This is a genomic window from Flavobacterium lacus (assembly GCF_003268815.1).
Taxonomy (GTDB): Bacteria; Bacteroidota; Bacteroidia; order Flavobacteriales; family Flavobacteriaceae; genus Flavobacterium; species Flavobacterium lacus.
Genome location: NZ_QLSV01000004.1, coordinates 1 through 115,343 on the forward strand (window position 1 = coordinate 1; position 115,343 = coordinate 115,343).

General features: G+C 33.9%; 100 protein-coding genes, 2 other RNA genes and 2 pseudogenes (1 of these 104 running past the window's edge). 50 read left to right on the forward strand and 54 right to left on the reverse strand.

Annotation, left to right across the window (positions count from 1 at the left end; genetic code table 11):
* A partial coding sequence (locus tag B0I10_RS04610; RefSeq protein WP_146740309.1) for a T9SS type A sorting domain-containing protein occupies positions 1–296 on the forward strand: 296 nt, incomplete at its 5' end.
* A gap of 485 nt (positions 297–781) precedes the next feature.
* Here B0I10_RS04610 and B0I10_RS04615 read toward each other — a convergent pair.
* Together B0I10_RS04615 and B0I10_RS04620 are read right to left on the reverse strand one after the other, a co-directional pair.
* Positions 782–1,798, reverse strand: a complete 1,017-nt coding sequence (locus B0I10_RS04615; RefSeq protein WP_112085336.1) for a PorP/SprF family type IX secretion system membrane protein — start codon at positions 1,796–1,798, stop codon at positions 782–784.
* Between the two features lie 7 nt (positions 1,799–1,805).
* Complete coding sequence (locus B0I10_RS04620) at positions 1,806–8,648, reverse strand: PKD domain-containing protein (protein WP_112085337.1); 6,843 nt, start codon at positions 8,646–8,648, stop codon at positions 1,806–1,808.
* 1,392 nt (positions 8,649–10,040) lie between these two features.
* Between B0I10_RS04620 and B0I10_RS04625 the strand changes: the two genes are divergently transcribed.
* Together B0I10_RS04625 and B0I10_RS04630 are read left to right on the forward strand one after the other, a co-directional pair.
* Positions 10,041–11,111 carry a helix-turn-helix domain-containing protein gene (locus tag B0I10_RS04625; protein WP_181456893.1) on the forward strand — a complete coding sequence of 357 codons (1,071 nt, stop codon included), beginning with the start codon at positions 10,041–10,043 and terminating at the stop codon, positions 11,109–11,111.
* A gap of 337 nt (positions 11,112–11,448) precedes the next feature.
* The gene (locus B0I10_RS04630) at positions 11,449–13,890 is read left to right on the forward strand and encodes a MopE-related protein (protein ID WP_112085339.1); all 2,442 of its coding nucleotides are present in this window, start codon (positions 11,449–11,451) and stop codon (positions 13,888–13,890) included.
* An 882-nt stretch (positions 13,891–14,772) separates the two neighbouring features.
* Here B0I10_RS04630 and istB read toward each other — a convergent pair.
* The 6 genes and pseudogenes from istB to B0I10_RS04665 all read right to left on the reverse strand — a co-directional run bounded on the left by istB (position 14,773) and on the right by B0I10_RS04665 (position 20,094).
* The gene (gene istB / locus B0I10_RS04635; protein WP_112085568.1) at positions 14,773–15,510 is read right to left on the reverse strand and encodes an IS21-like element helper ATPase IstB; all 738 of its coding nucleotides are present in this window, start codon (positions 15,508–15,510) and stop codon (positions 14,773–14,775) included.
* A 16-nt stretch (positions 15,511–15,526) separates the two neighbouring features.
* The gene (gene istA / locus B0I10_RS04640) at positions 15,527–17,074 is read right to left on the reverse strand and encodes an IS21 family transposase (RefSeq protein WP_220086187.1); all 1,548 of its coding nucleotides are present in this window, start codon (positions 17,072–17,074) and stop codon (positions 15,527–15,529) included.
* Positions 17,075–17,862: 788 nt separating this feature from the next.
* A pseudogene (locus tag B0I10_RS04645) lies at positions 17,863–18,096 on the reverse strand (transposase); the annotation flags it as partial.
* A gap of 92 nt (positions 18,097–18,188) precedes the next feature.
* Positions 18,189–18,746 (reverse strand): protein adenylyltransferase Fic, encoded by a 558-nt coding sequence (gene fic, locus B0I10_RS04650; RefSeq protein ID WP_112085340.1) that lies wholly within the window; start codon positions 18,744–18,746, stop codon positions 18,189–18,191.
* Between the two features lie 579 nt (positions 18,747–19,325).
* A complete protein-coding gene (locus tag B0I10_RS04660; RefSeq protein ID WP_112085342.1) occupies positions 19,326–19,664 on the reverse strand; it encodes a hypothetical protein in 339 nt (112 codons plus the stop codon).
* Positions 19,654–20,094, reverse strand: coding sequence for a hypothetical protein (locus B0I10_RS04665; RefSeq protein ID WP_112085343.1), 441 nt, complete (start codon positions 20,092–20,094; stop codon positions 19,654–19,656). Before B0I10_RS04665 ends, B0I10_RS04660 begins: the two co-directional genes overlap by 11 nt.
* Before the next feature lie 84 nt (positions 20,095–20,178).
* On the opposite strand from B0I10_RS04665, the gene B0I10_RS04670 reads away from it, so the two are divergent.
* Both B0I10_RS04670 and B0I10_RS15895 read left to right on the forward strand, forming a co-directional pair.
* Positions 20,179–21,093 (forward strand): hypothetical protein, encoded by a 915-nt coding sequence (locus tag B0I10_RS04670; protein ID WP_112085344.1) that lies wholly within the window; start codon positions 20,179–20,181, stop codon positions 21,091–21,093.
* Between the two features lie 234 nt (positions 21,094–21,327).
* Positions 21,328–22,083, forward strand: a pseudogene (locus B0I10_RS15895) (recombinase family protein); the annotation flags it as partial.
* Positions 22,084–22,819: 736 nt separating this feature from the next.
* On the opposite strand, the gene ssrA reads toward B0I10_RS15895, so the two are convergent.
* Positions 22,820–23,218, reverse strand: a transfer-messenger RNA (tmRNA) gene (gene ssrA, locus B0I10_RS04685).
* A gap of 238 nt (positions 23,219–23,456) precedes the next feature.
* Here ssrA and B0I10_RS04690 point away from each other — a divergent pair.
* The 11 genes from B0I10_RS04690 to B0I10_RS04740 all read left to right on the forward strand — a co-directional run bounded on the left by B0I10_RS04690 (position 23,457) and on the right by B0I10_RS04740 (position 41,935).
* Positions 23,457–24,674 carry an NAD(P)-dependent oxidoreductase gene (locus B0I10_RS04690; protein ID WP_112085345.1) on the forward strand — a complete coding sequence of 406 codons (1,218 nt, stop codon included), beginning with the start codon at positions 23,457–23,459 and terminating at the stop codon, positions 24,672–24,674.
* 67 nt (positions 24,675–24,741) lie between these two features.
* Positions 24,742–27,483, forward strand: a complete 2,742-nt coding sequence (locus tag B0I10_RS04695) for a helix-turn-helix and ligand-binding sensor domain-containing protein (protein WP_112085346.1) — start codon at positions 24,742–24,744, stop codon at positions 27,481–27,483.
* A 246-nt stretch (positions 27,484–27,729) separates the two neighbouring features.
* Entirely contained in the window at positions 27,730–30,693 is a 2,964-nt protein-coding gene (locus B0I10_RS04700) for a SusC/RagA family TonB-linked outer membrane protein (RefSeq protein ID WP_112085347.1), read from the forward strand.
* 12 nt (positions 30,694–30,705) lie between these two features.
* Positions 30,706–32,172 carry a RagB/SusD family nutrient uptake outer membrane protein gene (locus tag B0I10_RS04705; RefSeq protein ID WP_112085348.1) on the forward strand — a complete coding sequence of 489 codons (1,467 nt, stop codon included), beginning with the start codon at positions 30,706–30,708 and terminating at the stop codon, positions 32,170–32,172.
* 34 nt (positions 32,173–32,206) lie between these two features.
* Positions 32,207–33,124: a LamG-like jellyroll fold domain-containing protein gene (locus B0I10_RS04710; RefSeq protein ID WP_112085349.1), complete on the forward strand. Its 918-nt coding sequence runs from the start codon at positions 32,207–32,209 to the stop codon at positions 33,122–33,124.
* Positions 33,125–33,207: 83 nt separating this feature from the next.
* Complete coding sequence (locus B0I10_RS04715; protein ID WP_112085350.1) at positions 33,208–34,593, forward strand: glucoamylase family protein; 1,386 nt, start codon at positions 33,208–33,210, stop codon at positions 34,591–34,593.
* An 11-nt stretch (positions 34,594–34,604) separates the two neighbouring features.
* Positions 34,605–35,303: a carboxylesterase family protein gene (locus tag B0I10_RS04720; protein ID WP_112085351.1), complete on the forward strand. Its 699-nt coding sequence runs from the start codon at positions 34,605–34,607 to the stop codon at positions 35,301–35,303.
* Between the two features lie 4 nt (positions 35,304–35,307).
* Positions 35,308–37,605 carry a beta-glucosidase BglX gene (bglX, locus tag B0I10_RS04725; protein ID WP_112085352.1) on the forward strand — a complete coding sequence of 766 codons (2,298 nt, stop codon included), beginning with the start codon at positions 35,308–35,310 and terminating at the stop codon, positions 37,603–37,605.
* Between the two features lie 63 nt (positions 37,606–37,668).
* The gene (locus B0I10_RS04730; RefSeq protein WP_112085353.1) at positions 37,669–39,426 is read left to right on the forward strand and encodes a discoidin domain-containing protein; all 1,758 of its coding nucleotides are present in this window, start codon (positions 37,669–37,671) and stop codon (positions 39,424–39,426) included.
* 165 nt (positions 39,427–39,591) lie between these two features.
* Positions 39,592–41,352 carry an MFS transporter gene (locus tag B0I10_RS04735; RefSeq protein ID WP_112085354.1) on the forward strand — a complete coding sequence of 587 codons (1,761 nt, stop codon included), beginning with the start codon at positions 39,592–39,594 and terminating at the stop codon, positions 41,350–41,352.
* Between the two features lie 160 nt (positions 41,353–41,512).
* Positions 41,513–41,935, forward strand: coding sequence for a lipocalin family protein (locus B0I10_RS04740; protein ID WP_112085355.1), 423 nt, complete (start codon positions 41,513–41,515; stop codon positions 41,933–41,935).
* 105 nt (positions 41,936–42,040) lie between these two features.
* On the opposite strand, the gene B0I10_RS04745 is transcribed toward B0I10_RS04740, so the two are convergent.
* The 7 genes from B0I10_RS04745 to B0I10_RS04770 all read right to left on the reverse strand — a co-directional run bounded on the left by B0I10_RS04745 (position 42,041) and on the right by B0I10_RS04770 (position 46,999).
* The gene (locus B0I10_RS04745) at positions 42,041–42,967 is read right to left on the reverse strand and encodes a hypothetical protein (protein ID WP_112085356.1); all 927 of its coding nucleotides are present in this window, start codon (positions 42,965–42,967) and stop codon (positions 42,041–42,043) included.
* Positions 42,968–43,167: 200 nt separating this feature from the next.
* A complete protein-coding gene (locus tag B0I10_RS15625; protein WP_181456894.1) occupies positions 43,168–43,320 on the reverse strand; it encodes a hypothetical protein in 153 nt (50 codons plus the stop codon).
* Between the two features lie 10 nt (positions 43,321–43,330).
* Positions 43,331–43,774, reverse strand: a complete 444-nt coding sequence (locus B0I10_RS04750; protein WP_112085357.1) for a DUF6934 family protein — start codon at positions 43,772–43,774, stop codon at positions 43,331–43,333.
* Between the two features lie 106 nt (positions 43,775–43,880).
* On the reverse strand, positions 43,881–45,224 hold the full coding sequence (creD, locus tag B0I10_RS04755; RefSeq protein ID WP_112085358.1) for a cell envelope integrity protein CreD: 1,344 nt from the start codon (positions 45,222–45,224) through the stop codon (positions 43,881–43,883).
* A 63-nt stretch (positions 45,225–45,287) separates the two neighbouring features.
* Positions 45,288–45,950, reverse strand: coding sequence for a DUF1361 domain-containing protein (locus B0I10_RS04760; protein ID WP_112085359.1), 663 nt, complete (start codon positions 45,948–45,950; stop codon positions 45,288–45,290).
* Between the two features lie 45 nt (positions 45,951–45,995).
* A complete protein-coding gene (locus B0I10_RS04765; protein ID WP_112085360.1) occupies positions 45,996–46,292 on the reverse strand; it encodes a winged helix-turn-helix domain-containing protein in 297 nt (98 codons plus the stop codon).
* 83 nt (positions 46,293–46,375) lie between these two features.
* A complete protein-coding gene (locus B0I10_RS04770) occupies positions 46,376–46,999 on the reverse strand; it encodes a hypothetical protein (RefSeq protein ID WP_112085361.1) in 624 nt (207 codons plus the stop codon).
* An 82-nt stretch (positions 47,000–47,081) separates the two neighbouring features.
* Here B0I10_RS04770 and B0I10_RS04775 point away from each other — a divergent pair, with 82 nt between their 5' ends.
* Both B0I10_RS04775 and B0I10_RS04780 read left to right on the forward strand, forming a co-directional pair.
* Positions 47,082–47,357 carry a hypothetical protein gene (locus B0I10_RS04775; RefSeq protein ID WP_112085362.1) on the forward strand — a complete coding sequence of 92 codons (276 nt, stop codon included), beginning with the start codon at positions 47,082–47,084 and terminating at the stop codon, positions 47,355–47,357.
* A 6-nt stretch (positions 47,358–47,363) separates the two neighbouring features.
* Positions 47,364–47,717 (forward strand): DUF1801 domain-containing protein, encoded by a 354-nt coding sequence (locus B0I10_RS04780; RefSeq protein WP_112085363.1) that lies wholly within the window; start codon positions 47,364–47,366, stop codon positions 47,715–47,717.
* Positions 47,718–47,738: 21 nt separating this feature from the next.
* Here B0I10_RS04780 and B0I10_RS04785 read toward each other — a convergent pair whose 3' ends face one another.
* On the reverse strand, positions 47,739–48,746 hold the full coding sequence (locus B0I10_RS04785) for a hypothetical protein (RefSeq protein WP_112085364.1): 1,008 nt from the start codon (positions 48,744–48,746) through the stop codon (positions 47,739–47,741).
* Positions 48,747–48,972: 226 nt separating this feature from the next.
* Here B0I10_RS04785 and B0I10_RS04790 point away from each other — a divergent pair, with 226 nt between their 5' ends.
* Positions 48,973–50,742, forward strand: coding sequence for a sensor histidine kinase (locus B0I10_RS04790; RefSeq protein WP_112085365.1), 1,770 nt, complete (start codon positions 48,973–48,975; stop codon positions 50,740–50,742).
* A 2-nt stretch (positions 50,743–50,744) separates the two neighbouring features.
* Positions 50,745–51,350: a DNA-binding response regulator gene (locus B0I10_RS04795; protein WP_112085366.1), complete on the forward strand. Its 606-nt coding sequence runs from the start codon at positions 50,745–50,747 to the stop codon at positions 51,348–51,350.
* A 202-nt stretch (positions 51,351–51,552) separates the two neighbouring features.
* Here B0I10_RS04795 and B0I10_RS04800 read toward each other — a convergent pair whose 3' ends face one another.
* The 8 genes from B0I10_RS04800 to B0I10_RS04835 all read right to left on the reverse strand — a co-directional run bounded on the left by B0I10_RS04800 (position 51,553) and on the right by B0I10_RS04835 (position 58,321).
* Complete coding sequence (locus tag B0I10_RS04800) at positions 51,553–52,344, reverse strand: DUF2490 domain-containing protein (protein ID WP_112085367.1); 792 nt, start codon at positions 52,342–52,344, stop codon at positions 51,553–51,555.
* 44 nt (positions 52,345–52,388) lie between these two features.
* Positions 52,389–53,054 (reverse strand): hypothetical protein, encoded by a 666-nt coding sequence (locus B0I10_RS04805; RefSeq protein WP_220086188.1) that lies wholly within the window; start codon positions 53,052–53,054, stop codon positions 52,389–52,391.
* A gap of 76 nt (positions 53,055–53,130) precedes the next feature.
* Positions 53,131–53,901: a prohibitin family protein gene (locus B0I10_RS04810; RefSeq protein ID WP_112085368.1), complete on the reverse strand. Its 771-nt coding sequence runs from the start codon at positions 53,899–53,901 to the stop codon at positions 53,131–53,133.
* A gap of 80 nt (positions 53,902–53,981) precedes the next feature.
* Positions 53,982–54,293, reverse strand: coding sequence for a hypothetical protein (locus tag B0I10_RS04815; RefSeq protein ID WP_112085369.1), 312 nt, complete (start codon positions 54,291–54,293; stop codon positions 53,982–53,984).
* Between the two features lie 17 nt (positions 54,294–54,310).
* On the reverse strand, positions 54,311–55,747 hold the full coding sequence (locus B0I10_RS04820; protein WP_112085370.1) for an NADP-dependent isocitrate dehydrogenase: 1,437 nt from the start codon (positions 55,745–55,747) through the stop codon (positions 54,311–54,313).
* A gap of 372 nt (positions 55,748–56,119) precedes the next feature.
* On the reverse strand, positions 56,120–56,947 hold the full coding sequence (locus B0I10_RS04825; protein WP_112085371.1) for a hypothetical protein: 828 nt from the start codon (positions 56,945–56,947) through the stop codon (positions 56,120–56,122).
* Between the two features lie 37 nt (positions 56,948–56,984).
* Positions 56,985–57,803, reverse strand: a complete 819-nt coding sequence (gene kdsA, locus B0I10_RS04830; protein WP_112085372.1) for a 3-deoxy-8-phosphooctulonate synthase — start codon at positions 57,801–57,803, stop codon at positions 56,985–56,987.
* 56 nt (positions 57,804–57,859) lie between these two features.
* The gene (locus tag B0I10_RS04835; protein ID WP_112085571.1) at positions 57,860–58,321 is read right to left on the reverse strand and encodes a 2-dehydro-3-deoxyphosphooctonate aldolase; all 462 of its coding nucleotides are present in this window, start codon (positions 58,319–58,321) and stop codon (positions 57,860–57,862) included.
* 106 nt (positions 58,322–58,427) lie between these two features.
* On the opposite strand from B0I10_RS04835, the gene B0I10_RS04840 reads away from it, so the two are divergent.
* Together B0I10_RS04840 and B0I10_RS04845 are read left to right on the forward strand one after the other, a co-directional pair.
* Positions 58,428–58,976 carry a YeeE/YedE family protein gene (locus B0I10_RS04840; RefSeq protein ID WP_112085572.1) on the forward strand — a complete coding sequence of 183 codons (549 nt, stop codon included), beginning with the start codon at positions 58,428–58,430 and terminating at the stop codon, positions 58,974–58,976.
* 2 nt (positions 58,977–58,978) lie between these two features.
* Positions 58,979–59,392, forward strand: coding sequence for a DUF6691 family protein (locus B0I10_RS04845; RefSeq protein WP_112085373.1), 414 nt, complete (start codon positions 58,979–58,981; stop codon positions 59,390–59,392).
* A 46-nt stretch (positions 59,393–59,438) separates the two neighbouring features.
* On the opposite strand, the gene B0I10_RS04850 is transcribed toward B0I10_RS04845, so the two are convergent.
* On the reverse strand, positions 59,439–62,288 hold the full coding sequence (locus B0I10_RS04850) for a helix-turn-helix and ligand-binding sensor domain-containing protein (RefSeq protein WP_112085374.1): 2,850 nt from the start codon (positions 62,286–62,288) through the stop codon (positions 59,439–59,441).
* Positions 62,289–62,425: 137 nt separating this feature from the next.
* Between B0I10_RS04850 and B0I10_RS04855 the strand changes: the two genes are divergently transcribed.
* A complete protein-coding gene (locus B0I10_RS04855) occupies positions 62,426–62,692 on the forward strand; it encodes a heavy-metal-associated domain-containing protein (RefSeq protein ID WP_112085375.1) in 267 nt (88 codons plus the stop codon).
* Here the strand turns inward: B0I10_RS04855 and B0I10_RS04860 are convergent.
* Genes B0I10_RS04860 through prmA form a run of 4 tightly spaced genes read right to left on the reverse strand, consistent with a single transcriptional unit; the run spans position 62,689 to position 65,778 of the window.
* Entirely contained in the window at positions 62,689–63,348 is a 660-nt protein-coding gene (locus B0I10_RS04860) for a lysoplasmalogenase (protein ID WP_112085376.1), read from the reverse strand. The two genes, B0I10_RS04855 and B0I10_RS04860, sit on opposite strands and share 4 nt — an antisense overlap.
* Complete coding sequence (locus tag B0I10_RS04865) at positions 63,348–64,625, reverse strand: sterol desaturase family protein (RefSeq protein ID WP_112085377.1); 1,278 nt, start codon at positions 64,623–64,625, stop codon at positions 63,348–63,350. The genes B0I10_RS04860 and B0I10_RS04865 overlap by 1 nt, the downstream gene beginning before the upstream one ends.
* 6 nt (positions 64,626–64,631) lie before the next feature.
* Positions 64,632–64,907 carry an ATP-dependent Clp protease adaptor ClpS gene (locus B0I10_RS04870; RefSeq protein ID WP_112085378.1) on the reverse strand — a complete coding sequence of 92 codons (276 nt, stop codon included), beginning with the start codon at positions 64,905–64,907 and terminating at the stop codon, positions 64,632–64,634.
* A 37-nt stretch (positions 64,908–64,944) separates the two neighbouring features.
* Positions 64,945–65,778, reverse strand: coding sequence for a 50S ribosomal protein L11 methyltransferase (gene prmA, locus B0I10_RS04875; RefSeq protein ID WP_112085379.1), 834 nt, complete (start codon positions 65,776–65,778; stop codon positions 64,945–64,947).
* Positions 65,779–65,870: 92 nt separating this feature from the next.
* Between prmA and B0I10_RS04880 the strand changes: the two genes are divergently transcribed.
* From B0I10_RS04880 to B0I10_RS04920, 9 genes are all read left to right on the forward strand, one after another.
* Positions 65,871–67,088: a porin gene (locus tag B0I10_RS04880; protein ID WP_112085380.1), complete on the forward strand. Its 1,218-nt coding sequence runs from the start codon at positions 65,871–65,873 to the stop codon at positions 67,086–67,088.
* A 97-nt stretch (positions 67,089–67,185) separates the two neighbouring features.
* The gene (gene guaA, locus B0I10_RS04885) at positions 67,186–68,715 is read left to right on the forward strand and encodes a glutamine-hydrolyzing GMP synthase (RefSeq protein ID WP_112085381.1); all 1,530 of its coding nucleotides are present in this window, start codon (positions 67,186–67,188) and stop codon (positions 68,713–68,715) included.
* A gap of 138 nt (positions 68,716–68,853) precedes the next feature.
* Complete coding sequence (locus tag B0I10_RS04890; RefSeq protein ID WP_181456895.1) at positions 68,854–69,489, forward strand: LysM peptidoglycan-binding domain-containing protein; 636 nt, start codon at positions 68,854–68,856, stop codon at positions 69,487–69,489.
* Between the two features lie 30 nt (positions 69,490–69,519).
* A complete protein-coding gene (locus tag B0I10_RS04895; protein ID WP_112085383.1) occupies positions 69,520–71,421 on the forward strand; it encodes a LysM peptidoglycan-binding domain-containing protein in 1,902 nt (633 codons plus the stop codon).
* Entirely contained in the window at positions 71,421–71,822 is a 402-nt protein-coding gene (locus B0I10_RS04900; protein ID WP_112085384.1) for an OsmC family protein, read from the forward strand. The genes B0I10_RS04895 and B0I10_RS04900 overlap by 1 nt, the downstream gene beginning before the upstream one ends.
* Before the next feature lie 73 nt (positions 71,823–71,895).
* On the forward strand, positions 71,896–72,123 hold the full coding sequence (locus B0I10_RS04905; protein ID WP_112085573.1) for a DUF3820 family protein: 228 nt from the start codon (positions 71,896–71,898) through the stop codon (positions 72,121–72,123).
* Positions 72,124–72,284: 161 nt separating this feature from the next.
* Positions 72,285–73,904 carry a CTP synthase gene (locus tag B0I10_RS04910; RefSeq protein WP_112085385.1) on the forward strand — a complete coding sequence of 540 codons (1,620 nt, stop codon included), beginning with the start codon at positions 72,285–72,287 and terminating at the stop codon, positions 73,902–73,904.
* 32 nt (positions 73,905–73,936) lie between these two features.
* Entirely contained in the window at positions 73,937–75,829 is a 1,893-nt protein-coding gene (gene yidC / locus B0I10_RS04915; RefSeq protein ID WP_112085386.1) for a membrane protein insertase YidC, read from the forward strand.
* Between the two features lie 143 nt (positions 75,830–75,972).
* The gene (locus tag B0I10_RS04920) at positions 75,973–76,359 is read left to right on the forward strand and encodes a hypothetical protein (protein WP_112085387.1); all 387 of its coding nucleotides are present in this window, start codon (positions 75,973–75,975) and stop codon (positions 76,357–76,359) included.
* 110 nt (positions 76,360–76,469) lie between these two features.
* On the opposite strand, the gene B0I10_RS04925 is transcribed toward B0I10_RS04920, so the two are convergent.
* Together B0I10_RS04925 and B0I10_RS04930 are read right to left on the reverse strand one after the other, a co-directional pair.
* Positions 76,470–77,426: a fasciclin domain-containing protein gene (locus tag B0I10_RS04925; protein WP_112085388.1), complete on the reverse strand. Its 957-nt coding sequence runs from the start codon at positions 77,424–77,426 to the stop codon at positions 76,470–76,472.
* 225 nt (positions 77,427–77,651) lie between these two features.
* Positions 77,652–79,028, reverse strand: a complete 1,377-nt coding sequence (locus B0I10_RS04930) for an alpha/beta hydrolase-fold protein (protein ID WP_112085389.1) — start codon at positions 79,026–79,028, stop codon at positions 77,652–77,654.
* A 113-nt stretch (positions 79,029–79,141) separates the two neighbouring features.
* Between B0I10_RS04930 and B0I10_RS04935 the strand changes: the two genes are divergently transcribed.
* From B0I10_RS04935 to B0I10_RS04945, 3 genes are read left to right on the forward strand one after another with little or no spacing between them, the layout of a single operon-like run.
* A complete protein-coding gene (locus B0I10_RS04935; protein WP_181456896.1) occupies positions 79,142–79,888 on the forward strand; it encodes a toxin-antitoxin system YwqK family antitoxin in 747 nt (248 codons plus the stop codon).
* Between the two features lie 35 nt (positions 79,889–79,923).
* The gene (gene mnmA / locus B0I10_RS04940; protein WP_112085390.1) at positions 79,924–81,111 is read left to right on the forward strand and encodes a tRNA 2-thiouridine(34) synthase MnmA; all 1,188 of its coding nucleotides are present in this window, start codon (positions 79,924–79,926) and stop codon (positions 81,109–81,111) included.
* Between the two features lie 28 nt (positions 81,112–81,139).
* Positions 81,140–82,078, forward strand: a complete 939-nt coding sequence (locus tag B0I10_RS04945; protein ID WP_112085391.1) for an NAD(P)H-dependent flavin oxidoreductase — start codon at positions 81,140–81,142, stop codon at positions 82,076–82,078.
* On the opposite strand, the gene B0I10_RS04950 is transcribed toward B0I10_RS04945, so the two are convergent.
* The 4 genes from B0I10_RS04950 to truA form a co-directional block, all read right to left on the reverse strand.
* Entirely contained in the window at positions 82,075–82,626 is a 552-nt protein-coding gene (locus B0I10_RS04950; RefSeq protein WP_112085574.1) for a hypothetical protein, read from the reverse strand. The two genes, B0I10_RS04945 and B0I10_RS04950, sit on opposite strands and share 4 nt — an antisense overlap.
* A 137-nt stretch (positions 82,627–82,763) precedes the next feature.
* Positions 82,764–84,152 (reverse strand): dihydrolipoyl dehydrogenase, encoded by a 1,389-nt coding sequence (lpdA, locus tag B0I10_RS04955; RefSeq protein ID WP_112085392.1) that lies wholly within the window; start codon positions 84,150–84,152, stop codon positions 82,764–82,766.
* Positions 84,153–84,298: 146 nt separating this feature from the next.
* Positions 84,299–86,047, reverse strand: a complete 1,749-nt coding sequence (locus B0I10_RS04960) for an ABC transporter ATP-binding protein (protein WP_112085393.1) — start codon at positions 86,045–86,047, stop codon at positions 84,299–84,301.
* Positions 86,044–86,784, reverse strand: a complete 741-nt coding sequence (gene truA, locus B0I10_RS04965) for a tRNA pseudouridine(38-40) synthase TruA (RefSeq protein ID WP_112085394.1) — start codon at positions 86,782–86,784, stop codon at positions 86,044–86,046. Before truA ends, B0I10_RS04960 begins: the two co-directional genes overlap by 4 nt.
* A gap of 185 nt (positions 86,785–86,969) precedes the next feature.
* Between truA and B0I10_RS04970 the strand changes: the two genes are divergently transcribed.
* Entirely contained in the window at positions 86,970–87,470 is a 501-nt protein-coding gene (locus B0I10_RS04970; RefSeq protein ID WP_112085395.1) for a metallophosphoesterase family protein, read from the forward strand.
* Here the strand turns inward: B0I10_RS04970 and B0I10_RS04975 are convergent.
* From B0I10_RS04975 to B0I10_RS04990, 4 genes are all read right to left on the reverse strand, one after another.
* Entirely contained in the window at positions 87,464–89,215 is a 1,752-nt protein-coding gene (locus B0I10_RS04975) for a sensor histidine kinase (RefSeq protein WP_112085396.1), read from the reverse strand. The genes B0I10_RS04970 and B0I10_RS04975 overlap by 7 nt on opposite strands.
* The gene (locus B0I10_RS04980; protein ID WP_112085397.1) at positions 89,208–89,519 is read right to left on the reverse strand and encodes a hypothetical protein; all 312 of its coding nucleotides are present in this window, start codon (positions 89,517–89,519) and stop codon (positions 89,208–89,210) included. Before B0I10_RS04980 ends, B0I10_RS04975 begins: the two co-directional genes overlap by 8 nt.
* A gap of 2 nt (positions 89,520–89,521) precedes the next feature.
* Positions 89,522–90,184: a response regulator gene (locus B0I10_RS04985; RefSeq protein ID WP_112085398.1), complete on the reverse strand. Its 663-nt coding sequence runs from the start codon at positions 90,182–90,184 to the stop codon at positions 89,522–89,524.
* Between the two features lie 185 nt (positions 90,185–90,369).
* Positions 90,370–90,783, reverse strand: a complete 414-nt coding sequence (locus B0I10_RS04990; RefSeq protein WP_112085399.1) for a DUF4293 domain-containing protein — start codon at positions 90,781–90,783, stop codon at positions 90,370–90,372.
* Positions 90,784–90,958: 175 nt separating this feature from the next.
* Here B0I10_RS04990 and rho point away from each other — a divergent pair, with 175 nt between their 5' ends.
* Complete coding sequence (gene rho, locus B0I10_RS04995) at positions 90,959–92,674, forward strand: transcription termination factor Rho (RefSeq protein ID WP_112085400.1); 1,716 nt, start codon at positions 90,959–90,961, stop codon at positions 92,672–92,674.
* 69 nt (positions 92,675–92,743) lie between these two features.
* Here rho and tpiA read toward each other — a convergent pair whose 3' ends face one another.
* The 5 genes from tpiA to B0I10_RS05020 all read right to left on the reverse strand — a co-directional run bounded on the left by tpiA (position 92,744) and on the right by B0I10_RS05020 (position 96,848).
* Positions 92,744–93,499: a triose-phosphate isomerase gene (gene tpiA, locus B0I10_RS05000; RefSeq protein WP_112085401.1), complete on the reverse strand. Its 756-nt coding sequence runs from the start codon at positions 93,497–93,499 to the stop codon at positions 92,744–92,746.
* Positions 93,499–93,999, reverse strand: a complete 501-nt coding sequence (locus tag B0I10_RS05005) for a TlpA family protein disulfide reductase (RefSeq protein WP_112085402.1) — start codon at positions 93,997–93,999, stop codon at positions 93,499–93,501. The genes tpiA and B0I10_RS05005 overlap by 1 nt, the downstream gene beginning before the upstream one ends.
* A gap of 80 nt (positions 94,000–94,079) precedes the next feature.
* Positions 94,080–95,153 (reverse strand): ABC transporter permease, encoded by a 1,074-nt coding sequence (locus tag B0I10_RS05010; RefSeq protein WP_394336179.1) that lies wholly within the window; start codon positions 95,151–95,153, stop codon positions 94,080–94,082.
* Between the two features lie 4 nt (positions 95,154–95,157).
* Positions 95,158–96,264 (reverse strand): BT_3928 family protein, encoded by a 1,107-nt coding sequence (locus B0I10_RS05015; RefSeq protein ID WP_112085404.1) that lies wholly within the window; start codon positions 96,262–96,264, stop codon positions 95,158–95,160.
* A 38-nt stretch (positions 96,265–96,302) separates the two neighbouring features.
* Positions 96,303–96,848: a DUF1599 domain-containing protein gene (locus B0I10_RS05020; protein ID WP_112085405.1), complete on the reverse strand. Its 546-nt coding sequence runs from the start codon at positions 96,846–96,848 to the stop codon at positions 96,303–96,305.
* Between the two features lie 85 nt (positions 96,849–96,933).
* Here B0I10_RS05020 and folP point away from each other — a divergent pair, with 85 nt between their 5' ends.
* Positions 96,934–97,758 carry a dihydropteroate synthase gene (folP, locus tag B0I10_RS05025; protein WP_112085406.1) on the forward strand — a complete coding sequence of 275 codons (825 nt, stop codon included), beginning with the start codon at positions 96,934–96,936 and terminating at the stop codon, positions 97,756–97,758.
* A 10-nt stretch (positions 97,759–97,768) separates the two neighbouring features.
* The gene (locus tag B0I10_RS05030) at positions 97,769–98,476 is read left to right on the forward strand and encodes a hypothetical protein (protein WP_146740310.1); all 708 of its coding nucleotides are present in this window, start codon (positions 97,769–97,771) and stop codon (positions 98,474–98,476) included.
* A gap of 168 nt (positions 98,477–98,644) precedes the next feature.
* On the opposite strand, the gene rlmH is transcribed toward B0I10_RS05030, so the two are convergent.
* The gene (rlmH, locus tag B0I10_RS05035) at positions 98,645–99,118 is read right to left on the reverse strand and encodes a 23S rRNA (pseudouridine(1915)-N(3))-methyltransferase RlmH (protein ID WP_112085408.1); all 474 of its coding nucleotides are present in this window, start codon (positions 99,116–99,118) and stop codon (positions 98,645–98,647) included.
* Between the two features lie 61 nt (positions 99,119–99,179).
* Here rlmH and B0I10_RS05040 point away from each other — a divergent pair, with 61 nt between their 5' ends.
* Complete coding sequence (locus B0I10_RS05040) at positions 99,180–99,968, forward strand: DUF3667 domain-containing protein (RefSeq protein ID WP_112085409.1); 789 nt, start codon at positions 99,180–99,182, stop codon at positions 99,966–99,968.
* A gap of 23 nt (positions 99,969–99,991) precedes the next feature.
* Positions 99,992–100,370, forward strand: an RNA gene (rnpB, locus tag B0I10_RS05045) — RNase P RNA component class A.
* Positions 100,371–100,395: 25 nt separating this feature from the next.
* Here the strand turns inward: rnpB and B0I10_RS05050 are convergent.
* From B0I10_RS05050 to B0I10_RS05065, 4 genes are read right to left on the reverse strand one after another with little or no spacing between them, the layout of a single operon-like run.
* On the reverse strand, positions 100,396–101,025 hold the full coding sequence (locus B0I10_RS05050) for a hypothetical protein (RefSeq protein WP_181456897.1): 630 nt from the start codon (positions 101,023–101,025) through the stop codon (positions 100,396–100,398).
* The gene (gene rsmD, locus B0I10_RS05055) at positions 100,988–101,584 is read right to left on the reverse strand and encodes a 16S rRNA (guanine(966)-N(2))-methyltransferase RsmD (RefSeq protein WP_112085411.1); all 597 of its coding nucleotides are present in this window, start codon (positions 101,582–101,584) and stop codon (positions 100,988–100,990) included. The genes B0I10_RS05050 and rsmD overlap by 38 nt, the downstream gene beginning before the upstream one ends.
* Entirely contained in the window at positions 101,581–102,402 is an 822-nt protein-coding gene (locus B0I10_RS05060; RefSeq protein WP_112085412.1) for a DUF3822 family protein, read from the reverse strand. Before B0I10_RS05060 ends, rsmD begins: the two co-directional genes overlap by 4 nt.
* The gene (locus B0I10_RS05065; protein ID WP_112085413.1) at positions 102,386–103,147 is read right to left on the reverse strand and encodes a hypothetical protein; all 762 of its coding nucleotides are present in this window, start codon (positions 103,145–103,147) and stop codon (positions 102,386–102,388) included. The genes B0I10_RS05060 and B0I10_RS05065 overlap by 17 nt, the downstream gene beginning before the upstream one ends.
* 117 nt (positions 103,148–103,264) lie before the next feature.
* On the opposite strand from B0I10_RS05065, the gene B0I10_RS05070 reads away from it, so the two are divergent.
* From B0I10_RS05070 to kdsB, 3 genes are read left to right on the forward strand one after another with little or no spacing between them, the layout of a single operon-like run.
* Positions 103,265–104,686, forward strand: a complete 1,422-nt coding sequence (locus B0I10_RS05070) for an ATP-dependent DNA helicase (protein WP_112085414.1) — start codon at positions 103,265–103,267, stop codon at positions 104,684–104,686.
* Positions 104,687–104,695: 9 nt separating this feature from the next.
* Complete coding sequence (locus B0I10_RS05075; RefSeq protein ID WP_112085415.1) at positions 104,696–105,256, forward strand: DUF4126 domain-containing protein; 561 nt, start codon at positions 104,696–104,698, stop codon at positions 105,254–105,256.
* 30 nt (positions 105,257–105,286) lie between these two features.
* Entirely contained in the window at positions 105,287–106,012 is a 726-nt protein-coding gene (kdsB, locus tag B0I10_RS05080; protein WP_112085416.1) for a 3-deoxy-manno-octulosonate cytidylyltransferase, read from the forward strand.
* Here the strand turns inward: kdsB and B0I10_RS05085 are convergent.
* Positions 106,009–106,962, reverse strand: coding sequence for an endo alpha-1,4 polygalactosaminidase (locus tag B0I10_RS05085; protein WP_112085417.1), 954 nt, complete (start codon positions 106,960–106,962; stop codon positions 106,009–106,011). The two genes, kdsB and B0I10_RS05085, sit on opposite strands and share 4 nt — an antisense overlap.
* Before the next feature lie 74 nt (positions 106,963–107,036).
* Positions 107,037–107,702, reverse strand: a complete 666-nt coding sequence (locus B0I10_RS05090; protein ID WP_112085418.1) for a spermidine synthase — start codon at positions 107,700–107,702, stop codon at positions 107,037–107,039.
* Positions 107,703–107,761: 59 nt separating this feature from the next.
* Between B0I10_RS05090 and B0I10_RS05095 the strand changes: the two genes are divergently transcribed.
* Both B0I10_RS05095 and B0I10_RS05100 read left to right on the forward strand, forming a co-directional pair.
* Positions 107,762–108,307: a 1-acyl-sn-glycerol-3-phosphate acyltransferase gene (locus tag B0I10_RS05095; RefSeq protein ID WP_112085419.1), complete on the forward strand. Its 546-nt coding sequence runs from the start codon at positions 107,762–107,764 to the stop codon at positions 108,305–108,307.
* A 77-nt stretch (positions 108,308–108,384) separates the two neighbouring features.
* Positions 108,385–109,392 (forward strand): hypothetical protein, encoded by a 1,008-nt coding sequence (locus B0I10_RS05100; RefSeq protein WP_112085420.1) that lies wholly within the window; start codon positions 108,385–108,387, stop codon positions 109,390–109,392.
* Positions 109,393–109,452: 60 nt separating this feature from the next.
* Here B0I10_RS05100 and B0I10_RS05105 read toward each other — a convergent pair whose 3' ends face one another.
* On the reverse strand, positions 109,453–109,851 hold the full coding sequence (locus tag B0I10_RS05105) for a helix-turn-helix domain-containing protein (RefSeq protein WP_112085421.1): 399 nt from the start codon (positions 109,849–109,851) through the stop codon (positions 109,453–109,455).
* A gap of 283 nt (positions 109,852–110,134) precedes the next feature.
* Here B0I10_RS05105 and B0I10_RS05110 point away from each other — a divergent pair, with 283 nt between their 5' ends.
* From B0I10_RS05110 to B0I10_RS05125, 4 genes are all read left to right on the forward strand, one after another.
* Positions 110,135–111,289: a M14 family metallopeptidase gene (locus tag B0I10_RS05110; protein WP_112085575.1), complete on the forward strand. Its 1,155-nt coding sequence runs from the start codon at positions 110,135–110,137 to the stop codon at positions 111,287–111,289.
* Positions 111,290–111,363: 74 nt separating this feature from the next.
* The gene (locus B0I10_RS05115; protein WP_091140893.1) at positions 111,364–111,843 is read left to right on the forward strand and encodes an Lrp/AsnC family transcriptional regulator; all 480 of its coding nucleotides are present in this window, start codon (positions 111,364–111,366) and stop codon (positions 111,841–111,843) included.
* Between the two features lie 117 nt (positions 111,844–111,960).
* On the forward strand, positions 111,961–114,534 hold the full coding sequence (locus B0I10_RS05120; RefSeq protein ID WP_112085422.1) for a phosphoenolpyruvate carboxylase: 2,574 nt from the start codon (positions 111,961–111,963) through the stop codon (positions 114,532–114,534).
* Between the two features lie 22 nt (positions 114,535–114,556).
* Complete coding sequence (locus tag B0I10_RS05125; RefSeq protein WP_112085423.1) at positions 114,557–115,072, forward strand: DinB family protein; 516 nt, start codon at positions 114,557–114,559, stop codon at positions 115,070–115,072.
* Positions 115,073–115,082: 10 nt separating this feature from the next.
* Here the strand turns inward: B0I10_RS05125 and B0I10_RS05130 are convergent, their stop codons facing one another.
* Positions 115,083–115,343, reverse strand: partial view of a DUF1456 family protein gene (locus tag B0I10_RS05130; RefSeq protein ID WP_112085424.1) — the 3' portion only. Its footprint extends 177 nt past the window's final position; only the last 261 of its 438 coding nucleotides appear in the window; its start codon lies beyond the right edge, outside the window; its stop codon occupies positions 115,083–115,085.

Consider the following 115,343-nt stretch of genomic DNA (forward strand, 5'->3'; position numbering starts at 1 on the left):
AAACAAGTATGGATGATGATGAATCAACTCAATTGGGTACACCATCAAGTCCTTTGGTTTTAGTTGCGTATCCGAATCCGTTTAGCACATCGTTTATGTTACGGCCACTGGAAGGAGTTGACTCAAGTGTCACTTACCAAGTGTATGACATCACGGGTAAATTATTAGAGAGTAGAGCGGTTAACTCAAGTGAAATCGGCACTCATGCCATCGGAGAAAATTATCCATCGGGAATGTATTTGGTGATTGCCACTCAAGGCGATACGAGACAAACTTTTAAGATGATTAAGCGATAGGTATTGGTTTTTTTCGAGGGACTGAGGGGCTGAGGGACTGAGGTGCTGAGGGACTGAGGTGCTCAGGTTCTGAGGTTCTGAGGTTCTGAGGTACTAAGAAATTCAAAAACCGTCTCAATTTAGGTTGAGGCGGTTTTTTTTGGGCTGAGTTGCTGAGTTGCTGAGTGACTGAGTCGCTGAGGGGCTGAGTTGATGAGAAATTTAGAAACCGTTTCAATTTAGGTAGAGGCGGTTTTTTTGGGCTGAGTTGCTGAGTTGCTGAGTGACTGAGTCGCTGAGGGGCTGAGTTGATGAGAAATTTAGAAACCGTTTCAATTTAGGTTGAGGCGTTTTTTTTACGACGGAAAGCATTAGAATGATAGTTTTTAGTAACCAAAAAGAATGATATATTTTAAAAATGATATATTTTAAAAAAAATAAAATTAGCGATTGACTAAGTATCTCAATTTGATTTTAAAAAATTACAACCTGTTTTACAACCAAACTCATCGGAATCCTCCCCCTCGTTTAAGTTTCACTTTGTAGTTATTACATCGACCGCAATCTCTGCTTGATTGCCACATTAAAGAAAATTCATGTACACCTTGGTTTCCTCTAAATCTTGAAAGGTTGAAGTCATGTGAATATCCAAAAGTAAATTCGCCCATTTTAAGATACATAATCGGATTAATGGATGTCATTAATTGACTATTAGAACTCTTTCCTTCCGGATTGGTTGCTACTAGTGCTCCAATTCCAACTACTTCGGTCTCTAAAATTGCTCCCACATCCAAACGGTTATATTGCGATTGTCGCATGTAGTTTCCAGTTACTAATAAATTTGAACCTTCAGGAATAATTGATGAAGGTGAGTTGCTAATTTCAAAATAATAGCCCCCATGTATAGTGAAAAACATGTTTAAAGGAACATTCCCATTTTCACGAAAAGAAATATCCGGTCGATTTAAATGTCTTACTGACAATCCAAACCAAGCATCTTCACTATCAAAAGCAAAACCAGCAGTTACATCAAAAAAATTGATTTTATTGCTTAAATCTAAAATACCTGGATCTATACTGCTGGGACTTATAACTCCTGTATTATTATCAATTTGGTCTTCTAACACCAAGTTATTGAAATTAAAATCTTTTCTACCAAAACCACTTTCTACTCCAAATCGCAAACGCCAATCATAATTTAGTTCTATAATATAAGAACCTACTGCATTAAATTTGAAATAATTGTAGTTGGTAAACACCTCGTTATGATTTAAAACGGTAATACCTAACCCAATTTCATCCGTTACTAAATTATTGACATAAGCAAACTGAGTATCCATCTTTGTGTCACCGTTTGGCCATTGTCGTCTATGCATAATTCCTGAACTCCAGGTATTTGTTACTCCCGTAAAAGCAGGATTTAACGTTTCGGGTACTAAATTGAATTGAGTGAATACAGGGTCTTGTGCTTTTGCATGAAAAACAAACATCATTAAAAAGCTGACAATCAAGATTCGAATCATAATGGAATTATTTTAAAAGAACAAATGTTTGTTTATCTTGAATGATAAGACCGTAAAAAGTTTCAGCCGTAATAACAATATAATAATTACCATTTTCAGCATTTACATCTTTTATTTTTCCATTCCATCCTGTAAGCGAGTCACCTACTTCAGAATAGATTAGAGAACCCCACGAATCATAAACATCCATTCTGATATTTTTTAATCGTTTTGAAATGGGCAGAAATGTATCGTTTAAACCATCTGAATTAGGCGTAAAAGCTGTAGGAATAACTAATAAATAACCTTTTTCAACCAAAATAGAAACGGTCATCACATAAACACAGCCAAAAGGATATGTCACAGTCAGTGTAACGATATATTCTTTTTCAAGCAAATAAGTATGAATAGGATTTTCTTCGTTTGAAAATGTACCGTCGCCAAAATCCCAAATTATATTTAAATAATCACCTGTTGTATTGCTGTAAAATTGAATCGGATCATTTACAGAATAAATTCCGTAAGTTAAAAAACCAAATGATTCAATAGCAATACTCGGGTCTCCAATAACGAGATTGTCAACATTTACATTATAACTAATTGCACAACCTAAAGCATCGGTAACGGTTAAAATAACCATTCCATTTTCATCAGTTTGCATAATTTCATTATTTACTCCTGAAACTGTTCCACTAGACCACTCATAATTGTAAGGAGGAACTCCTCCAGATGCCTGAGGCACAAAATATTGAGTTACTTCTCTTGTATCGCAATCTGCATCGGTTTCCGTGTTCACATTTACTTCTAAAGGGTTAGGCCGGGTTAAAGCATACTGTCCTGTATTGGAACAACCATTTGCATCGGTTACAGTTACTACATAATTACCAGAGGTCAATCCGTTTAAATCTTCGGTAGTAGCTCCATTGGACCATAAATAATTAAAAGGAGGAGTTCCTCCAGCAACTATCAAATTAATTGCTCCACTAATTGCATTATCACAATCTAGAGGATTTGTGAGATTAGCAGATAAAACTAAAACCTGCGGTTCAATAATAATAAATGTTCTTACAATATAGCAGGGTGTTCCATCTGATATTGTAGCGGTGTAAGTTCCTGGACTTAGATTATTTCTGATTAAGCCTGCCGTACTACCATCACTCCATGTTAATGTAACAGGGGAAATACCACCAGTTAAATTAAGGTTAATACTACCATCACTTGCACCAAAGCACGATACATTTGAAACAATTGGATTAACCATAAAAACAGTAGCTTCGGGGATATTGATTGTTTCTATTCTAACACAACCTGAGGCATCCGTAACGGTAATAATATAATTTCCAGCGGAAAGGTTATTTTGACTTAAACTAGTTGACAAATTATTCCATGTAAACTGATAGCCCGGAACACCACCTGATAAAGTTACAGCTAGTGATGCATCATTCGCTCCATAGCAGCTGATTGGTGTTGTGGTGTAGGTAATAATAATCTCCGGAGATTGTGTGATAACAATGGTTAAAGCAACAGTACAGCCATTATTATCAGTAACTGTTAAATTATAATTACCTCCTGCGATGTTGAGAAGATTTTGATCTGTACTAGTAAATCCATTCGGCCCTTCCCATAAATAACTATAATCAAATATTCCTGTAGAAATTTCAATTGGAGTTCCTCCTACCACAGAAATGGTAATAGCTCCAGTAGCATCTCCAAAACATTCTACATTTACTTGACTCACTAAATCTACAATTAATAATGGCGGTTGTGTTATAGTAAATGTAGCAGATTTTGGCCCACAATTATTGGCATCAGTAACCGATACGACATAAGTACCTGGACTTAAATCTGCAATATCTTCTGTGTTTTCAAATGGATTGCCATCAAAAGTCCAAGTATAAAAGTAAGGTTCTGTTCCTCCAGTAATAGTTAAGTCTATACTTCCATTTACACTATTAAAACAAGAGATATCATTCTCACTGTCAATTATAATTACGATTTCATCCGGTTCAGTAATCGTGTAAGTGCTAGAAAAAGGACAACCCCCGGCATCTTCGACTGTTACGGTATAAATTCCTGGTTCTAAATTTGTTATACTCGTAGCTGTAGAAGTGAAACCATTCGGTCCTAACCAAGTAATTAAGTAGGGAGCTCCAATAGAAAAAGGAATACCTCCTGTTATATTTGTAATAATTGAGGCATTATTTATTCCAAAACAAGTGCTATTAGTTACCGTAGTGTTGGGGTTAATAGAAGGATGAACAGTTACAGTTACAGTAAATGCATCACCCTGACAAATACCAGAAGTAGGAATAACGGTGTATGTTGCTGTAGCCACAATTGAAGTTGTATTCACTAATTCCTGACTTATCTCACTTTGAGGTATATTTTGTTGCGAACCTCCAGTAATTGACCCTAATGGATTTATTACCGGATTAGACCAAATATAAGTAGTTCCAATTGGAATTACGTTTCCACCCGAATTTGTTGGAATTACTGTGAATGTACTTCCACTACAAATCGTTGTAATTTCTGGACTTACAACGGGTACTTGGTCAATACTAATTTCAACAACATCGGTCGTAATCATTTCACACCCTCCTGATAAAGTTGGAAAAGTAACTTCGCAATAATAATAAAATACACCGGCAAGTAGGACAGGTGGACTGTAAGAGTCATTTGTTGCCCCTTCTATTGCTGTTCCACCGATGTTAGAATTGACCGTATTTGAATACCACTGATAGATTGGAGTTCCCGTACCATTAATGAAAGTAAATGTTAATGCAGGAGTAGTCTGTCCCAAACAGATTGTATTTGATAAAAGCTGGCTATCGATGGCAGGTGATAAAATACTATTTATCTCTGCAACCTCGCTAGTAACCTCACAACCCGAATCATTTGGTTGGGTAATTATACAATAGTAGTATAATGTTCCGGCAATATCTGTAGACGGAGTATAAGAATCATTCGTTTCTCCTACTATTGCAGTGCCTGCTGTAGTTGAGTTGGTACTAGAAACATACCACTGATAATTGTACGTAGACCCAACACCTCCAGAAGCAATAACAGTTAAAACATTTACTATTGCATTTTGACATAAAGTTTGAGATGGTATCGGTTGAGAAAGAACAATAGGGTTGCTAACAATATTGATTTCTGCAACATTACTTGTAATTGCACCACATCCACTTCCTGAAAAGTTAATGATTACATAATAATAATAGCTTCCAGGAGTATCAAAAACAGGAGGAATGTATGACTCTTCTGTAGCTCCAGGAATTAATGTTCCTCCAGAATTGGAACTAGTAGTATTGGAATACCAATGATAAGACGGTGTTCCTGTACCGCCAGTAAAAGTAAAGCTTAATGGATTTAAAATAGTACCGCCCACACAAATAGATTGCGAAGGAGTTGGTTGAGTAGATATCGTTGGCAATGGATTAATTATTACTTCAGCTGTATTAGATAAAACGCTAGTACAACCACCCGAAGAGAAAGTAATCTCACAGTAGTAATATAAAGTACCTACTATTGTAGCAGGTGGACTATAAGATGAAGTAGTAGCACCTGTTATAACCATGCCACCAGTAGTGCTGTTAGCTGTGTTGCTAAACCATTGATAAGTTGGAGTTCCAGTTCCGTTTGTATAAGCTACGGTTAATAGCGTTGGTGTTCCATTTTCACAAACTGAACTAAGATTAGGTTGTATGGTCGCGGCAGGTTCAGGAACAATAATTATAGTACTTACTGCACTAATCACATTACATCCTGTGCCGCTTTGGGTAACCAAGCAGTAATAATATTGAGTGCCTAAAGTTGTAGTAAGAGGAGTAAATGTTGCGTTTGAAGCACCAGCAATAGGTGTTCCTCCCGAAGTGCTATTTGTTGTGTTGCTATACCATTGATAAGCAAATGTTCCTATACCACCAGAAACGGTAATCGTTAAATCAGTTGGTATACTACTTTGACAAATCGATTGTGTAGCTAAGGCTTGTGTGTCTAAAATAGGGTCAGCTACTACAACTACTTCCGCCGTATTCGAAGTAGTGCTACCACACCCATTACCACTAAGTGTTACAGTTGCATAGAAGTAATACGTTCCAGCAGAAGTAAAAGTAGCAGGTGTGTATGAACTATTAGTAGCACCCGTAATAAGAGTACCACCTGAATTGTTGTTAGCCGTGTTACTATACCATTGGTATGTTGCAGTTCCTTCACCACCCGTATAAGCTACAGAAAGTGATTCAATTGAACCGCCCACACAAATAGATTGTGTAGCAGTTGGTTGAGTGGAAATAATATGACTTGGAATGACAGTTATTATTACTGAATCCGTTTCAGCATTACAGGGTCCAGATGGATCATTTGTAGTTAATGTTAAAATAATTGTTCCTGAGAATCCTACAGGAGGTGAAAAGTTGCTTGTTAAATTATTTTGATCAGAAAACAAACCACCATTTGAAGAACTCCAAGTTCCTGTTGAAGCGGCACCTCCTACTATTCCGTTCAATTGGACACTTCCGTTTTGACATATAGGATTATATGAACCTGCTTCAGCTATTGCTTGTTCGTTAACGACAACTTGAAATGAAATTGCTTCTGTAGGACAAGGATCGTTTGGGTCTGAATAGGTTAAAGTAAAAGTTATAGTTCCAGTATAATTATTTGGAGGTGTATACGTTGGAGATAAAATCGTTTCATTTGGCGAAAATGTCCCACCTATAATTGATGCGGTCCAATTTATAGCTGCTGTTCCGTCAGAAATAGTGCCAATTAAAGGGATGTTTGTATTGAAGCATGTTGCACTTGGTCCCGATGCTGTCATTTGAACGGCAGGATTTACAATAATACTACTTGAAAATGTATTGCTTCCACATTCATTTGTTAGTGTAAGCGTGTAGTTATAGGTGCCAACTGAATCAAAAGTTATTGTTGGATTGGCAGCTGTTGTACTTGAAATTGATGATGGCGGAGTGCTACTGAAATCCCACAAATAGGAAACAGCTTGAGAAGCATAGCAATTAAAAACGATTGGATCTAAGGTTAAAGCATCGCCTTGACAAATGGTTTGTGGAGTTAAAGTAGTTACAGGTTTATCTTTAATAGTTATGGTCTGTATTTTTACATCAGGTTGACACAAAGTTCCGGCTACAGCATTTTGTAAAGATGTGGTTAGTTGTATGGTATAAACACCAGCACTTGTAAATGTAATTTCTGGCTCGGAAGATGATGCATTACCAGAAGAAAAACTCCAACCTGGAATCGAAGTATTTGGACAGTTTTCAGGATTAGTATGGGAAACTTGCCAGTTAAATATAGTATCGTTGTTACATCCCGGGAGGCTCGATAAATTTTCAATTTGAACATCGGTTGGGGAACAGCCTATTGGAGGATTTAAAGTAAAATCGGCAATCAATTCGGGGTTAACACAGATTGTTCGCGTTTCAGATGTAATACCGCAGGCATTGTTTCCAGATGTAAATAATGTTATGGAATATGTTCCAACAGTATTAAAAGTTATGTTTAAAGTGTTAGTGGCTGTTTGAGTCCAAACTGATGGATTGTTTGGAAATGTTCCATTAAAGCCTAAATTACCAACAACAGTAACAAAGGGATTTGGATTTATAACACCACTAGCACCAACTGTTAATAGACCTGAAGGACCATCAATTTGCCAGTAACGTTTATAGTTTTCTGTACAAGTAAACGAGGGACTACTACCAATGTTCGTGCCTGGTGTTGTGCTATCGGTAAATATAACAGAAGAATTTATACAAACTTGATTATTTGAAGGGTTTGCTGTAATTCCCGCTATTGGTTTAGATTGAATATTTACAGGTCCTATAGCACTTGAACTACTTCCGCAAGGGTTTGTTACTGTTACAGATGCTTGAAAAGAATTGGGGTAAATTGTTTGGTTAATATTGGAACTTGTTCCGCAAGAAATGGCATTAAAATTATGAGTTACAAAAAAGCCAGGACTAGTAATTTCTGAATGGGTAAATGTTTGTGGAGGTGAGTTGTCATTTACTTCAAAAGTATAAATAGTTCCAGCTGTATTTTGGGCTCCCGGAATAATTGTAAATTGAACAGTTCCAGGATTACATAAAACAGGAACACCGTAGTTAATGATAGTAGCGGTTGGATTTGCTCCCAAGAAAACATTATATATTTTGGTTGAACTACATCCCGATTCTAAGATAACAGTGTATGTTATTTGGTAAATTCCATTTGATGTATAGGGATGAAACTCATCCACTATATTGAGTCCACTAAAAATTGTATTTGCAGAACCATCACCCCAATTAATGATGTGTTGTGAGCCGTTACTGGTATTTGTTGAGCTAGTTGAGAACAAAAATAATCCTCCTGCATTACCATCAGCGCAATAATTAAAATAGGGTGTGTTGTTAAAATTTGTTATTACCCAACCAATATTAGGTACAACATCAATTACAGGAATAGTTGAATTTGAATTTAAAACCACCACACTGACACTACTACTTACTCCATTTATTGTTAATGTAGTGGTGTAGTTACCAGCAGTATTGTAGGTAATTGTATGTGGTCCAGCTATTGCAGAGGAGGTAGAGCTTCCCCCTTGAAAAGTCCAGCTATAGGTTGGGTTTGTGCCCATATCCGTTGAAGTGTCGGTGTATTTAATCGTTTGACCTCGACAAATAGTTACAGCTCCTCCTACTTCTGCAGGATTAGTAGTAAAACTAACAGCTAGTACATTTCTGTTTATGTCAATTTTATCATTTTCTATAATTGTTGCGTAAGATTTTATTGAGGGATTTAAAAAGACAAAAAAAATGAACAAAAAGGATAAACTTTTTTTTATCAATGGATATTTTAATTTATTACTTTTCATAACATATTTTTTATATATTTCTCTATAATTTTTTTTAAATACTTAATTTAAATACGTTAATTTTTATATAAATTACTTGTTGAGTTCAAACTGTATAATTTTTTATAATAACTGAAACTTTTGGGCTTTGAATATAAATTGCCGTATTGATAAAACGGATGAGATTGCTACCTGGTTTTTAAGGGTATAAAGCAAAAAGACGTTTAGAATTAATATTGAAAACAATATTTTTTTTGTTTACTAGTTGTTTTTTAATAAAATCTCAATTCGTTTTTCTGAAAATCGAGTATCATATTACCAATTTTTTTATATCCATAATAAAATAGTTTTTTCAATACTTTAATAGAGAAATTATTAAATTGGAATTTTGGTTTAAATTAGTATGTTAAATTAAGTTTCTTTTAAGAACAACATATGCTCCATGCCTTATTTTTAAAAAAAATGATTGAAAAGTTAAAACTATTATTTTGACTAATTACGGCGACAACTATTTTATTAATACCATCTAATTATCTGTATCAAAATGGCCAGGAAAAAAAGTAAAAAAAATCATTTCAATGTCCGTTAGAATAGTTCTTTTTTACTACACCAAACAGTAAAACTCACTTTATCAGACCAAATGAGTAAATCATTAAACTGTTTAGGGCTGCGGTGTTTGGTATATAGTGCTTGTTCCCTGCGTTATATAGGATAGGCATGGTCAGCAAGTCCGAGTCTAACGGTTAACAATAACCGATCAAAACCAACTAAATTGTAAAATGACTAGGTAAATTGTCAAGTGATTTTTGCTCGTCAGGGTGAACAAACACAAACCTTTAAGATGATTAAACGCTAAACAAGTTTTGATTAAAAAAAACTAAGATACGGTCTCAATTTAGGTTGAGGCGTTTTTTTTTGATGGTATTTTTCTGAGGTGCTGAGAGACTGAGGTATTGAGGTGCTGAGAAATTCAACAACCGTCTCAATTAAGGTTCATTCGGTTTTTTATTGAACGTAGGGTTCTTATCCAAATCAATTTTTAATTTTTACGTAAAATTTTTGTAGAAATACATTAGGTTACAGTTAAATTGCTCACTAAAAATTACCTTTAGGTCCATAATCGTTAAATGATTAAAATAGAAAGTAAAATTACAAAAAAGAGTGAACTTTGAACTATTACTTTTTAATTGTTTTAACAAGTTATTTGCTAACAACAAACAAGAAAATCTAGCGGCAAAATTAAGACAACCTGTACCACTTAATAAATGATGCTAAATGGACTATAGTTTATATTTTTTTTCAATTGGTTCATTTTTGTTTATTGGATTTGCTTTACATTTACTTTTCACAAAAAATGGAAATACTTATTTAAATAGGCTGCTTGCGGTGATTTTGTTATTCCGCGGATTAAAAATGTTATATTATATTTTTGTTGCAACAAACCAAAAATACTTTGTTTCCTTTTTTTTTAATTCTTTTGATCCTCTTTATTTTGCTTATCCTGCCTGTATTTATTTATATATTAGAGGATTCATCTATAATGAAAACCGGTTTAAAAAAAGCGATTGGTTTCATTTTATTCCTGTATTGTTTGCAATCATCAATATTATATCCTGGTACTTTTTGGACGCATCAACACGAGATGCTATAATTTTAGATGTAATAGCTAAAAAAACACTGTATATTGACGAAAATTATGGTTTTTTTTCCAATGCAATAACTTTTTTTTTGCGTAATCTTTTAATCATTCTTTATCTGATTTTTAGTTGGAAATTGTTTTTAAAATCGGAATTTATAAAAAATAGAAAAGAAAATATTATTTCATACAATTGGGTTTTATTTTTATTGATAATAATGAGTTTTACCAATTTTAATTTCTTTATTACAAGTATTGTAAACATTGCAAGTGGCGGAAAAAGTGATGCATTGTTGTTTTATAATTATATCATCATACTACTTTGTGCTATTATATTAGTGGTTATTATTTTTGTTTTTTACAATCCAAAAATCACCTACCGATATGTATTTGTTTCTAAAGAACCATTTCTACAAGAGCAGGTTTTTGTTGAAAGCACCGAGTTATTAATTCCTGATAATTTGGAAATCTCGGACGCTGTAGATAAAAAAAAGCGGATTTCAATCAACGATTTTGATATTGAAAATTATAAATCCAAAATTCTATTCTACATGACAGAAGAAAAGCCATATTTGCGTTCTGATTTTACTTTGAATGATTTGGCTCAACACATTGGTCTACCCTTACATCAGTGTTCACATTTTGTGAATTGTGAATTTGGTGAAAATTTTAGAGATTGGATTAATGGGTATAGAATTACTTTTTTTATTGAAGAATATCCTAAAAAATCAGCAAAAAATACTATTCTTTCCGTGGCATTAGATTGTGGTTTTAATAATAAGGTTACATTTTACAATTCTTTTAAGAAGATGAAGGGAGTTACACCAACGGAATATTTTAATTCGTAATTTTAGTAAACATTACTTGATTACAGTTTATTAAATAAACTATATTTTGTAATTCACTATTCAGGATTTTAAACACAGTATTGTTTTTTATTATTTTTTATGTTGTTTATGTCATATATTGAAAATAATAGCGGAGTTAAACTAAGTATTTGATGTTCTTTTATAAGATGTAATTGGTTGAACCGCCACTTTTCTAAAAATATAATTTTTGTAAATTAGAACCAACAGGATAAATCAGTTAATCTATTTTATCGTTTAACTTATATAATAGTTTTTCTTTTTTTAAACTTTTTTTATTTCTTTTTCTTTGTTCAGTAAAATTTTAAAATAAAAATTTATGAACCCAAAATTAATTTCAACTTTCATTAAATTTAATCATTATTATCCCCCTTTATTACTTTTTAAATTTTTTCTTCTATCAGTATTATTTAGTAATTACTGTTCTGGTCAATCATGGGAAAGTATTCCTTTAGCTCCGGGCCTAAACCAAATGGCTGCTTATCAATGTGTAGCCGGAGGGAATTATCTTTATGCCGGAGACCAATATGGCGATAATTTTTATCGATACGATGGAAGCACTTGGCAAAGTATTCCGTTAGCCCCTGGTCTAATTCAAATGGACGCTCAAAAATGTGTAGCCGGAGGGAACTATCTCTATGCCCAAGATCAATTTGGCGATAATTTTTACCGATTTGATGGTAGTTCCTGGCAAAGTATTCCATTGGCTCCGGGTTTAAATCAAATGAGTGCTTACCAATGTGTAGCCGGAGGGAATTATCTTTATGCCGGAGACCAATATGGCGATAATTTTTATCGATACGATGGAAGCTCTTGGCAAAGTATTCCGTTAGCCCCTGGTCTAATTCAAATGGACGCTCAAAAATGTGTAGCCGGAGGGAATTATCTCTATGCCCAAGATCAATTTGGCGATAATTTTTACCGATTTGATGGTAGTTCCTGGCAAAGTATTCCTTTGGCTCCGGGTCTTAATCAAATGGCTGCTTATCAATGTGTAGCCGGAGGAAACTACCTTTATGCCGGAGACCAATATGGTGATAATTTCTATCGTTATGATGGTGTTTCATGGCAAAGTATTCCTTTAGCTCCGGGTCTTAATCAAATGGACGCTCAAAAATGCGTAGCTGGTGGAAATACTCTCTATGCCCAAGATCAATTTGGAGATAATTTTTATAGATATAGTGAAGTGATAGTATTACCACCAACTGCTTTTGATCAAATCTTTTGTGCAGGAGTAGTAGTATCAGATTTAGTAGCTTCGGGTACAGATTTACAATGGTATGATGTTGCCACAGGAGGTGCTGCTCTAAATCTAAATACAACTTTAGTTGCAGGTAATTATTATGTTTCCCAGACTGTTTCTGGGGTTGAGAGTGAACGAACACTTATTGAAGTAACAATACTAACTCCAATCACATACTATGCTGACGCCGATGGCGATGGATATGGAAACGCCGCTATTTTACAACTATCTTGCATACAGCCTCCAGGTTATGTACTTAATAACGACGATTGCGACGACACGAACAACACGGTTTACCCCGGAGCTGCAGAAATCTGCTACGATGGTTTAGACAACGATTGTGATGGCACTATCGATAACGGTTGTACTCCAATTGTAACGGGTGTTCAGTCGTCACAATGTGGCATAACTTTAGCAGCAGTTGACAGTTATGTTACTGCGAATATTGTTTCTGGTGCGCAAGGGTATCGCTTTAGAGTAACCAATACGGCAACCAACGAAGTGCAGGCAATTGATCGATTTTTACGTCAATTCCGTATCACGCAATTAAGCAATTATGCGTTTAATACAACCTATGCGGTTGAAGTTTCTGTGCGTATCAACAATGTGTGGCAACCGTTTTACGGCACACCATGTACAATAACCACACCGGATACGACCACACAAATTCAAGCTTCGCAGTGCAATACAACAATGAACAATATCAATAATGCAATTTTTGCAAACATTGTTCCTTTTGCCACAGGGTATAGATTTAGAATTACCAATTCCTTGGATCCAACTGACGTTCAAACAAGTGATCGTGTGATTAGGGATTTAAGATTAAATACTTTACCAAACATCCAATACAACACGACGTATAATGTTGAGGTAGCGGTTAGAAATACAGATGGAACGTACTTGTCGTACGGATCGGTTTGTAACATTACTACCCCCTTATTCCCAACGATTGGCTTGCAAGATGCTCAGTGTGATGAATACCAAGTTACTTCAAACACAACAACTCTTTTTGCAGCGTCTTATCCAGGTGCCCAACAATACCGTTTCTTGTTAGAAAACGAGAGTCAGTCATACAGCCAAACGTTTGATAGACCCTTGCGAACAGTAACGTTGAATAATTTCACCGGTTTGTTACCGGGTACAACTTACACTGTTAGAGTAGCCATTCGTTTGAATGGAGTTTGGGGACCATATGGTAAATCGTGTACTATTATTACGCCAGGAGCCGGAAGACCGGATGAAGTAACCAGAATGGATGAAAATAATGTCAATGGATTCAAAGCCATTGCTATTCCAAACCCATTTGCCACAAGTTTTGGTATTGAGGTAAGCACATCCAACACAGAAACTGTTAGCTTGACCGTGTATGACATGGCCGGACGATTATTGGAAGTGAAAGAAGTAAAAGCACAAGATGCAACCAACTATCAAATTGGAGACCGTTATCCATCGGGTGTTTACAACGTGATTGTAACCCAAGGGGATGAGACGAGAACTTTGCGGGTGGTGAAGCAATAGAACAAAGGTGCTGAGGGACTGAGGTTCTAAGGTGCTGAGGTAATTCAAAAACCGTCTCAACTAAAATTGAGGCGGTTTTTTTACTCCACAATCAGCCATCCAATTAATTTTAGTATTTGATTGCAGCGTCTTTCGGTTCACTTCTGCACTGCTTATTAGTTATCGATATTTCTTATTGTTGGTTAGTTTATAAGCGATAAAATCAATATGTCAATCAATAATAGTATTTTCACGACTTGCAATTTTAATCTACTGAATTTTAAATTTTTTCCAATAAATACCTTTACATTAACCTATGAAAAAATTATCCACAGTTACATTTATCTTATGGTCTTTCGTCGGAACTCTTTATATATTTGATTTGCTAATTTGAAAGGAAGTCCGTAAGTAAAAATATTTATTACAGGTGTATACATTAGATACTATTTATAGATTAGAAGCACTAAGCAATAATCTAAACAACTCTTCTGCTTCAACATTTCCAGCTCCCATTTCTTTAAATATTTGTTTGTTAGGCAAATTATCTTTAACTGCTTCAGCAAAATCCTTCTTTACAAAACATTTTTGATGATATGTATTTTAATAAAGCGATAAAAATCAAACTGAAATATGAATCAAAATTCATTTTTAGTTGAAGTTAATTGATCTAAATTTTGTCGCAATTATTTGCCATTTCTGGGACAAAGTGTGTGCTATTTCATTTGCGATTTACTACAGATTGTGTAGTGTTTTGCAAATAAAATATTTATTAAGTTTTGACAGTAAATTGCAAATTCCGGTCAAATTGACCACCCAATTCCGGTTCAAATTGACCACCCCGATTTTTCACCGAAAATTACTTTTTTTCATGTGTTAGTTTCTATTCAAAAATAGTTAAAAAAATTAATCTTTATTAATGGTTTTTTTCTTCCGCATCGATTCACCCAATAATTCGATTCTGTGTGAATGATGTATCAAACGATCCAAGATAGCATCGGCGATTGTTTTTTCTCCAATAATGTCATACCAACCTTGTACCGGTATCTGTGAAGTAACGATAATAGAACCGTTATTGTGCCTGTCTTCAATGATTTCTAAGAGTGTAATTCGGTTTTGACTATCGAGAGCTTGGAGACCAAAATCGTCTAAAATAATTACATCTTGTTTTTCTATTTTGGCAAGTTCACGCAAATACGAGCCGTATGCTTTGGCCATTTTTAACTTGGCAAAAAGCTTCGAGGTATTAAAATAACTAACCTTATAACCTTGTATACAGGCCTGATAACCTAGTGCTGTACCTAAAAAACTTTTACCGACACCGGTGCTTCCGGTGATTAAAACGTTTTGATTTTTCTCTACAAACTCGCATTCTGCCAATCGAAAAACAAGAGTACGGTCCAGATTCCGGGATTCATCAAAATGGATATTTTCAATGTTTGACTTGTAATGGAATCGGGCGTTTTTAATGCTTCGCTCAATGCGTCTGTTATGCCTTTCATCCCATTCGGCATCAATAATCATTGACACAAATTGGTCAATGGTGTAATGGTCTGTTTTACCGCTTTCTAATGCGGTTTTAAAAGCACTATGCATACCATAGAGCTTCATTTGTTTCATTTTGCTTTCTGTTGCTTGATTCATAAGTAATGGTTTTAAATTATTCATAATAGTTTTTGCCTCTAATGTTTTGGTGTTCAGGTAGTTCTTGATTCAAGTCTTTATCTTCATCAATAGAGTCTAAGTTGTTTTCCAAAATGTTTTGTATGGTTTTAAAGTTGTAAATCTTAAAATCAAGAGCTCTTTTGCAAGCATTGATTAATCGTATTCTACCCACTTTTTTCTCGAACTTCAGAACTCCTAAACAACTCTTGAAAGCCTGTTCAGGGTGGTTTCTGTTCTCTATGATTTTAATGATAAACTCACCCACACAAGGGTCGATACTGTTTGCCCAATCAATAAAACGAGTAGCACTCCAATCGGCTACAAACTGATGAGTACTGGCTAGATGTTCCGCATTGGTGGTGTATACATAAGCCTTATTGCTTCTTTGGTGTATAGCAATACGATTGTATTTGTAATACACTTCAACTACTGATTGCGTATACAAAAGCTTTACTTTTTTGCGGATGTAATGATAGGGAACACTATAAATGTTTTTATCCTGACTGTGTAATACATGTCCGTTTTGCATAACCGTAGCAAAAGAATGATACTTGATTTGAAAACGTTCTAGTGGCAATGGACGTAGTTTGTCCTTCTCGTCTTCAAGGAAGAGTTCGTAGCGAGAATAAGGTCGTCCGGTGAGTTTTTTACGATTATGAAGATCTAATAATTCCCAAATTGCTTCATTCAATTGCTCTAAATTAAAAAATGTTCTGTTTTTAAGATACACATAAATTCTGCGGTATAAAATCTTAACTGCTCCTTCGACCAATGATTTATCTCTTGGTTTATAAGCCCTAGCAGGTAGTATGGTAGTTTCATAATGTTCCGCTAAATCAGCTAAAGTTTCATTAATCGTTGGTTCAAAACGACTACTTTTTATGACCGCCGATTTTAAATTGTCAGGAACAATAGCTGCTGGAGTTCCACCAAAATAACGCATGGCGTTTTCAACAGAATTTACAAAATCTTCCTTCTGTTGACTCATCGAGCCTTCTCCATAGGTGTATTGGCTGGCACCAAGAATCGCTACAAAAAACTCAACTTCTTTTATTTCTCCGGTATTTTCATCTACGATAGAAAGTTTTTTTCCGGCATAATCCACATACATCTTGTCGCCGGATTTATGTTGTATATGCATCACCGGATTCACACGATTGCTCCAGTTTTTAAAGTGAACTCTAAATTGTGAGCTCCGCACTCCATCAGGGTTTGCGGCAAAGTACAGTTCCCACTGCTGTTGAACAGTTGCCCCAACGTTCTTGAGTTGTCGCTCCATTTGTGGAAAAAAGCTATAAAGCTTCTCTAGCTTAGGATTGACCTGTTCTGCAGTATTTCCAACGAAGATAGCTTCTAGTTCAGCATCTGTCTTCTCTGCGATATAATCAAGGCTGTAGCCCGATACTTTAAACAAAGAAATATACTTTTTTACCGTGTTTCTGGAAAGTGAAAGGTACTTACTGATAAATAAATTACTCTTGCCGTTACAATGAAATTTAATGACTTTTCTTATCTTACTCATGTCTGTTATTTTATTTGCCATAATTCGTTTTTCAACGAATTTAGGTGGCTAACAGCATGAAAAAAAGTAGTATTTTTCGGTGGTCAATTTCAACCGGAAAGTGGTGGTCAATTTGACCCGAAACTAGGTGGTCATTTTGAATCGGAATCGATGGTCAATTTGCTCCGGAATTAGGTGGTCAATTTAACCGTTTTTTCCAGTATACACTCCAATTATATGTGGATAATTACTACTCGGTAGTGTAATGTTTTCAGATATACTATTTATTTATATTCTTACTAATCATCAAATAGATTTTTTATTTGTTGAATGCTATAGTAATTACATGGTTATTTAGTTAATAAAGAAAATCTATTTACTTCAATATATATGGGTGTTTCTACTTCTTACATTATGAAATATATTATAGAAATAGGATTTAAAAATGTTAAATTTAAAATGTATGAAAACTGTGGCCAAAAAAGCATGAACAAAAGGTATTACTTCAAGGATAAATCGCCGGATAAATTTTATGTAAAATATGTAAAAGGTCAAAATAGTTGGAAGAATTAAAAAATACTTGAAAGCGATACAATACCAAGTATAAAAGGGGATGGTACCCATTTTAAAATAGTACTTTTCTTGACTGTGCTACTTTGAAAATATATTTATTTAATAATGGAAAGAACTCTAATTCAATAATTTGTGGTATTTATTGTTGGAGCTAGTTGTTTTTTCAAATGAATCCCTACTTAATGTGGGGATTTATATTTTATTAGCTTCTTACATGTGAATTGGTGTTTAAATTAACTATAACCCGTTGGGTTAAATTAAATTAATTGATTTTTGATGTTATTTATTGGTCTGCCAAAGATAAATTTATTGATATATTGAACCAATGTTAATGCTGTTATTTTTGCTAAAATTCTGGTTTTAAAACCATCAAAAGTTTTAGCATAATTTCTTCTAATTAAGAACTGGTCGCATAATTTAGAAAATAGTGTTTCTATTCTTTTTCTTGATTTTTTGAATAGGTAAGGTTGTGGGTTGTAATTATAATAGTTTTACGTGAAAAACAGAGTTGAAGTCAAGAAAAACCAGCAATAGCGGTTAGCATCTATGTTACCAGTTGGCGTTTTAAGTGAAATTTGAGGAATTATTCATCATCATCTTCCTTTTCATATCCTTCATAATAATATGACTGCTCAATTCCTTTAAAAATAATTTCTCTATTGTTTATTTCGTCAGTTAAGTTTTGACTTAATAAAGTTCTTAATTCCAAACCATTAATTGGGCTTCTTTCCATAGCTTGTAAGTAAAGTGATTTATCTACAAATTGCCAATTTACTAATTTTTTAAGTCTTGTTTTTAAAATCATATCGAGCCAAATACGCATTGTTCTTCCGTTACCTTCCATAAAAGGATGAGCTATATTCATTTCAATATATTTAGCGATAATTTCCTCGAAATTATTCTCAGGCATTTCTTCAATTTTCACCAAAATTTCGTTTAAATATAAAGCGTTTGCAAATCTAAAACCGCCTTTCGATATGTTATGTTTGCGCACTTTTCCAGCAAAATCGTATAAACCCTTAAAAAGATAATAGTGTATCTCCATAAGACCTTTTGTTGTTCCTACTTCGATTTTGTCAATGTCATTTGATTCGAACAAACGATATGCATTCTCTAAACTATTTTTATCAATATTTTTCATATAAATCAGATTTATACAGCCGTATATTTATTGTCAAAAATACTTCAAATGATTGTCATTTACTTCAAAAGATTTTATTTTTTTTGGAAGTAACTAATAGTGTCGATTTCCGCTTGCGGACGTTTGCTGGTAACTTGTATATATATGCGAAAAAATAGCGCCAATCTAACCAATTTTGGGTTGTATTTGTTTGATAAATAGACACTTTTTTCAAGCATAGTATTTTTAAGGATATGCAATTTAAGATTTAATTTTTTGTAAATTCTAATTATTACAATTGAGAATAGACACAGAACAATAACACCAAGTAAAATATTAATATTCTCATCATCTTCACAAGTATATTCTTTTAAAATGAAATTACTTTTTTTTGCAGTTTCATTTAAACTATTTAATGAATTATAATCACATTTATAATATATTTTTAATTTTCCAAGTTGAATTTTAGCAAATGAATTACTGAAATCAAAATAAATAGAATAGATAATTACGTATTGATTTGTATTGATTTGTAAGTATATATATTGACAAGGATAGACCTGTATTGACACAAATTGAAGTGTATTGAATTTTTTAGCTTTAGAAAAAAAAATTATTTTCTAGTTTTTTTTTTCGGTTTCCTTCGTCAATTTTGTTTAGTATATAAATTAATGTTCCTCCTACAATCGCACAAGTTAGCATTACTTTCCAGTTGTTTTTAATATAGTTTCTAATTAGTGATTCTGCAATTTTTCCTTTAGGAATTTCATTATTTAGTATTTCCTTACCCGGAATAGTTGTTGGTATTCCTTTTAGACCTTCAGTCAGGCCACCTGAAGATAGTGACTTGTTTACAAAATATTCCGATTGCTGATTTAGCAAATCTATTTTGTGAGATAAAGGAAATGATTCTTGAAAGGTTGGTACTCTATAAGTCATAATCTAATGTATTATTAATTGAAAAAAATTCTTCTACTGCATCTATTAATTCAAGAGTATAGTCAAAGCAAACTTGAACTTCTCTCCCTGTTTTTTTGTTAATTATAATGCAGTGATATATAGTAAAATCATAACCTTCATAATCTAGTAAAAACTTATAAGCGTATCCATGTTTTTTGTAAAAAGCACTTGTTTTAATTTTTTTTAAAATAGCTCTATTGCTATTAGCACTTTTTAAAAAGAAAATATTAATTGCTTCTTTTAGTTTTCTCTTATCGTTATTAAAGTCAATACGATGCTGTTCACAACAGTAAATTTGCCTAGAATCTGAAGGCACAAAATCTTCTTTACACTCCGGTTTTTTGCATTTACGTAAAGGATATCGTCTATTTGAAATCCTCTTGTTTAATTTATAGTTTTCTTTTCCCATGTAATTTTAATTTTTTTAATTAACAAAATTATAAAAAAGTTTGTTACAATACAAACTTTATGTATATTTGATAAAAAATTTAAAATGATTTCCAACAAAAGTTTTGCTAATAACCCAAATGCCGCTGAAGTATTATTTGACTTACTTAGAGAACGTGTTTTTTTGAAAACAGAATTAGATATTGTTTATTCGGATTTAGTTAACTGGGAACGTTCAAATTTATTATCCATAGGAGGAGATTCTGACAAGGGTGATTGGAAGAAATTAAACTATATCGAATATACTTGGGTTAAAATCATACAACAGTTAAGACAATATGGATTTAATTATGATGAAATACTAACCTATAAAACCGAACTATTTAAGCAAATTGCGGCCGAGCAAATTATTGAGGCAAGTAAGATTGATGGCCAAAATATAAGTCAGCAACTTGGTTCTGAAGCTCTTGAAAAATTAAATGCGATTTCAGATTCAGACTACGATGAAAACTTGAACATAGGGATTAGTATTTTTGAAACTATTATGGCAAAGGCTATCATAAGTGCTGAAAAATGGTCTATCCTCTTTTGTAAAGAAATGCCTGGATTTTGCCGCCCTATTTCAAAAGAAGTATTTAGAGGTTTTGATCTAATTGATAAGTCTGGGATTCTTATAGAGCTATTGTCAAAAACTTTTTTAAGTGTTTCTTTGAGTGATATTATATCTAAATTTTTAGTTGATGGTGAAACTTCTTTTGAAGAAAGAACTATTTCTATACTAACTAAAAATGAGCATAAATTATTGAAGCAGATTAGAAAAGGGTATAACGATATAAAAAGTGTCAAAATAAGGTTTAAAAATAATCAAATGGATATGATTGAAGTTACCTCCATAAAGAAAGTAAAATTAGAAAGTAGACTTTTAGAGCATATCAAGAAAGGAGATTATCAAACTATTTCTATTGATACGGTTGACGGTAAAATTGTTAATTTTGAAAATACACAAAAACTAAAATTATAGATACTGAATAACTCAGATCATACGTTTCATAGTAAGCTTATCGGATATGCCGAAAGTTAAGCACATTACATAAAATGTGGTAGAGTGTGAAAAATATAAAAAAATTTTAATTAAAAAAAATCCTGAACTAACTGATGAACAAATTGAAAAAATTTTGGAGTTTTTAGCACTAGTTGCTAAACAGACAGTTAGTAATTATAAAAATTCGATTTAGTTATGAAGAGAGCGGTAATTATGTGCAGGGTAAGCACCGATGAACAAGCTAAAGGCTATAGCTTAGATGTCCAGCTTGAACAACTTATTAGGTATTGCAATAGAAATAATATTTCAATAGTTAAGCAGTATAAGGAGGACCATTCTGCCAAAAACTTTAATAGGCCAGAATTTCAAAAATTTTTGCAATTTGTAAAAAAGAATAAAGAGGAAGTTGATTTGTTATTGATTACGTCATGGGACAGATTTTCCAGAAACTTAACAGATTCTTTAGTTATGTTAAGAACCCTTGAAAAGTATGGTGTAAAAGTACAAGCCGTTGAGCAGCCAATCGATATGAGTATTCCTGAAAATAAAGCTATGCTGGCTATTTTCCTTGCTATTCCAGAAATTGATAATGATAGGAGGTCGATTAAGATAAGAGGTGGAATAAGAGGCTCATTAAAAGCGGGTCGATGGTGCAGAATAGCACCGATAGGATACAAAAATTTAAGAGACCAAAACAATAAGCCTATAATTGTTCCCTCTACTATTGCACATCATATTAAGTATATTTTTGAGCAAATAGCTATCGGTAAATTGCAAAGTGAGCTAAGAACCGAAATTTATAAGAAAGGAATTAAGATAAGTAGAAGTAATTTATCGAAATTGTTACGGAATCCAATTTACATGGGTAAAATAATCGTACCAAAAAGCGAAGAGGAACCCATGATGATTATTGATGGAATTCACGAAGGAATTATATCTGAAAATTTGTATTTTCAGGTGCAACAAGTGTTGTCAAACAATAATAAAATTAGAAAACTTCCAGTCTATAAATCATTGAGAGAAGAATTACCTTTAAGAGGTATGTTATCATGCTCTCAATGTGGCGAAAAATTAACTGGAAGTCGCTCCAAAAGCGCTACGGGAAATCATTATTTCTATTATCATTGTAATTACTGTGCTAAAGAACGATATCCGATGGATTTGGTTAATCAAACATTTGAAAGTATCCTTGCTGATTTTACTTTTACAAATGAAGCAAAAGAAATTTATCAGTTGATGGTGAAAGATTTATTATCGGCTGATGCAAAAGATTCCAAATTAAAGCATACTCAATTAGACAAAACTTTAAATGATGTTTTAGCACGTATTGAAAAATTACAAGATTTATTTATCGACGGTAAAATTGAACATAACCATTATAGTGATACAATGGCCAGATATACTGCGCAAAAGTTTAGTCTTACAGATGAAATCAATCAAATTAAAAAGATGGATAGTGATTATTTAAATTGGCTGAAAAATGGAGTAGTTGCCTTGTCAAATCTAAAGATTCATTATGCTAACTCAGCAATTAGGGATAAACAACAATTAATTAGTTCGATATTCCCTGAAAAATTTGAATTTGATGGAAAAAAATGTCGAACTTCTAGAATCAACGATGTTTTGAGGTATATGTTATTGATTGATAGTGATTTACAAAATAAAAAAAGTGGACAATTATCGAAAAAAATCGAGTTGTCCACTTTAGTGGAGTCGGAGAGAATCGAACTCTCGTCCAAACAAGCAACCAAAGAGCTTTCTACGCGTTTATCCTCTGATTGGGTTTTCGACAAAAAGCAAGGCCAAAGGCAGCCACTTCTTGCTTAGCTTTATAGTTGTCAGAAGGGATTTAAAGCTTTACCCGTCCTAGGTTTATTTTTACAGTTCTCCTTGATCAAACGCCACAAACCAAGGCTTTTGAGGAGAATCCAGCTTTCCTACCTAGTAGGAACAAGGCAAATCTTACTATAATTCAGATTAAGCAGCTAAAGCGTAATTATTTTCGCCGTTTATAAGTTGTGAACCTTGATATTTACGAGCCAAATGTCCAATGCTCGACGTGCTTACCGTTTAGTTCCACCCGCTGTCAAAACCGGTCGACCCCATTTTTCTGTTTTCTGTTATCAGTTGTCTGTTATCAGTTGTCTGTTATCTGTTATCTGTTATCCGTTATCCGTAACTCGTAACTCGTAACTCGTAACTCGTAACTCGTAACTCGTAACTGTATTCAAAAACCAGACCACAAATATACAATTAAAATTGTCATAAATAAAACTTGTCTGTACAAACCAATAATGTTATATTTGAAACAATTTTAGAGATTTACTATAAAAATATCACAAATGACATTCGGAATCATCAAAGAACGCAAAAATCCACCTGACAGAAGAGTAGTTTTTACACCCGAGGAATTGGTTAGATTACAACAACAATTTCCGGAAGCGAAAATAAAAGTTGAATCTTCAACTATTAGGGTTTTTCCCGATGCGGATTATCTTGCAAAAGGAATTGAAGTGACGGAAGATTTGTCAGATTGTGATGTGCTAATCGGTGTGAAAGAAGTTCCTGTGGACGCATTAATTCCTAATAAAAAGTATTTTTTCTTTTCTCATACAATTAAGAAGCAAGTGTATAATCGGAAATTATTACAAGCGATCTTAGAAAAAAAGATTGAATTGTATGATCATGAAACCATTGTAGATTCTCACAATCGTCGTTTAATTGGCTTTGGTCGCTATGCCGGAATCGTAGGAGCTTACAATGCTTTTCGAGGGTTTGGAATTAAATATGAGCTTTTTAATATACCAAAAGCAGAGACGTTGAAAGGTAAAGAAGAGTTAATTTCCAAACTAAAAAGGCAGGTTTTACCACCCCTCAAAATTGTTCTTACCGGAAAAGGAAAAGTCGGAATGGGTGCAAAAGAAATTTTAGACGGAATAAAAATGAAAGAAGTTTCTGTTGACAATTTTCTGACTAAAAAATATTCAGAACCGGTTTATGTCCAAATAGATGTGTTAGATTACAATAAGCGAAAAGACGGTAAACAAGTAGACAATCAAGACTTTTATAAAAATCCTATAGAATACGTTTCCGATTTTGAGCGTTTCACCAAAGTTTCCGATGTTTTTATTACCGGACATTTTTATGGAAATGATTCTCCCTACATTTTAACGCAGGAAATGCTCAAAGCAAAAGACTGCAAAATTAAAGTGGTTGCAGATATCTCGTGTGATGTAGACGGTCCAATTGCTTGTACCATAAAAGCATCTACAATTGCAGATCCATTTTTTGGTTATCTACCTTTTGAAAACAAAGAAGTTGCCTATACACATCCGGGCTCCATTATGGTCATGAGTGTCGATAATTTGCCTTGTGAGTTACCCAAAGATGCCAGCGAAGGTTTTGGCGAAATGTTTATGCAACATGTGATTCCGGCTTTTTTTAATGGGGATAAAGATGGCATTTTGCAACGAGCCAAAATTACTGAAAACGGAAAATTAACACCCCGATTTGCTTATTTGCAAGCCTATGTGGATGAAAATTTATCTACCGCAAAATAGGTTCGTTATTGCATGTAGTGCTTAAGTCCAATTTGTTTTTTACATTTGAGAAATTATATCTATCTGCATGAAATTGAGATTTCAGTTTTTATTTTTTCTTTTATTTTCTTTGAATCTATTTTCTCAGGAATTACTTCCGTTTGTAGAAAATTTCACCAAATCAAATTATAACGGCGACAACCAGGTTTGGAGTTTGACGCAAGGAGGCGATAACGCGATGTATTTTGCTAATAATCATTATTTTTTTCGTTACAATGGAGTTAAATGGGAGCGTTATGCATTACCTAATAAAACTGTAATTCGCTCCGTTTTTGCCTATCAGGAAAAGATTTATTGTGGTTCCTATAACGAATTTGGTTATTGGATTCGAGAAAATGGAGTCATGCGTTATTATTCTATTTCTAAGGATAAAGATTTTTTTAAAGATTCTTCCAAAAACGAAGAAATTTGGAAGATTTTTGAGATTAATGGAGCTATTTATTTTCAATCGTTTAATGAAATTTTTATTTATAATGAGAAAAGCATTAAACGAGTAGCAGTTCCATTTTTAATTTCCTATTGTTTTGTCATTGATTCAAAAATTTATGTAGCTTCTGTCAATAAGGGAATTTACTTGTTCAATGGCAAAGATTTTACCTACATTGAAAAATGGGGCGTCATTGCAAACAATGTGGTTCATTCCATTGACAAAAATAGCGATGAAATTTTTATTTTCACACAGAAGAATGGCGTTTTTGTCGAAAAAAATGAAGTGCTGCAAGCATGGAATCATCCCATAAATGATGCTTTAAAATCGGAAGTGATCATTACCGCTAAATTTTATCAAAAGGATAAATTGATTATTGGGACGGCTTCCAAAGGTGTTTACATCATTCAAATTGATTCGGGAGAATATATAAACATCAATCGTAATAATCGTCTGTACAATAATTCTGTTTTGAGTATTGCAGTTGATAAAGAAAATGATATTTGGTTAGGGTTAGATAATGGTATTTCGCACATTGAAATCAATTCACCTTTTCGGATTTTTTCTGATAATACCGGGGAATTAGGAACGGTCTACTCTATTGCATCAACTCCAAAAGGTTATTTACTAGGGTCAAATCACGGTGTTTTTACATATGAAAATAAAGCGTTGAACATCATTCCTAATTCGCAAGGACAAGTGTGGAATGTCGCCGCAATAGATGGTACTTTTGTTATTGGGCATAACGACGGTACTTTTTTATATGATTTTAAATCATATCGAAAAGTAAATTCTTTAACCGGCGGGTGGCAATTAAAAAAGGATAATTACCAAGACCGGTACATCCAATCTAACTACATTGGATTAGCTTTTTTTGACGATAAAAATGATTTGTCAAAACACAAGCGACTTAATACTGTTTACAGACCAATTAAAGATTTTGTTCAAACCGGACAAAATGAAATTATTGCATCAGATAGTTATCGTGGACTATTTAAAATAAACTACGATGACAATCTGGAACTTAAATCCTATCTCAATCTAACCCAAAAAAATAGTATTAAAAATGATTTTGGGGTTAAAATATTTAAATACAAAAATGATGTTTTATACTATATAAATTCAGAATGGTATTATCTGGATAGCGTTACAGATGTACTTAAAAAGTATGATTTATTCAATCAGAATTTCAGAAATATCAACGAAGTAATTCCAATAGACGATTCGAGTTTTGCAATTATAAAAGAAGGCTTGTTCTATATTATCAATCAATCAAAGGATAAATTTTCTTGGAAGCTAATTCCAAAAAAATATTACGAAGGAAAAATCATCAATCAGGAGACAAAAATTTTTAAATTCAATAATCAATATTTAATTAACCTTGATGATGGATTTTTACAATTTGAATCGAGTAAAAATGATTTTACCAACCAAAAAGTTGAAATAGAAGCATATTTGAAAGGCAAAATTTTGACTAATGAGGCAAGAATTCCGAATAATCAAAGTTTAAACTTGCATTTTGTTTCTGAATATTTTGGAAACAAAAAATCGACACTTTTTTATAAACTAAACAATCAAGATATAATACCCTTACCAGATGGTAAACTGATTTTAAATAATTTAGCAAGCGGAAAAAATCGTATTGAAGTCTATTTTACAAACGGATTTGAATTTATTAAAACAGACGAGTTTACTTTTACAGTTTTAAAACCGTGGTACTTATCATTTTGGATGGTACTTCTTTATTTTACTTTAGTTGGAGGAATTTTATTTTTATATTACCGATGGAATAAAATTCGTTACCAAGAAAAAATAAAGTTAAAAGAAGAAGAGCTTAAACACCACCGTGAAATTATGGAACTTGAAATGGAAGCAGAAAATAAACTCAAACTTCAAGATTATGAAAAACATATTTTGGAAATGCAGGTGCAATCAAAAGCTTCTGAAGTTGCCGGAAAATCATTATCTATAGCCAAACAATCGGAAATGATTGAAAGTATTCAACGTATTTTAGAGGAAGAGAAGAATATTAATACGGTCAAAACAAAGATTAAGAAAGCCATTAAATCGAATGCCATTAATCAACGGGAATGGGAAAATTTTGAAAAAAATCTTATTCAGAGTCACGAAGAATTTGTTCAAAAATTAACCAACACTTATCCTGAGTTAACTTCAAAAGATATTAAGCTATCCATTTACTTGCGAATGAATTTATCATCAAAAGAAATTGCTCCTTTAATGAATATTTCTTATCGTGGCGTGGAATTACACCGTTATCGACTACGAAAAAAAATTCAATTAAATCCAGATGAAAGTCTTTCTAAGTTTATGCTTAATTTATAAAAACTTCCTTAAAAATAGATTTCTACTAATTTTTTTACTTCTTTTTAAAAAATAATAGACTCATCACTACTACATCAATTAAATTTTTGTTGATGTATAGATATTTCTTTAGTTTTAGTATAAGATATTGATTTAGAGCATTTAAAAATTATTTTAAGCATATTTGATGTGTTGTTGTAGTATTTTTATCGAGTTCACTATAACGTTTTAGTTCGTATATTTACTTCACTAATTAAATGAACTAAAATGACTAAATTTTTAATGTTACTCGCGATTTTGTCAGTAAGTGTAGTCTCAGCACAAGTAGTCAAAGGCAAAGTAACGGATCAAACGGGAATGCCAATACCGGATGTTATTGTTTTGGTAATTGGAACGCAAGAAAATTCAGTAACTGATTTTGACGGCAATTTTCAAATCAACGCAAACGAAGGGGATGAGATTCAGTTTTCAATGTTAAGTTTTGAAAAATTGACAATGAAAGCATCCCAAAACATGGCTGTTGTTTTAAAAAATGACAACAAGCAAAATTTAGATGAAGTGGTATTGATTGGTTTTGGTACCAAACGATTGGGTTCGATTACAGGTTCTGTCTCACAAATTAAGTCGGAAGAAATACTAAAAACCCCCGCTCAATCGGCTATTCAGTCCGTCCAAGGAAAAATGGCAGGAGTAAATATTGTTACTAATGATGAGCCTGGTGCTAATCCATCGATCCGGATTAGAGGTTTAGGGACTTTATTAGGAGGAAGAGATCCTTTATATATTATTGACGGAATTGAATCGAGAAGTCTCAACGGATTAAGTCCAAATGAAATAGCGTCAATGGATATTTTAAAAGACGCGTCTTCCCAGGCAATTTATGGTCAAAAAGGGTCGAATGGAGTGATTATTATTACAACCAAAAAAGGGAAACAAGGAAAAATTAAAGTGACTTACGACTCCTATTATGGTCAACGTTTTATTCAACGAGAAGTGAAAATGGCTGATGCGCTGCGTTATTCTTTTTATAACAACGTTGCTCTAGGTTCAACCGATTTCTTTAACCTCAATCAACAGCCTATTAATACAAATTGGTTAGATGAGATAACTTCCACAGGCACCGTCTTAAGTAATTTTATTTCGCTCTCAGGCGGAAATGAAACAGCTAATTATTATCTAGGAATTACAAATTTTCAGGATGAAGGTATTTTAAACGGTACAGAATTTCAACGAACCAACATTAATTCAAGAAATGATTTTAAATTATTTGATGGCAGATTAAAAATTAACCAGTCCATCAATATGTCCATAGTAAAAAATACGCCCAAGCCATTGAGTGCGTTCAGCAATGCGTACAAACAAGCTCCCATTATGCCGGTAAGGTATCCGAATGGTCGGTGGGGTAATCCTTTTATAAACGAAGATGGTTTAAATGATATTGACGGTATTAGATATAACAATGTGGCAAACCCGGTAGCTCAATTATTTTACGCCAACGAAAAGAATAAAAACTTTTTAGTATCAGGAGCAATTGGAGCTGAGTTGAAAATTTTAGATGACTTAAAATTTAATTCAAGTTTTGGTGCTACTGTTGATTTTGCAAAAGGATATTCCTATGTAGCCAGCAGAGAAATTTGGCTTTCTCAAAATCCAACACAAAATGCGGAAGATTATCCCGAGAACAGTCCGATAAATGTATTAAATCAACGTAGATCTGATTCCTACGAATGGAACTGGGATAATTTTGTAACGTATAAAAAAATCTTTGGAGAGCACAATGTTACAGCAGTTGCAGGGATGTCGCGTTCCACTAGAGGTATATTTGAGTTTTTAAATGCAACCCGTTTAGACGTGCCTGAACAATCCAATTATTGGTCTTTGAATCTTTCAACAAATAATGATCTAATAGCGCCTGGTTCTGTGGTTTCCAACTTGATTTCAACTCCTGTAGTTTCTATTGCTTATTTTGCCAGAGCGGAATACGAATTCAAAGGAAAATATTTATTTTCAGCATTACTGCGAAGAGAAGGTATCAGTTCTTTCCAAAAAGGAAAACAATGGGGTAACTTTCCTGCGGTTTCCGCGGGATGGATAGTAAGTGAAGAAGAATTTTTCAAGAAACAAAAAGTCATTGAGTCGTTTAAAGTCAGAATCGGTTACGGTGAAGTAGGAAATGGAAACACGCTAAATTCTTTAAATTACATTAATTTCCCGTCTGGTTTTAACTATAGTTTTGGGGAAAACCCTCAAATTAATCCTGGTGCTGCCAACCAATATGAAGTTGATCCTAACCTAACTTGGGAAACGATGAAAGAGGTAAACGTAGGATTTGATTTCGGACTCTTTAGCAATCGGCTTACCGGTACAGTTGATTATTACGTCAGAAACACTGAAAATGCGATTTTACCAGTTGTTCTACCACGTGTTTTATCACCGGGTCGAGTTACTTTAAACACCGGTACAGTTGTAAATAAAGGAGTTGAAATGTCGCTGAGATGGTTGGATAAAATCAATGACAATTGGCGTTATTCAATAGGGGCAAACTTTTCAAACAATAATAATGAGTTAACCAAAGTAAATAGTGCCAATTTTGCCGATTTTATTGGTGGTGGTTTAGGAAATGGTCAATTTACAAAGCAAGTTCTTGTAGGTCAACCATTAGGGAGCTTCTATGTGTTTGAAGTTACTGGTCTTGATAGCGATGGTGCCTTTACTTACAGCGAAGAACGTGTTAATGCAGGCTCTTATATCCCCACTTATACGTATGGATTAAATTTCAATTTGTATTTTAAAAACTTTGATTTTTCAACCGATTTATATGGTGTTGGAGGGAACAAAATTTACAACGGAAAAAAAGCCCAACGTTTTGGCGGAGAGAATGTGGAGTTTGATGTTTTAAATAGCTTTTGGACACCATCAACTCCAAATGCTACTAATCCAAGACCATTTAATGATGTGCCCGTGGCATCAACCTATTATGTTGAAGATGGGGATTATTTAAGAATTAACAATATTACCTTAGGCTATACTTTCCCCAAATTTTACGAAAAAATTGATAAAGTTAGGTTATATGTAACGGCAATAAACCCATTTATTTTTACAAAATATTCTGGTTTTTCACCGGAAATAGCAGGAAATAATAATGCCGATCCGCTCGGAAATGCCGGAATTGAGTTAGATGCTTATCCTACAAATAAGTCATTTCTAATTGGTTTAAACGTTAGCTTCTAAAAAAAAAACACTATGAAAACAAACATAAATTTTAAATTATTTTTTATTGCATCATGTTTTTTTCTACTGTCTTCTTGTGAAGATGATTTAGATGTAGAACTAAGAGATGCTGTGACAGAATTTGATTTTCTGAATAATCCGGATAATGCCGTTCAACTGGTGAATGGAGTATATAATAAACAATTGGATTTTAATATGTATTCGTTCTCGTGGATCGGGATGACCAGTATTACTTCCGATGATGCAGACAAGGGTTCTACACCCAGTGATACAGGATCGGACAAACACAAAATGGATAATTTGACATTTGGTGCTTCTGATATCTCATTTAGTGATGTTTGGAATGGTCGGTACGAAGGAATTTACAGAACTAATAATGCTCTATTTTACCTTGAACAATTAACCATTGATAGTGCTTTAAAAAATAGATTAATTGCAGAAGTTAAATTCTTAAGAGCTCTTTTTTACTTTGATCTGGTTAGGTGTTTTGGAGGTGTGCCTCTTGTCACTTCTAAAATAGATATCAACAATGCAGAACTGATCAATAGTGTCGTCTATACAAGAAAATCAAAACAAGAAACATATGCTCAAATTGAAGCTGATTTACTTGATGCCATCGAATTTTTACCATTAAAAAGTCAGTATTCAGGTGAAAATTTAGGTCGTGCCACAAAGGGTGCCGCACAAGCACTTTTAGCAAAAGCCTATTTGTACCAAGAAAAATGGCAACTGGCTTATGATGCTTCCGGAGACGTAATTTCGTCCGGACAATACGGACTTTTACCTAGTTATGCCAATGTTTGGAGAGAAGTGGGCGAAAATTCGTCCGAATCAATTTATGAAATACAAGCGAGTTTAAACAACGGAATCCGAGATTATACCAACGTTCAAGGACCACGCGGAACACCCGATTTAGGCTGGGGGTTTAATACACCAACATTAGCATTATCAAATGCCTATGAACCTGGCGATTTACGCAGAGAGGCAACGATTCTATTTGTTCAATCGACACCCTTTCAACTTTGGGATGGTTTTCAAGGCGGATCAAATTGGAACAATCCAAGGTATAATTACAAAGCTTACCAAAGCAGTATTTTAGAACAATGGAATGGAAATTTAGGCGAAACGGCAAAAAACCTGCGAATTTTAAAATACAGTGATATTCTATTAATCAGAGCAGAAGCAGGATATCAATTAGGGATGACTTCAGAAGCATTAAGCCGCATCAATCAATTGCGTTTTAGAGCCGGATTAGCGGATTTAACGTCTATGACTATCCAGGATGTATGGAAAGAAAGAAGACTAGAAATGGCCATGGAACATGACCGTTGGTTTGACATCGTTAGAACAGGTCAGGCTCAATCCGCCATGGCTGCTAACGGCAAAACATTCCTTGTTGGAACACATGAATTGTTTCCAATTCCACAAGATCAAATCATTGTGAGTGGTGGATTGTTGATGCAAAACCCAGGATATTAATTAATTAACCTTAAATATTTAAATTTTTACACTTATGAAAACAAACAAATTTTTTTTAAAATCAATTGCTTTAGTATGTATTAGTACAGCAATTATTAGTTGTGGTGATGATGATGCAGCGTCTTTGCCACCAATCGGCGGTTACAACAATTCGAATGAAATTGGTGCTACAGATTTAGTTGCACACTGGCCTTTGGAAGGAAATGGTATTGAGAGATTATCGAATACCGCACCTTCAAACACAGTAGGAGCTAGTTATGAAGTTGGTGCAAAAGGCCAAGGTTTAAAATTGACAAACGGATATTTACAATTTCCATCAATTACTAATCTTTCATCTGACATGAATGCATATACTATTAGTACTTGGGCTAATATTAAGAATAATCAAACGCCAGAGTCGGGTTCAGTTTCGGTATTTTTATCTTTAGCAAGACCAGGCGAATGGGAAGGTAATCTAAATTTCTATGCAGAAACAGGTCAAAGACCAGCAGTAGAATTAACTGGTGCTGTTAACGACACTATTGTAGTTAAAGCAGGTTTTAGAACTACAGCTTCTGGAGGACAAGCTTACGAAAATTTATTTCGTTTAGAGCCTTGGATGATTGAAGATAATATTACAAATCCAGGAAAACATGTTGCAAATCCAGTTGCAACCGGAAGTACTTGGGCACACTATGTTGCAACATGGGACGGAGCAACGAACAAATTTATTATTTATATCAATGGTGTAAAGTCTTCTAATCCAGCTTTTGAAGTTAGAGGAGATAATTCTTCTATTGTTTTTGACACACCTGTAACACCATACATTGGTGCTTTTGGAACTGTTGCCACCACGTCCGATTCATGGAATAAACCGATGACTGGTAATGTTGATGAAATTAGAGTGTGGAAAAAAGCTTTATCATCAGCTGACGTTAATGCTCTTTATCAGCTTGAAAAAGCAGGAAGATAATTTGTTTTCATTCTTAAAACCTAGCAGAATTTTTTCTGTTAGGTTTTTTTTACAATCATTTTACGTTTAAATACCACAATTTCATGCAAAATCTACTTAGGATACTCTTTGTTTTTCAATTTTTTATCATTTCATGTTCGTGTTCAAAGACCACTGACGACGTCGTTGTTCAAGAAGATGATGTGGTTCTTGATCCGCCTATGTCTGATCAACAAATTTTGGATTTGGCTCAACGAGATGCTTTCAAATATTTTTGGAACTATGCCGAAACCAATTCTAAATTAGCACGAGAACGGTATCATGTAGATGAAAGTTTTGTGGATGCCAATTTAGTTGCTTCCGGAGGCTCAGGCTTTGGTTTGATGACCATTTTAGTGGGAATAGAAAGAGGTTTTGTTTCGCGTGCAGAAGCAGTAGGTCGTTTGCAAACCGGATTAAATTTTCTTGAAAATGCCGACCGATTTCATGGTGCTTGGAGCCATTGGATTGATGGTACCAACGGAAATGTTGTACCTTTTGGAACAATTGACAATGGTGGCGATTTAGTAGAAACATCCTTCGTTTGTCAGGCCCTTATTTGTGTTCGCGAATATTTTAAAAATGGAACTCCCGAAGAACAAGCTCTTGCTTTACAAGCAGATGAATTGTGGAAAGGTGTCGAATGGAATTGGTATACCAAAGGTGAAAATGCATTGTATTGGCATTGGTCGCCCAATTATGAATGGCAGTTGAATTTTAAATTGGAAGGTTACAATGAATGTTTGATTACTTATGTGATGGGAGCAGCCTCGCCAACTCATCCAATTCCGGCACAAGCCTATCACCAAGCTTGGGCAAGAAATGGAAACATTACCCATCCCGGAATGCGTTACAACATCCCGGTAGTTTTTAATTATAATGGTGCCACCGGAAATGTTGGCCCAATGTTTTGGTCGCATTATTCCTATTTAGGTCTTGATCCAAGAGGATTAACCGATCAATATGCTAATTATTGGGAACTCACTCAAAATCATGCTAAAATCATGCATGCGTATTCGGTAGCCAATCCGAACAATTGGAATGGATATAGCGATGAATGTTGGGGATTAACCGCAAGTTATACCCGAAATAACAATGGAAGTGTAGGCTACACTGATCATAAACCAGGGAACGATAGAGGCGTAATTACACCAACAGCAGCTTTATCTTCTTTTCCATATACACCGGTTGAATCGATGAAGGCCTTGCGGTATTTTTATGAAAACCCGGAATGGAAAGACCGCCTGATTGGCATCGCCGGACCGTATGACGCGTTTTCGCCCCATCATAACTGGGTAACTAAACGCTATTTAGCCATCGATCAAGGAACAATTGTACCTATGATTGAAAATTACAGAACCGGATTTTTATGGAATTTGTTCATGCAAGCACCGGAAGTACAAACAGGACTTCAAAACTTAGGATTTTCATCTAGTCAACACGGGTTTTAAACTTTTATCATATGAAAAATGCACTTTTTTTTATTTTAGTAGTAATTTTTTCTTTTGAATTTTATGCACAAGAATCTAAAGGAAGTTTTTCTACCGAAATTAAAAGACCAGTATCATATGGATACATTCTTCAAAAACCTGAAAATACTAAAATAAAAAAACCACTCATCATTTTTCTTCACGGCTCCGGTGAAAAAGGAAATGATTTAGAAAAAGTAAAAATTCACGGACCTTTAAATTATATAAAAAACAAAAAATTAGATGCGTTTATTTTGGCTCCGCAATGTCCGCAAGAGGAATATTGGGAATCAGAATCGTTGCATCAACTCATCCAAAAAGTCATCAAAGAGAATACTATTGATGCCAACCGAATTTACCTCACCGGATTAAGTATGGGAGCGTGGGGAGCTTGGAATCTCGCTTTTGCTTATCCCGAAACTTTCGCTGCTTTAGTGCCTATTTGCGGATTTGTTGATCGTGTGCCCATGATAGAAAACTGCAAAATTGCCAATATCCCAACCCGAATTTTTCATGGATTATTGGATGATGTGGTGGATGTTCAGTATTCCATACAAATTTATAAAAAACTAAAACCTTGCAGTAAAGACATTGAATTAACCATTTTTGATGACGCTAATCACGACAGTTGGTCGCGAGTTTACGACGATTCAAAAATTTATGATTGGCTCTTTTCTCAAGTAAAAAAATAAATTCATGAAACTATATTTTACCCTATTTTTACTCTTACTTTTTCACTTTTTAGCAATCGCTCAAAAAGCAGACAAATCAAAAACTAAAATACCTAAAGAACAATTTATTGAGGAATTACTCTCCAAAATGACTGTGGATGAAAAAATCGGTCAGTTAAATTTACCCACCTCCGGTGATATCACAACCGGCCAAGCCAATAGTTCCGACGTAGCAAAAAATATTCAAGAAGGTAAAGTAGGAGGTCTGTTTAATATAAAATCTGCTGAAAAAATACGTGAAGTTCAAAAAATAGCGGTTGAAAAGTCGCGATTAAAAATTCCGTTGCTTTTTGGAATGGATGTCATTCACGGCTACGAAACTACTTTTCCAATTCCACTCGGATTATCGAGTACATGGAATTTGCAATTGATTGAACGAAGTGCTCAAATTGCCGCTAAAGAAGCCAGTGCAGACGGAATCAATTGGACGTTTTCACCCATGGTGGATATTTCCCGCGATCCTCGTTGGGGAAGAGTTTCAGAAGGTTCAGGCGAAGATCCATACTTAGGTAGTCAAATTGCCAAAGCAATGGTAAATGGATACCAAGGAAAGGACTTATCTTTAAATAATACAATTTTAGCCTGTGTAAAACATTTTGCTTTGTACGGAGCTCCCGAAGGCGGCAGAGATTACAATACAGTTGATATGAGTAGAATCCGAATGTACAACGAATATTTTCCTCCATATAAAGCAGCCGTTGATGCCGGAGTGGGCTCAGTAATGGCATCATTTAACGAAGTAGATGGTATTCCGGCAACGGCAAACAAATGGTTAATGACCGAAGTTTTGCGTAACCAATGGAAATTTAATGGTTTTGTAGTAACCGATTATACCGGAATTCAAGAAATGTCAGAGCATGGAATTGGCGATTTTCAAACTGTTTCAGCATTGTCCCTTCAAGCAGGAATTGAAATGGATATGGTTAGCGGTGGGTTTTTAAATACGCTAAAAAAATCGCTAGACGAAGGTAAAGTTACCATTCAACAAATTGACAACGCTGTTCGCTTGATTTTACGTGCAAAATATGATTTAGGTTTGTTTGAAGATCCGTATCGTTATTGTGATTTGAAACGCAACAAAACCGATATTTTTACACAAGCCAATCGTACAGAAGCCAGAAAAACAGCAACAGAATCGTTCGTTCTATTGAAAAATGATCAGGATATTTTACCTTTAAAAAAATCAGGAACCATTGCTGTTATCGGACCGTTAGGAAATAACGCTGTGAATATGCCCGGCACATGGAGCGTAGCTACCAAACATGAAAAGGCAGTAACGCTTACGAACGGAATGCAGGAAGTTGTAGGAAAATCGGCCAAAGTAATATATGCCAAAGGAAGTAATTTGGTAGCCGATGCCGCTTATGAAGAGCGAGCAACCATGTTTGGAAAAACCTTAAATCGCGACAATAGAACCAAAGAAGAGTTACTAAAAGAAGCCTTAGAAACGGCTGCTCAAGCCGATGTAATTATAGCCGCATTGGGCGAATCAGCTGAGTTGAGTGGCGAATCTAGTAGCCGAACCGAATTGGGAATACCTGATGTGCAAATAGAATTATTAGAGGCATTATTAAAAACAGGAAAGCCGGTTGTCTTGGTTTTATTCACCGGACGTCCTTTGGTTTTGGTGGAAGAAAACAAAAAAGTGGCTGCCATTTTAAACGTATGGTTTCCGGGAACAGAAGCAGGTTATGCAATTTCTGATGTTTTGTTTGGAGACGAAAACCCTTCCGGTAAGCTAACTGCAACTTTTCCAAGGAGTGTGGGACAAATTCCAATCTATTACAGTTATAAAAATACCGGGAGACCTTTAAATAATTCAGAAGGAAAATTTGTAAAATTCCTTTCCAATTATATTGACGAACGGAATGAACCTTTGTTTCCTTTCGGATATGGTTTGAGTTATACTACTTTTTCTTATTCCAATTTAAAAGTTTCCGATGGTAAAATGACTTCTACAGGAAAAATTATTGCTTCTGTTGATGTTACCAATACCGGAAATTATGATGGAAAAGAAGTCGTTCAACTTTACATTCGTGATATTGTAGGTTCGGTAACAAGACCAGTAAAAGAACTAAAAGGTTTTCAAAAAATAAATTTGAAAAAAGGGGAGAAACAAACCGTTTCTTTTGAAATTACAGAAGAAGAGTTGAAATTTTATAATTACGATTTAGAATTTGTTGCCGAACCGGGACTATTTGACCTTTTTATCGGAACAAATTCCGATACCACCGAAAAAGTACAATTTGAGTTAGTTAAATAAGTGAGTTTTTTTTATTTGAAAACCCTTTGAGCTTTTCAAAGGGTTTTTTTCTAAATTTTTTTTATGAAGAATTTCTATATTATTTTATTTTTTCTGATTGGGTTCATTTCGGCTTTTTCTCAACAAAAGACCTATTGCAATCCCATCAATATCGATTATGGCTATTGCCCAATTGAACCTTTTGTTACACAAGGAAAACACCGTGCAACCGCCGACCCGGTCATCACTTTTTTCAAAGGAAAATATTATCTTTTTTCCACCAACCAATGGGGGTATTGGCACAGTGAAAATATGCTCGATTGGAAGTTTATTCCGCGAAAATTTCTCCGACCCGAACATAAGGTTTGGGACGAATTGTGTGCTCCTTCTTTGTCTTTTATAAACGATACGTTATTGGTTATTGGTTCTACACATACCAAAGATTTTCCTATTTGGATGAGTACCAATCCCGAAGTTGACGATTGGAAAGAATTAGTGCACAAACACCAAGCCGGTGCGTGGGATCCGCAAATTTTTTGGGACGAAGAAAAGGATGAATTGTACATGTATTATGGCTCCAGTAATTTATACCCGTTATATGGTTTGAAATTAAATCGTAAAACCTTTCAGCCGGAAGGCGAACCTGTTCCTGTTTTAGCATTAAATGATTTTGAACACGGCTGGGAACGATTTGGTGAAAACAACGACAATACGTTTTTACAACCGTTTACCGAAGGTGCGTTTATGACCAAATACAACAATAAATATTACTTGCAATACGGAGCTCCCGGAACGGAATTTAGCGGTTATGCCGATGGCGTTTATGTAGGTAAAAGTCCGCTAGGTCCGTTTGAATATCAACCACACAATCCGTTTTCGTATAAACCGGGTGGATTTGCCAGAGGTGCGGGTCATGGAGCGACTTATCAAGATGTAAATAAAAATTATTGGCATGTTTCCACGATTGGAATTTGCACCAAAAACAATTTTGAACGCCGATTGGGCATTTGGCCGGCAGGTTTTGATAAGGACGATGTGATGTATAGCAACACCGCCTATGGTGATTACCCGACTTTTCTTCCTTCGGAGAATAAAAATCATTTAACCAATCATTTTTCAGGTTGGATGTTATTGAATTATAACAAACCCGTTCAAGTATCTTCCACGTTGGGTGGTTACCAACCCAATTTTGCTGTTGACGAAGACATTAAAACCTATTGGAGTGCACAAACCGCGAGTAAAGGAGAGTTTATGATTACTGATTTGGGCGAACGCAGCACCATTAATGCCATTCAAATTAATTATGCCGATCAGGATGTGGAATTGATGGGAAAACCGGAAACGACTCTCGGACATAAATACATTTTGTACCAATCGAATGATAGTAAAAATTGGAAAGTTTTAGTGGATCAAAGTAAAAGCACCAAAGATGTTCCGCATGAATACATCGAATTACAATCGCCAACAACAGCACGCTATTTAAAGTTGGTTAACATTCAAATGCCAACGGGAAAATTTGCAATTAGTGGTTTTCGAGTTTTCGGAAAAGGAAGTAGCGAAAAACCGGGATTGGTGCAGAATTTTGTCCCCTTACGTTCCGGACCAAAAGTGGAAGGGGAACGCAGAAATGTATGGTTCAAATGGCAACAAGAACCTTCGGCTGATGGTTATGTGATTTACTTTGGAAAATCACCGGATAAATTATACGGTTCAATCATGGTGTATGGCAAAAACGAATATTATTTTAATGGATTGGATCGTTCCGATGTGTATTATTTTCAAATAGAAGCATTTAATAATAATGGTATCGGACCCAAGAGTGAAATCAAAAAGGCTGAGTAATCATGTTTCATTCTCACCATCTTTTTAAACACTTTTTCGTTGATAACTATTTAGTATCACAATCAAATTTAATGGAGCATAACAGTATATTTAAATCATTTTCAAATCGTAAAATTTTAACTATTCATAAATTTTTTATCACTAAATCTTTTAACTAATCCAATAATGAATCAAGCCACTACAAAAACAAATTATCCTGCTCTTTATACCTTGATAACGGTATTTTTCTTTTGGGGATTTATAGCCGCCGGAAACAGTATTTTTATTCCCTTTTGCAAGAGTTATTTTTCATTAGATCAATTTCAATCACAGTTAGTTGACTTTGCTTTTTACACAGCTTATTATTTAGGAGCTTTATTTTTATTTGCATTTGGAGCCTTAAATGGAAAAGATTTAGTAAGTAAATGGGGTTATAAAAGAAGTATTGTATATGGTTTATTATTTTCCGCTTTAGGAGCAGGAGCAATGATTTTAGCTGTACAAGCGAATGTTTATGCCGGAATGTTAGTCGGTTTGTTTATCGTTGCATTAGGTTTTTCATTGCAACAAACCGCTGCTAATCCATTTGCCATTTTGCTTGGCGACCCAAAAACGGGTACAAGTAGAGTGAATTTAGGGGGAGGAATTAATTCTTTTGGAACGACCATTGGTCCGCTCATTGTAGCTTTTGCTTTATTCGGTTCAGCGGCTTCAGTGAGTGATGATCAAATAAAAAATCTAGGTTTAGATAAAGTAATTTTATTATATGTAGGCGTTGGAATTTTATTTTTAGTAGCCGCAGCTTTATTTTTCTTTTCTAAAAAAGTGCCGGATGGTATTTCAAACGAACCGATGGAAAAGGCAAACAAAGCTTTAACCACATTAGTAATTATGACAGGCTTATTGGCCATTTGTTTTGCCCCTGTTTTTTCAAGTTATAAAAGTGAAGAGGCTCTAAAAATTGATGCATTGCAAATTGAATTATCAAATTTAAAAGCTCAGATTTCAACCGATGATACTGTAGTAGATTATGAAGCACAAATAGCGAATAAAAATGCTGAAATACAAACCTTAAAACATCCTTTGGAAAAAGAAAGAATGTATTGGCTTTCCGGAGCATTACTTGTAATTATTGGCGGTTTATTGTTTGCGAATAAAAGTGCTCAAAAGAAAAGTGACGGATGGGGAGCTATGCAATATCCGCAATTGGTATTGGGAATGTTAGCCATTTTCACGTATGTAGGTGTGGAAGTTGCCGTAGGAAGTAATTTGGGCGAATTGTTAAGCTTAAAAGAATTCGGCGGTTTGCAATCGTCTGAAATTGCTCCTTACATTTCCATGTATTGGGGAAGTTTAATGATTGGCCGCTGGGCAGGTGCTATTGCTGTTTTTAATTTAAGTGGAATAAAGAAAACCATTGCATTGATCGTTATTCCTTTGATTGCATTTGCGGTTATTTTAATTGTAAATATTATTGCCGATAAAGATATGTCGCCTTTATACTACTATATTTTTTGTGTATTCATTCAAATTATTGCTTTTTTTATCTGTAAAGACAAACCCGCACGAACATTAACCGTTTTTGGTTTAATGGGAATAATCGCCATGGTAATCGGTTTAACAACAGAAGGAATGGTAGCGATTTACGCTTTTTTAGCCGGTGGTTTAGCGTGTAGCATCATGTGGCCGGCTATTTTCAGTTTGTCTGTTATTGGTTTAGGAAAATATACAGCCCAAGGTTCTGCTTTCTTAGTAATGATGATTTTGGGTGGAGGCATTATTCCTCCTTTACAAGGAAAATTATCGGATATCATTGGTATTCATAATTCGTATATTATTCCGGTTTTATGTTTTGGATACCTTACGTTATTTGCGGTTTTAGTTAAAGGGATTTTAAAGAAACAAGGCATAAATGTGGATGAAATCGAAGCAGAAGGAAGTCATTAATAAAATTTGAACTTAATATAGCAAAGCCCGGCAAGTGATTGTCGGGTTTTTGCATTTTTGGCTTTAGGGGCGTAATTGTATAAACCTTACTCATAATTCTGTAACAAGCAACTTCGATTACTCATCTACCTTTACACCTAACAATTTAAATAAACAAATTATGAAAAATCGAAGTCTATTATTCGCCTTTGCCTTAACTATCGGATTATTTGCCACTTCTTGTAGCGACGACGATAACGACGGTGAAACACTTTTACCCGTAATTGGAAAGTGGAATGTAGCCCAAGTGGGAACAGTAATCTCCGGACAGGAAGTTTTAATTGATGCTCCACAGAATGAACCGGGTTGTAATAAAGATTATTTAGACCTAAAGATTGACAACGACGTGAATCAAGGTGAATATGATTCTACTGATACTCCATGTGCATTGATTACAGAAACCGGAACGTATTCAAGATCACACAATAATTTAACGACTACAATTGACGGTGTAACCAAAACACAAGATATCATGAATCTTACGCTTTCTGAATTAAAAGTGAGAGACGCTGCCGGTTTTATTACCGTATATGAAAAAGATTAATTCTTAAAAAAATGAAAGTCCGTCACGTTATGGACTGAATGCAAAAACGGAAACACTTTGAGTAGTTGTTTCCGTTTTTTTTTGTTTCGTTTATTGAAAAGCAAGTTATAATGCATTTATAATATCAATAAGTTCTTCTTCTGTAGCGAGATTAGTATCAGACCAATTGAATGTAACCTGATGATTAGCCGTTAAAATTTCATTAGATTTAACTGCATACCTGAACTTACCTTGTTCTTCAGTAATAAAAATCAAACTTACTTCAAGACCAATCGGAAATTCTCCCCATGATGAACCTAATGAGTTTGGAAGATCACTTACTGCGACAAATATTGAGGCATTATCGTTATTATAACCTTGCGGTACAAATGATGTAATCGTGGTTTTTTCACCCGGATAAGCTATATATTTGTCACAATTAAACCAACCAAAACCGTTTAATGCAATAAAGTAAAATTGTTCTTCACCTGTTGGTGAGCCGATAACCTGAAGTTGTGTTGTTGTATCTTGTTCCCAAATTAAATCATTATCTTCGTTAATATAACCGGTAAAAGCTAGCATATCATTGTCAGTTCCTCCGGTCAATGAGGTTGGTACGCGTAAATAAATTGGACCATCTAAAGTTAGATTAACATCGTCTTGCTTTACATTGATAAAAAATTCACCGCCCGAAGTTAAGAGTTTGATTTCTCCATTTTCAAGACCCATATTAGGTTTATTGGCGACCAGCATAGAGCCTCTATCAAAGATTTCAATAAACTCTAAATTGACATTTCCAGTTACAACATTCCCATTTTTACGTAAAAGATTACCGTTAATTGTTAAAGTTACACCATCTAGAGAAACAAAAGTAAAAGTTGTTCCAGCGTCAAAAGTCACTCTTTGAGTTTTATTTTCCAATGCGTTATCATACAGTGCAGTGAGTGATTGATTAGTTGGAATGTATCGAACAGTACTGTCATCATTATTTTGACAACTTATAAATCCCATGAATAGAATAATCAACAAAGTATTTTCTCTTAATTTTTTCATGATTTTTTTATTTATAGAGTTACAGTTATTAATTTAAATCGTAAAGATTTGTTTGTAATTATATATTTTCATTTATTAAATATAAAAAAATTACTATTTGTTATAAGTTATTGATGAAAAAACCATTCAGAAACTAACTTCACCGAGCCACGCTTAATGAACCTTAATTTCTTAATGGTTTAAAAAAATTATAGTTATTACTACTTTTTCTTTGGAAGTTTTGCGGTAGATAAGACTTTGTTTGCTTTTTCTAATTTTTTAGGAAACATAATTTTATCTCTCAGCTTATCTAAATTTTTATCGATAGCCACTAAAGGTGTATTTTGATTTGATATGTTTGTTACTGATTTCATGTTTCTTTATTTAAAATTTACGTTGTGCTAAAAAGCCATCATATTCTATGCCAATTTGAAACTCAACAAAATCATCTCCAATTTGACCATAAAGATAAAAATCTTTTTTCATTTCATCATAAAAACGGGATATTCCCATTCTGTATAATCGTGTGCGGGCTCTTGTACTTCCTGTAGCATAGACAAATATGTCCGGATATTGATTGAAAAATGTATAAACTGCATTGACTATTGTTGCTAGTACTTTTTCTGTATCGCCATTATCTGAAACGGCCAAATCATCTATTTCAAATGTTTGAGGGTTAAAATCTCCAAATGCTAAATTAAATACATCTGGGTTTGTGGTTTCTTGAAATTCAATAAGTTTTCTAATTGTACCTTTTGAACCTTCACTTATAAATTCAAAACGTGTAAATTTACTTTCGGCTTTTAAATGATATTTTTCGGCTTTCATACAAAATTTATTAAAAATCAAAAGTACAAAAAACCACCAAAAAATCAACCTCACCAAGCAAGCTTAATGAACCTTAATTTCTTAATGGTTTTAAAAATAAATTAATCTAATTCCCCGAACTCCAGTCAATCTTTCTCGAAAAATACATCACAGCGGCTAAAATCAAGAACAATCCGATGCTACCCACCAACAACGCGTAATCTTCCATTTGAATAATCACAAAAATAAATGTGTATAAAAATGTGAGCGAAATGCCAATGAAAGCCGGAAACTTTTTATTCTTTAAAATCGAAATCGAGTAGAGCGAAATCAACACAATCACCGAAGCTCCGGCCACTACATACGCCAACGTGAAACTACTGTGTTCGGTAATCGAAATCAGCAACGTATAAAACATAATCAACGCCAACCCAATCATCGAATACTGAAAAATATGAATGTTGATTTTGCTGATACTTTGAATGAGAAAAAAGATTAAAAATGTCAATCCAATCACTAAAAATCCATATTTGGAAGCTCGTTCGTTTTGTTGGTATTCATCCACAGTCGTAATAAAATCGACGCCAAAAGCATGCGGTTTCACATTCGGTAAGGTTTCAAATGATTGTTGTGGAAAAGGTCGATTGAGGTGCAAGACTTCCCACTCGGCTTCAAAACCTTTGGAAGTGATTTTTTTGTTTTTATCGTTTGGTAAAAAATTACCTGAAAAACTCGGTGATGGCCAATTGGAAGTCATTTTTGCCGAAGTCGTTTTGCCAATCGGAGCAAAATGAATCATTTTACTTCCGTCGTAGTTGATGTTGAATGTGAAATTTTGTTTTCTATTTTGCTGAAGCGATTGCAAATTCACCAAACCGGTTTCTAAAGTGGACATCGAATCGTTTTGCTTGTTTTGTGTAGGTTCAAAACGATACACTGAATCGCCTAATTTTAAATTCACCTGACTTTTAATGCTTTTTAAATTGGTGGTTCGAATTTGAATTGTGGCTTTGTCCCATAGGATGTTTTCATCTGCAATCGAATTGATTTTAAAGTTGGGAAAAACATAACTTCCCGAAAAATCCATTTGAGCATTGAACACATTCGACTTATACAAACTGCGTTGCAAGGGTTTGACCATCGTGACATCGGTAGTGTTTTTTAATTCTTCCGGGAAAAAATAAGCTAGTTTAGTTTCGGTGACGTATTTTTTTACCTGAACGTTGGATTTAGCATCGTATTCAACTACTTCACTGGTTTGTTTATAAGGAATTTTCAAAATTGGTCCATAAAAATAAATGTCTTCACCCCATTTTTCTGAAGTTTCGGAAACGACTTCTTTTTGACGAATGGATCGTTCTTCAATAAGACTTTTTACAAATTGAAGCGGAATTAGTAAAATGAGTGTTAAAAAGCCAACCATAATGATTTTTGCGGTGTTGGACTGAAAGAAATTGGTTTGTTTTTCCATGATTGAAAAGTTTAAAAGGTTTAAAAGGTTAAAGGTTTAAAAGGTTAAAAGGGTTGAAGTGATTTAGATGTTATTATTTTTAGAAATGAAGGAAGCTGTAACGAAATATAGAACAAGTAAAAAAGTGCCGAAACCGAGCGTGAAATTCTGTACATCGGGAATGAAAAGGCAATCCACACAAGAAGCAAATAAATCGATTGGATTAGCTAGTAAATCCCAACTGTTGAAACGTAAAAATCGTCCGAGGTAAATACCAAAAGCGGTTAAATAAAGAATACTAAACAGCATGATTTTACTTTGGACTTTGGAATAATGCAATTGAATGATTTTTTCGATGGTTCGGATGGAGAATAATCCCAACGCAAATCCGGTAATGGAGAAGGAGTAAACCAATACCAAATCAAACCAAAAAGGTACATCCGGAAATTTATTGATATGGACAAAATCGGTTAATAAATAAAAAGAGTTAGGTAGAAATAATAACCAAACCAAAAGCGTTCCGATTCGTAAAAATCTCCTTTCTTGAAACGTAACTGACGTAAAAAGAAAGAATGAAATCAAGTAGGGAATAAAGGCGAGGAATAAATTCCAAATCAAAAAAAAGAAGAAAACACTTTGTGTTACTTTGGCTCTGATGAGTAATAACAAGAGACAGAAAAGCGTTAACGTTGCAAAAACGATGACTTCATTTTTTCTGATGTTTTGGTAGTAGAGTAATTTTTTCATTTGTAAAGTACTTTGTATTTCAAAGTTAATAGATAAAAAAATAGGTTAGCTTTTTTTGATTAATTTTTCAAGGGCTTCAATGTGCTCTTGAAAGGCTTTTTTTCCAAGTTTTGTTGCTTTGTAACTGGTGTTGGGTTTTTTTCCAATGAATTGTTTTTCAATGGCAATGTATTCTTCAGCTTCTAACGCTTTTGCGTGAGAGGCAAGGTTTCCATCGGTAGCACCTAACAATTCTTTTAATGTAGCAAAATCGGCACTCTCGTTTACCATCAATATCGACATGATGCCCAGTCGGATGCGATGGTCAAAGGCTTTGTTGATATGTTGGATTATGTTTTTCATTAGGCAAAGGAAAGGAATTAAATTTTTTTTGAACACAGATTAGTGAAATTTGAAAAATTGAAAGAATCTAAAAATCCAAAAATCTAGTTTCGTTCATATTTAAAATACATAATACTACCATATAAAATGTGGCAAACACCGAAACCTAATGCCCAAAACAATAAGCCATAACCTAAAAACCAAGTGGAGACTAAACCTAAAACAATAAAAGTTAGTCCTAAGTAGCGAACGCCTCCTATCGTATACTTACTTGCATTTACACAAGCCAAACCATAAAAAATTAAGGTAAGTGGAGCAATTAGTCCTAACATTTCTTTTTCAATTAGAAATAGTATAAAGAAACCTCCGGTAACTAAAGGAATCAAAAAATTGATTACTAATCGTCTTGCTGTGCTGTTCCAAATTGTTTCGTTATTTTTTTTTGCTTTTTGAACACTTAAAAGGATTCCGGTGAGCAAAGAAATTATAGCTACGGAGGCAGCAATCACTAGTAATCGGATAACAGCCTCCTCGGAAATCACTAAATTTTTATAAGCCCCCATGGTTGAGGTATCAAAGTAAATCGTTTTATAGGCTAACCACGCTCCAATTAAGGCATACGTTCCGGCTAAAATTCCCGATAGTCCGCTCAACGACAAAAAGCGTGAGGATCGGTTCATCAAATTTTTAATTTCAGAAAGGTCGTTGAGGTATTTCTCGTTTTCCATTTTAAAGTACTTTGAATTGCAAAGTAAATAAAACTTTTTATTCTGTGCAATTATTTTTTACTTTTATTCAAAATTTAAAAAAATGATAAAAAAAGTTCTAGGTGTCTTTTTGTTTTTGATTGGTTTAATTCTCTTAATTTCAATACTTTCTTCCGTATTACAAATGATTCTCATCGAAGAAAAAGATATAATAGGACAAGATGAATCCTATGTAGTTGGCTATTATTCTGGGAAAATTATACTTATTCTTATATTTTGTTTTATAAATTTTAATTGTTTTAAATATGGTTATCGTTTGATGCGAGGCAAAAGAAATACAAAAGAAAATGAAGGCATTGAAACAATTGGCAAAAATTAATTTTTGATGAAACCAGCAGAAGAATACATTTTGAACCAACCCGAACTATACAAAGAGATACTTTTGAATTTGCAAGTCATTATCGAAAGGGAATTGCCGGAAGCTGTTTTGCTCTTCAAATGGAAAATTCCTTATTACTATGTCAATGGTAAACCATTTTGTTTTTTAAATGCAAGTCACAAAGGACAATATATTGATTTAGCATTTAACAAAGGCTATCAACTTCAACAACATACGGGATTGTTGGTGGGTGAAAAGCGAAATACGTTTAAATCATTGCGTTATTTTTCATTGGAAGAAATTGATAATGAAGTTTTGGTTGATTTGATAAACGAACAAAGGCTTTTATATGAAAAATAAACTTTAACCATTTTATAATTTTTACAACCCCAAATAAACAAACATATTCACATTAAGTCTTGGTAAATTATCAGTTGTAAGTCTTTGCTGGGTTACACCACCATTTATTGAAGTTGTTAGTAAAGAATGAAAATGGTCACTAACGGTATTTGTTGCTGTTGATGGAATATCAATGGTATGCGTGTGGTCTCCACCCGAATTAATAGAAAGTGCTCTTGGGTTTCCGTTAAAACCAGCGTTAACTCGGCCATTATATCCGGCTAATCCAGTTGCAGTAGTAAATGAGGCAGCACCACCACTATCTAAAGCAGTAGCTCTAACTAAGCCATAATAATCATCTGTTGCGTTTCGATTAGCATTGTGCGTATGTGTGTGGCTCCCATTACTACTAGTTGAAATAGGAGCGGGATCAACAGTATGTGAATGACCTCCGCCGAAATTTGTAAATCCTGTAAGGGTAACATTTGGTAGTTGATTTTGTGTAATGTTTGTTGCAGTTGATGTCGTACCAATTGTGCCACCTTGTACGACTATTTTATTTGAAGCATCCGGAAGATTAAGCGTAGTACCACCAAATAAGCTAAAAACATTTGTTTGTTGCGTTAATGATAGCGAAGCGACTAGCCTTCCATCTAACAAAACCCATCCATTATGATCTGTTGTTTTGAGACTACTTTTTATATCTCCAATTTCATTTAAACTGTTATAGGAAAGTTTTTTCCAACTCGTTCCATCAAAAAAATAGTAACCAATTTCATTAATATGAATTGTTTTTATTGATATAGGCGATGGAATTGAAGTAACATAGACAATTACACCTGTTTGATCTGTACCATAAACGGCATCTTTATCTCTTAATTCGTTTCCGGAAATGTTTGGTGCTTTTATGCCATCAATTTCAGTAGGAATTCCCGGTTTACCTTCAACATCAAGTGTAGATTTTGGTGCAGTTGTGTTAATTCCAACTTGACTATAAATCGAAATGGAACAAATACTTATAATGAAAATGAATATAAATTGCCTTGCCATACTACCTACAAATTAATTGCTTTTAAAATAAAATTATTTTATCAAAAGTTTGAAAATCATACTTTTAATCGAATACAAATTTGGCCGTTTTACGGATGGTTTAACTACTACTTTTGGGTGATTTTTAATAATTCCTGAAGTTTTTTTATAAATCTTTATTTAATAATAAAATTTTAATATTTACATTTAAAGATTAAATCTTGTTATTAAAATTTTTCAATAAAAAATGAAAAGGTTAAAAATCATATTATTAATTAGCTTCGTCCCATTTTTAAGTCAAGCACAACAAAATAAAAAAATTGACAGCTTACTTAATGTGCTAAAAGCACCAAAACTTGACACACTCACCGTATATGCATATAATGAATTAGCTACCGAGTTTATTGGTTTAGACAATGAACAAGCAGTATTTTATGCCAGAAAAGGATTGAAAGTTTCAAATGCTATAAAAAACAAAGCAATGCAAGCTTGGTCTAATCATTTACAAGGTTTGTCCTATGATTATTCAGGCATTGCCGATAGTGCTTTTTATTATTACTCAAAATCTGTAGAAATAAAAAGGGAAATTGGCGATGTTAATGGAGAAGCAAATACTTTTCTAAATATTGGCGTAATGTTTTTTTATCAAAAAGAATACGAAAAAGCCGAATCAAATTATAAAAAAGCATTAGACCTGTTCAAGAGTACGAATAATGAAGTTCGAATTGCTGCAGCATACAATAATTTAGGGGCAATTTATCGCATTCAAAAAAAATATAACCAGGCAATTGAAACCTATAATCAATCCTATAAACTCAAAGATAGAGCGAAAGATACGCTTGGAATGTCTATTGCATTAAACAACTTAGGTATTGTGTATCAATATATGCAACAATTTGAAAAAGCGGAGCAATTGATGCTAAAGTCACTTGATTTTCAAAACAGAAGTAAAAATAATAATGGTTTAATAAGCTCTTATGTTAGTTTGGCAAACTTAAAAATAAAACAAAAAAAATATGAGGCAGCACGTGCATATTTAGATCAAGCAATCGTTTTAGGAAAATCAATCGATATGCCTCATGAAAAGTTGGATATTTATCAATTATATACACATTTAGACTCTATCAAAGGCGATTATAAATCAGCTTTTGAACACTTAAAAATGTACCACGAAGCTACTGATATGGTGATTCAAAGTGATCGAAAAAAAGAAACAGATAAGCTCGAAACAATTTACAAAACCAAAGAAAAAGAAAAGGAAATTGAAGTGAATAAGCGTATAATTGAGAGCCGTACAAATGCCATTTGGATTATCAGTATTATAACATCATTGTTGTTGGTTTTAGCTTTTAGATTGTTTTGGTTGCGTTATAAACTAAACCAAAGTAATAAAAAATTAAATGTTTTACTTGTTCAAAAAGAAGATCTTGTTAAGGAAATACATCACCGCGTAAAAAACAATTTACAAGTTATTAGTAGTTTACTCAATATGCACGTTCGCAAAGTACAAGATCCTGATTCAAAGAAAATATTTGATGATGGTATTTCGCGTATTCAAGCCATGTCAATTATTCATCAAAATATCTACAGTAACACCAATTTAGTTGAATTAAATCCTAAAGAATATATTGAAAAATTAATTCAGCAACTTTATATCACGTATCAAATTCCTGAGAAAAAAATAAAAATTAACTCGGCTATCGAAGATATAAATTTAGATATTGAAAAACTAATGAGTCTCGGGCTGATTTTGAATGAGCTATTGTCTAATGCGTTCAAATATGCTTTTACTCAAAGTCATGATGGACTTATTGAGATAATTTTGCGAAAAGCAAACGACAATATGCTCGAATTGATTGTAAAAGATGATGGCATTGGAATCAAAAATGATATTCATGATGCAGAAAATGAATCACTAGGCATGCGATTAATTCAAGCTTTTAGTATCAAATTAAATGGGGAACAACGATTTGAAAGTGAAAAAGGCACAATTTTTACGTTAAAATTTAAATCATAAAAATGGAAGCTCTAACAATTTTAATCCTTGAAGATGAACCCATAATTGCAATGGATTTAAAAGAGTATTGCATAGAACTAGGTCATCAGGTAGTTTCCGTTTCCTATAGCTATGAGCAAGCTTTGATAGAATTAGAAACAAAGCACCCAAATTTTGCGCTGGTCGATATTCGAATAGGTCATCAAGATAGTGGAATTGAATTTGGTAAAAAACTCTCAGAAGATTATGGCGTTCCTTTTGTGTTTATTACCTCTTTTTTTGATGAAAAAACCTTAGATCAGGCGAAAGAAACTTTTCCAACAGGTTATTTAGTCAAACCTATCAGCCAAGGCGGCCTTTCAGCCGCTATTCAAGTTGGCGTTGCTAATTTTTTAAAATGGCGACCGAATGGAGAAAAACAAATTGATAAATTAAAAAAATCAAGTATAGCTGAATTAACAAGTCGGGAACTTGAGGTAATTCAACATTTGATGAATGGAAAAACTAATTATGAAATTTCTCAAGCTCAATATGTATCAGTCAATACAATAAAAACTCATTTGAAAAATATCTATATCAAGCTAAATGTAAAAAGTAGAGGACAACTTATTGCTCTTTTGAATAATTGATTAAGTTCTTTAATTTATTCTAATCACGAAAGTAATAAACAACTTTAATCAATCAAATTGTATTGTTGATTTTCAAGTTTTAAATGAAATTATAGTCTTTTGATTTATAGCCTAACAAGTAGCAAATCATAAACAACAATACCATTTTTATAAAATCTGTTGAAAAAACCAAAAATCTTGTTCGGCTGTAGCTCAGTAGTATTTAATTGATTGTTTTTGATTTTTTAGACAAGTCTACGTTGAAAATAGCATTTAAAATGAAGCCATTGTTGTATTGAAATACATTACGGCTATCCACTTCGCGTCCAAGTTGAACAATTTGATTTAGAAAGCCGGCTTCTACTTTAAGTTTAGAGTTAAACTGGTAGCCCAGTAAAATGCCAATTCTATTTTGGTCAAACACATTTTCGTTGACATTTTCTCCAAAACCAATAAATACTTCATCATAAATTGCTAAATAAGGAGTATTGTCTTTAATTTCAATTCCTTTTAAGGGAATTTGAAGTCGGAACATATACCGAAGACGATTAAGGAAAAGATAATTATCTTCTACCCTTAAATTAGAATCAGAGTAGGTACCAACCCAACGTTGTTCCAGTATAAAGCGGTGAGATAAATCAATTATTGAAACTTTATCCGTTAGTGTGACCATTTGAAAAATTCGGTGTTCTGTAAAATCTTTTCCCATTCCGTTAATTGGAATGTCACCATATGGGAAGGTTTCTATCCAAGCATAACCCAAACGAAACTGAACGTTTTTATTCGCTTGATAATTAACACCAACGCGTAATAAGCTTTGTTGCCATTCAGTAACCAGCTCGTTTCTTCGAAATTGATATTCAGTATGAAAACCCCATTTTTCAGCTATTTTTAATGTTCCGAAATAATTATACCAACCAATGGAATTACGGTTGTCAATACGCGTATTTTGTGCATTTAATGTGTTGAAAAACACGACCAGCATAAAAATAAAAACGGTTCTAAATTTTTTCATAATTGTGAAACAGGGTTGGACTTTGAAGCCCAACCCTGTTAATTTTATTTTGTTACAGGACTATATGGCAAGGATGATTTATGAACGATTATTTTCAATTTTCCGTCTTTTCCTTTTCTAAAGACCCAAGTTTTATCAACCATAACTTCTTTTCCATCTTTTCCTGTTACCCAGACATTACCCATAGTTATGGCGACTGAACCATAAATTTGGATACCTTCATTACTTTCGCCGGCATTGTCGTACCTTGCTTTTACCCATGGAGTTAAAGCAAAACCATTATCATTTGGAAAATTTGGGTCACCCCCAATAAAATAGGCCAATGCACCTTTTTTGTCATTTCTAAAAGTTTGACTTCCATACGCTAAAGTTGGTTTAAAAAACACCTTCCCGTTATCATAATTATAAGCTTCTGAAAGTACTTGCTCAGCATAGGTTTTGTAATCGCCACCTTCTTCTTTTAATTGACCAATTTTAACAAGTGCGTCACACCACGCTTGTTGAGCAGCATTTACTTCGTCAAAGGTAATAATATTTTGAGCACCCTCTTCCACATATACCAATCCCAAATCATCAATTACTTTTTGCACACTTTCATTGGTTTGTGAAACAACTTTGTTTGCTTCTTCTTTTGCCTGTTCTGTCAATTGATTGCAAGATAGAGCAAAACTTGCCATAACAACCACTCCGATAATTGCTTTTTTTCTCATTTTGTGATTTTTTTGTTTGCCTACTTCTTAAAACGGTGTTCGGCTAGTCCGCTTCCTTGTCCTAATGGCAATTATTTTATTCGTTAATCAAAAAGGGAGCTTTACCATCTGTAATAATGGTTTTACTATTCGTTGATTTCGATAATTCATTAAATGCTTCAATACTCTTTAATTTTATGATTTCAGGTGTTAGACCTTCTGCCATTATTTTTTGTGCATCGCGTTCACCCTTAGCTTTGATGATAACGCGATCGGCTTCTAGTTTTTCTTGTAAGAGAACAAATTCCATTCGCATAGCATCTTGTTCAGCTTGCAATTTAAATTCAATTGAATTAGCGAGTCCAGCGGGAAGTTTAATGCTTTTCATTAGTACAGATTCAATAATAATTCCTTGTTCTGTCAAAATACCACCCATTTTTTCCAATATAGCTTGTTCAATATTGGCTCTCATTCCGGAGTGCATGTCTTTGGCAAAATACTGGGCGCAAACATCAGCCGAAGCAGAGCGAAATACATTTGATATGATATTTTCATAATTCATTCCATACGTTCTAATGATATTTGGAACTTTGTTTTTTTCTAACCGGTAAAGAATTGAAATTTGCGATTCCACACTCAAACCTTCTTTAGAAGGTAAACTTAACGTAAGTTCTAAATCATTCGTTTGAATAGATGTCATGATAACTTTGCTGGTAAAAATGTTGTAAAAAACAGGACCTTGGATATTCACCTCATCCGATAATTTTCCTAAACGCTGTTTTACTCCAACTTCTCCGGGGCGAACAATGGCACAACTTGTTAGGGACAACACAGCAAAAACACTAACTAATAAAATATACTTTTTCATAATTTATTTTTTATTTGCCTACTTCTTAAAACGGTGTTCGGCTAGTCCGTTTTTCTTGGATATTATTTCTTTTAATGGGTTTAAATAGGAAGCGTATTTGTTCGAATAATTTCATCAAAAATTCTGTTGACACCAACAATTGGGGTAGAATTGATTGGTACTTCTTCTCCTATGTTTTTTCTTACTGCTTTTAGTATTTCGGTAAATAGGAGTGATTTTGATTGTGCTGTAATAATATTGTTTACATCTTCTACCAGAACTGAATCAACTAGTCGATACGATATATTATTTTCATCGATTGACGCTGAGGAAATAAGTTTCTTTAGTAATAAATACTTTACTAAGTCCCTCGCATTGTGCCGCTTTTTTAAGTAAATGGTGACATTTATCATGGTGTATAAATTTTAAGTTATTGACCTTGTCCTAAAGAATAGCCTGCTTTATCATCGAATGTGTATAAGTTTTCAGTTTTAATTGTATCGATATCTTTTTCAATTGCATTTTTCAAAAGCTGAGCAATATCCATTTTGCTCATCGTTGTTGATTCGTTCGGTTTAAAGCGACAACGCCAGTGATCAGTACAAAAAGTTTCTTTGAATCCGTCGGGCCAAACCTTTATACCTCGGTTTGTTATCATACTTAGGTGAATACCTTCTAGTTCGATCTTTTTCATTTTTGCTGCTAACTCATCAGGATTTGTTTGCGGCCAGTGGACGAAAATATCTACGCCAACTAACTCTTTTTTGGCGGCAGGTTTACGAATGTATTTTGGGAGATTTAAGGCAGCACTGTTCGCATAGGAAACCGGTTTAAGTGTGGAAGGTTTGTGACCTAAATTTGCAATAACGGCTTGTGCAAATTCTTTGGTGCCTACTTTTTGTTTGCTTGTTCCCTCTTTAAAAATATCATAGGTGTGGGTGCCATCTTCTAGTGTTTTTAACCAAGCGTTTTGTACTTTCTCGGCTACATCGGTTTGTCCAATGTGATTCAACATCATAATGGCTCCTTGCAGTAAGCCCGAAGGGTTGGCTACATTTTGTCCGGCTCGTCTTGGTGCCGATCCGTGAATGGCTTCAAACATGGAACATTCTTCCCCAATGTTTGCTGATCCTGCAAGACCAACAGAGCCTGTGATCTGAGCGGCAATATCGCTCAACACGTCTCCATACAAATTAGGCATTACAAGAACATCGAATGCCTCAGGCGTATCGGCCATTTTAGCCGCTCCAATATCGATGATCCAATGTTCGTTTTCTATTTTAGGGTATTCTTTCGCAATTTCATCAAACACTTGGTGGAACAATCCATCGGTTTGTTTCATAATATTGTCTTTGGTAAAACAAGTGACTTTTTTACGGTTTTGCTGTTTAGCATATTCAAACGCATAGCGAATAATTTTTTCGCAACCCGGTCTGCTAATTAATTTTAAACATTGAACCACTTCGTCCGTTTGTTGGTGTTCAATACCGGCATATAAATCTTCCTCGTTTTCTCTAACAATTACGATATCCATGACAGGGTGTTTCGTGTCTACAAAAGGATGCAAACTCATACAAGGCCGCACATTTGAATACAATCCAAGAAATTTACGGGTGGTAACATTCAAACTTTTGTAACCGCCTCCTTGTGGGGTTGTAATAGGAGCTTTTAAGAATATTTTATTTCTTCGAATGATATCCCAAGATTCATTTGAAATTCCGGATGTATTTCCTGCGAGGTACACTTTTTCACCAACTTCAATTTCCTCGATATCTATTTTGGCACCTGCCGCTAGAATAATTTCTAAAGTGGCATCCATAATTTCCGGACCAATTCCATCTCCTTTTGCTACTGTAACTTTTGTCATATTATAATTGATTTAATTATTAATACTACAAAGTTCAGGATTCTAATTCATAATTTTTTATTTATATTTTTAATACATAGTATTAATATAATTTATGGTTTAAATTTTTTTTAAGAATTTAAATTGTACCGAAATACTAATAAAATCAACAACTTCTTTTATTTTTTGTTAAAATTTTTTGATATTAAAAAGTTTATGAAGATTATACATTCTTAAATATTTCTTACTATCTATTTTGAAATTAATCCGAGTTTTATCACAGTGCATTTTTTTGTGAACAACAAAAGTTTTTGAAAGAAAAAATCTTTTTTGTACGAAGCAAAAAAAAAGCTTTCAGAGACGAAAGCTTATACTGTGGTTATACTATTTTTTTTAAATTCTAAATATACCACCAATTACCAAAATCCTTTGAAAAAACCAAAAATTCTGTTCCGCTCGGTCGGTTTTATCTTTGGTTGTTCGGATGTCATTCATGCTGATATAACCACCTTTTAATTCACCTTGAACAAAGAAATTTTTCAAGAAGGTAACGTTTAATCCTACTTTAGTTGAAATTCCATATCCCGAAACATGAAATTCGTCATACCGTTCTTTTCCTAATAATTTTGTATTTGTTTTAGGATATAAAAAGCCTCCGCCAATGCCTTCAGTGAAGTTGATTTGAAGTAAATCAGTATTCTTAATGCTAAACCATTTTGAAATATCATCCACTCTTGAAATTTCGGTATTCACATAGTTCAAGCCATCGGTATGTTCAAACATTAAAAAATCTTCGGTCAATAAAATTTGTCCGTTTGGTAATGTTTCTCCATAACTTCCTTGATTAGGATAAAATCCAGAATAATCAACAGCTCTGTCTTGACGCATTACATATTTCATGTGGTCAAAACCAATTGAAATGTTGTATTTGTCTGTTATAAAATATCCCAATCTAAAATTAGTTTGCGGAATGGTCATTCGAGCAGGGTTAAAATAATCGATATGGAAACCTTTGGGTTTATCGTGTGCATCTGCATTATACAAAGTAAAATCATAATCCGCTCCTTTAAAACGGATGTCTGATTTTGTGAAATCTTCTCTATTTCCACCCCAAAAGATATAGAACTTTCCTTTGTTATGGGCTGTGTATTTTTCTATTGTTATAAGGCGATCTTGGGCAGATATGTGTTGAAAAAAGGCACAAAAAAGGTACACAATCATGAGTGATTGCTTTTTCAATGGACTGTTTAATTTTGAATTAAAATTGATTGATGGTTTTTCTGATGGCGACTAATTTGGTCATTAAATTCTCAAAATAATCTAAGTGAAGCATGTTTGCTCCATCACTTTTGGCATTAGCCGGGTCAAAATGGGTTTCAATAAAAATGCCATCCACACCGGTTACAATTCCTGCTTTGGCGATGGTTTCAATCATATCCGGTCGACCTCCTGTTACGCCCGACATTTGATTGGGTTGTTGTAACGAATGCGTGACATCTAAAACGGTCGTAGCAAATTGCTTCATGGTTGGAATCCCTCTAAAATCCACAATCATATCTTGGTAGCCAAACATGGTTCCGCGATCAGTGACCATTACATTTTCATTTTGGCAATCTAAGACCTTTTGAACAGCGTGCTTCATACTTTCCGGACTCATAAATTGTCCTTTTTTCAGATTGACTGTTTTACCTGTTTTTGCGGCGGCAACCACTAAGTCTGTTTGACGAACTAAAAAAGCCGGAATCTGCAACACATCAACATAGTCGGCAGCCATACTTGCATCTTCATTCGTGTGAATATCGGTTACGGTAGGAATTCCGAAAGTGTGTGATACTTTTTGTAAAATTTTTAGTGCTTTTTCATCACCAATACCGGAAAAACTGTCAATTCTGGAACGGTTTGCTTTTTTAAAGGAACCTTTAAATATATAAGGAATTTCTAATTTATTAGTGATTTCTACCAAACGTTCAGCAATACGTAAAGCCATTTCTTCGCCTTCAATGGCACAAGGTCCTGCTAAAACAAAGAAGTTTCCGCTGTTTAGGTGTTTTATTTGAGGTATTTTAGTGATATCCATTGTCAATTTTTAAAGTGCAAAAGTACAAATAATTTGCTTAGATTTTATAACATATGTTACTCATCTTTTCTGGCAGTTAAACCTTTTGGAACCATCAATTTTCCTTTTTCATAGATATTAAAATAGAGCACTAACGGTTTTTTACATCCCACCCATTGAACTTGATAAACATCTAAAAATCCAGCACCAATATCACTTCTTTTTGTTGGAAATGGACAGCAACTTTCCATTTTTTTATAAAATATTTTTTCGCCATTAGGTCCGGCTAACGCTTTGAGAAAACGTTCCTGGTTAATTGTGTCATTGGATGTTGTTCGATAAAAAATATTAATTGGATAGTCTGAATCGTAGCCATATTTTGAGTCATCACTTACCTCTGTTAACACAAAAGAATTATCTTTTTTCAACATGGGTATGGGAGCCGAATCATCAATATTTTTGATTGAGTTTTTGATTCCGCCGCAAGAAACGGTGATCAACGCTATAAAAAACAGGATTAATAAGCTATTTTTTTTCATGAGATTAAATACATATTTTATCCAAAGGTAAAAGTTTTTTCGGATAACATTTACAATTTCATTTGTAATAACGCACTTCATGCTCTATTTTTGTAAAAAAAAATTTATGGAAATACTTTCACAAACTTGGCATTGGTCCATTTCCGGGTTTTTAATCGGAGTAGTAATGTTACTATTACTATATTTTGGTAAAACGTTCGGAATGTCCTCTAACCTTCGCTCACTCTGTGCCATGACCGGAATAGGGAAGAAGGTATCTTTTTTTGATTGGGATTGGAAAAGCCAGCGATGGAATTTGGTTGTTGTTGCAGGTGCAATGATTGGTGGTTTGATAGCCGTTCAGTTTTTGCATGATGCGTCTAAAGTTTCCATCAATCCAAAAACTATTGAACAATTGAGTCTAATGGGTATCGATGAGCCAAACGGAAAATTAGTACCGAGTTCTATATTTGAAAATTTATCACCCAAAATGATTTTTATTTTGATTGTTGGCGGAATTTTAATTGGTTTTGGCAGTCGTTATGCAGGCGGTTGCACCTCTGGTCATGCAATTTCAGGATTGAGTAATCTACAGATTCCATCTCTAAAAGCAGTAGTTGGGTTTTTTATCGGCGGATTAATCATGGCTCATTTTCTTTTACCTTTAATTTTTTAAGTATGAATTTAGTAAAATATTTAGTAGTTGGAATTCTTTTCGGAATCGTTTTAACTAAGACAGAAGCCGTTTCATGGTACCGAATTTATGAGATGTTTCATTTTCAATCCTTTCATATGTATGGCATTATTGGTACCGCAATAGCAACCGGTCTTGTTGGTATTCAAGTTATCAAACGTAAAAAACTGAACGATATTGATGGCATGCCTATTGAGATTTTAGACAAAGAAAAAGGAAATGCCAGGTATTGGATTGGAGGTATTTTATTCGGACTCGGGTGGGCGTTAGTAGGTGCTTGTCCCGGACCAATATTTATACTTTTAGGAGCGGGTTTTTATAATGTTACTTTTGTACTTCTTGGAGCTGTTTTGGGTACATTTTTGTATGGATTAATTAAAGATAGATTACCTCATTAATAGCTTTTAATAAAAAGAAATCCAACGAAATAAATTAATGTTTGCTCTATATCGAAAGGATGTATTCCACAAGACCTTGTTCGTGCGACAGATCCATTTTTTTACGTAAACGATATCTTTTTATTTCTACACTTCTTACTGAAATATTGAGCAAAGGTGCAATTTCCTTTGATGAAAGATTCAATCTCAAAAACGCACATAGCCTTAAATCGTTGGGCGTTAAGCTTTGATGAGCAATTTTGATTTTCTTCAAAAAGTCTTTGTCGGCATTATTAAAAGCGTCTACAAAAACGTTCCAACTGTCTTCCTCATTAATGTTTTTGTTAATGTTTGTAATCAAAGATTTTAAACTTTTGTTGGGTAACGTTTCGGTTGTGTTTTTCAAATCTTCTTTAATCATCGACAGCAATTCATTTTTCTTTATTAGATTCATCGTTGATGCCGCTAGTTCTCTGTTTTTACTTTCAAAGTCTTGCTCTAATTGTTGATTTTTAATTCGCATTAATTCCTGCTCCGTTTCAAGTTCTTTAATCTCTAACAAGCGATTGTTTTCATCAATTAGTTTTTCCTGTTGTTTAAAATAATATTTTTGATACGCTTTGTTAATGAAATAGGCCAGTATGAGTAATAATAGTATATAGATAATCAGGGCTAGATTTGTAGCATACCACGGTTTTAGAATCGTAAAACTATATTTTTCAGAATTTTCACTGATTGAATTTCCAATTTTTGATCGAACAATAAAAGTATAATTTCCCGGTCGAAGATTTTTAAAATTCACCGTTGATTTTGAACTCCACTGGCTCCATTCATTTTGAAAGCCTTCGAGTTTATATTGAAATTCGGCAATTATATATTTATTGTATTTAGGGACGGTATATGAAAAAGTGATATTATTATTATTTGATTTAAAATTTCCCTCCTCTTCCATCGATTCAAACGTTGATAACTGATTTTGTTTGTTGGTCGATATATTGGTAATGTATAAATGATTATTATTAAACAATAAATCATCTATGCTAATGGTATAATAACCATCTGTGGTACCTACTAAATATAACGACTCAGAAAGTTGTGATATGTTTTCATATCCTAACATTGAGTTGGTTAACGAGGACGGAATCGGAATGACATTATGTTTTAGGGTGGAACTTAATTTTCCGTATGAAAAATAATTGATGTAATTTTTTGAAAAAAACCACAGCCGATTGGATTCATCAGACATTAATTTCCCGGACAAATACTCATCTTTTTGAAATATTGAGCTTAATTTTTCACTTTGCTCGAATCGTTTATCCTTATTGCTAAACGCAAAAATTCCTTCTTTAGAAGCATAATATATCGTGTTATTGAAATTGGCAATACTGGCATTTTTACCTTTTTTAGGATTTTCATGTGCTTCAAAAAGGGTAACTTTTGAATAGCTTGGGTCGGTTTTAATCCGAAAGATGCCTTTATACTCATGACTAATAATGATTTCATTCGAAGTTGAAAATTCAAAATATTTGGAAGAATAATCAAATCCTTTAATTTTATTTTTAAACTGCCATGTATTGTTTGTTTTTTCTAAAACAGATATTCCTGAATAATTTCCTTGTAATAAAATGTTTTTATTTAGAGGACTTGGTTCAAATTTCCAAGTTCCTGAAGCATTGTAAATAGAAGTAGCTGTTTGATTTTCAACTAAAAATGTTCCTGAATCATGACCACAAAACAACAAGTCATCATACGAGAAAAGTGACCAAACCTGACCTTTTGTGCCCAATATAAATTTAAAAGTATCTATACCGTCCTTATTTTTATAAAATAAACCTTGATTTGTCCCAACATACAGTTTGTCTTTATGAATAGTGGAAGCGTAAACAGTACCTAATTTTCCGGAATCATCATAATAACTTCGAATGGGCGATGTTAAATTTACACAGTTGATGCCATTGTCCAATCCTATCCAAATATTTTTGTCTGCATCTTCAAAAAGCGACAAAGCGGTATTGTTACTTATTCCTTTACTTTGTGTAATATGGTAATCTGTTTTTCCTTCTAAGTTAATAATGAAGATACCGTTTGAAACAGTTCCAATGACATAACTGCTATTATCATATTGATGGGCACAATATACACTACTGTTCTTAAGTTCTATATCTGCATCTGTAATCCATTTGGATAGCTTATTTTCTTTAAATTCATAAAAGCCATCATGTTGGGTTAGCATTAGTAATCCGTCATTTCGCTTGTAAATAGATACAATTTTGTTATTAGTAAAAAAAGGATCGTTAGAAATAAGTTTACTACTACCATTTTCAATTTCAAATAAACCATCTTTAATGGTTTGAAAATAGATTGACTTAGCTACTGCGTATGCCTTAAAGACACCTGATTTGGGTTTAATGGTTTTAAATGTTTCGTTTTTGGTGTCATAGGTAAAAATTTGATTTAATGATTGAAATATTACCCAGTGATCAAATTGTAAAATATTCCAAAATTGTTCGTCATCCAGAATTTTTGATTTTACTTTTTCACTTAACGAAATATATTCTAACAACCCATCCGATTTGCGTTTCCAATACCCAAATTCCATGTAGCATCCACTGTAAATTTTATCGTCAATTACTTTTACCGACCTAATAATCGATTCGTTAGGAGAAGGATAAAGCGTCCATTCAGACCCATTAAATTCTAATAAACCATCATTATTGGCAAAAAACATAACATTTTGTTTGTTTTGAGCAATCATCCAGTTTTGATTGGCGGCTTTATACGTACTTGGTGAAAATTTTATAATAGGTGGTAATTCTTGTGAAAACCCTACCAAAGGCAATATAAAAATAGAGCACTTTGAAATCCAGTTCAATAGAAGCAACTGTCTCTTTTTAAGATTAAAAAGTTTATTAAGCATACGGATAGTAATCGTTTTGAAACTATAAAAATACAACATTATACCATTATAATTAAATAAAATTGAATTCTTATGTGACTTTTATCACATTTCTTATTTAAGTAACAATCTAACTTTGTAAGATAAATAACTAAATAATGAGAACTTCATTAACTGTTCAAAATTTGAAATGTCATGGATGTGCAAACACAATCACTAAAAAATTAAATAGAATGAAATCAGTTTCCAATGTGATAGTGGATTCAGAAGAAAACACCGTGATTGTATCGTATGTAAAGGAGGAAGATCTGGATGGAATAAAATCTAAATTAGCCAAATTAGGTTATCCCGAAGTAGGCGAAACTAATTCATTAGGTGAAAAAGCCAAATCGTATGTGAGTTGTGCGATGGGAAGAATGAGTTAGACTTTATTATTTATCAAAACACTTTTTACAATAAAAAATTGAGCACCTAAATACGTACTCATTATCAAAAATGAACTCATTGGTAATGGTGTGTAGAATTTGTTAATCGCTAAAATACTATCTGAAACAACAAATAACACAGCACCAATTAACACCAAAAGATTGGCTGGTTTTTTCCATTCAAAATAGGCTTTGATAGTGATTAAGAGCATTGTGGAAATTACAAAGGCATAAAAGGAAACCGATATTTTCATTTCGTTTATCGAGGACCACAATACACTTAAAATTCCAAAAAGATAAATCAATACAATTGGCATAAAACGCAAATAAGTTTTAGACTTATTGATTTTAATTTGTTTATCGAATAAGAAAATATAAACTAAATGAGCAATTAAAAACGAGACTAACCCAGTAATAAAAAAGAGTATGTTTTTATCTGCAAAAAGTAATAAAACATCGCCAATCCAAGAAAAAAATAAAGCACAAAGTAGAATTTTTCGTGTTTTAAATTCTTCAGAAATAGACACCAAGGCTATTAAAAAAGGTATTAGTAATGGTTTCAACCACCACGCAAAATCTTCTTTTCCTGAAATCAATAAGAATAAGTATAACAAGCAAATAACAATAAAACTGCGTGTATATTTTTTTACCTTCATTAGTAATTGATAGATTTTGAGGCACTTCTGAAACCTGCAAATTCATAAGTAGAAAAATAATACGAAAACCCAAAGGAAGTCAAAAAGTAAAACCCTACTGCGTAATTACTAAATAGAAATAGTGAATTTAGTCCAAACCAATCACCGTAAAAAAACACAATTCCAAAACCCAAAAGCAATCGATATAATTCAAAAAAGTAAGCATTTGGATTCGTATCCATCAATTCGGTGAGACTGTAAATGGTTATAAAAATGAACATACCGTATATAAAAATAGTCGGCAAACCGATTGTTCCGATATGCGCAAATAAATAACTCACAAATCCCAACGTTATCAAAAGTTGCACAATTGAGTAATAGGTTAAAAATTTAGAATGTTTTGGATTGTATTTTTCAAAAGCATACACATCGTCAATTTTGTGAACGGGATATTTTTCTTCAAAACCTTTCGGTCTCCAACCAGTTGGTTTAAACCAAATGGTAAATTTATCTTTCCAATTTTCTGCACGCCAAGCATCTTGCATCAGTAACCACAAATGTTGAAAATTAATTTTAATTGGATTCCACGTTTGAGCGGGTCTTGTAATTCCATATACAGCCGGAACTTCTTTTAATTCTTCCTGAAAAGTGCCAAACCATTTATCCCAAAATATAAAAATTTGTCCGTGGTTTTTGTCTAAATATTCTTTGTTAATGGCATGATGAACTCGGTGATGCGAAGGCGTAACAATGATTTTCTCTAAAAACCCCATTTTGCCAATGTGTTTAGTGTGATACCAAAATTGCAAAAACAAATGCAGCGGAAGAACAATGGCAATCACTGTTGCCGGTACACCTAAAAAGGCTGCAGGAATCAATAAAAAAGTAAATAAATTTACGAAAGAAGAAATGGATTGACGCAAAGCACAACTTAAATTAAATTCTTCGCTGCTGTGATGAATCGCATGTTTGTTCCAAAAAATATTGATTTGATGCGACCAGCGATGCGTCCAATACCCATAAAAATCAATGACAAAAAAGGCAATTAGGTAGGTAAGAACTGTATTTTCAATTGTAAAAATTGCCACTTTTGAAACCATCCAATCATATGTTAAAATCGAAATGCTGATTCCTAAAACGTCTTTAACGGCATTTGTAATTCCGGAACTCAAACTCGAAACGGTATCCATCAAAGGAGCAGTATCGTTTCCTCTAAAAAATCCATACGCTTTTTCTATCACAATTAGTAATAGAAATGCCGGCATGGCAATCACGAGTATTTTTCCGTATTCTTCCACTATTTTTTAGATGATTTCTGCACTCAAACCGGCTTCCAACAACTGTGTGCATTGTGGTTTTAGTTCATCAAAGTCTCCGGTTTTTACAGTGCATTTTCCTTTATAATGAACCAAAATAGCACATTGTTCGGCTTGTTCGCTGGTGTGACTACAAACGCGAATTAATGTATCAATCACATGATCAAAAGTGTTGACATCATCATTAAATAGCACAATTTCGTTGTTAATGCCAACGGCTTCTTCGACTAAAACTTCTTCTTGAATTTTTTCTATCGTACTCATTTTATTTTAGTTAAAAAGTAATTCTGAATTATAAACTCTAATTTCTATATCTCAAACTAACCCAATTATTACGTTCAATTGTTTTCTCCAATTTTAAACCTAAATTTTGACAACATTCATCAATGGCTGGAATATCTTCGCTATAAAATCCACTCAAAAATAATAAACCATTTTGATTTAAGCAATTAACATAGCGATTCATATCGTTCAAAAGAATATTTCGGTTGATATTGGCGATAATCACATCATATTTTTGATCCAACAACAACGAAGCATCCCCTTCATAAACGGTGACGTGATCACAATTATTTCGCTCTGCATTTTCAATCGAATTCAAATAGCACCAATTATCAATGTCAATCGCATCAATAGGTTTAGCACCTTTCATTTCGGCTAAAATGGCTAAAATGGCGGTTCCGCAACCCATATCCAAGGTTTTTTTACCAACTAAATCGGTTTCTAATAAGTGTTGAATAACCATGTGCGTTGTTTCGTGATGACCAGTCCCGAAACTCATCTTTGGTTCGATAATAATATCAAACTCAGCATCTGTTTTTGGATGAAAGGGTGCACGAACATGGCATTTTCCATCTACATCAATCGGTTCAAAATTTTTCTCCCATTCTTCGTTCCAATTCACTTGTTCAATTTCTTCCACAACATATGAAATGATAAATTCGGGTGAAGTTAAGATGAAAATATCCTCCAAAATATCGGCTGTCCAATGGTCTTTTTGAACATAAGCTGTTACACCAAATTCGGTTTCAATAAAGCTTTCAAAAGGCTTTTCGCCCAATTCGGCCACTAAAATTTCGCAACCTAATTCTTTCGGTTCAACCGTAAAATGGTATCCTAAATATATATTTGACATTTTGTTTTTTTTGCAAAGGTAACAATCCCTTCACAATACTTTTACATTACAAAAATTAAATTACTTTTGCCGAGCAATCACAACTACTACAAATGAAAACTAAATTTCTACTTTTATTTTTGTTAATATCTTTATTTTCAATTGCTCAAGATATTAAATTTAGTACAAAAGACAACGATTTAAAATTAGCCACTTTGCCCTATTATAACTATGGTAGGGGGTTGGGTTTGACCTCTCCGGATAGTATTTTTCAACTCAACATTCGTTTTAGAATGCAAAATAGAATGGGTTTTTTGAATAATGAAGACCAAGAAGATGCTTTTGAAGGGCAAGTGAGACGTTTGCGTTTGCGTTTTGATGGTTATGTTGGAAATCCTAAATTCTTGTATGCTATTCAATTATCTTTTGCTCCCGGCGACGTAGGAGAAATTGAAGCAGGTGAAAATATCAATATTATACGTGATGCCGTCATGTTTTATCGACCCAATAAACATTGGAGTTTTGCTTTTGGTCAAACAAAGTTGCCGGGAAATCGTCAACGTGTTAATTCTTCGGGAGCTTTACAGTTAACTGATCGTTCAATTAATAATGCTCGTTTTAATATCGACCGTGATTTTGGTTTTCAAACGTATTTTCTAAATGAAAAGAACGAGCAATTTTCGTATAATTTAAAGTCGGCAATCAGTACCGGAAATGGTCGAAATGTAACCAAAAGTCCTGATGATGGTTTTGCTTTAACCGGACGAATCGAGCTTTTTCCGATGGGAGCTTTTGCTAAAGACGGAACCACTTTTGAAGGGGATATTGCCCGTGAACAAAAACCAAAATTATTGCTGGCAGGCACGTTTCATAGAAATGTAAAAGCTCGTCAATCGCAAGGTCAATTAGGTTCCGATTTGTTTGAAAAAAGAACCATGGAGTCACTTTTTGTGGATGCGATGTTAAAGTACAACGGTTGGTCTTTGATGAGTTCTTACATGAATCGGACTTCTGAAAATCCTTTCGCCTTTAATCCAGAAGATGCAACCGATTTTAATTATGTTTATATTGGAGAAGGTTTTGATTATCAGTTGAGTTATTTGTTACGAACTAATTACGAACTTATCGGGCGTTTTTCTACCCAAAAAGTCAATGAAGACATTCGTGCGTTTACGCCAAATACAAGACAATATAGTGTTGGTGTAACCAAATATTTCTGGGAACACGCTTTCAAAATTCAATCTGAATTTACACTGGACGATTTAACTTATTTTGACGGAAGTAGCAAAACCAATTGGTACATTCGCTTTCAAGTTGAAATCGGAATCTAACTAGTTATTTTATATCAAATAAATCGAGCGGTTATTTTTTTTTAAACTTAACCGCTTTTGTGTTTTTCACTTTCCAAGAATATCCCTATTTTTGCCCATGCAACACAACGTACTTATTTTAGATTTTGGTTCGCAATACACACAACTTATTGCGAGAAGAGTTCGGGAATTAAACATATTCTGCGAAATTTTTCCTTATAACAAAGTTCCCGAAGATTTGTCAAGCTTTAAAGCCACAATTCTTTCCGGTAGTCCTTTTTCTGTTCGAGCAGATGATGCTCCACATCCTGATCTATCTCAAATTAGAGGTAAAATGCCTTTGCTTGCCGTTTGTTATGGTGCTCAATATTTAGCCCATTTTGATGGTGGCGAAGTAACTCCTTCCAACACCCGCGAATACGGCAGAGCCAATTTGAGTTATGTAGATGATCACGATACGTTTTTTGAAGAAGTGGCTCTCAACAGTCAAGTTTGGATGAGTCATAGTGATACCATCAAAAAATTACCAACCAATGGCATTTGTTTGGCCAGTACAAAAGATGTAGAAAATGCAGCGTATCGTATTGATGGTGAAAAAACGTATGCCATTCAATTTCATCCCGAAGTGTATCATTCTACCGATGGAAAACAAATGTTAGAAAACTTTTTAGTTCGAATTGCAGAAGTGCCTCAGAATTTTACACCCAATGCTTTTGTAGAAGAAATTGTAGCCGAATTACAAGAAAAAATCAAAGGAGATAAAGTAGTTTTAGGTCTTTCAGGTGGAGTAGATTCTACCGTAGCAGCCGTTTTATTAAACAAAGCTATCGGCGAAAATTTGTATTGTATTTTTGTGAATAATGGTTTATTGCGTAAAAATGAATTCCAAAATGTATTGGATCAATACAAAGGAATGGGCTTAAATGTAAAAGGGGTAGATGCCGCCGATCGATTTTTAGATCAATTAGCCGGAATTGAAGAGCCGGAAGCCAAACGCAAAGCCATCGGACGCGTTTTTATAGAAGTTTTTGATGACGAAGCCCACCGAATTGAAGACGTGAAATGGTTAGCCCAAGGAACAATTTATCCGGATGTAATTGAATCTATTTCTGTAAAAGGACCATCAGCAACCATAAAATCCCATCATAATGTAGGAGGTTTACCAGATTTTATGAAATTAAAAATTGTGGAACCGTTGCGAATGTTGTTTAAAGATGAAGTGCGTAGAGTAGGAGCTTCTCTCGGAATTGACCCTGAATTATTGGGAAGACATCCTTTTCCTGGACCTGGATTATCAATCCGAATTTTAGGCGATATAACAAAAGAAAAAGTTCGTATATTGCAAGAAGTTGATGCTATCTTTATCGAAGGTTTAAAATCACACGGACTTTATGATAAAGTATGGCAAGCCGGTGCAATTTTACTTCCGGTGAATAGCGTAGGAGTAATGGGAGATGAACGTACCTACGAAAAAGTAGTCGCGTTAAGAGCCGTTGAATCAACTGATGGAATGACCGCCGATTGGGTTCATTTACCGTATGATTTCTTGATGAAAATATCAAACGAAATCATCAATAAAGTTAGAGGAGTGAATCGTGTAGTATATGATATCAGTTCAAAACCGCCGGCAACGATTGAGTGGGAATAATTTTTAAGATCAATAAAGATGAAGAAGTTTTTGTTTGGAGCAATGATATTGCTAAGCCCCCAAATCACTTTTTCTCAAACTGTAGTCAAACCCGGAATGGATACTGTGAAACACACAGTAACTTCGGGTGAAACTGTTTTGGATATTTCAAAAAAATACGTCGTTGATCCTGCCGAAATTTACAGAGCCAATCGATTTGCTATAGATGGCGTTACAGAAGGCATGGTATTGGAGTTTTATGCTCCACAAAAATCACCGGTTATTGAAATTGCGAAAGAAAATTATACTACCGAAGTAGTTTCAAAACAACCAGAGATGATGCTCATGAATAAGATTGAAGTCCCAAAAAAGACTCAAAAATCAGAAGCAAAAGTTACTAAAGTAACTAACAGAGTGAATCACAAAGTTAAATCAGGAGAAACACTTTATGGGTTATCTAAATTGTATAACGTTTCGGTTGATGAATTAAAAAATGCAAATACTATTTTAATGAATAATAATTTGCAAGCGGGTCAAACACTAAAGATTCCTGATGGCACAATTGTTGGTAATAACCAAATGGATATTGTGGCTGAGACAAAAAACAATATTCAACCCTCATCGATTAATCAAAAATCAGAGGAAATTTTTAAACATACAGTTGCCCCTAAAGAGACACTTTATGGTTTATCAAAAAAATATAACGTGTCGATTGATGATATTATCAATCAAAACGAAAAAGCGCTAAAGAATGGATTACAAGCGGGTCAAGTTTTAACAATTAAAGCCAAATAACTGCGTTTAAAAAAGCACAAACCTACAAGAATGAAATTAGTATTTAAAACAGTAATTGTCTTTTTGAGTGTCACTACTTTTTTGATGGCACAAACTTCTAATTACAAAAAGCATACTGTTGCCAAAGGAGAGACGATTACTCAAATTGCCCAAAAGTATAAGGTTACACCCTATGATATTTATCGTTTGAATCCCGATGTTCAAAACGGTATTCAAGAAAATGCAATCATACTAATTCCTAATTCGATTGTTGATAGTGAAAAATTAGTTAATGGCAAATCACATGAGGTGCAACCCAAAGAAACGCTTTTTGGTATAGCCAAACAATATAATACTACAGTAGAAGAGTTAGAGCGACTTAATCCTGAAGTTAAAAAGGAAGGTCTGAAAATTGGACAAACCATTCAAATTAATGGAAAAAAAGAAGAAGCTAAACAAGAAATAACTTCTAATAGGCAAGCAGTTTATCATGAAGTTCAGCCTAAAGAAACCATGTATGGCATTTCTAAACAATATAATGTTTCGGTAGAAGAACTGGAGTTATTGAACCCTGAAGTAAAATCAGGTTTAATAATCGGACAAAAATTAATCATCAAAAAGGGAAAGTCCGTTGAAACGATTTCCTTTATTCCAACAAAGAAAATTGAAGTACCACAGAAAGGAAAATATTTAACTTACGAGGTAAAACCGAAAGAAACATTATTCGGATTAGCAAAAATGTTTCGTTTGAGCCAAGATGAATTAATTACGTTGAATCCGGAATTAAAAGATGGCGTTAGAGACGGAATGATACTTAAAGTTCCTTTAAATGTATCCTTGAATACTGGAAATATGCGTCTGGTAAAAGATTTAAGCAAATCGATTACTGTAAGAGAAAAAAAAGAAATTGTTCTACTACTTCCTTTCAACGTTTCTAATATTGAAAGCGACACCACTTTATCTACTCAAGCCAGATTGAAACGGGACGGATTTTTAAACATGACGTTGGATTTTTATTCCGGTGCTTTGATGGCAATTGATTCAGCCAAACGATTAGGTCTAAATTTTAATGTAAAAATATTCGATTCTCAGGAAACAAAAAATTCTTCGAACGTGCTCTCAATCATCAGAGACAATAATGTTGACAAAGCTCACGCGGTTATCGGACCATTTTATCCGCAATATGTTGAAAGAGCAGCAGAATTATTAAATCCGCATAATGTCCCGGTAATTTCGCCTTTGCGGGAAACGTCAAAATCGTTTAGCAATTTGTATCAATCCATGCCATCCGGCGATTTTGTCAAGAATGTGATGTTTGATTATATTCGTTCTAAAAACGGAAATATGATTGCTTTGATTGATCGAAAAAAAGGTTCCTCTAAACAGTTTATTGAAGAAAATCATAAAGACATTTATATTGCTCCTCTAGGTGAAAAAGGTGGCGTAATTGGCGATAGTATTACACCAAAACTTTCTAAGAATAAAGTTAATTATTTTATTCTTGAAACAGCGGCAACCGGAATGATTTTTAATGCTGTTGCTCAATGTAATAAAGCGAAAAGCGATGGTTATCGGGCAGAATTGGTGGTTTTAGATATTAATCCAACATTTGAAACAGACGAAGTTTTTCCACGAATATTAAAGCAAAATATAATTTTTCCTTCGTTGGCTAAATTCCAAGATACTTCAGAATCGTTAGGATTTGCAACCAGTTATAAAAAGAAGAACAATGTTTATCCAAACCAATATGCTATTCGAGGTTTTGATTTGGTTTTTGACACAATGTTGCGACTTTCTCAAGAAGAAGATTTTGAAACTACCATTCAAACAACCGCCTCTGAAGGTATAGAAAACAAGTTTGATTACGAGAAAAAATTAGCTTCCGGTTATTCCAATAAAGGTGTTTATATCATGCGTTACGAGGAAGATTTAACCGCAAAACCAGTAGAATAATGACTTCAAAAGTAACATATATCGGTGAATTACGAACGACTTCAATTCACATTCAATCAGGAACAGAAATTCTTTCTGATGCTCCCAAAGATAATCACGGAAAAGGAGAAGCTTTTTCGCCAACCGATTTAGTTGCTAATTCCTTAGCCACTTGTATGATTTCTATTATGGGAATAAAATCAAGGGATTTGAATGTTGATTTAACAGGTTCAACCGCAGAAGTTACCAAAATTATGCAAGCAGAACCTCGTAAAATTGCTAAAATCAGCACTGTTTTGAATATGAACCTTGAAGCGGACGATAAAACCAAAACTATACTAGAAAGAGCTGCCATGACTTGTCCGGTAATGCTAAGTTTACATCCGGATATTGAAAAAGAAGTTACTTTTAACTGGAAATAGTAATCTGTAATCTGTTGTCTGTTGTCCGTTGTCCGCTATCGGTAAACAGACAACAGACAACGGACAACCGTCAATGGATCAACAAAAACAACTCATCAAATTAGCCCACACCAAAATGCCTTTCGGAAAATACGAAGGTCGCTACTTGATTGATCTTCCTGAATATTATGTAGTTTGGTATCATAACAAAGGTTTTCCAAAAGGAGAACTAGGGCAACAACTTCAATTGATTTATGAACTCAAATTAAACGGTTTAGAACATTTAATTCGAACCATAAAAATCAAATTTCCAAAGCCTTAATGATTGAATGGCAAGTAATTGTTTTTAATTTCAATTATTACATCATTATCTCATTATTTCATTTTTACATTGACTAATTAAATCGTACTTTTGCACCGTTTTGCATTAAAGTATATTCTATTAATTCATCACGCACAACTACAACAACAAACAACAACACAATGAATCAGACTAAGTATATTTTTGTAACCGGCGGCGTAACTTCTTCCTTAGGAAAAGGAATTATTGCGGCTTCGTTAGCAAAATTATTGCAAGCCAGAGGTTATCGAACAACCATTCAAAAGTTCGATCCGTACATCAACGTCGATCCGGGAACATTAAATCCCTATGAACACGGCGAATGTTATGTCACAGACGATGGAGCAGAAACCGATTTGGATTTAGGTCATTACGAACGATTTTTAAATGTACCCACTTCGCAAGCCAACAACGTAACCACCGGAAGAGTCTATCTTTCTGTGATTGAAAAGGAGCGAAGAGGTGAATTTCTTGGGAAAACGGTGCAAGTGGTGCCACATATTACCAACGAAATTAAGGAAAGAATGCAATTGTTGGGTAATTCCGGTAATTTTGACATTGTAATTACCGAAATTGGCGGAACAGTCGGTGATATTGAATCATTACCGTATATTGAATCCGTGCGACAATTATTATGGGAATTAGGTGATGAAAATGCAATTGTCATTCATTTAACGTTGATTCCGTATTTGGCTGCAGCGGGTGAATTAAAAACAAAACCTACGCAACACTCGGTAAAAACCTTGATGGAAAGCGGAATTCAAGCGGATATTTTGGTTTGTAGAACAGAACATGAATTATCAGATGAATTACGGCAGAAATTGGCTTTATTTTGCAATGTAAAACGTGAAGCGGTAATTCAATCAATTGATGCATCAACAATTTATGATGTGCCAAATTTAATGTTGGAAGAAGGGTTGGATAAAGTAGCGTTGAAAAAGTTGAATTTACCTGAAAAAACCACGCCGGATTTGAAACAATGGAACGAGTTTTTGTTCAAATTGAAAAATCCAAAGCATACCGTAAATATTGGTTTGGTTGGAAAATATGTTGAATTACAAGATTCCTATAAATCAATTTTAGAAGCGTTTATTCACGCAGGTGCTGCCAACGAAACGAAAGTAAATATTGTTAGTGTGCATTCAGAATATATTGATAAATCAAATGTAGCAGAAAAAATTGGAGGTTTCGATGGAATTTTAGTCGCACCCGGATTTGGAGAAAGAGGAATTGAAGGAAAAATTGAAGCAGTTCGTTACGTTCGAGAAAATAATATTCCCTTTTTCGGAATTTGTTTGGGAATGCAAATGGCGGTAATTGAATATGCTCGAACCGTTTTAGGTTTTGAAGATGCCAATTCAACCGAAATGAATTCGCAAACGTCTCATCCGGTGATTGATTTAATGGAAGAACAAAAAACAATTACAGAGAAAGGCGGAACCATGCGTTTAGGAAGTTGGAAATGTAATTTGGAAAAAGACAGTCTGGCTCATCAAATTTATGGAAAAGATCAAATTGAAGAACGTCATCGTCATCGATTTGAATTTAACGGTCAATTTAAAGAGCAGTTAGAAAAAGCAGGTTTAAAAGCAAGTGGTATAAATCCATATACCGGTTTGGTTGAAATTATTGAAATTGAAAACCATCCGTTTTTTATCGGAGTGCAATACCATCCTGAATATAAAAGTACAGTAGCTAATCCGCATCCAATTTTTGTTGGATTTGTAAAAGCTGCCGTTCAACATAAAGCCGTTTCAGTCTAAATTTGAAACGTAAATAAGTAATAAGTAAGTAAATGGAAGAAAAAAAATTAGACTTAAACTCGATAATCGGATTCGGATTAATTTTCGTGATTCTGATTTGGGTGATGTACAACAGTCAGCAAAAAGAAGCCGAAGCACAAGCTAAGAAAGCCCAACAAGAACAAGTTGAAGCCAAAGAAAAGCCGGTAGTTCCAACCAAAGTTGTAACAACAGAAACAAAAGCGGTTGCTCCGGTTTCAGATTCAGTTCAAGTAGCTCAATTGCAAAGCAGTTTGGGTTCTTTTGCTTATTCTGCCTCACTTCCATCTGCGACAGAAGCTTTCACAACGATTGAAAATGAAGTAGTTCGTTTAAAAATCGCCAACAAAGGAGGTTATATTGTAGAAGCCGAAATGAAAGAATTTGAACAATTCCGTAAAGGTTCCGGCAAAAAAGTGCATTTGATTAAAGATGGAAATGCCGATTTTAACATCGAATTAAAAACCAGCGACAACCGAACATTAAACACAAAAGATTTGTTTTTTGAACCAACGTTAACCAAAGAAGGCGAAAATCAAGTCGTTTCTTTAAAGTTAAAAGCAGGTTCAAATCAATATTTGGAATACCGCTACGTGTTGAAACCAAAGGACTATATGCTTGATTTTGCCGTTCGTTCACAAGGTTTGAATTCGGTTCTTAATACATCTAATCCATTAAATTTAGATTGGAAAATTAAAACGTATCGAAATGAGAAAAGTGTAAGTTATGAAAATCGTTACACTGAACTTATTTTTGAATACGAAGATGGAAAAGATGATTATTTAGGACAAGGAGAATCTAAATCAGATGAGCCGAAAGACGTTACCTATATTGCTTTTAAACAACATTTTTTTACTTCTGTTTTGTTGACAGATACCGCTTTTGAAAAAGCAGTAGTTGTTTCAGAAAATTTAGTTCAAGATGAAGAAAAAGATACTTTATTCACCAAACAATTCAAAGCATCGGTTCCGTTAGCGTTTAAAAATGGTGAAGTAAATTATGATATGAATTGGTACTACGGTCCGGCTGATTATCATATTTTAAACAATTACGAAAAGAATTTAGACGAAATCGTTCCATTAGGATGGGGAATGTTTGGTTGGATAAACCGATACATTTTTATACCAACTTTCGACCTATTGATTGGGTTTTTACCTTACGGGATTGCCATTATCATCTTAACCATTTTAGTTAGAATTGTGATGTCGCCGTTCACGTATAAATCCTATCTGTCTCAAGCTAAGATGAAAGTTTTACGTCCTGAAATTCAAGAATTGACTACTAAGTATGCAAAAGATCCAATGAAGAAGCAGCAGGAAACCATGAAATTGTATTCCAAAGCAGGAGTGAATCCCATGGCAGGTTGTTTGCCTGCGGTAATGCAAATTCCGGTATTTTATGCGTTGTTTAGTTTCTTTCCTTCAGCGATTGATTTGAGACAAAAAAGTTTCCTTTGGGCAGATGATTTATCGTCGTTTGATTCGGTTATTAATTTACCTTTTTATATCCCTTTTTATGGAAACCACGTAAGTTTGTTCCCGATTTTGGCTTCTATCGCAATTTTCTTTTATATGAAGATGACAACAGGCGATCAAATGACTGCTCCACCGCAAGAAGGCATGCCGGATATGGGTAAAATCATGAAGATTATGATTTATATTTCTCCATTAATGATGTTGTTCTTCTTTAATAATTTTGCTTCCGGATTGAGTTTGTATTATTTTATTTCAAATACAATTACCATCGGAATTATGTTAGTGATTAAAAACTATATTATTGATGATAAAAAGATTCATGCTAAAATTCAAGAGAATAAAACCAAGCCAAAAACCATGAATCGCTTCCAACGCAAAATGCAGGAAATGATGGAAGAGGCAGAAAAGCAAAAGAATTTAAAGAAAAAATAAGAATAAAAAGGCTCCGAATTAGTTTGGAGCTTTTCTTTTTTGGTAAAGGTATGATTTGATTATCTTTGATTATTGGTATTTATTATTGAGTAGCCTTCGAAAGAAATTATGGTAGCTGTAATTTAGATTTCAATTAATTTAAAATGAAAAAGAATACTTTATTCACTTCGATTTTACATTATTCCTACTATCGCTATTATTTGCATTTGAAAAAGCAATGGAATGACGACAAATCAATATCTGAATTTAATTTAGGTTTTGGATATACGTATAGTGCAGGAGCTTTGTCGGGACTCATAATTTTCTCAATTGATGATTTTTTTGGTATCGAAAAGTATGTAAATACATTAATTATAGTTTCAATTTCATTACTTACTATCTGTTCCTTCTTTCTTCCTAAGATTGATTTTCTTGAGAATAAATACAAAGATTATGATAGAACAAATAAAGAATGGAAAATCAAAGGAGTTTTATCATTTTCATTAGTTTTTGTACCACCAATTTTATTAATTTTATACATGCTTTTCTGAATGCCTAAATAAAGTTAAAAGCTATTTTTTAAAATGCAAAAGAAATAAAGTTAGAATATAAAAAAAGCTCCGAGTGTATCGAAGCTTTTCTTTTTCATAGCAAAAATATATTAGAAGTTTGGAAGTAAAACGTTATCTAAAACGTGAATTACACCATTAGCAGCTTGTACATCTACCGCTACAATGTTTGTTATTCTACCTCTTTCGTCTGTCAATTTAGCACCACCTGTTAAACCTACAGTTAATGTTCCAGTTTCAAAAGTAGTAACCACTTGACCTTGCGTTAAAGTTGATGATAAAACATTAGCACCAGCTACTACATGATAAGTTAGAACAGAAGTTAACTGAGCAGATGTTAATGAAGCAACAACACCAGGAATCTCAGCATCCAAAGCAGCAAACGCAGCATTAGTCGGTGCAAATACTGTAAATGGAGATGGAGGAGTAGTTGTTGATTGTAATGTTGAAACTAAACCTTGCGCAGTTAATGCACCGGCTAACGCAGAGAAATTAGCATCAACTGCTGCAAAAGTTACAACGGTTGGCAATCCAATTACAGCATCTACCACATGAACTACACCGTTTGAAGCAATAATGTTAGGAGTCACCACAGAAGAAACACCGTTTAGTCTAACACCTGCGGCAGTATTTACATACATATTCAATGCGTTACCAGTCGGGGTTCCACCAAAAGTAGCACTTGTTTCGATGTAACCTGTTGATAACTGTGTAGATTGCACAGCTCCAGCTACAACGTGGTTTAATAAAACCTGTCTTAAAACGTCAACTGGAACAGCATTTAAATTAGCAAATCCGTTGTCGTCTAAAAAGTCTTCGAAAGCATCATTAGTTGGAGCAAATACAGTAAGTTGTGTTGTTCCATCAACTGCAGCTACTAAACCTGCTCGGTCTAATGCTTGCACTAAAATGCTTAAATCCGGTGTGCGTGATGCAATAGCAGCAATCGTATTGCTTTGTGGTGGATTAGAATCATCATCACTGCACGATAAAGTTGTAATTGCTAAAAAAGCAAAAAGAACTGATTTTAAAAAATTTGAATTTTTCATAGTTATTGAGTTTTTTATTGTTGGTACAAATATAGAAATAATTTTCTATTTTGTTTAAGCATTTTAAAGATAGAATAAACATTAAAGTCAAATTTAAATTTAAAATTAGTCATATTTTTACATCAAAAGCTAGTTATATATGGGTTTTTTGTGAATTGTTGAAGTTAAATTTTTAAAGATTTTTTGTTTAATTTTAACAAAAATTTAATAAACAAATTATAAAAACTATTCTTTTTTGAATAGCTTTACGGTCGTTATTTCAGATTTTAAAATATAAATTCCGCTCGCTAAGTTTTCTGGTAAAGTAGCAAATCCATTTTCAAGTTCTAAAGAAGTTATTTTTTGTCCGGTTATAGCAAAGAGTTCAAATGTAATTTTATGGTCAAAACCTTCTAACCAAAGTTCTCCGCTTGCTGTTTGAATTACAATAGGTTTTATGTTTTTAACAGGTACAACCGATAAATTTTCATTCATAAACAGCCATTGATAGGCGGCTGCAAATTCTCCTCGCCAATAGCTTTCGGAATGAGTTCCGTATGAATCAAATTTCGTTAACGTATTAGTAGAAGTCATGCCGTTATTTTGCATGGCATTTTTGATAGTGTTTGTATTTGTTACCATAGTAGATGATTCATTCTGCCCTGCAACAAAATAACTTCTATGATTTGATAAGTCAATCGGTACGCTTAAATAGGAATTCAAATCGGTCAAAGTAAACCAGTAAGCTGGACTAAATGATCCTAACTTCTGAAATAAATTTGGATACGCACAAACACCATAGGTCGCAATTAATGCACCTAGTGAACTTCCAATTAAAGCATTCATCTCCGGTTCAGGACGAGTTCTGAAATTTTCATCTATATATGGCTTTAATGTTTCAGCAATAAATTGCATGTATTCATCTCCTTGGCCACCACCATATTGTGTATTTACCCACGGCGAATATTCGTTAAAACGTTGGCTACCGCCTCCATTGTCGATTCCCACCACAATTGCACCGTAATCTCCTTCTTCAAAAAGTGTGTTCAATGTTTCATCTACTTGCCATTCGCCCGAAAAAGAAGTTAAATTATCAAATAGATTTTGTCCATCTTTCATATACAAAACCGGATAATTTTTGGTTGATGTAAAATAATCGGGAGGCAAATACAACCAAATTCTTCGATTTCTGTCTAATTGTGGCATATAAAAACTCGGACTCAAAATCTGCACATTAGCAGCGGCTGTACTATTATTTCCGCCAGTTATATCCTCCCACGATTGAATGGTTAAGGTTAATGTTTGTGGAGATCCGGTAAACGCAAATGTTCTGTTTGGTAAAAAACCACCACTTACGTTTCCCTCTACAGTTGGCCAACTTCCGCGGGTAAATTTATATTCAACTGTTCCGCTTCCTTCGGGAATAATAAGTTGATAAGCTCCAAATCCGTCCGGTTGCATAACAGAATTACTATCGCTAGGATTCCAACCATTCACATTTCCGGCCAAATAAATTGTTGCCCCAGTGGGCGTGTTTCCAGGAATTGAAGTAATTCTCAACGTTACTTGACCATAAAATGTAATGGAAAAAATAGAAATGAATAGGAGTAGAAATTTTTTCATAGTTTTGAATGTTAAATGGTATCACCTCAAATTTATGAATTTTCAAACAAATTCTGCTCATCATATACTATTTTTGCTTTTGTTTAGTTTTATAAATAAAAAATAATAAACCCATGAATATCCAATTTTCTAAAAAAATACTTCTGATTATCTTTTTCATTAGCTCTGCAATTTTTGCACAAGACAAAATCAATCAAGTTGATGAAAGAGGAAACAAACACGGACTTTGGAAAGGGGTATATGAAGATACTAAATATCCAAAATATGAAGGTGAATTTAAAAATGGTAAAGAAGTTGGGGTTTTTACTTTTTTTGACAATACAAAAGTGAAGAAAATCGTTGCTACAAGAGATTTTTCTGCCAAAGATGGATCATGTTATACGATTGTTTTCAATGGAAAACATAAAGTAAGCGAAGGAAAATTAGTAAATAAAATTCATGAAGGAGAATGGAGATTTTATCATCTTCGATCGGATACTATTATGAATTTAGAGAATTATAAAAATGGTAAATTACATGGTGTAAAAAAAGTATTTTATAACACCGGATTAATTGCAGAAGAAGTAAATTATGTTGAAGGAATTAAAAATGGACCTTATAAAAAAGTAGCTGAAAACGGTATCGTTTTAGAAGAAACAAATTTTAAAAACGGCGAATACCACGGACCGGCAATTTTTAGAGAAGCAGCCGGAGGAAAATACACGGTTGGAGAATATAAAAACGGACAATCAGTTGGAATTTGGAAGTTTTATGACAAAGACAAACTGGTAAAAGAAGAGAACCGTAGCGAAAAGAAAAAAGCCAAACCTAAAACGGTGGCAGGCGAAGCCAAAAGAAAAGTTAAAGCACTCAAGCAGTAATTTTAGAAATCCCTACCTTTGCAAAAATTTTTGAAATGAAAAGAGTAGTAGTCGGACTTTCCGGCGGGGTAGATTCTAGTGTTGCGGCGTATTTGTTGAAAGAACAAGGTTACGAAGTCATCGGTTTGTTTATGAAAAACTGGCATGATGATTCAGTGACGATTTCAAACGAATGTCCGTGGTTGGAAGATTCCAATGATGCTCTTTTGGTAGCCGAAAAACTCGGAATTCCTTTTCAAACAGTCGATTTAAGCGAAGAATACAAAGATCGTATTGTGGATTATATGTTCAAAGAATACGAAAACGGTCGAACGCCAAATCCGGACGTATTGTGCAATCGCGAAATCAAATTTGATGTGTTCATGAAAATTGCTCTTTCTTTGGGAGCAGATTATGTAGCCACCGGGCATTATTGCCGCAAAGGAATTCTTGAAAAAGACGGAAAAGAAATTTATCAATTGCTTGCCGGAAAAGATGATAATAAAGATCAATCCTATTTTTTATGTCAATTATCGCAAGAACAATTGGCAAAATCGTTGTTTCCGATTGGTGAATTAACAAAACCGGAAGTACGTGAAATTGCTTCAAAATTAGATTTAATTACAGCCGAAAAGAAAGATTCGCAAGGTTTATGTTTCATTGGAAAAGTACGTTTACCGGAATTTTTACAACAAAAATTACAACCCAAAGAAGGAATTATTATCGAAATTGATAAAAATGATCCGATTTATACTTTACAAAAACCAACTTTTGATTCAATTGAAGAGCAACTGAATTTTGATGCTCAACCTTTCAAGTATTTGCCAAGTATGGGAAAAATCGTGGGCAAACATCAAGGTGCTCATTATTTCACTATCGGTCAACGAAAAGGGTTGAATGTAGGCGGAACAAAAGAAGGATTATTTATCATTGCCACTGATATTGCAACCAACACAATTTACACTGGTCAAGGTCATACTCATCCCGGATTATTCAGAAAAGCATTGAAAGTTCAACCGAATGAAATTCATTGGGTTCGTGAAGATTTGCGTTTGAACAGAGGTGAAACAATGGAAGTGATGGCACGTATTCGTTACCGTCAAGCTTTGCAAAACGCAACGTTACATCAATTTGAAAGTGGTTTGTTTGTTGTTTTTGATGAACCGCAATCTGCCATAACCGAAGGACAATTTGTAGCTTGGAATGTGGGTGATGAATTAGTAGGTTCGGGTGTAATTTCGTAACTTGGTCTTTTATTTTAAATTGATTTTCATGAACAAAATTACTTCTCTCTTCAACATACAATACCCAATTATTCAAGGCGGAATGATTTGGAACAGCGGTTACAAATTGGCCAGTGCCGTCAGCAACGCCGGTGGTTTAGGCTTAATTGGAGCCGGTTCGATGTATCCGGATGTTTTGCGTGAACATATTCAAAAATGTAAAAAAGCAACTGACAAACCGTTTGGTGTAAATGTACCGATGTTGTATCCCAACATTGAAGAAATCATGCAAATTATCTTGGAAGAAGGGGTGAAGATCGTTTTCACATCTGCCGGAAATCCGAAAACGTGGACCGCTTTTTTAAAGGAAAAAGGAATTACTGTAGTTCATGTGGTAAGTAGTTCAAAATTTGCCTTAAAAGCTCAAGAAGCAGGAGTAGATGCGGTGGTTGCCGAAGGTTTTGAAGCCGGAGGACACAATGGAAGGGAAGAAACCACTACCTTTACATTAATTCCGATGGTGAAGGAAAATATTTCCATTCCGTTAATTGCTGCGGGCGGAATTGCAACCGGAAGAGGTATGTTGGCCGCTATGATTTTAGGTGCTGATGGCGTTCAAATGGGAAGTCGTTTTGCAGCTTCCACTGAAAGTTCTGCTCATGCCGATTTTAAGCAAACGATTATTGATACGAAAGAAGGCGATACGTTGGTTACGTTAAAAGAATTAGCTCCCGTTCGCTTGATAAAAAATAAGTTTTACAATGATATTCAGGAATTGTACTCTAAATGTCCAACTCCCGAAGAATTAAAAGAGTTATTAGGAAGAGCCCGTGCAAAACGTGGTATGTTTGAAGGCGATTTAGTGGAAGGGGAATTAGAAATCGGTCAAATTGCGGGATTAATTCACGATATCAAACCGGTGAAAGAAATTATTGATTCGGTGATGGAAGAATTTGAAATGGCTAAGGGGGAAGTTGTTATGCTTTAAAAAGTATAACCAATTCTCGCATGTAAATCAACCGCAGCACTTCCATTATCGCCAAAATAATCTTCCAGATAAACAGCATAACCTATTCCAAAACCAGCTTCATAATTAAAGTTGGAATTTCCAATATTACGTTTAATTGCCCATTTAGGAATGATTACTACTGTTTTGATAACGTTTATGTTATCTGTTTTGGAGATGTAAAACCAATCTGGACTATAGATAAAATTTAACGCTAAGAAGTTAGAACTATTATTTTTTATCGAACGACCTTTTTCCACTCTTTTATCTAAATTATAATGCCATCTGGGCTCCATTCGAATTGTTGGAATTAAGAGCGAAGTAACATCATCGCCATAATTTACAGCCAATCCTAAGTCCATACCAATTTCAGACCTTAAACTAAATTTGTTTGCTAACCGAGTTTCGTTCGTTATCCAAACTCCGAAGAATCCGGTTTGAATGCCAAAAATATTTTTTTCAACGCTATTATCTTGAGCATTTCCCACAAGATTAAAAAACAAAACGATAACAATAATTATTCTTTTCATTTCTCCAATTTTTCTTACGGTTGCAAATATATTATTAAAAAATATTTTTACTATATAATTTTTTCGAATTTGGATTTTTTTCATAAAAAAGCCGTTCAAAGTAAAAATTGAACGGCTTCATATATTTTATGCTTTGATTACAAATGAATCACTTCTCCATACGCATCAGCCACAGCTTCCATTACCGCTTCACTCATCGTTGGGTGAGGGTGGATTGCTTTTAATATCTCGTGACCGGTTGTTTCTAATTTTCGAGCTACAACAGCTTCGGCAATCATATCGGTTACGCCGGCACCAATCATGTGACAACCTAACCATTCGCCGTATTTGGCATCAAAAATAACTTTTACAAATCCGTCCGGAGTTCCGGCAGCTTTTGCTTTTCCGGAAGCGGTAAACGGAAATTTACCAACTTTTAATTCGTATCCTTTTTCTTTGGCTTGTTTTTCGGTTAAACCAACCGAAGCAATTTCTGGACTAGCATATGTACAGCCCGGAACGTTTCCATAATCCAATGGTTCAACATGCAATCCTGCGATTTTTTCTACACACAAAATTCCTTCTGCGGAAGCCACGTGAGCCAATGCTTGCCCCGGCGTTACATCGCCAATGGCATAATAACCCGGAATATTCGTTTGATAATAATCGTTTACTAAAATTTTATCGCGGTCAACGGCAATTCCAACCTCTTCTAAACCGATGTTTTCAATGTTCGTTTTAATTCCTACTGCTGAGAGTAAAATATCAGCTTCAATAACTTCTTCGCCTTTGGCTGTTTTTACATACGCTTTTACACCATTTCCACTCGTATCAATTCGTTCTACAGAAGAACTTGTCATGATAGTGATGCCCGCTTTTTTTAACGAACGTTCAAATTGTTTTGAAATATCTTCGTCCTCTACAGGAACAATAGTTGGCAAAAACTCAACAATGGTTACTTCCGTTCCCATGGCGTTATAAAAACTAGCAAATTCAACTCCAATAGCTCCTGAACCTACCACGATCATCTTTTTGGGTTGTTCCGGTAATGTCATCGCTTGACGGTAACCAATTACTTTTTTACCATCTTGCGGTAAGTTTGGCAATTCACGGGAACGAGCTCCAGTAGCAATAATGATACTGTCGGCACTGTATTCGGTTACTTTTCCATCAGCAGCAGTTACATCAATTTTTTTTCCTGGTTTTACTTTACCAAAACCTTCAATCACATCAATTTTATTTTTTTTCATCAAAAATTGAACGCCTTTACTCATTCCGTCTGCTACGCCACGGCTTCGGTTGATTACGGCTCCAAAGTCTTTATCAAATTCCTTAACGATTAATCCGTAATCGGAAGCATGTTTTAGGTATTCAAACACTTGAGCCGATTTTAGCAGTGCTTTGGTTGGGATACATCCCCAATTTAAACACACGCCGCCTAAATTTTCTTTTTCAATGATGGCTACTTTAAAGCCCAATTGTGAGGCACGAATGGCTGTTACATATCCACCGGGACCACTACCTAAAACAATAATATCGTATTTCATTTTCTTTTGAATTTTCGTAATTACAGATTGCGAATTTAAGGATTAAATATGTTTTTAAAAAGTTTTTTGAAGACAGTTTTCGGTTAGCTGTTGTCAGTTATCCGTTGTCTGTTTTCTGATGGCGGATCACCGACAGCGGACAACTTTTAATGTTCTGTTACAAACTGTGAATCGTATAAATTTTTATAAAAACCTTTTTCGTTTTCTAATAGTTCAGCATGCGTGCCTTGTTCGACGATTTTTCCTTTATCCATTACAATAATTTTATCAGCATTCACAACGGTTGCTAAGCGGTGAGCAATGACTATGGAAGTTCTTCCTTTGGTTATTTTTTCGGTAGCTCGCTGAATTAATTCTTCTGAATAGGTATCAATTGACGAGGTGGCTTCATCCAAAATTAAAATACTTGGGTTACTCACATACGCCCGTAAGAAAGCAATCAATTGTCGTTGACCGGATGAAAGCATCACGCCGCGTTCTTTTACATTATAATCATAGCCGTTTGGTAAAGTCATAATGAATTCATCTACACCAATTTTTTTGGCCGCTTCAATCACATCTTCTCTTGTGATTTCAGGATTATCGAGTGTGATGTTATTTAGAATCGTATCGGCAAACAAAAATACATCTTGCAAAACTACGGCAATTTGTTTTCTGAGACTTTGCAATTCAAATTCGTTAATGTTTGTTCCATCGATGGAAATGGTTCCGCTATTAATTTCGTAAAATCGATTCAATAAGTTGATAATAGTAGATTTTCCTGCTCCGGTTGATCCTACAATAGCAATAGTTTCGCCGGGATTTACTTCCAAATTGATTCCTTTTATGACTTCTTCATCTTTGATGTAACCAAATCGCACTTCTTGAAACGACAATTTTCCTTCAAAATGTGGAGCATCAATCGTACCGTTTTCCTGAACTTGGTCTTGAATATCCAAAATGGCAAAAACACGATTGGCGGCAATCATCCCCATTTGCATCTCATTGAATTTATCAGCGATTTGTCGGAGCGGATTGAATAACATTCCAATCAACATCGTATACGTAAATAAATCTCCAAAAGTAGTTGTGGTATCGCCACCAATTAGCGAAAGTCCGCCAAAATAAACCACTAAAGCCAATGTGAAATAGGTAACCAAATCGGCAATAGGAAAGAAAATCGAGTTATACCAAACTGTTTTTATCCAAGCTTTGTTATGTTTGTCGTTGATGGATTTGAATTTTTCATATTCAATTTGCTCTCTTGAAAAAAGTTGAACAATTTTCATTCCGGTTACTCGTTCCTGTACAAACGTATTGATGTTAGCCACTTGCGTTCGCACTTCCTCAAAAGCCGATTTCATTTTTAATTGAAAAATCCGTGTGGCATAAATTAACACAGGCATGGCCAAAATAGCAATCCAGGAAAGTTTCCAATTCATAAAAAACATCACAAAAATAACAGCGACCATTTTCATTAAATCACTGATAATCATGAATAATCCTTGACTGAAAATACGTGCAATCGCTTCAATATCCGAAACAGATCGGGTAACCAATTGACCAACCGGCGAATGGTCGTAGTATTTCATTTTAAACCGAAGCATATGGTCAAAAAGTTTAATTCTGATGTCGCGAACAATGTCTTGCCCTAACCAATTGGCCCAATAGACAAAGTAAAACTGAGACAGTACTTCAAGAATTAATACGATTCCCATCAATACAATATAAAACATCAAGCCATTTCCGTCATGGGTTTTAATGTAATCATCGATAGTGTTTTTTAATAAATAGGGGCGTAGTGCTGCAAAAACCGAAAGTCCGATTGCCCAAAATATAACACTTTTAAAACGCCATTGATAGGGTTTTGTGTAGAATAAAATCCGTTTGAATAATTGAGTGTCAAATGCTTTCATTCTGTGCTGTATGGATATAAAATTTGGGTTAAATAGAGTGCGTGTGCCGGGGCAGAAAATCCGGCTTGACTCCGGTTTTTACTTTCGATGATGGTTCGAAGGTGTTCCGGTTCAATTTTTCCTTGACCAATGTTAATCATAGTTCCCACGATAGCTCGCACCATATTTCGCAAAAAACGATCAGCAGTTATCGTAAAAACTAATTGATTTTCTTTTTGTTCCCAAACGGCTTTTTTTATTTTGCAATTAAAGGTAAAAACATCGGTGTTTACTTTTGAAAAACATTCAAAATCGCTGTATTCCACTACTATTTTTGCGGCTTCGTTCATTTTTTCCACATTTAATGGATAAAAATGATAAAAACTTAATTCGTTAATAAAAGCATTTTTGGTAGAATGAATAAGGTATTCATAGGTTCTTTCAATGGCATCAAAGCGAGCATGAGCTTCGGCATTCACTTCAAAAATGGAATAGATTACGATGTCTTTTGGGAGGTATGAATTCAATTTAGGAATCCAATAAGCACCATCAATGGTTTCTTCAAAATCAAAATGAGCAAACATTTCTTTAGCATGAACTCCTGAGTCAGTGCGACCGGCAGCCACAATTTCAATTTTATTCTTAAGTAAAAGAGAAAGTGCTTTTTCTACTGTTTCTTGAACAGATACTGCATTGGGCTGCGTTTGCCACCCGTGGTAGTTGGTTCCGTTGTATGCCAGTTTGATAAAGTATCTCATATTTCAATCTACAAAGATAATTGAATTGAAATTGTATCAAATTTACGAAGGATATAATTTTACGTTAAACTTTTTTAAAGGTAATGGGTAATTGCTAAAAGGTAATTGGAATTTATTTCAAAATAAAAAATTCTGCTCAATTTTCTCTTCGTATCTTCGTGTCTTAGTGACAAAAAATATAAAAATTGACAAAAATTCTTCTTCTTTCTGATACACATAGTTTTATAGATGAAAAAATCCTCAAGTATATCCGTTTAGCTGATGAAGTTTGGCATGCCGGAGATATTGGTGATTTGACAGTGACCGATGAAATTAAAAAACTCAAACCGCTTCGGGCAGTTTATGGCAATATTGATAACGACAAAGCTCGGATGGAATTTCCGTTGAACAATCGCTTTTTTTGTGAAGGGGTGGAGGTTTTAATTACACATATTGGTGGTTACCCCGGAAAATATAATCAAGCCATTTGGGAAGAACTCAAAAACAATCCTCCAAAATTATTCATCTGTGGACATTCACATATTTTAAAAGTACAATTTGATAAAGTGTTGAATTTATTACACATGAATCCGGGAGCAGCCGGAATACACGGATTTCATCAAGTACGAACGATGCTACGATTTGAAATTGACGGAGAGCAAATTAAAGCGTTGGAAATTATTGAAATGGAAAAGAAGGCTTACTGATTTGGAATGTGTAATTTGATGTAAACTAACGTTCCCGCATTCAGTTTAGAATTGATGGTAATCTTTCCTTTTAAATTTTTAACACGAGCTTTAATTTGCGTTAGTCCAAAACCGTCACTATTATAGGTTTTTGTGCTGTCAAATCCCTTTCCATTGTCTTCTACGTTAATAATAATTTGATTATTTCGTTCTTCAAGTGTTATATAACCACTAGTTGCTTGACTGTGTTTTACAATGTTATTGATTAGCTCCGTTATAATGAAGTACACTTTCGTTTCAAATTCTTCATTGTACCTTTTTTGGTTAGAATCAAAATAATTAAATGTGAAAGTAATAATAGAATTTGAATTTTTTTCACATAAATCTTGCACGGCATGATACAATCCTAATTTGGTTAAAACGGGCGGAACTAATTCATGAGATAAATCGCGAACCTGATCATGGGCTTCTTTTAAAAGTGATCTTGCTTTCACAATTTCTTCGGGAATTTCGTCTTTATGACCCACTAAATAGGCAGAAAGATGTAGACTGGCAGAAGATAGCAAAGCACTAATATTATCGTGTAGAACTTCGGATAGTTTTTTTCGTTCAATTTCCTGCCCATCAATGGAAGCGTTAATAATGTTCTCCTGAATTTCACTATCCAATTCTTTAATTTTATTGCGTTGTTTTAATTGTAAGTTTTGGTAAAAAAAGTAAAAAAGCACTAAACTAAATCCAAATAAAGCCACAAAAATAAAAATGATTTTTTTGTTTCGGCTTTGTCTTTCTTCAAGTAGTTTCGATTTTTCTTTGTATTCGTCTTCAACTTTATCAATGTTGTATTTGGTTTCAATTTCGCGAATTTTATCGCTTAGGTTTTCATTGTATAATTTTTGACTATAATCATAAGCCAAAGAACTATTAAAATTAGCCTTATGATATTCACCCATTTGTTCATAAGCATACACTAAATTACGGTGTAAGTCAACATAATCATATGTTGATAAATCATCTTTGTATTCTTTTTTAATTTTTTCGTACGTTTCAGCTCCTTTTTTAAAATCATTTTCATATTCCATATAGTAGTAACCGTAATTACTTAATGCAGAAATAATTAATTTTTTATTATCATTTTTTATTGCAAAATTATAGCTACTGTCTAAATAGGATTTGGCCATATCAAGCTCATTAATTATATTGTAGTAAGCAAAATGATTGTTATAACTAATTGATAATCCACTTGTTGAGTTGGTTTTTTTGTCCAATTCAAACTTCTTTTTCATGTAAATATATGAACTATCAATTCTTTTGGTAGTATGTAACCTAAATAGGTTATGGTAAATATGAATTAATGATGCTGTATCTTTTTCAAATAAAGCAATGTGTTTGGCTTTGTAATAATTTTTGAATGCTTTGGAAGAATCACTTACCATAGAGTAGCGAGTTGCAATTTGCTCAATTATTTCTGCTCTACCTTTCACTTTGTTTTTTTCTGAAATAGAAAGAGCTTTATAAAGTGTGACCAGTACTTTTTCATGATCATTAAGTTTGCCAAAAAGCTTAGATTTTCTGACTGAAATTTTACAAAAAGGTTGATATTTTTTTTGAGCTAAATAATTATCAGATATTTTTGTTGCATAGTTAAGAGCCTTAATTAGCTCTTTTTTTTCAGTATAATAATCAATCGAGTCAACTTTAGATTGGCTGAAAGCTATTGATACAGAAAATAATAAAAAAAAGATATAAATTAAAAATTTATTCATTTACATAAATTTTCACTTTTGGTTTAGTTGAAGTTCCATTTCCATTATCATCGCCATTTCCAATTGGATTGTAATTTTGTTGCACAAATTGGATTTCTATAACGCCATTGTAGTCTTCACAAATTACGTTATCTGAAATATAATTGGAAGAAGGCTTTGTTTGTCCTTTTTTAAAATTTATTGTTACGCAATAAACACCTTCTTTATTACTAACAACGGCATTACAGTTGTCTGGAAAGCTATAGGTTAAATTATAACTGTTTGTATTAATTCTTGCTGTTGAATAAGTGCCTAAAAGTTCCATAATTATTGTTTGATTAAATTATTTTTGATTGCAAATTTTACGATCCCAATTGTATTTTTAACGTTTAGTTTTTTGATTAAATTTTTACGATGTGTTTCTACAGTATTTAAACTGATACATAGTTCTTCACCAATTTCTTTACCGCTATATTCTAATGAAATAAGTTTTAAAATCTCAAGTTCTCTATCGGTTAATGCTGACTTAATTGTGATTTCATTGGTAATATTTTCGGCTCCGTTTCCAGAAAATGAACTGAAAATTTTTTCTTGAATATTTTGAGAAAAATAATCTTTGCCTGCTGCCACACTTTCAATGGCTTCTATGATGCTTTCGCCGGCACATTGTTTCGAAAGATAACCGTTGGCACCTAATTTCAGAACCTCTTTGATTAATTTGAGGTCGTCATAGCTCGATAAAATGATTACTCGGCAACTATGTTCTGTTTCCGAAAGCTCTTTGAGCACTTCTATACCATCTTTATGAGGCATATTTATATCCATAATTAAGATGTCAGCACCATTTGAAACTATGTTTTTCACTAAGTCTAAACCATTTAACGAATGGCCTACAACTTCAAACTTTGAATTCGTTTTGAGCACGGCAAGCATTCCATCAATCAAAACCTGGTGATCATCGGCCAAATGAATTCTTATTTTTTCAGACATGTGGTTTTATAATTTGTATATAAAAATTAGTTAATACCAAATGTAGAAAAAAATACTAATATTTTCAATTTCACAGGTAATTTAAAAATGGTTTTTAAATACAGATAAAAAAATCAGTTAGAAAAAAAAATCCGAACCTATTGGCTCGGATTTTTAACGCACTAAAATAAACTAAGTTTACAGTATTATTTACGCAGTCTGCCCGACGATTTTACGAGCTTTTCATCCTTTTGAATAGCGATATTGGCTAACGCTAAAAAAATAATAGAAAGTAAAGGAAGAACTAGCCCAATACCCTTCTTCGACACATAAGGGTCTCCAGATAATTTTGGGGCATACAAAACAAATAATAGCAATAAAATTATATTTAATATCATATTCAATCGTGAAAGCACAAATTGATGTTGTCTTTTTCGGTAAGAGACAATTGCTAATACAGACAATAAAGCACTAAATCCAAACAATATTGAAATAGGTAAATCTCCTTGAAAAAAATAGGGAAAACCATTTTCATCAAACCATAAAGGAAGAAAAAAAGGCAAAATCCCTGAACATAGAAAGGCACCCAGTAGGTACACAGATTGTATTCTTTGTAACATGCTTTTGTATTAACTCAGCAAAAATATATTTTCTTTTTTAATAAATGCTATTGTTTATTAAAAAATATTTGTAATATTGCAATGTAAATCTGTTTTTTCTTCATTACAGCAGATAAAATATTTATAGTGTACCTCATAGCATTTTCCGACTAAAAATTAACATCATAGAACATTCATGTTTGAAATTTCTGTATTAAAAGAAATGAAGCTTTCTGAGCTTCAAGAAATTGCGAAAGCAGCCAAAACAATAAAATTCAACGGCGTAAAAAAAGACGATTTAATTCAAAAAATTATTGAAACACAAAACAGTGCCTCTAATTCTGAAAAAAAATCGCCTTCAGAACCTGAATCAAAAAACAAAAGAGCCCGAATTATTGCTCCTAAAGAGAGTAAAGAACAAGTTTCTACTTTGTTTTCTGAACCGGACATAACTAAAATTGTTGAAGTTGAAAAACCAACTCTTGTAGAAAAACCCCCGGATTCAAACGAATCGACAGAAGATTCAAAAAATAATCAAAGACCGGTTAAGTTTGTAAAATCAAAGTTTGAGAAAAAAGTCTTTAAAAAGAATCAGGAACAGTCTGAAGTAACTGAATCTTCAGAAGCTCTACCGCCTGCTTCAAACGATGATAATCAGCCTTCCACTCAAGAAAATCAACCGCAGCGTCAGCAAAACCAGCCTTTTCAAAAGCATCAAAATGGCAATGGAAACGGAAACCAAAACCCAAACTTCAAAAACAAAAAAACGAACTATCGGGATGCCGATTATGAGTTTGACGGAATTATTGAAAGTGAAGGTGTTTTAGAAATGATGCCCGATGGCTATGGTTTTTTGCGTTCTTCCGATTACAATTATTTGGCTTCTCCGGATGATATTTATCTTTCCACGTCACAAATTCGTTTATTTGGTTTAAAAACCGGAGATACAGTAAAAGGTGTGGTTCGACCACCGAAAGAGGGAGAGAAGTTTTTCCCTTTGGTAAAAGTTTTAAAAATCAATGGTCATGATCCTCAAGTGGTGAGAGACCGTGTTTCGTTTGAACATTTAACACCTATTTTTCCACAGGAAAAATTCAAATTAGCCGAAAAACAAGCTACCGTTTCAACTCGAATTATCGATTTATTTTCTCCGATAGGAAAAGGGCAACGCGGAATGATTGTCGCTCAACCCAAAACCGGTAAAACCATGTTGTTGAAGGATATTGCCAACACTATTGCCGCCAACCATCCTGAAGTATATTTAATCGTTTTATTGATAGATGAACGCCCGGAAGAGGTAACCGACATGCAACGTAATGTGCGTGGTGAAGTAATCGCTTCTACGTTTGATGAACCAGCCGATCGCCACGTTAAAGTCGCCAACATTGTTTTAGAAAAAGCAAAACGTTTGGTAGAATGTGGTCATGATGTGGTGATTTTATTAGATTCGATTACACGTTTGGCCAGAGCTTATAACACGGTTCAGCCGGCGTCAGGAAAAGTATTAAGTGGTGGGGTTGATGCTAATGCTTTACAAAAACCAAAACGTTTCTTTGGAGCTGCCCGAAACATCGAAAATGGTGGTTCTTTAAGTATTATTGCAACGGCTCTTACTGAAACAGGTTCGAAAATGGACGAAGTTATTTTTGAAGAATTCAAAGGAACCGGTAACATGGAACTTCAATTGGATAGAAAAATTTCGAATAAACGTATTTTCCCTGCGATTGATTTAACATCTTCAAGCACACGTCGAGACGATTTGTTATTAGACGAGAACACCATTCAACGTATGTGGATCATGCGAAAATATTTAGCCGATATGAATCCGGTGGAAGCAATGGATTTTATCAATGACCGATTTAAGAAAACCCGAAACAACGAAGAGTTTTTGATTTCGATGAATAATGGGTAATTGTATGTACATAAATAACAGAAAAAGTCGTCTAACCAGACGACTTTTTTTTACTTTATTTTCAAATGATTAGTTTGCGGCCAAAACAATTTTAGTAAAATCATCACTTTTTAAAGCAGCTCCTCCAATCAAACCACCATCCACATCGGGTTTTGAGAAAATTTCGTTCGCGTTTTCAGGTTTAACGCTTCCGCCATATAAAATGGAAACAGTGTCTGAAACGTTATTACCAAAATTTTTATTGATGATGCCACGAATGAATTCGTGCATTTCCTGAGCTTGTTCAGGAGAGGCCGTTTCACCTGTTCCAATCGCCCAGACAGGTTCATAAGCCAATATAATATTCTTCCACGCCGAGGCTTCTAAATGAAATAAACCATCTTTTAATTGGTTTTCTACTACATTAAACTGTTGACCAGATTGACGGTCTTTTAACTCTTCGCCAAAACAGAAAATGACTTCCATTTCATGTTTCAAAGCGGTATCTACTTTATTGGCAAGCAAGGCATCGGTTTCATGAAAATAGGCTCTTCGTTCAGAATGACCTAAAATCACGATATTAACACCAACACTTTTTAACATAGAAGCGGAAATTTCGCCAGTAAAAGCACCGGCTTCCGCTTGATGCATATTTTGTGCCGCCACTTCAATATTGGTGAATTCCAAGTGATCAGCCGCAGCAGATAGATTTACAAACGTTGGAGCAACAATTACTCTTTGCTCAATATCGGTTGGAATTTTGTTGATTAATTCGTTTAATAAATCTTCGGTTTCTTCTGCATTTTTATGCATTTTCCAGTTTCCTGCAACGATTTTTTGTCTCATTAGTTAAGGTTTTTTATGGTCGATATCAATTTTTCATCATCTGCTTCGATGGCTCTGTACAAAGCAATTTTTCCTGTTTTATCCAGAACGATGTAACGCGGAATCCAATCTAAATCAATTGAATTACTAAACTTTCCGCCTTTCCATTTGGATAAAATTAAATAATGTTCACCATTTACCGCATATTTTTCAATTCCTTTTGCCCAACTTTCAGGCGTTTTGTCATACGATAAAAATAAATAAACAGCTTCAGGAAATTCTTTTTGTAACGCTTCTACTTTTGGCATTCCTTTGATACAATCCGGACACCAAGAGGCCCAAACATCAATCACAACGGTTTTGCCTTCGTATTTTTTTAGGATGTCGGAAAAAGCTAATTCAGTTCCGTCCACAGACAACATTTTATCGGCTAAAGCTTCTTTTGAAAATTCAGTTTTTTGTGCATTTGAGCAAGAAAATAATCCCAACGCAACAAAAAAAGACACTATTATTTTTTTCATAATTTAATTTTTATCACACAAATTTACGATAACTCAGGAAATGAAATCCCAAAAAAGTCCTAATTAAAACCGAAAACGTTTTAGCTTATCCTGATTTTTGGATCTAAATAGGCATAAACCAAATCCACCAAAATATTAATTACCACAAAGGTAGTAGCAATTACGATTACAGAACCCATAATTACAGGCAAATCTAAGTTGTTTAACGCTTCCACAATTTCTTTCCCGAGACCGTTCCATCCGAAAATATATTCTACAAAAACGGCTCCGGCCAACATCGAAGCAAACCATCCAGAAATGGCTGTAACGACAGGATTTAGCGAATTTTTTAATGCGTGATTTTTAATAATTTGATACGAATTCAATCCTTTCGCTTTGGCAGTTCTGATATAATCTTGTCCAAATGTTTCTAATAATGAATTTCGCATCAACTGAATCACTACGCCCAGCGGACGAATTCCCAAAACTATTGCCGGAAGAATAATGTTTTTCCATTGAATATAACTTCCTTCACCAAAATCATCCACTTCATATAAACTTCCCGTCATATTGAGTCCGGTGTAATTGTGCAACACAAATCCGAATAACCAAGCAAATAAAATTGCACTAAAAAACGATGGAACGCTCATGCCTAAGGTGCTGATTAGAGCAATAAAGCGATCTAACAACGTGTCTTTATAAAGTGCTGAAATGATTCCCAAAAAAATACCAATGACAATAGCAATGACAATAGCAAATAGAGCAAGAATAAATGTATTGGGCAAGGTATTCCCGATGACATCCGTAACTTTTTTACCACTCTTTTGAAAACTTTCTCTTAAATATGGTGTTTTTAGAACAGTAGTCGTATTTCCTAATTGAACTAATTGAAAAGCATTGTATTTTCCTTCCGATAAAAAAGTATAATCTTCCTGATTTGAACTATGAAAAGAAATAGGTGACAAATCATTCAAATAATACAGGTATTGAGTTGAAATCGGTTTATCAAAACCATACTTTTTCTTAACTATTGCCAATTGCTCCGAATTTTCATTTTGATCTAACATCATTCTTGCCGGATCACCCGGAAGTATCGTAAATAGAATAAAAATAACCGTAATTACACCAAAAAGTGTAAGTAAAGCGTAACCGATTTTATATAGCAAATAGCGAATCAAGTTAGTTGAGATTTACTTTGTCAATATCGTTAAAATGCTTCTTTTCTACAATTGTTCCTTTTTCTAAAACAACAATACTGGGATTGGCTCTTTCAATTGTTTTTAAGGTAGTTGCATCACAGAAATAATAATCAAAACTCAATTTATATTCGGCTTTAATTTGGTCAATAATCGATTTGTCTGAAGAAGTCATTCCAATCACTTTATAGCCTTTTTTAGTTGCTTTCTGGTAAAAATCTTCCAATTGATTTAAACCACCCTTTTCTGCTTTCGTTAAATCGTACGAAATAAGCATGATTAATTTTGGCTCATTCAACATATCTTCCGTATAATCGCTTCCGTCCAATTCTATTGTAAAATCATGGATTGGCGGAACATAGCCTTGTTTAATTAATTTATCTTTTCGATCTACAAATTCAGCGGTTTCAGGCACTTTAGTGGCCATCACATCGGCTTGTGAAAATTCGGTATCTACACCATTCACTTTGTAAATAAAAATCATTTCATATTCCGACATTTGAGCACCGGCCGGAATTTCCATTCCTTTTTGAATGTTGGTTCCCACGGCATAAGCTCTAAAATCAATAAATGGTAAATGCATCAATACAGCGTAAGCCATCAGCAAACATAAAATATAAGAAACTAGAACTGTTAAATTTAAAGGTAATCTTCCAAAAAGAGGTTGAATGTATTTCAAATTAATCAATAAAATTAATATCAAAACCAATAGAACAATATCTTTTGTAAACGATTCCCACGGTGTTAATTTCAAAGCATCACCAAAACAACCACAATCGGTTACTTTATTAAAATAAGCAGAGTAGAAGGTGAGGAAAGTGAAAAATACAATCATCAAAAACAAACTCCAAACCGTGAATTTAGGTTTAAAACCAATGAGTAACATCACACCTAAAACCACTTCAAAAATAACTACAAAAACAGCAATCATCAAAGCAATTGGCATCAGAAAAGGGAGATTTAATACGCCTTCTGAAAAATATTCTTCCAATTTAAATGAAAATCCAACAGGATCGTTTAGCTTAATTAATCCGGAAATGATGAATAATAATCCGACTAAAATTCTGGAAATATGAGTGATAATTTTCATGTTGATAATTTGTCAATTAGTTAATGTGGCAATGTGGGTTATTTTTCGTGGAAACCTAAATGAATTAAGGCAAAAACGGCATAATTAATCATGTCTTGATAGTTGGCATCGATTCCTTCGGAAACCAATGTTTTACCTTTGTTATCTTCAATTTGCTTTACGCGAAGTAGTTTTTGTAAAATTAAATCGGTCAACGAACTCACACGCATTTCTCGCCATGCTTCGCCATAATCATGGTTTTTGTTTTCCATTAACGACTTGGTTTCGGCAATTTTTTCGTCATACAAACGAGTGGCTTCTTCTAAACCTAAATCAGGTTGATCGACCACGCCTTTTTCCAATTGAATCAAAGCCATGATGGAATAATTAATAATGCCAATAAATTCTCCCGTTTCGTCTTCTTGCACTTTACGAACGTCATTTTCCTGAAGACTTCTGATGCGTTGAGCTTTGATAAAAATCTGATCGGTTAAAGACGGCAAACGTAAAATTCGCCAAGCACTTCCATAATCTTTCATTTTGTTGCAATATAATTGTCGGCAAATGGCAATTACTTTATCATATTGTTGGGATGTACTATTCATTATTGAATTATATTTGTAAAGATTTTCAAAAATACAATTTTCAAAACAAGTAGTTACTACTTTTTAATGCCTTTTTTCAAACGATATGTTAATAAACTGTCTCGGAAATTTAATCGATTTATCTTCACCCAGCGTGATGGGGATTTTGAATGTCACACCCAATTCTTTTTATGACGGAGGAAGATACCAACAAGAAACAGAAATTCTAAAAAGGGTGGAAGTGATGTTGACCGAAGGTGCCGATTTTGTTGATATTGGAGCTTATTCCAGTAAACCCAATGCCGAATTTGTTTCGGAAGAACAAGAATTAAGTCGATTACTTCCTATTTTGAAATCGGTTTTGAAAGAATTTCCTACTACGATAATTTCAGTTGATACATTCAGAAGCGAAATCGCCAAAGCTTCTATTGAAAATGGTGCGGCGATAATTAATGATATTTCTGCCGGTAGTTTAGACGATAAAATGATGGAAATGGTGGCAAAATTTCAAGTTCCGTACATTATGATGCATATGAAAGGAACGCCACAAACGATGATGAATTTGACTAAATATGATGACATCGTCAAAGAATTGCTCTTCTATTTTTCTGAAAAAATTGCTCAAGCCAGAAGTTTCGGAATTAATGATTTGATTATCGATCCCGGTTTCGGATTTGCTAAAACGGTTGAACAAAATTATGAAGTGATGCAAAAGCTACAATTGTTTGAAAGTTTAGAATTACCAGTTTTAGCCGGAGTTTCCAGAAAATCAATGATTTATAAACCGCTCGAATCAACACCCGAAAAAGCGTTAAACGGAACTACTGCACTCAATATGATTGCGTTGACCAAAGGAGCTTCGATTTTACGAGTTCATGATGTGAAAGAAGCGGTAGAATGTGTAAAATTATTTTCTTTAATGAGTTTGTAAGATGAAAAAAATGACCTTACTTTTTTGTGTTTTAATGATGATTTCTTGTCAAAAGGAATTAGAATTAGTAAAAGCAAATCGAACAATTGATTCTACCGTCGTAGATCATTCGCCAATTTATATTTTTTTAGATGCAAACAATAAAGATACGCTTGCTGAAGTAAACCGAAAAAACACCATCGGAACAACCAATTGGATTTTTCATGTGGATAAGCGACTTCCATTGAATATAGCAATTCCTGAAATTGTGGCTTTGCAAGACCGAAGAGACAAAGCTCAATTTCACAAAAACGAGGAAGCCGGGAATTATTTTTCTTATACAGACAGTCTTCAAAAAACATTGGCATTCATGCCGTTTAAAGAGGTGAATTACAGCTACAACAGTTATTACTCTTCTATTTATGTAAAAGAAAATCCGGATTATCATCTCCACTTTCAAACATTTTCGGTTAATTTTAAACCTAAAAATAAAGTTTCGGTGGATGGAAATGAAGTAGAAATGAGTGAATTGCTTACTTTTTTAAAAGAATATACTGCTTTTTCCAGCGAAGGAAAACGCGTTTTAATTTATTTGAATTTTGATGAGCGACTTACATTTAATCAGTATTTATCTAAATTGATTGAACTCAAAGCATTGGAAAATGACATGGTTTCCATTTCCCCAATTCATTTTATTTATGATAAAAAGAAATTACCGGATTGTGATTGTGGGATGTAAGGGTTGCGTGTTGGATGGTTGCGGGTTGCGTGTTTCAAGTTTCAAGTTTTTCAACACAATGTTGTCATTCCCACGAAGGAGGGATTTCATAAAATTAGATTTTTTAATTCTTACGGATTTTGTACCTAATGGCAACTTAAAAATTCTGTGATTTCTGTGAGAGAAAAATTACTGATGATGGTAAGGCTCATTCCTCAAAATAGTAAACCCTCTATAAACCTGTTCAATAAAAAACAACCGAGCCATTTGATGTGAAAAAGTCATTTTAGAAAGCGAAATTTTTTGCTGTGCTTTTTGATAAACTGTTTCGGAAAAACCATACGGACCACCAATTACATAAACCAACGTTTTAATTCCGGCATTCATTTTCTTTTGTAATTCATTGGCAAATTCAACACTTCCAAAGGATTTTCCGTTTTCGTCCAATAAAATTAAAAAGTCTGTAGGAGCTAGTTTACTCAAAATCAATTCGCCTTCTTTCTCTTTTTGTTGGGCTTCCGAGAGGTTTTTGGCGTTTTTTATATCGGGAATAATTTCTAAATCAAATTTGATATAAAAAGACAATCGCTTTTGGTATTCATCCATCAACGCTTGAAGATTTTTATTATCCGTTTTACCAATAGCGATTAATTTGATGTTCATTTTGAAACTTTTTTCAAATGTACAAAGTTATTTTTTTTATATTCGTTAAAAAAAAATCGACATGAGTTGTAAAAACTGTCAAAAGTTATTGTTAGCAGAAGATAAATTTTGTTCCAATTGCGGAGCACAAGTAGTCACTCAAAAGTTAACAGTTAAAAAAGTGATTCACGAATTTTCTGAACGCTATTTGAGTTTTGATAATAAGTTTTTATCTACTTATAAAACCCTGTTCACACATCCAGAGTGGGTAGTGAATGGTTATTTGGAGGGATTGAGGGTTCGCTATGTCAATCCGATAACGTATTTAATTATAGCGGTTACATTAAGTGGTATCTCCATTTATTTAATTAAAAGAGGTTATTTTGGCGAGATTGATTTCAAATCAATGCAAGGCAATGACAAAATACCTTTTGATATGAAAGAATACATGAATACTATTTATGATTATAATAGTGTCATGGTATTTCTAAGTATACCTCTTTTAGCTTTTATTTCTAAAATTGTTTTTTTTAATTATAAACAATTCAATTATGCCGAACATAATCTGATCTACTTTTATACTTATTCGCAGTCATCAATTTCGGTTTTATTGATGATTCCTTTCTTACTATTTCTAAAAATTGAATTTTATTATTATTCTATTCTCACCTTTACATTTTTGCTAGTCTATCATTGCTTTGCATTAAAGAGAATTTTTAATTTAACGGGAAAGCAACTTATAAAAAAGACATTGTTATTTCTTTTGATGCTAACATTATTGTATATCATATTTATAATAATAGCCGCTATATTGATGATAATTTATATGGTGTCATCCGGAAAATTTAATCCACAAGACTTTGCACAATAATCATATTTTAAGTTTACTTTTGCACCGCAGACCGCCTTATCGCTTTATGTTGAACTTGTTTCAACATCTATCTATAGATTCTGAATCAAGTTCAGAATAAAGAGGAAAGTCCGGACACCACAGAGTAGCATAACGGGTAACGCCCGTCTCTCGTCTTTCGGGACGAGAAGGACCAGTGCAACAGAAAGTATGTACAGTTCGGCTGTAGTGAAACCAGGTAAACTCTATGCGGTGAAATGCCATGTAAATCAACGTTCTGCTCCGGCAGATAAGGGCTACTCGTCCGATGTTGAAGGGTAGGCAGCTCGATTCAATGGGTAACTATTGAACTAGATAAATGATGAGGTGATGCTGAAATTAATTCAGTATTAACAGAATCCGGCTTATAGGTCTGCTTTTTTTATGTTAATGGAAAGGGTTTGAAAAATTATTCACAACCACCATATTTCGTGAATGTTTTCAATTCTTTTTTCAAACATTTTTTTAACATGGTTTGAGCCGATTTTCCAAAAACAACATCATCACGGTTATTTTCTACTTCAATGCTTCCGGTGGTTGTGTGCGAGTAAATTAGACTTCCTTCATTAGCATCGTAAACTTGAATGGTGATGGAGGCAGATGATTCTTCAGCATTTTTCATCGGTTTGAGATTTATTCCTCCAATATCGTTAGCCAAAACATTGCCCACAACTTGAATTACATAATCAACACTATTGGTAGCTTTTAAAATGGTTAGTTGTTCCTTTGAATTTTTTTCTGTCAGAATCGGAACATTATAGGCTGCTTTTCTTTTTCCATAACTAAGATACAGCGAATCGTTTAGACAAGGTGAAAGGGTTTCTTCGGTTGCAGTAGATAAATCATTCCATGCTTTTCCGTTTACGGTAACATGATTTAAGAACCATTTTCCTTGTGAGAAATCAATGTCATATAAACTTGATTCTGCAATAGACCGATAATGCGGAAAATAGCAGGAATTGCAAAATAAAAGCAGCATAAAGAGCCACAAATAGGTGATTTTATTCCTCGCTGTCGTCGTCATGTTCATTTTCATCATCTTCATCGTTTTCAGATTCACTTTCCCATTCAAAAAAAGAAAAAGTAGAGCCACCATAATTTTTTTGAAAAGAAAAATTGGAAAGATGCTCCAATTTGGTGTGTTTAGAATGTTCTACAATCATCATTCCGTCCTCTGAAAGAAGTTCTCTTTCAAAAACGATTTGTATCACTTTTTCAAAATTTTCTTGTGTCATTCCGTAAGGCGGATCGGCAAAAATAATGTCGTAATTACCTTTGGTTTTTTCTAAGAATTTAAATACATCGCTCTTGATGGCGGTAATATTAAATTCAAATTCGTCGGTTGTTTTTTTGATAAAAGAAATACAGCCAAAATCGGCATCTACTGAAACAATGGGTTCGCTGCCACGCGAAGCAAATTCAAAACTAATGTTACCTGTACCGGCAAACAAGTCCAAAACAGCTAATTCAGTAAAGTTAAAATGATTATTTAAAATATTGAATAAGGCTTCCTTGCTCATGTCGGTTGTGGGTCGAACAGGTAGATTTTTGGGAGGTGATAATCGGCGACCTTTGTATTTTCCGGATATGATTCTCAAGCGTTAAAAAGTATAAAATGGGTTCTATTTTCTTGTGCCGAAAATGTATTTGATTTTTGCAAATCGGAAACATCTAACAACGCTGTATTTCGAACGTATTTGAATGCTTTTTGATATACGTCATCTTTTTCTGTGCAATCACCTAAAATGTTTAATTTAAACGATTCTGGGTTCAAATGAAGTTGCTCGGCGGTAAATAATAAATAATATAAAAAGTCTTCGCCAGTGAGGTATTCAAATGAATTGAACAAGAGTAATTTTTGATTTTGAATGACAATGATTTCAAAATGAGTTTTCGCTACATGCACAAACATATTTTGCGACACATCATTTTTAGATAAATCAAGTAATTTAGAAATTAAAATCCTGGAGTAATGTTGGTATTGAAACGAACCAAATTGGTCAATCAGATAATTATTTATATTTACATAGGGAACGTAAACATTCACGATTTCATATTTTTCAATTTCATCCACCGCAAAATAATCGGTTTCAAACACTTTGGTATTATACTGCAGATAGCTTCCTTTATATTCTTCGTCAAAAAGAGCTTTTGGGACAAAAGTACTCAAATTGTTTTCGTGCAAAACCGTAATTTGATCATAGGATTTAGTTAAATCGCTGTAGTCTAAAATAGATTTCCAGAGACTATTTTCAATCGTAAAGTTTTTCGGAAATTTAGTAAAATCAATATAGTCAAAAGAAGTTATCTGCCCAGACAAAGTGTCACGGCAACAAAAAGAAAGCCCATCCAGTGAAACCTGAATGGACAACTTTTTATAGCTTTTTTCGGTAATTGAATTATTCGTTATTTCCATATTTTTTAGGCCAGTTTCCTGACAGACTAACTTCTTCCATAGACCCTAGCAAAATCAATTCTCCGTTGATTCCATCAACAGAAACAACTTTCTTTTCTTTTGCAACTAATCCTTGATCTTGATCTGTTAGCAATTTTGCTTTTTCAAGTTTTGCTTCAAAAACAGGAACATTTAAATCGTTTTTCTTAATAAATCCCGATTTTAAATCAATTTTAGCTTCAATGCCATCAACTCTAACAAGATTTAATCTTTTGTAGCGGTCAGAATTCTTAAACAAAGAATCTTTAATGCTCACTTTTCCTAATTCTTTAGTTACAACAATGTCCTTAAAATAGCCACCTGTTCCGTCCGGGCCAACAGTTAAACGATAAGCAGCATTTTTTGCAGCATCGATTACAGAAGTATCTTTTCTCTCGATGATGGTGAATTTTTCATTCTCAATGAATGTAATCAACGAGTCAAGATTATCAGTATATTTTCCATTAATGGATTTGTAAGCTTGTTGAACAGCCTTGATATCAAGCATTTTATTTACCGCAACTTGAAAACGCTTTTGTTTTAATTTGTCAAAACGAATCGGATCTTGAATTGATTCGTAAATTAAATATCCAAACAAGAGGGTAACAGCCCACAAGACAATTGAAATAACAGGTTTCAATTTTTTATTTGTGTTTTTATCAAGTAATTTTACAATCCCAAAAATGGCCAATGCAAGTACTACAACAATTATAACTAATTTAATCATTTTGATTTTTTTTAATTTCAGTTAAGGCAAATCTACAATTTTTTTTTTTTCTCAAAAGCATTTCCCACAAAATTCATCAGTATATTTGAATTTTAATAGTTTCCTAACTTTTCAAAAATGAATTCATCTCTGTTTTACAGTATCTTACAAAAATCGTTCCCATTTAGTCCTACCTTAAAACAAACTATTTTTTTTGAAAAGGTAGCCAATTTCGCCACAAATTCGGATTCTAATGAACTTTTTGTTTTAAAAGGATATGCCGGTACCGGAAAAACAACATTGATTTCTACTTTAGTTGAAAACTTAATCTCTGCAAACAAAAAATATGTCTTGTTGGCTCCAACGGGTCGTGCTGCAAAAGTAATTGCCAATTATTCAGGAAAACCGGCTTTTACCATTCACAAAAAAATTTATTTTCCAAAAAAAAATCCAACTGGAGGCGTTTCGTTTACCAGACAAGTAAATAAACATAAAAACACGATTTTTATTGTAGATGAGAGTTCCATGATTTCGGATGTTAATACCGACTCAAAATCAATGGACAATAATTCGCTTTTAGATGATTTAATGAGTTATGTGTATTCCGGTGAAAATTGTAAAATGATTTTATTGGGCGATACAGCTCAGTTGCCACCTGTTCACATGGATGTAAGCCCGGCACTAAATATTGAAACCTTGCTTTCCTATTATAATAAAGAAGTATTGCATATCGAATTGGATGAAGTAATGCGACAAGAAGAAAACTCAGGAATTCTTTTTAATGCAACCTTGCTAAGAGAAGTTTTGAAAGAACAGTTTATCGATTCGTTTCAATTTAATATAAAAGGATTCAAAGACATTGTGCGTTTAACCGACGGTTATGATATTCAAGACGCCATCAACACAGCCTACAGTAAGGATGGGATGGAAGAAACCGCTTTTATTGTTCGCACCAACAAACGAGCGAATCAATATAATCAGCAAATTAGAAACACGATTCTTTTCCGCGAAAGCGATTTATCTGCCGGCGATTTTATGATGGTGGTCAAAAACAATTATTTCTGGCTTAAAGAGACCGATGAAGCCGGATTTATTGCCAATGGCGATATTATTGAAGTACTCGAAATTCACAAAATTCAAGAATTATACGGATTCAAATTTGCCAAAGTAAAAATTAGAATGGTTGATTATCCCAATCAAAAGCCGTTTGAAACGATTTTGTTGTTAGATACGATTACGAGCGTTTCACCTTCGTTAACCTACGAAGAATCCAATCGTTTATATCAAGAAGTTTTACAAGATTATGAAAATGAAGGGCCAAAATATAAACAAGTCCAAAAAGTAAAGGAAAACGAATATTTCAATGCCTTGCAAGTGAAGTTTTCCTATGCTATAACGTGTCACAAATCGCAAGGCGGCCAATGGAATACCGTTTTTGTAGAACAACCGTACTTACCCGAAGGAGTGGATCGAGATTATATTAGGTGGTTATACACAGCCATTACGCGAGCCAAAGAAAAATTGTATCTCATTGGTTATAAAGATGAGAATTTTGAATAAATTTGAAAGATGGCATCCATAGAAACCCTCATTAGCATTTGCCTTGGAATAGGTTTAGCCGCATCAGCCGGATTTCGGGTTTTTGTGCCGCTTTTTATTTTGAGTTTAGCTTCCCATTTGAATTGGATTCCTATAAACGATTCGTGGCAGTGGCTTGGCGAAATGCCCGCTTTAATAGCGTTGGGAATGGCTATGGTTTTTGAAATTTTGGCCTACTACATCCCGTTTGTTGATAATTTATTAGATACAATTGCTATTCCATTAGCCTCCATTGCCGGAACAGCTGTGATGGCTTCCACATTGGTCGATTTGAGTCCGCTATTCACGTGGGGTTTAGCCATTATTGCCGGAGGTGGAACAGCCGCAGCCATTAATTCTGCTACAGCAGCCACACGTATAACATCGTCGGCAACAACAGGTGGAATTGGTAATTCAGTTATTTCTACAATAGAAACCGGAACAGCCACAGTTATGTCGTTTGTCTCCATTTTTATACCGATTATAGCATTTGTTTTAGTGCTTTTTATTTTCTTTGTGGGATTAAAATTGTTCAAAAAAATAATTAAATAGTAAAAAATCAGCAACTTAGTAATTCTAAATATGAAAATCATCGCCGTCATCCCCGCTCGTTATGCTTCCACTCGTTTTCCTGCCAAATTAATGCAAGATTTAGGCGGAAAAACGGTGATTTGGAGAACGTATGAAGCGGCCGTAAACACTACTTTATTTGATGATGTTTTTGTGGTAACCGATTCCGATTTAATTTTTAGCGAAATCGTCTCACAAGGAGGAAAAGCAATCATGAGCATCAAAGAGCACGAAAGTGGAAGCGACCGAATTGCCGAAGCGATTGAAAATTTAGATGTGGATGTTGTTGTCAATGTGCAAGGCGACGAACCTTTCATCAACAAAGAGCCACTCGAAAAAGTGATTGACGTTTTTAAAAAGGATGTAGAGCAAAAAGTAGATTTAGCATCGCTTATGAGAGAAATCAAAGACTGGGAAGCGATTGAAAACCCGAATAACGTAAAAGTAATTGTTGATCAAAACGGATTGGCACTGTATTTTTCGCGATCCGTAATTCCGTACCCGAGAGAAAAAAATGTAGGTGTTCGTTATTTTCAACATATCGGAATTTATGCCTTTAGAAAACAAGCGTTGTTGGATTTTTATCGTTTACCAATGAAATCGCTCGAAGCATCCGAAAAGTTAGAACAACTTCGGTATTTAGAATACGGTAAAAAAATTAAAATGGTAGAAACCAATCACGTCGGCATTGGCATCGATACACCGGAAGATTTAGAAAAAGCGAGACTTTTACTTTAATTGTATAAAGCGTAATAGGCTTCCACATTATCCAAAAATACGCCGTCAAATCCGGCATTGATGATTTTTTTCATATACGAATCATCGTTGCCAAACATCATTTTCTGCCAAGTTGGTTCCCAAAATTCCACATATATTTCGTTTTCATAGCCTTTATAGTTTTTTTTGAGCCATTTTGGGTTTCCTTTTTTCCAATTGGGTTGCCAGTATTCACGCCAGTTTTCGGCTGCACCAACATTTAAATAACAAATCACCAATCGTTTTCCGCCATTTTTTTTGACTTTTAGTTTTTCTAAATCGGCTTTTGTATAGGGAAAACTCAAATAATATAAATCAATTAAAATTAAATCAAAATTTGTATCAGCAACTTTATCAATCAGTTCTTTTTTAGTATCATAATCATCGGCATTAATCAAATATAAAAAATTCTGAACATCATTTAATTTTGTAATCGTATTTGAATTTTCATTCAACATTTTTTCAGGAATCAAATGATAATGATAATTGTCTGCCGTTCTTATAAAAGGAACAAATCCGGCATCCTGATTCAATTGTGCAATTTTTTCTTCTTCTTTTTTTTCTTTTACAAATTCAGAAACAATCACTTTTTTATCTTTTGGTAATTTTTTCAGATTGTTTATTCGATAGTTGTCTGCTTTGCCTTTTTCGTCTAAAAACAATTCTTCGATGGCAATTCCGTCAATTGCATTAAGATATTCAAAGCACAGCTTTTTATCCGGATCAACATTTTGAAATGCTAATTCAGAGCCATTTTGCGGAATAACAATAAAATCAGGATTAAATTTCCGGGCATATTTTGAAATGCCAATCACCATTTCCTGCATTTTTTTTCCTGCTTTTTGTGTATTTTTATCTTTATCATCCATTTCAAAACCGAATAAAATAAGTAGTACTAAACTAATTGGAAGTATAAAATATATTTTTTTCATGCTGCGGATATCTGAGTTCAAAAGTAATAATTTAATTGAGATTCATTCGATTAGGTTGCAATTAGTGTACCAATTTATTTTTCTTTTTTAACTAAAATTAATTCGTTATGCTGTTCAATTCGTGGAAGCGTCCAAACCTTATATTTTTCAGTATCAAAAAATGAAATATACAATTTATTTCGGGCATTGTCATCTTCCCTCAAAATCATCGTGTTAAAAAGAATATATCCCTTCATGTTTAAAATTTCGGTTAATCGATTCTTAAAGAAATTTTCAAATAAAAAGCCAGGCATAGTGGTGTCTTGAAAAATATCAACAATTATTAAATCGTACTTTAACTTCGTTTTCAATACAAATTCAAAAGCTTCGTGGTGAATAATGTTGAGGTTTTTAATTTGATTCAGTCCAAAATGCTCATTGGCCAAATCGATTACTTTTTCATCCAATTCAATGCCGGTTATTTTTCCGGTAAACTCAATCTCATTAACCAATGTTTTAATCACACTTCCGCCGGCAACGCCCAAAACCAAAATATGATTCATGGGTTTGATCTTCTCAAAACCGATGCTTAAAAGTCCTTTGCGAAGCACACGTTGCAGACTTCCATACGAATAATTGGTATTCAAACTATCCAAGACTACTTGCCCGTTTACCAAAGTAACTTCCAGCGATTTACTAATAGCAGAAGTAGTTTTGTGTAAATTGATAGGGTAGAAGTAGCTGATTATTTTTTTGAACATTTGATAATTTTTACCAAAAATAATCTATAAATCGTATTTTTACTAAAATATTTATTGTGATGAAGAAATGGATATATAAATTGATTTTTTTTAAGTTGATGGGATGGAAGATTTCGGGCAGGATTGAACCCTCTATCAAAAAATGCGTGATGATTGTGGTGCCACATACGAGCTGGCATGATTTCTACTTGGGAATTTTTACAAGAGGAATTGTAGAATTGGAAATGAATTTTGTGGGTAAAAAAGAATTATTTAAATTTCCTTTTGGTTTTTATTTTAGATGGATGGGTGGCGAGCCGTTGGACAGATCAGGCGGTTTAAACAAAGTGGAAGCCATTGCAAAAGTTTTTGAAAAACGAGAAGTTTTCAGACTAGCTATCGCGCCCGAAGGAACTCGAAAAAAAGTAAAAGAATGGAAGACAGGATTTTATTACATTTCACTTCAAGCAAATGTGCCGATAATTCCCGTTGCTTTTGACTTTGGTAAAAAAGAAGTTAAACTCGGAAATCCATTTTATCCAACAGGGAAAATTGAGGAGGATATTCGATTTTTGCAAAAATTTTATGTTGGAGTAATTGGGAAAATACCTGAAAATAGTTTTTGATAAAAAAAAACACTTTATAAAAACCAATTGTATTTTGTTTTCGTAAATGCATGTATAAACACTTAAAACTATACAGCATGAAAAACAAAAGTTTATTTACAGCGGTTATCTTAAGCTCGGTCTTATTTATGTCATGTAGTGATGAAGATAATAACCAACAGATGGTTAGTGAGGTAAAGCTATTTACTTCTAGCAACACTTCAGGAATGGTTTCGATATCCGATTTAGTTTCTTCATCTCCTTTTACTCAAAGCTTTTCGGTAAATTCTGCTGATGCAGATGGAATTCATTATTATCCGTCAAGTGATGAAATTGTCCTTGCTTCTCGTTCAAATAATCGATTAGAAGCGTATGGAAATGTAAAAGAGGCGATGATGAATAACAGCTCTAGCTTGACTTTGTCATACAGTAGTACTTCAGATTTTACTAATGCTAGAGAAATTGCGGTTTCAGGTAATACAGTAATTGTTGCGCAAGATCAGGCAGAATCAAACGGAAATCAAAATAAATTATTTGTTTATGAGAAATTAGCTTCCGGATTCACTTTACAACGAACCTTTAACGTTGATATTAAATTGTGGGGAATTCATTTTGATGGAAGCACATTGTATGCAGTTGTTGACTTAACGGGTGATTTAGTGGCTTACAACAACTTTTTAACCAATCCTTCCGGTCCGCTTATGCCAAGTAAACGTGTAACAATCGAAGGTTTGGTTCGAACACATGGAATTACGTATTCAAGCATTGAAAATACAATGGTACTGACTGATGTAGCCGCTGCAACGTCTGATTCTGATGGAGGAATAATTATCATTGCTAATTTCTCATCTGTTTTTTCGTCAACAGCAAATAACGGAACAATTGCTATGGCTAATCAAATTAGAATTTATGGTGCAAACGCTAAGTTAGGAAATCCGGTTGATGTGGCTTATGACAACGTAACTAAAATGATATATGTAGCTGAAAGAGCAAATGGAGGCGGAAGAGTATTAACTTTTTCTGTTCCAATAGCTAGTGGAGATTTTGCTCCCGTAATGAACAGGTTAGAGCCTGGTTGTGCCGCTGTTTTCTTGGTTCGAAGATAGTTTTTTGTGTTTGTTTTATTGGTACTGAAAACCTTAACTCCTTGTGAGCTAAGGTTTTCTTTATTTAGGTAAATAGGTTTTAAAAGAGCCGTTTTTGTAGAAAACCACTATTTTCTCAACATCTTCTTGGTTTTGAGATAGGTTTTTTTCGGGTTTATTGACTTCTGCTTTGGTTGTTTCTTTATTTTTTAATTGAATTTCTTCGCTTTCTGCAGTTGTTTCGGTTGAATTTGATTTCGGAAAACTTCCTTTATTAAATAAAAACCAATACAAATCTACCTCAGGAAAAGCCGCTGTAATTTTTATTACAAATTCTAAACTAGGTTTGTTTCTGCCCGAGAGTAGGTGAGAAAGGCTCGAACGTTGCACGCCAATTTTATCTGCAAAAGCAGAAGCACTCAGGTTGAAATACTGTAAAATTATCTCTAGTTTTTGAACAAAATCTTGCGTGTTTTGCATGGGGTGGTTTAAGAAAAAATTATTGGTTACAAATGTAATTAATTAAGCGGAGATGTAGGGTGTTACAAATGTAATTTAACTTTTAATGAATCAATGTATATAAACTTATCATTTACTTAATAATAATTATATAATTGGAAAACAATATTTTAATCATAAAGTAGTGTCACATGTTAATTTGATACAATTTATTGTTTACAAAGTTGAATTATTAACTGCTTTCCATCTGTTTACAAATGTTATCACAAAGATGTTTACCTTTGTTGAGCAAAAATTAACCCAAATGAACTACCTTTCTGTCTTTGAAAAAAATAAAGAAACAGCGTTAGCCGGTCGGTACATTACGCTTCAAGATATCGAACCAATTTTAGGGAAACATATTGCCAAAAATGAAATTCAAGTAATTGGTAATTCAGTGTTAGAAAAGTCGATTTACAGCTATCAAGTAGGAACAGGAAGTGTCAAAATTTTGCTTTGGTCTCAAATGCACGGAAATGAAAGTACCACTACAAAAGCACTTTTTGATCTTTTTAATTTTTTGGATTCCGATGTGGAGGAAGTAAAAAAATGGAAAGAAAAGTTTACGTTCTACTTTATTCCGATGCTCAATCCGGATGGAGCCGAATCATACACGCGTGAAAATGCAAATCAAATCGACTTAAATCGAGATTTTGTTCATTTATCGCAACCGGAAAGTCTGCTGTTAATGAAGATTTTTAATGAGTTTAAACCCAATTTTTGTTTTAATCTTCATGACCAACGAACTATTTTTGCTGCGGGAAAAACTAAGAATCCGGCAACAGTCTCTTTTTTAGCTCCTTCCCACAATGAAGAGAGAGAGATTAACGAAATTCGTCAGAAAGCTATTAACCTTATCGCAGGTATAAATAAAGAACTTCAGCAGTTTATTCCAAATCAAGTTGGTCGTTTTGACGATGGTTTTAATCGAAATTGCGTAGGTGATACGTTTCAGCAAATGGGTGTGCCTACTGTTTTGTTTGAAGCAGGGCATTTTCAGCATGATTATGAAAGAGAAGAAACGCGAAAATATGTTTTTATCAGTTTATTGAGTGGATTTCAAGTGCTTTACGAAAACGATATAGTTGATAACAAAATTGATGATTATTTAAAAATTCCGCAAAATAATGTCTGTTTTTTCGATATTGTTTATAGAAATGTCAAAATAAATTATGATAATTCAAAATTAATAACGAATTTTGCAGCTCAATTTAAGGAAGAAATTATCGGAAACCAACTGGTTTTTAATGCTTACGTTTCAAGTGTTGGTGATTTAGATGGTTTTTATGGTCATTTGGAATATGATGCACAAGGCGATTCATATCAAGATGAAAATGATAATTTTCCGAAAATCAATGAAAAAGCTAATTTTACGTTAGGAAAAAATAGTAAATTTGTTAATGGTTTGCTAAAAAATTAATGAATTGGTTTTTTTATTGAACAAATTGTATTTCATTTGCAGTAGAATAAACAAAATAAATAGATAAAAAACTGATGAGTAAGTTTCGTTTAGATGAAGTAGACCACCAAATTCTTGATATGTTAATTGACAACACAAGAGTTCCTTTTACGGATATTGCTAAAAAATTATTAATTTCAGCGGGTACCGTTCACGTAAGAGTAAAAAAGATGGAAGATGCCGGAATTATCATGGGATCATCCTTAACGTTAGACTATGAAAAATTAGGCTATTCATTTATCGCTTATGTTGGCGTTTTCTTGAATAATACTTCGCAAACAAAATTCGTTTTAGAGCGTATTAACGAAATTCCCTTCGTAACGGTAGCTCATGTGACAACCGGAAAATTCAACATTTTCTGTAAAATTCGTGCGAAAGACACCAAACATGCCAAAGATGTTATCTTTATGATTGATGATATTGAAGGTGTTTACCGAACTGAAACCATGATTTCGCTAGAGGAAAGTATCAACGATAAAAAACGTTTGATGCATACGATTTTCAAAAACATGTAAGATGAGAATCTTCAAGTATACAAACCCTCTCCACTGCTATCGAGAGGGTTTTTTTATGATCAATTTCAAGAATCTTTTTTAAATTAATTCACTAAATTAGTGAGCAAAATTCAGACTATGTATACGCTTCCCAAAATTGAACGATTTCACCAAAACGTTTTATCTAAATATCAAATTTATAACAGTGTTTTCATTACGCTTCCCTTTGATGCCATTGATAACACGGGCGTTTTGTTGCCACTTTTTACAGAAGTTTGTGAAAACGGATTCAAAAACCAACAAAATCCGGAAGAAATTTTTAATTCATTTGCTTCAAAATACTTAGAAAATCCGTCCGAAGAGCAGAAAGTCGAACTGATGTTTCGGTTTATTCAATACGTAGAACGACAAATCGTTTTGTTTGATGCCATTGAAGACGCTGCTTTTCCTGTGGTAAACAACATGGAAGGTCGCGGCTCCCTCAGAGATATGAAGGAAAAAGCAGACCAACGATCAAAAAGAAAAGAATTGAAAGATTTTCTTCAAAAATTTCAAGTCCGCACCGTTTTAACAGCTCATCCAACGCAATTTTATCCAGGTTCTGTTTTAGGAATTATTACCGATTTAACCGAAGCTATTCGAGTAAATAATTTGGTTGAGATTAAAGAGTTACTAGCTCAACTGGGAAAAACACCTTTCATTAAGAAAGAAAAACCAACTCCATTTGACGAAGCCGTGAGTTTGATTTGGTATTTGGAAAATGTGTTTTATCCAACCGTTGGTGAAATGATTCAATACCTCCAAAAAAATATTTTTGAGGAAGATGAAATACAAAATTCTATTTTTAATTTAGGTTTTTGGCCCGGTGGAGATCGGGACGGAAATCCCTTTGTTACGACCGAAATTACGTTGAATGTAGCCGAACGACTTAGAACAGCTATCTTAAAATCATATTATTCAGACATTCGAAAACTAAAACGAAAGCTCACTTTCAAAGGCGTTGATACTTTAGTTGCTGAGGTGGAAAACAAATTATACCGCTCTGTTTTTTATTCCAGAGGTGAAATTTACATTACTTTGGAAGAATTCAAATCGGTTTTACTAAACATCAAAACAATTATCAAAGAAGAGCATCAATCGCTTTATTTAGATGAAATTGAGTTGTTGTTGAATAAGCTCAATTTATTCGGCTTTCACTTTGCCACGTTGGATATTCGTCAAAATAGCCGCATTCACAAAGAGGTTTTTCAGGATATTATTCAAAAGGAAAATGCGTTATTCCCAACAAAATATGCAAACTTAAGCGAAAAGGAAAAAATTGAGATTTTAGCGAAAGTCAACAGCTCGTTAACCGAAACCGATTTTCAAAACGAAATCACCAAATCTACTGTCAGTTCGATTCATGCCATGAAAACCATTCAGGAAAAAAATGGTGAATTAGGTTGCAATCGCTACATCATCAGCAACAACGAAAGTGCGTTGAATGTTATGGAAACCTTTGCTATGTTTAGCCTTTGCGGATGGAAAAATCCTTCGGTAGATATTATTCCGCTGTTTGAATCGGTGGATGATTTGCAGGCTGCCGATAAAATCATGGAACAATTGTACACCAATTCAGCGTACAAAAAACATCTTGAAAATCGGAATAATATCCAAACGGTTATGCTTGGTTTTTCAGATGGCACCAAAGACGGAGGCTATTTAATGGCCAATTGGAGTATTTATAAAGCTAAACAAACACTTACAGCAATTTCTCGAAAATACGGCATAAAAGTGCTCTTTTTTGACGGTAGAGGTGGTCCGCCGGCAAGAGGTGGAGGAAAAACGCATAAATTTTATGCTTCGATGGGACCAACGATTGAAAATCAGCAGATTCAAGTAACGGTGCAGGGGCAAACCATCAGTTCGAACTTTGGAACATTGGATTCCTGTCGCTATAATTTAGAAAATTTGTTGAGTGCCGGGGCAACCAATCAGCTTTTTAGCAAAGAGGATAATGTGTTGTCTGAAACTGATAATAATGTTTTAGACGAATTGTCGCAGTTCAGTTATGATAAATATTTGAAATTTAAACAACATGCTAAATTTATCCCTTATTTGGAAAAAATGAGTACGTTGAATTATTATGCCAAAACGAATATTGGCAGTCGTCCGTCTAAACGAAATAAAGGTGAGCAATTGAATTTCAGCGATTTGAGAGCAATTCCGTTTGTAGGTTCCTGGAGTCAATTAAAGCAAAATGTACCTGGATTTTTCGGAGTGGGAACGGCTTTAAAACAGTTTGAAGAAAATAATCAATGGGAAAAAGTAACGCAGTTATATCAAAACTCATTATTCTTTAAAACATTGATTGAGAACAGTATGATGTCGTTGTCAAAATCATTTTTTCCGCTTACGGCGTATATGCAAAAAGATGAAGAGTTTGGTGAGTTTTGGCAGATTATTTATGATGAATACTTGGAAACCAAACGATTATTACTCAAATTATCGGGTTTTACCGAATTGATGGAGAATTATCCGGACGGAAAAGCTTCCATCGAAATTCGAGAACAAATTGTGTTGCCGTTATTGACGATTCAGCAATATGCTTTATTGAAAATCAATGAACTAAAAAAACAAAAAAATCCGAACGAAAAGCAAATTGCCGTGTATGAAAAAATTGTAACCCGATCGTTGTTTGGAAATATTAATGCGAGTAGAAATTCGGCATAAAAACCACTAAATTTTAAACAAAATGAACTCATCCACTTTACAACCAACCGAATACGCATCGTATTATTCACCTTATATCAAAGCAGTAGGTGAAGTTAATTTGATTGAAGAATTAGAAAGGTCATTGACAACTTTTGAAGAATTTCTAAATCAAATTCCACTTGAAAAGCATGAATTTCGCTATGCCGAAGGAAAATGGACCATCAAAGATATTGTACAACATTTAATTGATACCGAACGTGTTTTTGCTTATCGCTCCCTACGGTTCGCCCGAAAAGATCAAACGCCGCTTCATGGTTTTGATGAAAATGAGTATGTGGAGGCTACAGATGCTAGCAAAAGAACGTTAGCCAATTTACTGGAAGAATACAAATCCGTGCGATGGTCAACAGTACATTTATTTAAATCGTTTACTGAGGAAGAATTGATGCACATAGGAATTGCTTCAACTAATTCTTTTTCAGTGCGAGCCATCGGATTTATTGCTGTAGGACATCAAAAGCATCACCAACGCATTTTTACCGAACGGTATTTGTAAAAAGAGAATACTATTTTTTCTTTCCGTTGTTATATCTTACTTTCTCTACGATTTCTGGTTTGGACTCCGGTTTCTTTTTAAAACCTGGTTTTCCAGCTGGTTTACCTGTGGGTCTTTGAGTTGATTTTTGGGCTGGTTTTTTATCGCTAAAGGTTTTAACTTTTGGTTTTTCTGCGGTTGGTGCGGTTGGTTTGTGGCTTTTAATCACATCCATTGCATTTTTTGGGTTTTCTTTTGTCCCTCGTAAATGGATCACCAATCCGTTCAAAAA

Excerpts from the sequence above, each read along its gene's own strand:
- B0I10_RS04615 (WP_112085336.1), bottom strand. The coding sequence starts at position 1,798 with ATGATTCGAATCTTGATTGTCAGCTTTTTAATGATGTTTGTTTTTCAT.
- B0I10_RS04620 (WP_112085337.1), bottom strand. The coding sequence starts at position 8,648 with ATGAAAAGTAATAAATTAAAATATCCATTGATAAAAAAAAGTTTATCC.
- B0I10_RS04625 (WP_181456893.1), top strand. The coding sequence starts at position 10,041 with ATGTTATATTATATTTTTGTTGCAACAAACCAAAAATACTTTGTTTCC.
- B0I10_RS04630 (WP_112085339.1), top strand. The coding sequence starts at position 11,449 with ATGAACCCAAAATTAATTTCAACTTTCATTAAATTTAATCATTATTAT.
- istB (WP_112085568.1), bottom strand. The coding sequence starts at position 15,510 with ATGAATCAAGCAACAGAAAGCAAAATGAAACAAATGAAGCTCTATGGT.
- istA (WP_220086187.1), bottom strand. The coding sequence starts at position 17,074 with ATGGCAAATAAAATAACAGACATGAGTAAGATAAGAAAAGTCATTAAA.
- fic (WP_112085340.1), bottom strand. The coding sequence starts at position 18,746 with ATGAAAAATATTGATAAAAATAGTTTAGAGAATGCATATCGTTTGTTC.
- B0I10_RS04660 (WP_112085342.1), bottom strand. The coding sequence starts at position 19,664 with ATGACTTATAGAGTACCAACCTTTCAAGAATCATTTCCTTTATCTCAC.
- B0I10_RS04665 (WP_112085343.1), bottom strand. The coding sequence starts at position 20,094 with ATGGGAAAAGAAAACTATAAATTAAACAAGAGGATTTCAAATAGACGA.
- B0I10_RS04670 (WP_112085344.1), top strand. The coding sequence starts at position 20,179 with ATGATTTCCAACAAAAGTTTTGCTAATAACCCAAATGCCGCTGAAGTA.
- B0I10_RS04690 (WP_112085345.1), top strand. The coding sequence starts at position 23,457 with ATGACATTCGGAATCATCAAAGAACGCAAAAATCCACCTGACAGAAGA.
- B0I10_RS04695 (WP_112085346.1), top strand. The coding sequence starts at position 24,742 with ATGAAATTGAGATTTCAGTTTTTATTTTTTCTTTTATTTTCTTTGAAT.
- B0I10_RS04700 (WP_112085347.1), top strand. The coding sequence starts at position 27,730 with ATGACTAAATTTTTAATGTTACTCGCGATTTTGTCAGTAAGTGTAGTC.
- B0I10_RS04705 (WP_112085348.1), top strand. The coding sequence starts at position 30,706 with ATGAAAACAAACATAAATTTTAAATTATTTTTTATTGCATCATGTTTT.
- B0I10_RS04710 (WP_112085349.1), top strand. The coding sequence starts at position 32,207 with ATGAAAACAAACAAATTTTTTTTAAAATCAATTGCTTTAGTATGTATT.
- B0I10_RS04715 (WP_112085350.1), top strand. The coding sequence starts at position 33,208 with ATGCAAAATCTACTTAGGATACTCTTTGTTTTTCAATTTTTTATCATT.
- B0I10_RS04720 (WP_112085351.1), top strand. The coding sequence starts at position 34,605 with ATGAAAAATGCACTTTTTTTTATTTTAGTAGTAATTTTTTCTTTTGAA.
- bglX (WP_112085352.1), top strand. The coding sequence starts at position 35,308 with ATGAAACTATATTTTACCCTATTTTTACTCTTACTTTTTCACTTTTTA.
- B0I10_RS04730 (WP_112085353.1), top strand. The coding sequence starts at position 37,669 with ATGAAGAATTTCTATATTATTTTATTTTTTCTGATTGGGTTCATTTCG.
- B0I10_RS04735 (WP_112085354.1), top strand. The coding sequence starts at position 39,592 with ATGAATCAAGCCACTACAAAAACAAATTATCCTGCTCTTTATACCTTG.
- B0I10_RS04740 (WP_112085355.1), top strand. The coding sequence starts at position 41,513 with ATGAAAAATCGAAGTCTATTATTCGCCTTTGCCTTAACTATCGGATTA.
- B0I10_RS04745 (WP_112085356.1), bottom strand. The coding sequence starts at position 42,967 with ATGAAAAAATTAAGAGAAAATACTTTGTTGATTATTCTATTCATGGGA.
- B0I10_RS15625 (WP_181456894.1), bottom strand. The coding sequence starts at position 43,320 with ATGAAATCAGTAACAAACATATCAAATCAAAATACACCTTTAGTGGCT.
- B0I10_RS04750 (WP_112085357.1), bottom strand. The coding sequence starts at position 43,774 with ATGAAAGCCGAAAAATATCATTTAAAAGCCGAAAGTAAATTTACACGT.
- creD (WP_112085358.1), bottom strand. The coding sequence starts at position 45,224 with ATGGAAAAACAAACCAATTTCTTTCAGTCCAACACCGCAAAAATCATT.
- B0I10_RS04760 (WP_112085359.1), bottom strand. The coding sequence starts at position 45,950 with ATGAAAAAATTACTCTACTACCAAAACATCAGAAAAAATGAAGTCATC.
- B0I10_RS04765 (WP_112085360.1), bottom strand. The coding sequence starts at position 46,292 with ATGAAAAACATAATCCAACATATCAACAAAGCCTTTGACCATCGCATC.
- B0I10_RS04770 (WP_112085361.1), bottom strand. The coding sequence starts at position 46,999 with ATGGAAAACGAGAAATACCTCAACGACCTTTCTGAAATTAAAAATTTG.
- B0I10_RS04775 (WP_112085362.1), top strand. The coding sequence starts at position 47,082 with ATGATAAAAAAAGTTCTAGGTGTCTTTTTGTTTTTGATTGGTTTAATT.
- B0I10_RS04780 (WP_112085363.1), top strand. The coding sequence starts at position 47,364 with ATGAAACCAGCAGAAGAATACATTTTGAACCAACCCGAACTATACAAA.
- B0I10_RS04785 (WP_112085364.1), bottom strand. The coding sequence starts at position 48,746 with ATGGCAAGGCAATTTATATTCATTTTCATTATAAGTATTTGTTCCATT.
- B0I10_RS04790 (WP_112085365.1), top strand. The coding sequence starts at position 48,973 with ATGAAAAGGTTAAAAATCATATTATTAATTAGCTTCGTCCCATTTTTA.
- B0I10_RS04795 (WP_112085366.1), top strand. The coding sequence starts at position 50,745 with ATGGAAGCTCTAACAATTTTAATCCTTGAAGATGAACCCATAATTGCA.
- B0I10_RS04800 (WP_112085367.1), bottom strand. The coding sequence starts at position 52,344 with ATGAAAAAATTTAGAACCGTTTTTATTTTTATGCTGGTCGTGTTTTTC.
- B0I10_RS04805 (WP_220086188.1), bottom strand. The coding sequence starts at position 53,054 with ATGAGAAAAAAAGCAATTATCGGAGTGGTTGTTATGGCAAGTTTTGCT.
- B0I10_RS04810 (WP_112085368.1), bottom strand. The coding sequence starts at position 53,901 with ATGAAAAAGTATATTTTATTAGTTAGTGTTTTTGCTGTGTTGTCCCTA.
- B0I10_RS04815 (WP_112085369.1), bottom strand. The coding sequence starts at position 54,293 with ATGATAAATGTCACCATTTACTTAAAAAAGCGGCACAATGCGAGGGAC.
- B0I10_RS04820 (WP_112085370.1), bottom strand. The coding sequence starts at position 55,747 with ATGACAAAAGTTACAGTAGCAAAAGGAGATGGAATTGGTCCGGAAATT.
- B0I10_RS04825 (WP_112085371.1), bottom strand. The coding sequence starts at position 56,947 with ATGATTGTGTACCTTTTTTGTGCCTTTTTTCAACACATATCTGCCCAA.
- kdsA (WP_112085372.1), bottom strand. The coding sequence starts at position 57,803 with ATGGATATCACTAAAATACCTCAAATAAAACACCTAAACAGCGGAAAC.
- B0I10_RS04835 (WP_112085571.1), bottom strand. The coding sequence starts at position 58,321 with ATGAAAAAAAATAGCTTATTAATCCTGTTTTTTATAGCGTTGATCACC.
- B0I10_RS04840 (WP_112085572.1), top strand. The coding sequence starts at position 58,428 with ATGGAAATACTTTCACAAACTTGGCATTGGTCCATTTCCGGGTTTTTA.
- B0I10_RS04845 (WP_112085373.1), top strand. The coding sequence starts at position 58,979 with ATGAATTTAGTAAAATATTTAGTAGTTGGAATTCTTTTCGGAATCGTT.
- B0I10_RS04850 (WP_112085374.1), bottom strand. The coding sequence starts at position 62,288 with ATGCTTAATAAACTTTTTAATCTTAAAAAGAGACAGTTGCTTCTATTG.
- B0I10_RS04855 (WP_112085375.1), top strand. The coding sequence starts at position 62,426 with ATGAGAACTTCATTAACTGTTCAAAATTTGAAATGTCATGGATGTGCA.
- B0I10_RS04860 (WP_112085376.1), bottom strand. The coding sequence starts at position 63,348 with ATGAAGGTAAAAAAATATACACGCAGTTTTATTGTTATTTGCTTGTTA.
- B0I10_RS04870 (WP_112085378.1), bottom strand. The coding sequence starts at position 64,907 with ATGAGTACGATAGAAAAAATTCAAGAAGAAGTTTTAGTCGAAGAAGCC.
- prmA (WP_112085379.1), bottom strand. The coding sequence starts at position 65,778 with ATGTCAAATATATATTTAGGATACCATTTTACGGTTGAACCGAAAGAA.
- B0I10_RS04880 (WP_112085380.1), top strand. The coding sequence starts at position 65,871 with ATGAAAACTAAATTTCTACTTTTATTTTTGTTAATATCTTTATTTTCA.
- guaA (WP_112085381.1), top strand. The coding sequence starts at position 67,186 with ATGCAACACAACGTACTTATTTTAGATTTTGGTTCGCAATACACACAA.
- B0I10_RS04895 (WP_112085383.1), top strand. The coding sequence starts at position 69,520 with ATGAAATTAGTATTTAAAACAGTAATTGTCTTTTTGAGTGTCACTACT.
- B0I10_RS04900 (WP_112085384.1), top strand. The coding sequence starts at position 71,421 with ATGACTTCAAAAGTAACATATATCGGTGAATTACGAACGACTTCAATT.
- B0I10_RS04905 (WP_112085573.1), top strand. The coding sequence starts at position 71,896 with ATGGATCAACAAAAACAACTCATCAAATTAGCCCACACCAAAATGCCT.
- B0I10_RS04910 (WP_112085385.1), top strand. The coding sequence starts at position 72,285 with ATGAATCAGACTAAGTATATTTTTGTAACCGGCGGCGTAACTTCTTCC.
- yidC (WP_112085386.1), top strand. The coding sequence starts at position 73,937 with ATGGAAGAAAAAAAATTAGACTTAAACTCGATAATCGGATTCGGATTA.
- B0I10_RS04920 (WP_112085387.1), top strand. The coding sequence starts at position 75,973 with ATGAAAAAGAATACTTTATTCACTTCGATTTTACATTATTCCTACTAT.
- B0I10_RS04925 (WP_112085388.1), bottom strand. The coding sequence starts at position 77,426 with ATGAAAAATTCAAATTTTTTAAAATCAGTTCTTTTTGCTTTTTTAGCA.
- B0I10_RS04930 (WP_112085389.1), bottom strand. The coding sequence starts at position 79,028 with ATGAAAAAATTTCTACTCCTATTCATTTCTATTTTTTCCATTACATTT.
- B0I10_RS04935 (WP_181456896.1), top strand. The coding sequence starts at position 79,142 with ATGAATATCCAATTTTCTAAAAAAATACTTCTGATTATCTTTTTCATT.
- mnmA (WP_112085390.1), top strand. The coding sequence starts at position 79,924 with ATGAAAAGAGTAGTAGTCGGACTTTCCGGCGGGGTAGATTCTAGTGTT.
- B0I10_RS04945 (WP_112085391.1), top strand. The coding sequence starts at position 81,140 with ATGAACAAAATTACTTCTCTCTTCAACATACAATACCCAATTATTCAA.
- B0I10_RS04950 (WP_112085574.1), bottom strand. The coding sequence starts at position 82,626 with ATGAAAAGAATAATTATTGTTATCGTTTTGTTTTTTAATCTTGTGGGA.
- lpdA (WP_112085392.1), bottom strand. The coding sequence starts at position 84,152 with ATGAAATACGATATTATTGTTTTAGGTAGTGGTCCCGGTGGATATGTA.
- B0I10_RS04960 (WP_112085393.1), bottom strand. The coding sequence starts at position 86,047 with ATGAAAGCATTTGACACTCAATTATTCAAACGGATTTTATTCTACACA.
- truA (WP_112085394.1), bottom strand. The coding sequence starts at position 86,784 with ATGAGATACTTTATCAAACTGGCATACAACGGAACCAACTACCACGGG.
- B0I10_RS04975 (WP_112085396.1), bottom strand. The coding sequence starts at position 89,215 with ATGAATAAATTTTTAATTTATATCTTTTTTTTATTATTTTCTGTATCA.
- B0I10_RS04980 (WP_112085397.1), bottom strand. The coding sequence starts at position 89,519 with ATGGAACTTTTAGGCACTTATTCAACAGCAAGAATTAATACAAACAGT.
- B0I10_RS04985 (WP_112085398.1), bottom strand. The coding sequence starts at position 90,184 with ATGTCTGAAAAAATAAGAATTCATTTGGCCGATGATCACCAGGTTTTG.
- B0I10_RS04990 (WP_112085399.1), bottom strand. The coding sequence starts at position 90,783 with ATGTTACAAAGAATACAATCTGTGTACCTACTGGGTGCCTTTCTATGT.
- rho (WP_112085400.1), top strand. The coding sequence starts at position 90,959 with ATGTTTGAAATTTCTGTATTAAAAGAAATGAAGCTTTCTGAGCTTCAA.
- tpiA (WP_112085401.1), bottom strand. The coding sequence starts at position 93,499 with ATGAGACAAAAAATCGTTGCAGGAAACTGGAAAATGCATAAAAATGCA.
- B0I10_RS05005 (WP_112085402.1), bottom strand. The coding sequence starts at position 93,999 with ATGAAAAAAATAATAGTGTCTTTTTTTGTTGCGTTGGGATTATTTTCT.
- B0I10_RS05015 (WP_112085404.1), bottom strand. The coding sequence starts at position 96,264 with ATGAAAATTATCACTCATATTTCCAGAATTTTAGTCGGATTATTATTC.
- B0I10_RS05020 (WP_112085405.1), bottom strand. The coding sequence starts at position 96,848 with ATGAATAGTACATCCCAACAATATGATAAAGTAATTGCCATTTGCCGA.
- folP (WP_112085406.1), top strand. The coding sequence starts at position 96,934 with ATGTTAATAAACTGTCTCGGAAATTTAATCGATTTATCTTCACCCAGC.
- B0I10_RS05030 (WP_146740310.1), top strand. The coding sequence starts at position 97,769 with ATGACCTTACTTTTTTGTGTTTTAATGATGATTTCTTGTCAAAAGGAA.
- rlmH (WP_112085408.1), bottom strand. The coding sequence starts at position 99,118 with ATGAACATCAAATTAATCGCTATTGGTAAAACGGATAATAAAAATCTT.
- B0I10_RS05040 (WP_112085409.1), top strand. The coding sequence starts at position 99,180 with ATGAGTTGTAAAAACTGTCAAAAGTTATTGTTAGCAGAAGATAAATTT.
- B0I10_RS05050 (WP_181456897.1), bottom strand. The coding sequence starts at position 101,025 with ATGATGAAAATGAACATGACGACGACAGCGAGGAATAAAATCACCTAT.
- B0I10_RS05060 (WP_112085412.1), bottom strand. The coding sequence starts at position 102,402 with ATGGAAATAACGAATAATTCAATTACCGAAAAAAGCTATAAAAAGTTG.
- B0I10_RS05065 (WP_112085413.1), bottom strand. The coding sequence starts at position 103,147 with ATGATTAAATTAGTTATAATTGTTGTAGTACTTGCATTGGCCATTTTT.
- B0I10_RS05070 (WP_112085414.1), top strand. The coding sequence starts at position 103,265 with ATGAATTCATCTCTGTTTTACAGTATCTTACAAAAATCGTTCCCATTT.
- B0I10_RS05075 (WP_112085415.1), top strand. The coding sequence starts at position 104,696 with ATGGCATCCATAGAAACCCTCATTAGCATTTGCCTTGGAATAGGTTTA.
- kdsB (WP_112085416.1), top strand. The coding sequence starts at position 105,287 with ATGAAAATCATCGCCGTCATCCCCGCTCGTTATGCTTCCACTCGTTTT.
- B0I10_RS05085 (WP_112085417.1), bottom strand. The coding sequence starts at position 106,962 with ATGAAAAAAATATATTTTATACTTCCAATTAGTTTAGTACTACTTATT.
- B0I10_RS05090 (WP_112085418.1), bottom strand. The coding sequence starts at position 107,702 with ATGTTCAAAAAAATAATCAGCTACTTCTACCCTATCAATTTACACAAA.
- B0I10_RS05095 (WP_112085419.1), top strand. The coding sequence starts at position 107,762 with ATGAAGAAATGGATATATAAATTGATTTTTTTTAAGTTGATGGGATGG.
- B0I10_RS05100 (WP_112085420.1), top strand. The coding sequence starts at position 108,385 with ATGAAAAACAAAAGTTTATTTACAGCGGTTATCTTAAGCTCGGTCTTA.
- B0I10_RS05105 (WP_112085421.1), bottom strand. The coding sequence starts at position 109,851 with ATGCAAAACACGCAAGATTTTGTTCAAAAACTAGAGATAATTTTACAG.
- B0I10_RS05110 (WP_112085575.1), top strand. The coding sequence starts at position 110,135 with ATGAACTACCTTTCTGTCTTTGAAAAAAATAAAGAAACAGCGTTAGCC.
- B0I10_RS05115 (WP_091140893.1), top strand. The coding sequence starts at position 111,364 with ATGAGTAAGTTTCGTTTAGATGAAGTAGACCACCAAATTCTTGATATG.
- B0I10_RS05120 (WP_112085422.1), top strand. The coding sequence starts at position 111,961 with ATGTATACGCTTCCCAAAATTGAACGATTTCACCAAAACGTTTTATCT.
- B0I10_RS05125 (WP_112085423.1), top strand. The coding sequence starts at position 114,557 with ATGAACTCATCCACTTTACAACCAACCGAATACGCATCGTATTATTCA.